The sequence below is a fragment of the Thermostichus sp. MS-CIW-15 genome (genome assembly GCF_054060575.1).
This window is the reverse complement of the sequence record NZ_JBSSDI010000004.1, coordinates 1-111878: the sequence shown is the minus strand read 5'-3', so window position 1 is coordinate 111878 and position 111878 is coordinate 1. Positions and strand designations below refer to the sequence as shown.

The 111878-nt window shown below is 59.4% G+C and carries 101 protein-coding genes, 3 tRNA genes, 4 pseudogenes and 1 CRISPR repeat array (1 of these 109 running past the window's edge); of the genes and pseudogenes, 59 read left to right on the top strand and 49 right to left on the bottom strand.

The window, feature by feature from the left end:
• The 6 genes from sixA to ACVW0R_RS02600 all read left to right on the top strand — a co-directional run.
• Positions 1 to 132 carry the 3' end of a phosphohistidine phosphatase SixA gene (gene sixA, locus ACVW0R_RS02625; RefSeq protein WP_083759151.1) on the top strand. The gene continues 432 nt to the left of window position 1, outside the view, so only the last 132 of its 564 coding nucleotides appear in the window; its start codon lies beyond the left edge, outside the window; it ends in the stop codon at positions 130 to 132.
• Positions 133 to 362: 230 nt separating this feature from the next.
• On the top strand, positions 363 to 1556 hold the full coding sequence (locus tag ACVW0R_RS02620; RefSeq protein WP_457501595.1) for an RNA-guided endonuclease InsQ/TnpB family protein: 1194 nt from the start codon (positions 363 to 365) through the stop codon (positions 1554 to 1556).
• Between the two features lie 31 nt (positions 1557 to 1587).
• Entirely contained in the window at positions 1588 to 1713 is a 126-nt protein-coding gene (locus ACVW0R_RS02615; protein WP_011429657.1) for a hypothetical protein, read from the top strand.
• A gap of 156 nt (positions 1714 to 1869) precedes the next feature.
• Positions 1870 to 4377 (top strand): DUF3656 domain-containing U32 family peptidase, encoded by a 2508-nt coding sequence (locus ACVW0R_RS02610; protein ID WP_457501594.1) that lies wholly within the window; start codon positions 1870 to 1872, stop codon positions 4375 to 4377.
• 9 nt (positions 4378 to 4386) lie between these two features.
• Entirely contained in the window at positions 4387 to 5097 is a 711-nt protein-coding gene (locus ACVW0R_RS02605) for a polysaccharide deacetylase family protein (protein WP_457501593.1), read from the top strand.
• A 37-nt stretch (positions 5098 to 5134) separates the two neighbouring features.
• Positions 5135 to 5893, top strand: coding sequence for a PspA/IM30 family protein (locus ACVW0R_RS02600; RefSeq protein ID WP_457501592.1), 759 nt, complete (start codon positions 5135 to 5137; stop codon positions 5891 to 5893).
• An 82-nt stretch (positions 5894 to 5975) separates the two neighbouring features.
• Here the strand turns inward: ACVW0R_RS02600 and secA are convergent, their stop codons facing one another.
• Positions 5976 to 8840, bottom strand: a complete 2865-nt coding sequence (secA, locus tag ACVW0R_RS02595) for a preprotein translocase subunit SecA (protein WP_457501591.1) — start codon at positions 8838 to 8840, stop codon at positions 5976 to 5978.
• A 192-nt stretch (positions 8841 to 9032) separates the two neighbouring features.
• Between secA and ACVW0R_RS02590 the strand changes: the two genes are divergently transcribed.
• The 4 genes from ACVW0R_RS02590 (at position 9033) to ACVW0R_RS02575 (ending at position 14246) form a co-directional block, all read left to right on the top strand.
• Complete coding sequence (locus tag ACVW0R_RS02590; protein ID WP_099884193.1) at positions 9033 to 9380, top strand: TatA/E family twin arginine-targeting protein translocase; 348 nt, start codon at positions 9033 to 9035, stop codon at positions 9378 to 9380.
• 318 nt (positions 9381 to 9698) lie between these two features.
• On the top strand, positions 9699 to 10547 hold the full coding sequence (purU, locus tag ACVW0R_RS02585; protein WP_099812366.1) for a formyltetrahydrofolate deformylase: 849 nt from the start codon (positions 9699 to 9701) through the stop codon (positions 10545 to 10547).
• A 90-nt stretch (positions 10548 to 10637) separates the two neighbouring features.
• Positions 10638 to 12077, top strand: coding sequence for a signal recognition particle-docking protein FtsY (gene ftsY / locus ACVW0R_RS02580; RefSeq protein WP_414402747.1), 1440 nt, complete (start codon positions 10638 to 10640; stop codon positions 12075 to 12077).
• A gap of 426 nt (positions 12078 to 12503) precedes the next feature.
• Positions 12504 to 14246 (top strand): ArnT family glycosyltransferase, encoded by a 1743-nt coding sequence (locus ACVW0R_RS02575; RefSeq protein ID WP_457501602.1) that lies wholly within the window; start codon positions 12504 to 12506, stop codon positions 14244 to 14246.
• A 324-nt stretch (positions 14247 to 14570) separates the two neighbouring features.
• Here the strand turns inward: ACVW0R_RS02575 and ACVW0R_RS02570 are convergent.
• From ACVW0R_RS02570 to ureG, 4 genes and pseudogenes are all read right to left on the bottom strand, one after another.
• A tRNA-Leu gene (locus ACVW0R_RS02570) sits at positions 14571 to 14650 on the bottom strand.
• Between the two features lie 49 nt (positions 14651 to 14699).
• Positions 14700 to 16214, bottom strand: a complete 1515-nt coding sequence (locus ACVW0R_RS02565; protein ID WP_457501590.1) for a hypothetical protein — start codon at positions 16212 to 16214, stop codon at positions 14700 to 14702.
• Positions 16215 to 16251: 37 nt separating this feature from the next.
• Complete coding sequence (locus ACVW0R_RS02560) at positions 16252 to 17055, bottom strand: urease accessory protein UreD (protein WP_099812369.1); 804 nt, start codon at positions 17053 to 17055, stop codon at positions 16252 to 16254.
• Positions 17052 to 17694 (bottom strand): annotated as a pseudogene (gene ureG, locus ACVW0R_RS02555) (urease accessory protein UreG). The gene ACVW0R_RS02560 and the pseudogene ureG overlap by 4 nt, the downstream one beginning before the upstream one ends.
• Before the next feature lie 71 nt (positions 17695 to 17765).
• Between ureG and ACVW0R_RS02550 the strand changes: the two are divergent.
• On the top strand, positions 17766 to 18017 hold the full coding sequence (locus ACVW0R_RS02550) for a hypothetical protein (RefSeq protein WP_011429644.1): 252 nt from the start codon (positions 17766 to 17768) through the stop codon (positions 18015 to 18017).
• A gap of 73 nt (positions 18018 to 18090) precedes the next feature.
• Positions 18091 to 18648: a carboxymuconolactone decarboxylase family protein gene (locus ACVW0R_RS02545; protein ID WP_457501589.1), complete on the top strand. Its 558-nt coding sequence runs from the start codon at positions 18091 to 18093 to the stop codon at positions 18646 to 18648.
• A gap of 91 nt (positions 18649 to 18739) precedes the next feature.
• Here the strand turns inward: ACVW0R_RS02545 and ACVW0R_RS02540 are convergent, their stop codons facing one another.
• Positions 18740 to 19057, bottom strand: coding sequence for a DUF3288 family protein (locus tag ACVW0R_RS02540; RefSeq protein WP_457501588.1), 318 nt, complete (start codon positions 19055 to 19057; stop codon positions 18740 to 18742).
• Between the two features lie 167 nt (positions 19058 to 19224).
• Here ACVW0R_RS02540 and ACVW0R_RS02535 point away from each other — a divergent pair, with 167 nt between their 5' ends.
• The 4 genes from ACVW0R_RS02535 to ndhI all read left to right on the top strand — a co-directional run bounded on the left by ACVW0R_RS02535 (position 19225) and on the right by ndhI (position 22501).
• Positions 19225 to 20409, top strand: coding sequence for an NAD(P)H-quinone oxidoreductase subunit H (locus ACVW0R_RS02535; protein WP_011429641.1), 1185 nt, complete (start codon positions 19225 to 19227; stop codon positions 20407 to 20409).
• Between the two features lie 30 nt (positions 20410 to 20439).
• Positions 20440 to 20643 (top strand): hypothetical protein, encoded by a 204-nt coding sequence (locus ACVW0R_RS02530; RefSeq protein WP_011429640.1) that lies wholly within the window; start codon positions 20440 to 20442, stop codon positions 20641 to 20643.
• 64 nt (positions 20644 to 20707) lie between these two features.
• The gene (gene nuoH / locus ACVW0R_RS02525; protein WP_099812370.1) at positions 20708 to 21829 is read left to right on the top strand and encodes an NADH-quinone oxidoreductase subunit NuoH; all 1122 of its coding nucleotides are present in this window, start codon (positions 20708 to 20710) and stop codon (positions 21827 to 21829) included.
• Between the two features lie 39 nt (positions 21830 to 21868).
• Positions 21869 to 22501 (top strand): NAD(P)H-quinone oxidoreductase subunit I, encoded by a 633-nt coding sequence (gene ndhI / locus ACVW0R_RS02520; protein ID WP_011429638.1) that lies wholly within the window; start codon positions 21869 to 21871, stop codon positions 22499 to 22501.
• A 273-nt stretch (positions 22502 to 22774) separates the two neighbouring features.
• Here the strand turns inward: ndhI and ACVW0R_RS02515 are convergent, their stop codons facing one another.
• The 3 genes from ACVW0R_RS02515 to ppsA all read right to left on the bottom strand — a co-directional run bounded on the left by ACVW0R_RS02515 (position 22775) and on the right by ppsA (position 28808).
• A complete protein-coding gene (locus tag ACVW0R_RS02515; RefSeq protein ID WP_457501587.1) occupies positions 22775 to 24295 on the bottom strand; it encodes a right-handed parallel beta-helix repeat-containing protein in 1521 nt (506 codons plus the stop codon).
• 724 nt (positions 24296 to 25019) lie between these two features.
• On the bottom strand, positions 25020 to 26279 hold the full coding sequence (locus tag ACVW0R_RS02510) for a dihydrolipoamide acetyltransferase family protein (RefSeq protein ID WP_099812373.1): 1260 nt from the start codon (positions 26277 to 26279) through the stop codon (positions 25020 to 25022).
• A gap of 69 nt (positions 26280 to 26348) precedes the next feature.
• Positions 26349 to 28808 carry a phosphoenolpyruvate synthase gene (gene ppsA / locus ACVW0R_RS02505; protein ID WP_457501586.1) on the bottom strand — a complete coding sequence of 820 codons (2460 nt, stop codon included), beginning with the start codon at positions 28806 to 28808 and terminating at the stop codon, positions 26349 to 26351.
• Between the two features lie 312 nt (positions 28809 to 29120).
• Between ppsA and ACVW0R_RS02500 the strand changes: the two genes are divergently transcribed.
• Entirely contained in the window at positions 29121 to 30074 is a 954-nt protein-coding gene (locus ACVW0R_RS02500) for an RluA family pseudouridine synthase (RefSeq protein WP_099884588.1), read from the top strand.
• Between the two features lie 282 nt (positions 30075 to 30356).
• On the opposite strand, the gene ACVW0R_RS02495 is transcribed toward ACVW0R_RS02500, so the two are convergent.
• The gene (locus ACVW0R_RS02495; protein ID WP_457501585.1) at positions 30357 to 31511 is read right to left on the bottom strand and encodes an RNA-guided endonuclease InsQ/TnpB family protein; all 1155 of its coding nucleotides are present in this window, start codon (positions 31509 to 31511) and stop codon (positions 30357 to 30359) included.
• A 129-nt stretch (positions 31512 to 31640) separates the two neighbouring features.
• On the opposite strand from ACVW0R_RS02495, the gene ACVW0R_RS02490 reads away from it, so the two are divergent.
• From ACVW0R_RS02490 to ACVW0R_RS02425, 14 genes and pseudogenes are all read left to right on the top strand, one after another.
• Positions 31641 to 32492, top strand: coding sequence for a helix-turn-helix transcriptional regulator (locus ACVW0R_RS02490; protein WP_228375428.1), 852 nt, complete (start codon positions 31641 to 31643; stop codon positions 32490 to 32492).
• A gap of 2 nt (positions 32493 to 32494) precedes the next feature.
• The gene (cas3, locus tag ACVW0R_RS02485; RefSeq protein ID WP_457501584.1) at positions 32495 to 35176 is read left to right on the top strand and encodes a CRISPR-associated helicase Cas3'; all 2682 of its coding nucleotides are present in this window, start codon (positions 32495 to 32497) and stop codon (positions 35174 to 35176) included.
• A 16-nt stretch (positions 35177 to 35192) separates the two neighbouring features.
• Positions 35193 to 36767, top strand: a complete 1575-nt coding sequence (casA, locus tag ACVW0R_RS02480; RefSeq protein WP_011429628.1) for a type I-E CRISPR-associated protein Cse1/CasA — start codon at positions 35193 to 35195, stop codon at positions 36765 to 36767.
• 11 nt (positions 36768 to 36778) lie between these two features.
• Positions 36779 to 37378 (top strand): type I-E CRISPR-associated protein Cse2/CasB, encoded by a 600-nt coding sequence (casB, locus tag ACVW0R_RS02475; RefSeq protein WP_457501583.1) that lies wholly within the window; start codon positions 36779 to 36781, stop codon positions 37376 to 37378.
• Between the two features lie 66 nt (positions 37379 to 37444).
• Positions 37445 to 38587 carry a type I-E CRISPR-associated protein Cas7/Cse4/CasC gene (cas7e, locus tag ACVW0R_RS02470; RefSeq protein ID WP_457501582.1) on the top strand — a complete coding sequence of 381 codons (1143 nt, stop codon included), beginning with the start codon at positions 37445 to 37447 and terminating at the stop codon, positions 38585 to 38587.
• Positions 38588 to 38590: 3 nt separating this feature from the next.
• Positions 38591 to 39214 (top strand): type I-E CRISPR-associated protein Cas5/CasD, encoded by a 624-nt coding sequence (gene cas5e, locus ACVW0R_RS02465; RefSeq protein WP_011429625.1) that lies wholly within the window; start codon positions 38591 to 38593, stop codon positions 39212 to 39214.
• Entirely contained in the window at positions 39196 to 39828 is a 633-nt protein-coding gene (gene cas6e, locus ACVW0R_RS02460) for a type I-E CRISPR-associated protein Cas6/Cse3/CasE (RefSeq protein ID WP_414401597.1), read from the top strand. Before cas5e ends, cas6e begins: the two co-directional genes overlap by 19 nt.
• Before the next feature lie 26 nt (positions 39829 to 39854).
• Positions 39855 to 40802, top strand: coding sequence for a type I-E CRISPR-associated endonuclease Cas1e (gene cas1e / locus ACVW0R_RS02455; protein WP_414346869.1), 948 nt, complete (start codon positions 39855 to 39857; stop codon positions 40800 to 40802).
• Positions 40802 to 41074, top strand: a complete 273-nt coding sequence (gene cas2e / locus ACVW0R_RS02450) for a type I-E CRISPR-associated endoribonuclease Cas2e (RefSeq protein ID WP_011429622.1) — start codon at positions 40802 to 40804, stop codon at positions 41072 to 41074. The genes cas1e and cas2e overlap by 1 nt, the downstream gene beginning before the upstream one ends.
• 19 nt (positions 41075 to 41093) lie before the next feature.
• A CRISPR array of direct repeats spans positions 41094 to 42189; the repeat unit is 29 nt; unit sequence GTTGTCCCCACACCCGTGGGGGTGAACCG.
• Between the two features lie 161 nt (positions 42190 to 42350).
• On the top strand, positions 42351 to 43529 hold the full coding sequence (locus ACVW0R_RS02445; RefSeq protein ID WP_414390834.1) for a transaldolase: 1179 nt from the start codon (positions 42351 to 42353) through the stop codon (positions 43527 to 43529).
• An 8-nt stretch (positions 43530 to 43537) separates the two neighbouring features.
• A pseudogene (locus ACVW0R_RS02440) lies at positions 43538 to 45046 on the top strand (cobaltochelatase subunit CobN); the annotation flags it as partial.
• A gap of 49 nt (positions 45047 to 45095) precedes the next feature.
• On the top strand, positions 45096 to 45416 hold the full coding sequence (locus ACVW0R_RS02435) for a DUF2605 domain-containing protein (RefSeq protein ID WP_099812374.1): 321 nt from the start codon (positions 45096 to 45098) through the stop codon (positions 45414 to 45416).
• Positions 45416 to 45679 (top strand): DUF2973 domain-containing protein, encoded by a 264-nt coding sequence (locus ACVW0R_RS02430; RefSeq protein WP_041438126.1) that lies wholly within the window; start codon positions 45416 to 45418, stop codon positions 45677 to 45679. Before ACVW0R_RS02435 ends, ACVW0R_RS02430 begins: the two co-directional genes overlap by 1 nt.
• Positions 45680 to 45971: 292 nt before the next feature.
• On the top strand, positions 45972 to 46403 hold the full coding sequence (locus tag ACVW0R_RS02425) for a GerW family sporulation protein (protein WP_011429615.1): 432 nt from the start codon (positions 45972 to 45974) through the stop codon (positions 46401 to 46403).
• On the opposite strand, the gene ACVW0R_RS02420 is transcribed toward ACVW0R_RS02425, so the two are convergent.
• Complete coding sequence (locus ACVW0R_RS02420; protein WP_414401599.1) at positions 46400 to 49690, bottom strand: AAA family ATPase; 3291 nt, start codon at positions 49688 to 49690, stop codon at positions 46400 to 46402. The two genes, ACVW0R_RS02425 and ACVW0R_RS02420, sit on opposite strands and share 4 nt — an antisense overlap.
• A gap of 376 nt (positions 49691 to 50066) precedes the next feature.
• Between ACVW0R_RS02420 and ACVW0R_RS02415 the strand changes: the two genes are divergently transcribed.
• A complete protein-coding gene (locus ACVW0R_RS02415; protein WP_011429613.1) occupies positions 50067 to 50603 on the top strand; it encodes a thioredoxin domain-containing protein in 537 nt (178 codons plus the stop codon).
• Positions 50604 to 50846: 243 nt separating this feature from the next.
• Here the strand turns inward: ACVW0R_RS02415 and aroQ are convergent, their stop codons facing one another.
• Positions 50847 to 51350, bottom strand: coding sequence for a type II 3-dehydroquinate dehydratase (gene aroQ / locus ACVW0R_RS02410; RefSeq protein ID WP_011429612.1), 504 nt, complete (start codon positions 51348 to 51350; stop codon positions 50847 to 50849).
• A 208-nt stretch (positions 51351 to 51558) separates the two neighbouring features.
• A complete protein-coding gene (locus tag ACVW0R_RS02405) occupies positions 51559 to 51708 on the bottom strand; it encodes a hypothetical protein (protein WP_011429610.1) in 150 nt (49 codons plus the stop codon).
• Positions 51709 to 51877: 169 nt separating this feature from the next.
• On the opposite strand from ACVW0R_RS02405, the gene ACVW0R_RS02400 reads away from it, so the two are divergent.
• Entirely contained in the window at positions 51878 to 53092 is a 1215-nt protein-coding gene (locus ACVW0R_RS02400; protein ID WP_011429608.1) for an Era-like GTP-binding protein, read from the top strand.
• Here the strand turns inward: ACVW0R_RS02400 and lipA are convergent.
• Together lipA and ACVW0R_RS02390 are read right to left on the bottom strand one after the other, a co-directional pair.
• Positions 53089 to 53961, bottom strand: a complete 873-nt coding sequence (gene lipA / locus ACVW0R_RS02395; protein WP_011429607.1) for a lipoyl synthase — start codon at positions 53959 to 53961, stop codon at positions 53089 to 53091. The two genes, ACVW0R_RS02400 and lipA, sit on opposite strands and share 4 nt — an antisense overlap.
• A 78-nt stretch (positions 53962 to 54039) precedes the next feature.
• Positions 54040 to 54537 carry a DUF4079 domain-containing protein gene (locus ACVW0R_RS02390; protein ID WP_011429606.1) on the bottom strand — a complete coding sequence of 166 codons (498 nt, stop codon included), beginning with the start codon at positions 54535 to 54537 and terminating at the stop codon, positions 54040 to 54042.
• Between the two features lie 566 nt (positions 54538 to 55103).
• On the opposite strand from ACVW0R_RS02390, the gene ACVW0R_RS02385 reads away from it, so the two are divergent.
• Entirely contained in the window at positions 55104 to 56315 is a 1212-nt protein-coding gene (locus ACVW0R_RS02385; RefSeq protein WP_011429604.1) for an argininosuccinate synthase, read from the top strand.
• Between the two features lie 140 nt (positions 56316 to 56455).
• Here ACVW0R_RS02385 and ahcY read toward each other — a convergent pair whose 3' ends face one another.
• Positions 56456 to 57736 carry an adenosylhomocysteinase gene (ahcY, locus tag ACVW0R_RS02380; protein WP_457501581.1) on the bottom strand — a complete coding sequence of 427 codons (1281 nt, stop codon included), beginning with the start codon at positions 57734 to 57736 and terminating at the stop codon, positions 56456 to 56458.
• Positions 57737 to 57846: 110 nt separating this feature from the next.
• On the opposite strand from ahcY, the gene ruvX reads away from it, so the two are divergent.
• Entirely contained in the window at positions 57847 to 58326 is a 480-nt protein-coding gene (ruvX, locus tag ACVW0R_RS02375) for a Holliday junction resolvase RuvX (protein WP_011429602.1), read from the top strand.
• Here the strand turns inward: ruvX and ACVW0R_RS02370 are convergent.
• Both ACVW0R_RS02370 and ACVW0R_RS02365 read right to left on the bottom strand, forming a co-directional pair.
• Positions 58293 to 58661 carry a YraN family protein gene (locus ACVW0R_RS02370; protein WP_049749715.1) on the bottom strand — a complete coding sequence of 123 codons (369 nt, stop codon included), beginning with the start codon at positions 58659 to 58661 and terminating at the stop codon, positions 58293 to 58295. The two genes, ruvX and ACVW0R_RS02370, sit on opposite strands and share 34 nt — an antisense overlap.
• A gap of 94 nt (positions 58662 to 58755) precedes the next feature.
• Positions 58756 to 58878 carry a hypothetical protein gene (locus ACVW0R_RS02365; protein ID WP_041438124.1) on the bottom strand — a complete coding sequence of 41 codons (123 nt, stop codon included), beginning with the start codon at positions 58876 to 58878 and terminating at the stop codon, positions 58756 to 58758.
• A 386-nt stretch (positions 58879 to 59264) separates the two neighbouring features.
• Here ACVW0R_RS02365 and ACVW0R_RS02360 point away from each other — a divergent pair, with 386 nt between their 5' ends.
• Positions 59265 to 59888, top strand: coding sequence for a TMEM165/GDT1 family protein (locus ACVW0R_RS02360; protein WP_011429572.1), 624 nt, complete (start codon positions 59265 to 59267; stop codon positions 59886 to 59888).
• Between the two features lie 230 nt (positions 59889 to 60118).
• Here ACVW0R_RS02360 and ACVW0R_RS02355 read toward each other — a convergent pair whose 3' ends face one another.
• The 4 genes and pseudogenes from ACVW0R_RS02355 to ACVW0R_RS02340 form a co-directional block, all read right to left on the bottom strand.
• On the bottom strand, positions 60119 to 60820 hold the full coding sequence (locus ACVW0R_RS02355) for an MgtC/SapB family protein (RefSeq protein WP_011429571.1): 702 nt from the start codon (positions 60818 to 60820) through the stop codon (positions 60119 to 60121).
• Between the two features lie 34 nt (positions 60821 to 60854).
• Positions 60855 to 61052: a DUF7219 family protein gene (locus tag ACVW0R_RS02350; RefSeq protein WP_099812376.1), complete on the bottom strand. Its 198-nt coding sequence runs from the start codon at positions 61050 to 61052 to the stop codon at positions 60855 to 60857.
• Positions 61053 to 61156: 104 nt separating this feature from the next.
• Positions 61157 to 62536 (bottom strand): magnesium transporter, encoded by a 1380-nt coding sequence (mgtE, locus tag ACVW0R_RS02345; protein WP_457501580.1) that lies wholly within the window; start codon positions 62534 to 62536, stop codon positions 61157 to 61159.
• 1054 nt (positions 62537 to 63590) lie between these two features.
• Positions 63591 to 63722 (bottom strand): annotated as a pseudogene (locus ACVW0R_RS02340) (IS200/IS605 family transposase); the annotation flags it as partial.
• Between the two features lie 545 nt (positions 63723 to 64267).
• On the opposite strand from ACVW0R_RS02340, the gene ACVW0R_RS02335 reads away from it, so the two are divergent.
• The 3 genes from ACVW0R_RS02335 to ACVW0R_RS02325 all read left to right on the top strand — a co-directional run bounded on the left by ACVW0R_RS02335 (position 64268) and on the right by ACVW0R_RS02325 (position 66173).
• On the top strand, positions 64268 to 64891 hold the full coding sequence (locus ACVW0R_RS02335; RefSeq protein WP_011429568.1) for an HD domain-containing protein: 624 nt from the start codon (positions 64268 to 64270) through the stop codon (positions 64889 to 64891).
• A gap of 70 nt (positions 64892 to 64961) precedes the next feature.
• Complete coding sequence (locus tag ACVW0R_RS02330; protein ID WP_011429567.1) at positions 64962 to 65399, top strand: peroxiredoxin; 438 nt, start codon at positions 64962 to 64964, stop codon at positions 65397 to 65399.
• A 39-nt stretch (positions 65400 to 65438) separates the two neighbouring features.
• Positions 65439 to 66173 (top strand): D-alanyl-D-alanine carboxypeptidase family protein, encoded by a 735-nt coding sequence (locus ACVW0R_RS02325; protein ID WP_457501579.1) that lies wholly within the window; start codon positions 65439 to 65441, stop codon positions 66171 to 66173.
• Positions 66174 to 66221: 48 nt separating this feature from the next.
• On the opposite strand, the gene ACVW0R_RS02320 is transcribed toward ACVW0R_RS02325, so the two are convergent.
• Positions 66222 to 66293, bottom strand: a tRNA-Gly gene (locus tag ACVW0R_RS02320).
• 139 nt (positions 66294 to 66432) lie between these two features.
• Here ACVW0R_RS02320 and zds point away from each other — a divergent pair.
• The 4 genes from zds (at position 66433) to ACVW0R_RS02300 (ending at position 70744) form a co-directional block, all read left to right on the top strand.
• On the top strand, positions 66433 to 67884 hold the full coding sequence (zds, locus tag ACVW0R_RS02315; protein WP_457501578.1) for a 9,9'-di-cis-zeta-carotene desaturase: 1452 nt from the start codon (positions 66433 to 66435) through the stop codon (positions 67882 to 67884).
• Positions 67885 to 68015: 131 nt separating this feature from the next.
• On the top strand, positions 68016 to 68963 hold the full coding sequence (locus ACVW0R_RS02310) for a sugar phosphate nucleotidyltransferase (RefSeq protein ID WP_011429563.1): 948 nt from the start codon (positions 68016 to 68018) through the stop codon (positions 68961 to 68963).
• A gap of 49 nt (positions 68964 to 69012) precedes the next feature.
• Positions 69013 to 69723 carry a class I SAM-dependent methyltransferase gene (locus ACVW0R_RS02305; protein ID WP_011429562.1) on the top strand — a complete coding sequence of 237 codons (711 nt, stop codon included), beginning with the start codon at positions 69013 to 69015 and terminating at the stop codon, positions 69721 to 69723.
• Between the two features lie 130 nt (positions 69724 to 69853).
• Positions 69854 to 70744, top strand: coding sequence for a CPBP family intramembrane glutamic endopeptidase (locus ACVW0R_RS02300; RefSeq protein ID WP_414389892.1), 891 nt, complete (start codon positions 69854 to 69856; stop codon positions 70742 to 70744).
• Here the strand turns inward: ACVW0R_RS02300 and ACVW0R_RS02295 are convergent.
• Positions 70714 to 71120, bottom strand: a pseudogene (locus tag ACVW0R_RS02295) (zinc ribbon domain-containing protein); the annotation flags it as partial. The gene ACVW0R_RS02300 and the pseudogene ACVW0R_RS02295 sit on opposite strands and share 31 nt — an antisense overlap.
• A 273-nt stretch (positions 71121 to 71393) precedes the next feature.
• On the opposite strand from ACVW0R_RS02295, the gene ACVW0R_RS02290 reads away from it, so the two are divergent.
• Positions 71394 to 73526, top strand: a complete 2133-nt coding sequence (locus tag ACVW0R_RS02290) for a caspase family protein (RefSeq protein WP_457501577.1) — start codon at positions 71394 to 71396, stop codon at positions 73524 to 73526.
• On the opposite strand, the gene ACVW0R_RS02285 is transcribed toward ACVW0R_RS02290, so the two are convergent.
• The 5 genes from ACVW0R_RS02285 to ACVW0R_RS02265 all read right to left on the bottom strand — a co-directional run bounded on the left by ACVW0R_RS02285 (position 73523) and on the right by ACVW0R_RS02265 (position 79744).
• The gene (locus ACVW0R_RS02285; protein ID WP_457501576.1) at positions 73523 to 74194 is read right to left on the bottom strand and encodes a DUF1614 domain-containing protein; all 672 of its coding nucleotides are present in this window, start codon (positions 74192 to 74194) and stop codon (positions 73523 to 73525) included. The two genes, ACVW0R_RS02290 and ACVW0R_RS02285, sit on opposite strands and share 4 nt — an antisense overlap.
• Before the next feature lie 134 nt (positions 74195 to 74328).
• Positions 74329 to 75660, bottom strand: coding sequence for a hypothetical protein (locus ACVW0R_RS02280; protein WP_457391298.1), 1332 nt, complete (start codon positions 75658 to 75660; stop codon positions 74329 to 74331).
• Positions 75661 to 75915: 255 nt separating this feature from the next.
• A complete protein-coding gene (locus ACVW0R_RS02275; protein ID WP_414358445.1) occupies positions 75916 to 76845 on the bottom strand; it encodes an ABC transporter permease in 930 nt (309 codons plus the stop codon).
• 50 nt (positions 76846 to 76895) lie between these two features.
• Positions 76896 to 77858 carry an ABC transporter permease gene (locus ACVW0R_RS02270; RefSeq protein ID WP_414358333.1) on the bottom strand — a complete coding sequence of 321 codons (963 nt, stop codon included), beginning with the start codon at positions 77856 to 77858 and terminating at the stop codon, positions 76896 to 76898.
• Between the two features lie 146 nt (positions 77859 to 78004).
• Complete coding sequence (locus tag ACVW0R_RS02265; RefSeq protein WP_457501575.1) at positions 78005 to 79744, bottom strand: peptide ABC transporter substrate-binding protein; 1740 nt, start codon at positions 79742 to 79744, stop codon at positions 78005 to 78007.
• A gap of 518 nt (positions 79745 to 80262) precedes the next feature.
• Between ACVW0R_RS02265 and ACVW0R_RS02260 the strand changes: the two genes are divergently transcribed.
• Positions 80263 to 81306: an ABC transporter ATP-binding protein gene (locus ACVW0R_RS02260; RefSeq protein WP_414358329.1), complete on the top strand. Its 1044-nt coding sequence runs from the start codon at positions 80263 to 80265 to the stop codon at positions 81304 to 81306.
• Positions 81299 to 82339 carry an ABC transporter ATP-binding protein gene (locus ACVW0R_RS02255; RefSeq protein ID WP_457391293.1) on the top strand — a complete coding sequence of 347 codons (1041 nt, stop codon included), beginning with the start codon at positions 81299 to 81301 and terminating at the stop codon, positions 82337 to 82339. The genes ACVW0R_RS02260 and ACVW0R_RS02255 overlap by 8 nt, the downstream gene beginning before the upstream one ends.
• A gap of 7 nt (positions 82340 to 82346) precedes the next feature.
• On the opposite strand, the gene ACVW0R_RS02250 is transcribed toward ACVW0R_RS02255, so the two are convergent.
• Entirely contained in the window at positions 82347 to 83741 is a 1395-nt protein-coding gene (locus ACVW0R_RS02250) for a malic enzyme-like NAD(P)-binding protein (RefSeq protein ID WP_011429558.1), read from the bottom strand.
• A 162-nt stretch (positions 83742 to 83903) separates the two neighbouring features.
• On the opposite strand from ACVW0R_RS02250, the gene ACVW0R_RS02245 reads away from it, so the two are divergent.
• Positions 83904 to 84503, top strand: coding sequence for a chromophore lyase CpcT/CpeT (locus ACVW0R_RS02245; protein ID WP_457501574.1), 600 nt, complete (start codon positions 83904 to 83906; stop codon positions 84501 to 84503).
• A 33-nt stretch (positions 84504 to 84536) separates the two neighbouring features.
• On the opposite strand, the gene ACVW0R_RS02240 is transcribed toward ACVW0R_RS02245, so the two are convergent.
• The 9 genes from ACVW0R_RS02240 to argC all read right to left on the bottom strand — a co-directional run bounded on the left by ACVW0R_RS02240 (position 84537) and on the right by argC (position 93804).
• On the bottom strand, positions 84537 to 84803 hold the full coding sequence (locus ACVW0R_RS02240; protein ID WP_041438869.1) for a hypothetical protein: 267 nt from the start codon (positions 84801 to 84803) through the stop codon (positions 84537 to 84539).
• A 275-nt stretch (positions 84804 to 85078) separates the two neighbouring features.
• On the bottom strand, positions 85079 to 85690 hold the full coding sequence (locus tag ACVW0R_RS02235; protein ID WP_011429555.1) for an ATP-dependent Clp protease proteolytic subunit: 612 nt from the start codon (positions 85688 to 85690) through the stop codon (positions 85079 to 85081).
• Between the two features lie 27 nt (positions 85691 to 85717).
• Entirely contained in the window at positions 85718 to 86299 is a 582-nt protein-coding gene (locus tag ACVW0R_RS02230; RefSeq protein WP_011429554.1) for a Uma2 family endonuclease, read from the bottom strand.
• A gap of 17 nt (positions 86300 to 86316) precedes the next feature.
• Complete coding sequence (locus ACVW0R_RS02225) at positions 86317 to 86949, bottom strand: ATP-dependent Clp protease proteolytic subunit (RefSeq protein ID WP_011429553.1); 633 nt, start codon at positions 86947 to 86949, stop codon at positions 86317 to 86319.
• A 148-nt stretch (positions 86950 to 87097) separates the two neighbouring features.
• The gene (locus ACVW0R_RS02220; protein ID WP_011429552.1) at positions 87098 to 89572 is read right to left on the bottom strand and encodes an ATP-dependent Clp protease ATP-binding subunit; all 2475 of its coding nucleotides are present in this window, start codon (positions 89570 to 89572) and stop codon (positions 87098 to 87100) included.
• Between the two features lie 119 nt (positions 89573 to 89691).
• Positions 89692 to 89765: transfer RNA gene (locus ACVW0R_RS02215), tRNA-Arg, on the bottom strand.
• A 150-nt stretch (positions 89766 to 89915) separates the two neighbouring features.
• On the bottom strand, positions 89916 to 90998 hold the full coding sequence (locus ACVW0R_RS02210; RefSeq protein WP_099812385.1) for a tocopherol cyclase family protein: 1083 nt from the start codon (positions 90996 to 90998) through the stop codon (positions 89916 to 89918).
• Between the two features lie 230 nt (positions 90999 to 91228).
• The gene (locus ACVW0R_RS02205; protein ID WP_457501573.1) at positions 91229 to 92764 is read right to left on the bottom strand and encodes a hypothetical protein; all 1536 of its coding nucleotides are present in this window, start codon (positions 92762 to 92764) and stop codon (positions 91229 to 91231) included.
• A complete protein-coding gene (gene argC / locus ACVW0R_RS02200; RefSeq protein WP_099887228.1) occupies positions 92698 to 93804 on the bottom strand; it encodes an N-acetyl-gamma-glutamyl-phosphate reductase in 1107 nt (368 codons plus the stop codon). Before argC ends, ACVW0R_RS02205 begins: the two co-directional genes overlap by 67 nt.
• Before the next feature lie 214 nt (positions 93805 to 94018).
• Between argC and ACVW0R_RS02195 the strand changes: the two genes are divergently transcribed.
• Positions 94019 to 94303, top strand: a complete 285-nt coding sequence (locus ACVW0R_RS02195) for a hypothetical protein (RefSeq protein ID WP_414405293.1) — start codon at positions 94019 to 94021, stop codon at positions 94301 to 94303.
• On the opposite strand, the gene ACVW0R_RS02190 is transcribed toward ACVW0R_RS02195, so the two are convergent.
• Positions 94300 to 95028 carry a 2-phosphosulfolactate phosphatase family protein gene (locus ACVW0R_RS02190; RefSeq protein WP_011429547.1) on the bottom strand — a complete coding sequence of 243 codons (729 nt, stop codon included), beginning with the start codon at positions 95026 to 95028 and terminating at the stop codon, positions 94300 to 94302. The genes ACVW0R_RS02195 and ACVW0R_RS02190 overlap by 4 nt on opposite strands.
• A 46-nt stretch (positions 95029 to 95074) precedes the next feature.
• Complete coding sequence (locus ACVW0R_RS02185; RefSeq protein WP_457501572.1) at positions 95075 to 95848, bottom strand: ABC transporter permease; 774 nt, start codon at positions 95846 to 95848, stop codon at positions 95075 to 95077.
• A 59-nt stretch (positions 95849 to 95907) separates the two neighbouring features.
• On the opposite strand from ACVW0R_RS02185, the gene purS reads away from it, so the two are divergent.
• Positions 95908 to 96165 carry a phosphoribosylformylglycinamidine synthase subunit PurS gene (purS, locus tag ACVW0R_RS02180; protein WP_099812391.1) on the top strand — a complete coding sequence of 86 codons (258 nt, stop codon included), beginning with the start codon at positions 95908 to 95910 and terminating at the stop codon, positions 96163 to 96165.
• Positions 96166 to 96217: 52 nt separating this feature from the next.
• Positions 96218 to 96895, top strand: coding sequence for a phosphoribosylformylglycinamidine synthase subunit PurQ (purQ, locus tag ACVW0R_RS02175; RefSeq protein WP_099884213.1), 678 nt, complete (start codon positions 96218 to 96220; stop codon positions 96893 to 96895).
• Here purQ and ACVW0R_RS02170 read toward each other — a convergent pair.
• The 3 genes from ACVW0R_RS02170 to psbB all read right to left on the bottom strand — a co-directional run bounded on the left by ACVW0R_RS02170 (position 96892) and on the right by psbB (position 99441).
• Entirely contained in the window at positions 96892 to 97299 is a 408-nt protein-coding gene (locus tag ACVW0R_RS02170) for a response regulator (RefSeq protein ID WP_099812393.1), read from the bottom strand. The two genes, purQ and ACVW0R_RS02170, sit on opposite strands and share 4 nt — an antisense overlap.
• 397 nt (positions 97300 to 97696) lie before the next feature.
• Complete coding sequence (locus tag ACVW0R_RS02165; RefSeq protein ID WP_011429542.1) at positions 97697 to 97795, bottom strand: photosystem II reaction center protein T; 99 nt, start codon at positions 97793 to 97795, stop codon at positions 97697 to 97699.
• Between the two features lie 113 nt (positions 97796 to 97908).
• Positions 97909 to 99441, bottom strand: coding sequence for a photosystem II chlorophyll-binding protein CP47 (psbB, locus tag ACVW0R_RS02160; RefSeq protein WP_457501571.1), 1533 nt, complete (start codon positions 99439 to 99441; stop codon positions 97909 to 97911).
• A 362-nt stretch (positions 99442 to 99803) separates the two neighbouring features.
• Between psbB and ACVW0R_RS02155 the strand changes: the two genes are divergently transcribed.
• The 6 genes from ACVW0R_RS02155 (at position 99804) to ACVW0R_RS02130 (ending at position 106024) form a co-directional block, all read left to right on the top strand.
• Positions 99804 to 100100: a 2Fe-2S iron-sulfur cluster-binding protein gene (locus ACVW0R_RS02155; protein ID WP_011429540.1), complete on the top strand. Its 297-nt coding sequence runs from the start codon at positions 99804 to 99806 to the stop codon at positions 100098 to 100100.
• Between the two features lie 80 nt (positions 100101 to 100180).
• Entirely contained in the window at positions 100181 to 100288 is a 108-nt protein-coding gene (gene psbM, locus ACVW0R_RS02150; RefSeq protein WP_011429539.1) for a photosystem II reaction center protein PsbM, read from the top strand.
• Between the two features lie 352 nt (positions 100289 to 100640).
• Positions 100641 to 102485: an NAD(P)H-quinone oxidoreductase subunit F gene (locus ACVW0R_RS02145; RefSeq protein ID WP_457501570.1), complete on the top strand. Its 1845-nt coding sequence runs from the start codon at positions 100641 to 100643 to the stop codon at positions 102483 to 102485.
• An 18-nt stretch (positions 102486 to 102503) separates the two neighbouring features.
• Positions 102504 to 104033 (top strand): NADH-quinone oxidoreductase subunit M, encoded by a 1530-nt coding sequence (locus ACVW0R_RS02140; RefSeq protein ID WP_457501569.1) that lies wholly within the window; start codon positions 102504 to 102506, stop codon positions 104031 to 104033.
• A gap of 45 nt (positions 104034 to 104078) precedes the next feature.
• The gene (locus ACVW0R_RS02135; RefSeq protein ID WP_099812397.1) at positions 104079 to 105389 is read left to right on the top strand and encodes a CO2 hydration protein; all 1311 of its coding nucleotides are present in this window, start codon (positions 104079 to 104081) and stop codon (positions 105387 to 105389) included.
• Between the two features lie 134 nt (positions 105390 to 105523).
• A complete protein-coding gene (locus ACVW0R_RS02130; RefSeq protein ID WP_099812398.1) occupies positions 105524 to 106024 on the top strand; it encodes a fasciclin domain-containing protein in 501 nt (166 codons plus the stop codon).
• Here the strand turns inward: ACVW0R_RS02130 and ACVW0R_RS02125 are convergent.
• From ACVW0R_RS02125 to ACVW0R_RS02110, 4 genes are all read right to left on the bottom strand, one after another.
• Positions 105990 to 107123, bottom strand: coding sequence for a histidine kinase (locus ACVW0R_RS02125; protein ID WP_011429533.1), 1134 nt, complete (start codon positions 107121 to 107123; stop codon positions 105990 to 105992). The genes ACVW0R_RS02130 and ACVW0R_RS02125 overlap by 35 nt on opposite strands.
• A gap of 146 nt (positions 107124 to 107269) precedes the next feature.
• Positions 107270 to 107452, bottom strand: a complete 183-nt coding sequence (locus ACVW0R_RS02120) for a DUF3285 domain-containing protein (RefSeq protein ID WP_011429532.1) — start codon at positions 107450 to 107452, stop codon at positions 107270 to 107272.
• 91 nt (positions 107453 to 107543) lie between these two features.
• Positions 107544 to 108122, bottom strand: a complete 579-nt coding sequence (aat, locus tag ACVW0R_RS02115) for a leucyl/phenylalanyl-tRNA--protein transferase (RefSeq protein ID WP_011429531.1) — start codon at positions 108120 to 108122, stop codon at positions 107544 to 107546.
• A gap of 16 nt (positions 108123 to 108138) precedes the next feature.
• Complete coding sequence (locus ACVW0R_RS02110) at positions 108139 to 108609, bottom strand: hypothetical protein (RefSeq protein ID WP_011429530.1); 471 nt, start codon at positions 108607 to 108609, stop codon at positions 108139 to 108141.
• Positions 108610 to 109068: 459 nt separating this feature from the next.
• Between ACVW0R_RS02110 and purN the strand changes: the two genes are divergently transcribed.
• The 3 genes from purN to trpD are packed head-to-tail and all read left to right on the top strand — an operon-like array spanning position 109069 to position 111619.
• Positions 109069 to 109731 (top strand): phosphoribosylglycinamide formyltransferase, encoded by a 663-nt coding sequence (purN, locus tag ACVW0R_RS02105; protein ID WP_011429529.1) that lies wholly within the window; start codon positions 109069 to 109071, stop codon positions 109729 to 109731.
• A 26-nt stretch (positions 109732 to 109757) separates the two neighbouring features.
• Positions 109758 to 110558 carry a PIN domain-containing protein gene (locus ACVW0R_RS02100; RefSeq protein WP_011429528.1) on the top strand — a complete coding sequence of 267 codons (801 nt, stop codon included), beginning with the start codon at positions 109758 to 109760 and terminating at the stop codon, positions 110556 to 110558.
• Between the two features lie 29 nt (positions 110559 to 110587).
• Positions 110588 to 111619 (top strand): anthranilate phosphoribosyltransferase, encoded by a 1032-nt coding sequence (gene trpD, locus ACVW0R_RS02095; protein WP_011429527.1) that lies wholly within the window; start codon positions 110588 to 110590, stop codon positions 111617 to 111619.
• 13 nt (positions 111620 to 111632) lie between these two features.
• Here trpD and ACVW0R_RS02090 read toward each other — a convergent pair.
• Positions 111633 to 111878, bottom strand: a 246-nt coding sequence (locus ACVW0R_RS02090; protein ID WP_457501568.1) for a zinc ribbon domain-containing protein, incomplete at its 5' end; no start/stop codon positions are given.

The window sequence follows — 111878 nt, the reverse complement described above, 5'->3', positions numbered from 1 at the left end:
CAGCCGGCCAATCCCCAGGCCATTACCCTCAAAAAGGCAGGCTTGGCCCAGGTGCGCTTTGCAGAAGGCCGTATCGACTATTGCCAGGGATCCCTGACGTTGTTGCTTTCTCCCAAAGTGATATTGCGCTGACTCTGCCCCCCTGATGTAGCTGTGCGAACGTGGCAGCTAGCGTTAACTTTTGTTAAGGTGGTACAAACACCCAGGCGTAGGGAGCATTTCACGATGGCTAAGATCTTCACCCCTGAATTCAACCAGTTTGAGACCATCAACGCCACTCAGCTAGAAATCGCAGGAGCCCCGCACTGTACCCGTAGGGTCAGTGTCGGGAGGAATGCGCTTTGATGAAGTACAATGAACTTATGAGCCAAGTCCTGACCATATCCTGCAAGCTCAAGGTGTCCCCGTCGCAAGCCGCCAAATTGGACGCGACGATGGAGGCTTTTGGCCAAGCCTTGAACTGGGTCAACCAAAACACACCCGAGAAAGTCGCCAACGCCGTTAAGCTCCAGTCTCTGTGCTACCGCGAAATCCGGGCCCGGTTCGGCTTGTCCAGTAACTTGGCTCAACAGGTGTGCAGACGGGTGGCAGGCGCTCGCAAAGTGGCGAGACAGCGCAACCGTCCGGTTAAAGAGTTCAAGCGTAGGTTCGTTACCTACGACGCACGTATCTTTTCATTCCGCGAGAAAGACTGGACGGTGTCGCTGACCACGGTTGAAGGGAGAGAACGCTTTGAGCTAGCCATTGGTAACTACCAGAGGGGAATGCTGGCTGGTTCTAACCCAAAAGCTGCCACCCTAGTCCAGCGGAAGGATGGCTCCTACTACATCCAGATTTGCGTAGAGAAAAAGCCACCCAAGCAACAAGATACCGACAAGGTGATCGGGGTGGACTTGGGGAGGACAGATATTGCCCATACGTCAGAGGGGGACAACTGGAATGGACAGCAGTTGAACAAAGTCCGAGACCACTACTCCCGGTTGAGGGCGGTACTCCAACGCAAAGCCAGTAAGGGCACCCGCAGTTCGCGGCGCAGATGCAGAGAACTGTTGCAACGGCTGTCTGGCAAGGAGAGGCGCTTTCAGGCGTGGGTCAATCATCGCATCTCTAAAGCTATTGTCTCTAGGGCAAAGGCTACCAACAGCGCTATCGCCCTGGAAGACCTGACAGGGATCCGGGAAAGAGTCAATCAACAACCCCGCAGCAAAACCGAAAGGCGCAGGGCCAACAGTTGGGCGTTCTACCAGCTACGCCAGTTTCTGGAATACAAGGCGAGAGTTGCAGGGGTTTCTCTGGTTCTTGTGCCGCCTGCCTACACGTCGCAGACCTGTCACAAATGTTTACACATCCATCCCGATCCTGCGCAATCCTACCGCAGTGGCAAGTCGTTCAAGTGTGGGCACTGTGGATGGGAAGGGGATGCGGATTTGAATGGTGCGAATGTGATTGCGCTTTTGGGGGCTGTCGTAAACCAGCCTAGAGGTTCGGGCCTGTTTTGTTCTCTGGTAGAGCAGAACAGGCTCAGGGCTACTGAAAGCCCGCTCCGTACCGCTTAGCGGTCGGAGCCGGGTAGTTTACGCGTGGTCTTTGTTTTTTACCATCAGCGCCTCCGACCGGCTCCTGGGGGAAGACCCGGCTGTTGGCCGCTACATTACGCTGGCCCTGTTCAGTGCCATTCTCACCGGGATCCTGAATGTGCTGCTAGCGCTGTAGTTGGCGGACGGTCTGAGGCTTTCTGAGACCTCGGTCTTTTGCGTTGTCAAGGGCCCGCCGGCAGTAGGGCTTGGCCTGAGGCAAGGGGGATCCTGCTCTCAGGTTTTTTGCTTTTGAATGGGAGAGGATCCCTTGTTTTTTCTCAGGGTTCTTCTCATGAGCGCTTCGATAAGTTCCCTCAAAACCGAACGTCTGGCGGCGGCCTTGCCCGCCGAGCTGCCGCTGCTGCTTGCGCCAGCGGGGGATTGGGAGTGTGCAAAGGCGGCGGTGGAAAACGGAGCCGATGCCATCTATTTCGGGCTGGAACGGTTCAACGCTCGCCTGCGCGCCCGCAACTTCACCGAAGCGGATTTGCCGGAGCTGATGGCCTGGCTGCACCGGCGCGGGGTGCGGGGCTACGTAACTTTAAATACCTTGGTCTTTCCCGAGGAGCTGGAGGAGGCGGAACGGTACATCCGCGCGATGACAGCAGCGGGAGTAGACGCGGTCATTGTGCAGGATGTCGGCATTGCCCGCCTGGTTCGGCATCTTTCTCCCGATTTCCCCATCCACGCCTCGACGCAGATGACTGTCACCAGCGGCGTGGGAGCTGAGTTTGCCGCCGAGCTGGGCTGCGAGGTGGTGGTGCTGGCGCGGGAGTGTTCCCTCAAGGAAATAGCCAAGATCCGCGCCCATCTGGAAGAGAGGGGATCCCCAATTGCTCTGGAGGTGTTTGTCCATGGGGCCCTCTGCGTGGCCTACTCCGGGCAATGTCTGACCAGCGAAGCCCTGGGAGGACGCTCGGCCAACCGTGGAGAATGCGCCCAGGCCTGTCGCCTGCCCTATGAGCTGGTGGTGGACGGGATCCGGCGCGACTTGGGCGAGAAGCGGTATTTGCTCAGCCCCCAGGATCTGGCCGGGCTGGAGGTGCTGCCGGAGCTGGTCAAGCTGGGGATCCACTGTTTGAAAATTGAAGGCCGCCTGAAATCGCCGGAATATGTAGCTAATGTAACGCGCATCTATCGGCGGGCCTTGGACGCTCTGGGGGCAGGGCAGGCGTGGCAGCCCTCAGCCCAGGAATGGTATGAGCTGGAGATGAGCTTTTCCCGCGGCTTGTCCACCGGCTGGCTGCGGGGCATCAACAACCAGGAGCTGGTACACGCCCGTTTTGGCAAAAAGCGGGGGGTTTACCTGGGGCAGGTGCTGAAGATCGAAGGGGATCAGGTGGGGGTGCGCCTAGAAGCCCCCCTCAAGCCGGGGGATGGGGTGGTCTTTGACCAGGGAGAGCCGGAGCTGCCCGAGCAAGGAGGGCGGGTTTACTGCGTGCAGGAGAGGCAGGGGTTGGCCTGGCTCGGCTTTGCCCGGGGGGCCGTTGACTGCAAACGCCTGCGGGTGGGGGATCGCCTCTGGAAGACCAGCGACCCGGAGCTAGAAAAGCGCCTGCGCCAGAGCTATGCCGGGGATCAGCCTCGCTTTCAACGCCCCATCCACCTGGAAGTGCACGGCCAGGCTGGACTGCCACTGACCCTGATCCTACGGGACGAAGAGGGCCACGTGGTGCAGGTGGATTCCCCACTGCCTTTGCAACCCGCTCGCCAGCAGCCCCTCACCGACGAGAAGCTGCGGCAGCAACTGGGCCGCCTAGGGGGCACGCCCTTCCGGCTGGGATCCCTGCACAACGCCCTGGAGGGAGAGGTGATGCTGCCGGTCAGCGTCCTCAACCAGATGCGGCGCCAGGCGGTGGAGCAGTTGCAAGCGCTGCGGGCCCGGCCCCGCCGCTGGCAGCTCAATCCTGAAGCCCGCTGGCAAGACCTGCTGCCGCCCCAGGAGCAAGCCGAGCTGGGATCGCCCCAGCTAGTGGTGTTGGTGCGGGAGCCAGCCCAGTTGTCGGCGGCAATTGCCTGTGGCATCCGGCAGATCTACCTGGAGTTTGAGGATCCCCGTCGCTACCGAGAAGTTATCCGCGCTACCAAAGCTGCTCACCCTGAGGTGGAGCTGTGGGCGGCCCCACCCCGCATCACCAAGCCGGGAGAGACCTGGATTTTAAAACAAGTGTTGGCGGCAGGAGCCGATGGCTACCTGGTGCGCAACTACGACCACCTGCGCTTTTTTGCCAACCAGCGCTGCATTGGCGATTTTTCCTTGAACGTGGCCAATCCCCTCGCCGCCCATTACTTGAAAACCCGCTACCGCCTGGAGCGCCTGACCGCCTCCTATGACCTCAACCACGAGCAACTGGGATCCCTGCTGGAGGCCGGCCCCGCCCACTGGTACGAGGTTACCATCCACCAGCACATGCCCATGTTCCACATGGAGCACTGCGTCTTCTGCGCCTTTCTCTCCAGCGGCACGGATTACACCAACTGTGGTCGCCCCTGCGAAAAGCACGAAGTAAGGCTGAGGGACAGGGCCAATGTGGAGCACATTTTGAAAGCCGATGCTGGCTGCTGCAACACCCTCTACAATGGCAAAGCCCAAACTGGGGCAGAATATGTGTCGCAGCTCCTGGCGCTGGGGTTGCGATATCTGCGCATTGAGTTCTTGCAGGAGTCTGCCGAGCAGGTTCAGCAAACCCTACGCTGCTATCAACAGCTCCTCCAGGGCCAGATGAGTGGCTCTCAACTGTGGCGGGAGCTAAAGCTGTACAGCCAGTTGGGGGTAACAAGGGGCTCTCTGGAAAGTTGAGGTCAATCTATGCCCTTTTGGCCGCCGCAGATCCTCCCCTCTGCCCTCTACCCCCTTCTGCAGCAGGGCCTCAAGACCCTTTTTCCTGAGGCTCTCTGGGACTTACCGCCAGATCCTCAGAAGCGACAGGTGGCCCTTACCTTTGACGATGGCCCTCACCCTGAATACACGCCGACCCTGTTGCAAGTTTTACAGGAGTTTCAGGTACCAGCCACCTTCTTTGTGTTGGGGGAACGGGTGCAGCGCTGGCCTCACCTGGTGCGGCAAATTCGCCAACAGGGCCACGAGATTGGCCTGCACGGCTGGCAGCACCGCTCCTTTACCCAGCTCAGCCGCAGCGAATTGCATAGCGGCTTGCGGCGCAGCCAAGCCGCCCTGGTGGCTGCCTGCGGCGGGATCCCAGAAGAATATCGGGCTGTGCGCCCGCCCAACGGCTTGTTTTGGCCGCAAACGCTGGTGGATCTGCGCCGCTGGGGATTCTTCCCGGTGATGTGGAGCGTGGTGCCCGAAGATTGGCTGGAACCGCCGGTGGCAGTAGTGGTGGAGCGAGTGCTGGCCCAGGTGCGGCCCGGCTCCCTCATCGTGCTCCTTGATGGTGTCCAGGGGGGAGCCCAAGTAGCCGAGGTAACGCGCCAGTTGATCCCGGCCTTGAGAGAAGAGGGGTTTGACTTTGCCGGCCTGCCGGATCCCGCAGACCTTCCCAGTTGCGGAAAAGATTGAATACAGTAGGAGTCAGCCATCGACAAGGAGGCAAGCCATGGGCGCGCGCAAGATCATCTACGGCATTTTTGGGCAGCGGGCCGGCAGCGTTATTGTCGGCACTTGGAACTGGCTGTGGGGGATCCCAGTGGACAAGGGCGGCACAGGGGCGGTGATGGTGGCAGAAGAATCGCTGCGGGCCATGCAAGAAACGGTGCAACGCCTCACCGAAGCCGTCGCCACCCAGGTGGCCGCCTACCAGCGCGCCGAACAGAAATACATGCAAAAGGTGCGCGAGTACCAGGCCCTGGAGAACAAAGCCCGCCTGGCCGCCCAACGGGGGGATCAAGAAGCCGCTCGCCTAGCTATGGCCGAAGCCCTGCGCATTGAGGCCGCTCTTGGCCCGCTCAAGGAACGAGTGGAAACTGCTGAGCGCTATGTCAAGGCTGCCAAGGAAAAGCTGGCCCGGGAAAAAGAGCGTCTGGCCCTCTACAAGCGCGAGCTAAGCAACCTCAAAGACATCTACGAGGTGAACAAAGCCCTTGAACAGATGACCCGCGTTAACAACGCCTATAGCATTGACTCGGCCAAGTCCCAATTTGAGGCGGCCAAGAACGCCATCCAGGCTCGCCAGCTCAAGGTCCACGCCCTCAGCGAGCTCTCCGAGGATCGCAGCGAGCAACTTGCCGCCCAGCTTGACGAAATGGCCCTCGACGACGAGGTCTCCCGCCGCCTGGCCATGCTCACCGGCCAAGGAGGCGGCTCGGCCAATCTGCCCTTGCCGGATCTGGATTTCGAGAAGCGGCTTCCCCAATAGTGGGGATCCCTTCTGGCTATTGCTCCGCCTTGTCGGGGCTTTTCCTTACGCTGAGGTGTCGTTCCCAGGAGATAGGGTAAACCTAGTCCTCGGCGAAATCGGCCTCCACCACCCCACCGGTCTCGGGGCTGGCAGCCACTGCCTGCGCCGGGACGGCTTGTGCCACCTGTGGCACTTGCACGAGCTGGGGCGTGAAAACGAACAGGTTGTAGACCGTGTTGCGGCGGATGTTGTCCATCATCTCCAGGAACAGCTCGTAGCCCTCGTTCTTGTATTCGATGAGGGGATCCCGCTGGCCATAACCCCGTAGGCCCACCGCTTCCCGCAAGGCCTCCATCTGCTGCAGGTGCTCCCGCCAGAGGGTGTCCACCTGCTGCAACAGGAAAAAGCGCTCCGCCTTCCGCATCAAGCCGGGCTCGAACGTATCCAAGAAAGCCTCTTTGGCCTCGTAGGCCAGCTCCGCCTGCTTGATCAGGTGGTCTAGGATTTCCTGATAGGAGAGATCCCGCAAGTCGTCGGCCTTGAGGTTCTCTTTGAGCAGGGGCACAAACTCCTGCATCTTGGCGGTCAGCTTGTCGATTTCCCACTCTTCCGGCGGCAGCTCCGGGTTGACGTGGGCCCGCACGATCTCTTCAACGGTCTTGCGCATGTAGTCGAGGATCTTGGGTTTGAGGTTCTCCCCTTCCAGGATGCGCCGCCGCTCCGAGTAGATGGCCCGCCGCTGGTTGTTCATTACCTCGTCGTACTCGAACACCTGTTTGCGCAGGTCAAAGTAATACACTTCCACCTTGCGCTGCGCGTTCTCCAGGCTGCTGGAAAGCAGCGGGTGCTCGATGGGCATGTCTTCGTCTACCCGGAACATGTCCATCAGCTTGGCCACCCGCTCGCCACCGAAGATCTTGAGCAGGTTGTCTTCTAGGCTGAGGAAAAAGCGCGAGGAGCCAGGGTCTCCTTGCCGTCCGGCGCGGCCCCGCAACTGGTTGTCGATGCGGCGGGACTCGTGGCGCTCCGTGCCGATGACATGCAAGCCCCCCAGCCGCACCACCTCCTCGTGTTCGGCCTCTGTGACCTTTTCGTACTCGGCCTTGATGCTGTTGTAGACCTCCCGCAGTTGCAAGATCAGAGGATCCTGCACCGGCGCCTTCTCCGAGGCCACCGCGATGAGATCTTCCACCACCAGCTCCGGCAGACGGTTCAACCCGTACTTGGCCACTGCGGCTGCCACCACCTCGTCCAAAGCCTGGCTGGTGCGGGCCGACAGCTCACAGGGGTAAAAGTTGGGAGAGACCACCGTCCAGGATTTTTTCGGCTTGGGCGAGGTTCCGCCAAACCCTTGCCCACCGCCCCGTCCCACCATGGGAACGGATCCCAGGGGGTTGTCGGCGTCCAGTTGGGCCAGCTTGGGCATCAGCCGTTCCCGCAGCTTGAGGCGGGCCATGTACTCCGCATTGCCGCCCAAAATAATATCCGTGCCCCGCCCGGCCATGTTGGTAGCAATGGTTACAGCACCTTTGCGTCCTGCCTGGGCGATGATTTCCGCCTCCCGTTCCACGTTCTCCGGTTTGGCGTTGAGGAGGTTGTGGGGGATCCCCATTTCCTTGAGCATGGCCGAGAGGCGTTCGGATTTCTCCACGCTGGTGGTTCCCACCAAAACAGGGCGCCCCTGGGCGTGCATGTGGGCAATCTCCTCGGCGACCGCTTTCCACTTGGCGTTTTCGGTCTTGTACACCAAATCGGGGGCATCTTTGCGGCGAATGGGCCGGTTGGTGGGGATCACCGTGACTTCTAGGTTGTAGGTTTTGCTGAACTCGGCTTCCTCGGTGCGGGCAGTGCCTGTCATGCCGGAGAGCTTGGGGTAGAGCAGGAAGAGGTTTTGGTAGGTGATGGTGGCCAGGGTTTGGCTCTCGTTTTGAATCGGCACCCCCTCCTTGGCCTCCACCGCCTGGTGCAGCCCGTCCGACCAGCGGCGACCGGGGAGCACCCGCCCGGTGAACTCGTCCACGATCACCACCTCTTGGTTGCGGACGATGTAGTGGACATCCCGGATGAAGAGCTCCTTGGCCTTCACTGCATTAAAGACAAAGTGCGCCCAGGGATCCTTGGGATCGAACAGGTCGGAGACCCCCAGCAGCCGCTCCGCCGCCTCAAACCCTTCGTCGGTGAGGATGACGTTGCGGGCTTTTTCGTCCACCTCGTAGTGCTCGTCCCGGATCAGCTCCCGCGCCACCTGAGCCGCCTTGAGGTATTTTTCGGAGGGGCGGGCCATCTGGCCGGAGATGATCAGGGGAGTGCGGGCCTCGTCGATGAGGATGGAGTCCACCTCGTCGATGATGCAGTAGTTAAAGGGCCGCTGCATCACCTCTTTGATGTCGGTGGCCATGTTGTCCCGCAGGTAGTCGAAGCCCAGCTCGCTGTTGGTGCAGTAGGTGATGTCGCAGTGGTAGCTGCGCCGCTTCTCGTCGGTGGACATGCCCTCTTGCACCAGGCCGACGGTCAGGCCCAGGAAGCGGTGCACCTGCCCCATCCACTCCGAGTCCCGCCGGGCCAAGTAGCCGTTGACAGTAACGATGTGAACCCCTTTCCCGGTCAGGCCATTGAGATAGGCAGGCAAGGTGGCGACCAGGGTTTTCCCTTCGCCAGTTTTCATCTCGGCAATCTGGCCCTCGTGCAGCACCATGCCGCCAATGAGCTGCACATCGTAGTGGCGCAAGTTGAGAACCCGCTTGGCCGCTTCCCGCACCACTGCAAAAGCCTCGGGCAGGAGATCGTCGAGGGACTCCCCTCTATCCAAGCGCTGGCGAAACTCGGTGGTCTTGGCCCTGAGCTCCGCATCCGAAAGGGAGGCGATCTCAATCTCCAGCGAGTTGATCAGCTTGACAACAGGCAGGTACTTGCGGATCTTGCGATCGTTGGGATCCCCAAGGAGCTTCTGGAGAATTTGGAGCATGGGCAAGCCTAGGCCAATCATTAAAGTAGCGATATAGCGCAATTTTACCATTCCAATTGGCTTGGCCGGCCAGCCCAGCCAAGACGGCAACAGCCCTTTGCCAAGAAAGCCCCAAGCCCTGGAGGGGGGAAAGTGCTTGCGGCCAAGGGCAAGAAGATGTCAGGCTAGGGAAGCGAAGGGATCCCAGGGCTTATGAACTTTCTAGGCGTTGGACTGCCGGAAATGCTGGTTATCTTTGCGGTGGCCCTCTTGGTGTTTGGGCCGCGCAAGCTGCCGGAGATTGGCCGTGCCCTAGCCAAAACCTTGCGCAGCTTGCAGGATGCCGCCAGAGAGTTTGAGGCCCAGTTAACCCAGGAAGCCGAGGAGCTGGAAAAGGCCGCCCGCACAGCCGCTCCCAAGGGCGCCAAAACAGCAGCTCCAGCCCCAACCCAAACCAACTCGACCGGCACAGCCGACCCGTCCACAAAGCCGGCTGCCGAAGCAGAGCCTGTGGCCGCCGCATCCCCGTCCGAGGGCTCGTCAACGGCGGATGCTGCCTAGTCTATGCCCCGCTGCAACCTGCTCTGTTTCGGCATGGAGATCACGCACCTGTTCGTTTTGCTCCGGCGGAGGTAGCAGCCGGGCTGCGGCAACACGGCCAAAACCCCTCCGACTCCGAGATCTCACCAGGAGCTGCCCCCTGCCGGCTCCTCGGCGACGATGGGGATTCGCATCGACCTCAGGCGTTGGGATGGTCGGCCGGTGGATCCCTGGTTGTTGCAGGAGATCAACCGACAGGACTGAAACCCCTTGGCCAGGGGTGCTTGCTCGGAGACCGATCCAGGCCCTAGGGTAAAGGGGCGAGCTCTTTGCGCCTCTATGCCCACGGCCACCCTGTTGGTCTCTTGCCCCGATCAAAAAGGGCTGGTAGCCAAGCTCTCTAACTTTATCTACAGTTACGGCGGCAACATTCTTCACGCCGACCACCACACAGATCTCGAGGCAGGGCTGTTCCTGAGCCGCATCGAGTGGGACCTAGAGGGCTTTCGCTTGGAACGCTCGGAGATTGTCCCCGCTTTCTCTGGGATTGCCCGCGGGATCCAGGCCAACTGGGAGCTGCATTTTTCCGACACGCGCCGGCGCATTGCGGTGTGGGTTAGCAAGCAGCCCCACTGTCTGCTGGATCTCATCTGGCGGCAGAGGGCTGGGGAGCTGCTGGCGGAGATTCCTTTGATCATCAGCAACCATCCCGATTTGGAGCCGCTGGCCCGCTCTTTTGGCATTGACTACTACCACATCCCTGTTTCTCCGGAGAACAAGGCCGAGGCAGAGGCCCGCCAGCTCGCCCTGTTGCAGGAATATCGCATTGACCTGGTGGTCTTGGCCAAGTACATGCAGGTCTTGAGCGGGTGGCTGCTCCGCCAGGCGCCCCCGGTGATCAACATTCACCACTCTACGCTGCCTGCTTTTGCCGGCGCCAACCCCTACCAGCGTGCCCACCAGCGGGGCGTCAAGATCATCGGCGCCACCGCCCACTACGCCACCGAGGAGCTGGACGAAGGGCCGATCATCGAGCAGGACGTGGTGCGGGTAAGTCACCGCGACACAGTAGCCGACCTCATTCGCAAGGGCCGCGACATGGAGCGCCTAGTCCTGGCCCGGGCCGTGCGCTATCACCTGGAAAATCGCGTGCTGGTCTACCACAACAAGACTGTGGTGTTCGCTTGAAGGAGCTGCGCCGTTCCCCAGGATTGCAGAGCCGCGCTCCCGAAAGAGAGCTGCTCTGCCAAACTGGAAAACAAAAGTAGAGGTGGGATTATGGCCTTCGATTGGTTTCGCCGTCGCTACACCGACTTCAAGGGCGAAGCAGAATCTTCTCCCCCAAATGCCGAGTCGACGCCTCCCCCAGCGGCAGAGTCGGCAGCGATGTCGCCGGAGGACTATTTGGCTTTTGCCAAGGCCGCCTATGCCAACCTGAAAGCGCGAGCTGCTGCCCAAGCCACTCAAGCAAAGGTTGTCTCCCCAGCCACCCCTGCAGCAGAATCGCCTGCAAGCGAGGGCTCTGCCCCAGCAGTTGCAGCAACTGAGGCAGTCTCTCCCCCATCGCCTCCTGAGCAGTCGGCTGCTGCGGCCTCCTTCTTTGATCTGGCCCCCCGTGCTGCCGAGCGCCTGCAAGCCCTAAAGGCAACCGCTGTGGAGGAACCGGAGCCAATGGCGGCAGCCGTGGCTGCCCCGCCCCCAGAGCCGGCGGCGGAAGAGGTGGTTTTCGACGAGGGCTTTCGCTGGTCAGCCGAGATCCTGGCAGCCCAAGGGCGCAAGCCCGAAGAGATCTCCGTAGAAGAGATCTCCTGGCTGCAAAAGCTGCGGCGAGGCTTGGGCAAAACCCGCCTCAACCTGATCAACCAGTTAAAGGCTCTAATAGGCCGGGGGCCTCTTGATCAAGAGGCGGTCGAAACAATTGAGACGATGCTGCTGCAGGCGGATGTGGGAGTTGAGGCCACTGAGCAGATCATCCAGGCCCTGCAAAAACGCATGCGCGAGGAGGTGGTGCCCCCCGAGGAGGCGGTGAAGTACCTCAAGCAGCAGATGCGCCAGATGCTGACAGTAGGGGATCCCACCTTTGCGCCGCAGCGGGGCAGGCTCAACATTTGGCTGATCGTCGGCGTGAATGGGGTGGGCAAGACCACCACCATCGGCAAAATTGCCCATGTGGCCCGCGAGTCCGGCTACCAGTGTCTAATTGCTGCCGCCGATACCTTCCGCGCTGCTGCCGTCGAGCAGCTCAAGATCTGGGCAGAACGGGCGGGGGTGGAGGTCATCGCCAACCCGTCTCCCAATGCCGACCCGGCAGCCGTGGTGTTTGATGCCATCAACGCCGCCAAGGCCAGAGGTACGGAGCTGCTGCTGGTGGATACGGCAGGCCGCCTGCAAAACAAGAAAAACCTGATGGAGGAGCTGGCCAAGATCCGCCGCATCATTGACAAGAAAGCTCCCGAAGCCAAGGTGGAAAGCCTCTTGGTCTTGGATGCCACCCAAGGGCAAAACGGCCTGCGCCAGGCCCAGGTGTTTGCCGAAGTGGCCAAGCTAACCGGCGTCATCCTCACCAAGCTGGACAGCACCGCCAAGGGGGGGATTGCCCTGGCCATTACCCAGCAGATGCACTTGCCCATCCGCTTTATCGGCGCCGGCGAAGGGCTGGAGGACCTGCGGCCTTTTTCCAGCTACGAGTTTGTGGAAGCTCTGCTAAGTGAGTATTGAGGCAGCCCCTTGCTGGGCAGAGCCACCGTGAACGAGATACCCACAGCTCCCAATTGGGTTGGGCGTCGCCCTCGCCGCCTGAAACCGGTGGGGGCGGGAAGGATGCAGAGGCTCTGCAAGAACTGGTGGCCACCTCGGTGTTGTCGAGGCTGTTGAGAGCATCTGCCAAGAGCTGCGATCCACCAGGGCTGAGTTTTGGGAGTTCACCGACGGGGGAGAACTTCTACTATGGTCGAACTGCACCTGCAACCCCATGCTGGTTTCAGGGCTTGACCTGTCTGGCAGATAAGCTGGAGAGCGCCTCTGGATCCCTGGAGCTTCCCCTTCGCGTCAGTGGTGCGTAGCGCTAAAAAAAGGCCAGATCCCTTGTCGCAGAGTTTAGTCTGGTCAGAGCGGCTACTTGGTGTCGTTCCAGAGGGCTTGTTCATGCGTCCTTTCGGCAACCCCAACCGTTTGGGCAGTTCTCCTGGCGGGGGATCCCTGCCCGGATCCAGCTCTTTTGTGCAGTTTCGCCGCGACCCGCACCTGCTGTCCTTTTGGGGCCTGAGCCTGGTGATCATGGGCCTGGCAGTGCCGCTGTTTGTGCTCTCGGGGGCGGATCCCAGTTTGGCCGGCTGCGACGAGAGCTTTTATGCCCAGATGGCCCGCGAGCTGCTGCGGGGGAGCAACTGGCTGGGGCCGACTTTTTTGGGGGAGCCTTTTTTCGAGAAACCCCCTCTGCTCACCTGGAGCGTGGCCCTCAGCTTTGCCCTCTACGGCATCAACGAATGGGCGGCGCGGCTGCCCGGGATCCTGGCGGCTCTGCTTTCTATTCCTCTGGTGGGCTGGATTGGGCGAGCCTTTTTGCCAACCCGGGCGGCCCTCTTGGGCATGGCGGTTTTGCCCCTCTGCTACCTCTGGGTGCAGCAGGGGCGGCTGGTGGGGCAGGATGTGCCCTTGACCTGTCTGGAGCTCTTGGGGATCCTGGCCCTGGTCAACGGCAGCCGCGGCCACCGACGCTGGTTCTGGCTGACGGGGGCGGCCTTTGGGCTGGGCCTGTTGATGAAAAGCGCCATGATCCTAGTGCCGGCGGCAGCGGTGATCCCCTACTTGTGGCAGCAGCGGCGGCACTGGCTGGGAGCCGCTTCCTTTTGGCTGGGGCTTTTGCTGGGCCTGGGGATCTTCGGCCTCTGGCTGGTGCCGGCCATGGGGGTGTACGGCACAAAGGTGCTGACCACCTTGGTGGGGAAGGTGTGGGATCTGGGGCGAGAACCTTTCCATGCCGATGCCAGCGGCTGGTACTACTTTTGGCACATCCCGATCCATGGCTTCCCTTGGACAGTTTTGGCCTTGGTGGGAGGCTGGCTGCTGCTGCGGCAAAAGCCGGGATCCACCCTGCTGGTTTGGTCTTTCCCCCTGCTGTTGTTTTTGCTCTTGCAGCTCTACCCCACCAAAACCCCCTACTACACGGTACAGCTCTATCCCTGGCTGGCTCTCCTGGCGGGGGTAGTCCTCGATCAAGCTCTGCCGTTTCCGCTCCGCACCGGCTCGGTGGCAACAGCGGAACGAGGTTCTCGGCGAAATAAACCCCCCCTAGCCCAGGTGCTCTCCTGGGGGCTGGCGGCGGTGGGGACGCTGCTTTTGGGTTTGGGGGTGGCCGTCAGGCGGGACGTCGAGGGACTGGAGCTGCTCCAACCCCATGCCTGGTCGTTGGTGGCAATCGGCCTGTTGTATCTGCTCTTGCCGGTGCTCTGGAGCTGGCGGCGGGTGCTGCACTATGCCGGCGAACTCTGGGTAGGCACGCTCCTAGCTGCCAGCATCCTTGCCCTGGTCAGCATTGTCCTGCGGCCTGACTTCGGCAATTTCAATCCTGCCTTTGCCCAGCTGGACTGGAAACAGATGCTGGGCTCTGACAAGGGCGATTTCCCCGTAGTGGACATTGGCCGCAGTGGTCTGCCAGATGTCTGTCAGGCCCAGGCCATCGCCTTTTACACCCCCAACCCAGGGCGATGGGTGGATGACGCCGCCCTGCAAGCAGGAGAACATGGGGATTACCTGTGGGTCTCTCCCGTCCAAGCTCAGCAGCTATCGCTCCAGGATTTGGGGCTGCAGCCTTTGGCCGAGGTAGAGGGTTGGCAACTGGTGCGCCGCTTGGGATCAGCCGGCGGGGAGCTTTCTCCCTCTCCCTAGCAAAAGACCCCAAAGGCCACCGCCAGCTTGCCATCCCCCAAAGGAGCCCAGGTTCCCCAGGCAATCGGCAAGGTACCCTTCACGGCTTTGCAGGCTTCTGGGCTGCCATCTAACCGGAACCCCTCAGCTAGAAGCCGCAGCAGCCCCGCACTGTACCCCCCTCAATCCCCCTGCCCCCCGTATACGGGGGGTTGGGAGAGAAGGGGGGGCGGTCGGAGCCGGGTAGTTTACGTAGCTCGGAAAAGCCAGTTGCCGGAGTGGGATCCTGTCGATGGAGGCAGCTCCTTCTCAAGAGCAAACGCCAAGGCTAGAGTCGCTTTGCCATGGGCAAGGTCGGATTCGAACCGACACGGTTTCCCGCCGCATTTTGAGTGCGGTGCGTCTACCAGTTCCGCCACTCGCCCAGGCTTGAACCATTATCCTACTGAACCGGCGAAACCTCGTCAACCACCCCTACGCGCCGCGGGCTTGCTCGAGTTGCTGGGCTTTTTGCCGCAGCTTGCGGGTTTGCTCCATCACCTCCTCCAGATCTTCCTGGGAGAGGCGCTCTACGTAGTTGATCTTGATCTCTTCCAGCAAGTCTTGCAGCAGGGAGCGGATCTCATCCAGAGCATGTTGCTGGGTAAGTTCACCTGCCAAGACTTCGCCAAATCGCCGCAACAGTTGGGCCACCAGCTTGGAGCCGACGGGATCCTCGAAGCTGTTGGTCAAGGCTTTGTAGGTGGTGGTGGTCAGCTCGCCGGCCAGGCGCTCCGTCAGTTGGCTGGGCAGGGATCCGAGGCCGGGCAGCCGTTCCAGGGTTTGCAGGGCGGGGAGTTGTTTGAGCAGGCCATCCAGGTTGTAGCGGAGCCATTGCTCCACCTCCGGCTGAACCTGGGGCAAGACGCGGTAGAGGACGGTGCGAAAAACCAGGTTGGCAATGGCTTCCAGCTCGTTGATCTCGTTGAGGTCGATGTAGCTGCGGGAGGGATTGGCTGCCGGCAGCAGGGGCAGGGATCCCCGCTGGATGGATGCCTGGATTTGGTTGATCACCCGCACGACGATGACCTCGGTCAGGTCTTCGGCGAAGTTGGTGACAAAGCCCTGGCTTACCTGGGCCCGGACCCGCTCCAGATCCAGCAACTGCGCCTGTCCCAGCCGGATGGTGACGGGGATCACCCGCAGCCAGCGCCAAAAGGGCAACAGCAGCAGCACATCGTACCAGCGCCAGAGCATGGCATCCAGCCAATTGACGCCGGTGTAGCGGCGGCTGATGGCCACCGTGCGCAGGACAAATTCCAGCCCAAACAGCAACACAAAGGGAAAATCCAGCAGCGGAAAAAAGTCCACGGGGCTGCCGCTCTCGCCGATGGGGCGGGAGTAGTTGGTCTCGAAGAGGGGGCGCAGCCGGGCCTGGAAAAATTCGATCCCGTCTTTGGGATCGACGCTGGCCAAGTATTCGGCAGTCCAGAAGCGGGCGAAGGCGGCCCTGGCCGAGTCGGCTCCGGGGATGTGCTCCCGCATCAAGTTGAGGATGCGCACAAACTGGCCGGTTTTGTTGGCGGCCTGAAAGGGGTTGGTCTCGATCATCTCGTCGCTCAGTTGCCGCAAGCGGGCCAGGAGCGGCGCCGCCGCTTCCGACTCCACCCCAAAGCGCAGGGTGACCTGGCGCAGCTCATCCACCAGGGCCAAGTAGCGCTGGGTTTCCGGGTTGGGCTCAATGCCTTTCACCGGGTCATACAGGTCGGTTACCGGGGAGCGGCTGGTCTGTTGGGAGAGGATGGGCAGGGGAATGGGAGGGCCAAAGGCGCCGAAGATCTGCACCCGCCCCTGGAGCCAAAAGTCCCGCCAGGGCACGTAGCTGAGGTCGAAGAGCACCCAGCACAGGTTGCCCAGGGCCAGCAGAGCCATTCCTCTTTCGTAGAGGAGCAGCCAGCGACTTCGTCCCTTGCGAACAGAACGTTTGATAATGCGTCGGGCCGCGTTCATGATCTCGGGCAACGGGTCGGGTGAAGCCAGCCCTAGCCTACCACCCCTGGCTTGAGCTTCTCTGGGCCGCGGCAAGCTGTTGCACAACCTGGCCGAACTGCTGCCAGATGGCCTCTGCCTGTGGCCCCACCTGGCGCAGGATCCAGCCCTGACAGACGGGATCCGGAGACTTGACCAGCCAGTGTGGGGATTCTGTCCCGCTGACGTGAACGGTCGGCCAAGTGGGTTCCGGCCAGTCCCCCAGCAAATACAGGGATCCCCAGCAGAGATGGGATCCCAGCACCGACGCGGTGGAGACATGCTGGTGGGGAAAGCGGAGATCGATGTGTTCTTGCAGCCAGAGCTTTTTCTGGCGGCTAGCAGATGGGCTCCCGGCAGCGACCCAAACCCGCAAGCTGCTGGAAAGGCGCCGAAACTGCCAGCATTCCCCCATGGCCAGCCGCCCGGCCGTCCAGATCTCGGCATAGGCCAGGCGGGCACTGGGATCCAGCTCGATCTGCACCTGTTGGCGGAAGTCTGCTCCTGCGCCGGGAATGGTCGGGTGAGGGATCCAGATCAGTTGGCTGGTGGGGGCCAGCTTGACCTTGGCCTGTTGCCGGATCAGGCCGGGGTGGAGGCGGGTTGCCCCCTGGGTGCGAATTGCCAGCCCTGCGCCTGCCCCCAGCTCGATCGCGATGCGGTGGCGATCCCCGCCCAGCAGGCCGCCGTTGGGGTTGCGCAGGTAATAGAGGGGCGGCTCACCGGGGGATCCCAGCCATTGCAGGGGGGCCTGAGAATACTCCCAAATGCGGGCATGTTCGCCTTGGCGGCTGATCTTCAAGAGGGCCTTGCCGAAGGTCACAGGCGGCTTACAGAGGGGGAGTTAGCCTGGATGGGGCAAAAGAGCACCTCCCGCTTCAGCCAGCTCAGGATCTGATCCAGTCCCTCGCCCGTGCGCAGGTTGGTAAAGACAAAGGGCCTGTCTCCCCGAATGCGGCGGGCATCCCGTTCCATCACCCCCAAGTCCGCCCCCACATAGGGCGCCAGGTCGATCCTGTTGATCACCAGCAGGTCGGAGCGGGTGATCCCCGGCCCCCCTTGCGCGGGATCTTGTCCCCTTCGGCCACATCAATAACATAGATGCAGGCATCCACCAGCTCTGGGCTGAAGGTGGCCGCCAAGTTATCCCCTCCCGATTCCACCAAGATGGGATTCAGGGGACAGAAGCGGCGCTCCAGCTCCTGAATGGCATCGAGGTTGAGGGAGGCGTCTTCCTGAATGGCCGTGTGGGGACAGCCGCCGGTCTCCACGCCGATGATCCGCTCCGCCGCCAGCGCCTTGGCCCGCACCAAAAACTCGGCATCTTCGCGGGTATATTAGTCTCCACGGCCAAAGACAAGGGATCCCGCAGTGCCAGACAGAGCTTTTCCACCAGGGCGGTCTTCCCGGATCCCATCGGGCCGCCAATGCCAACCCGCACCGGCTGAGCAGTCTGCGCCATTTTGCCCGACCTCTGATACCTGATACTCTTTTTGGGCATTCTAGAACTAGACGCTTGCAAGGGATCCGGGTATGGTTCGACTTTTGGTGGCAACTGCCGTAGTGCTGGTGGGCTTTCTGGTGGTGAACCGGCTCTACCGCAACCCGCTCAGTTCAGAGCCAAGTCCAGAGCAGGCCAGCCCAGAAGCCGCCCAGCAAGGGATCCCCCAGGGAGGGCCGCTGCAGATCTACCAATCGCGGGAACAGCTCCAGCAAACCCTCAACCAAGGGGCTACAGCTACCCAACAGCAGGTAGAAGCCCTCGAGCAGTCCTTGGGCAATTAGTTGTGGCGGGCAGGAGGAGATATCCCCCAAACGCGCTAAAGTCGAGAATGCTGCAATTTTTTATAGATCATCCATGCGGATCCCTCCTGTTCCTCCGGAAAAAGCCGACAAGCAACTGCAGAAGGTTTACGAAAGCCTAGAAAAAACCTATGGCACCGCCCTCAACCCGCTACAGGTAATGGCCCACAAGCCGCAGCTGATGCGGGCGGTGATGAACCTGTACGGAGCGCTGCACACCGACAACCCCAACCTGCCCGAGGAGCTAAAAGAGCTGGTCAGCATCCGCATTGCCCAGATCAACGGCTGCCGCCACTACTGCCTGCCCTACCACACCCTGCAGGCGCAAAAGTACGGCGCCTCCCCGGCCAAAATTGCCGCGGTGGCCCAGGCCCGCACCAGCGCCCTCTACACCGAAGCCGAGAAGCTGGCCATCGAGTACGCCGAGCGCATGACCGTGCCCAGCATGGTGGTGACCGACAGCTTCTTTGCCCGCCTCAAAACCATTTGGTCAGACGAAGATCTGGTGGAGCTCTCGGCCTGGATTGGCTTTATGAACTTCTGGACCAAGGTCATCGCCGCTTTGGATGTGCCTCTGGATCCCATCTTTGCCGAGCAGCTCCAGGCTTCCTAGTTTCCCAGGTGCTGATGAAGGATGGAGGAACTCCCCTCTTTTGCCAAAAAAGGGGACAGAAGGATAGACACCCTTCCATAAAGGCTGCTGCCTAGGCCCAGTCATCCCGTGTACTGAAGCTGCGGCCGTAGACCTGGCCGCCGGCGTGGATCTGGCGGGTGCGGGCAAACAGCTCCTCTTCGCTCAGGCCCCACTGTTCCAAGATCTGATCCAAATCCCGCTGCAGATCCCAGGCGCCGGGAAAGCCGTGGTAGCGGATGCGCAGACGGGCCACTTCGGCCAGCACCCAATCCGAGGGGGGGCTCTCCTGCACTTGGGCCATCAGCTCGTTGAGAAGAGCCCGATCGGTGTCGTATTGCGGATGCTGCTGCTCCCGTCGAGAGGAGCTGTTTGTAGGGGAACCAGCCATTGCTCTCCCTCCTTTTTTTCACGTTAGCTGAGTCATCAAGAGCTCCTCAATAGCAAGAATTGGGATCCCTGATGGCCCGAGAGCTCGAGGAACCGCGGGAAAGCCGCTATACTGCAAATGTTGCAGACCATAAACATTCTTCAGTTGCGGAGGCGGCGGCCATGCCCATGCCCATGATCGAGACCCGTACTGACCGGATGCTGCTCAACTTTGGGCCGCACCATCCTTCTATGCACGGGGTCTTGCGCCTGCTGGTCACCCTCGATGGCGAAAACATCGTCGACTGCGAGCCGGTGATTGGCTATCTGCACCGCGGCATGGAAAAAATTGCCGAAAACCGCACCGTGGTGCAGTACCTGCCCTACGTCTCCCGCTGGGACTACGGTGCCGGCATGTTCAACGAGGCCATCACCGTCAACGCCGTCGAGAAACTGGCTGGGATCCCGGTGCCCCGGCGGGCCAGCTACCTGCGGGTGATCATGTTGGAGCTGACCCGCATCACCAACCACCTGCTCTGGTTTGGCCCCTTCTTGGCCGACCTGGGCGCCCAAACCCCCTTCCTCTACGCCATGCGGGAGCGGGAGTGGATCTTGGATTTGTTTGAAGCCGTCACCGGCATGCGCCTCATCAACAACAACTACTTCCGCGTCGGGGGCGTGGCGGTGGATCTGCCCTACGGCTGGACGGAAAAATGCCTCGATTTTTGCGAGTACTTCCTGCCCAAGGTAGATGAGTACGAGCGGCTGGTTACCGACAACCCCATCTTCCGCCGGCGGCTGGAAGGGATAGGGGTCATCTCCAAGCAAGATGCCATCAACTGGGGCCTGTCTGGGCCCATGCTGCGGGCCTGCGGCGTCAACTGGGATCTGCGCAAGGTGGATCACTACGAGTGCTACGACGACTTCGACTGGGAGGTGGCGGTTTACCCAGAGGGGGATTGCCTGGCCCGCTATCGAGTGCGCATGAAGGAGATGCGCGAGTCCTGCAAAATTGTGCAGCAGGCGGTGAAGGCCCTGCCCGGTGGCCCCTTTGAAAATCTGGAAGCCAAGCGCATGCTGGAGGGGCCAAAGTCGGAGTGGAACAAGGGCGACTACCAGTTCATCAGCAAAAAGCCCTCGGCCAACTTCAAGATCCCCAAAGGAGAGGCCTACGTACGGGTGGAGAGCGCCAAAGGGGAGCTGGGCATTTACATCGTCGGCGACGACAACGTCTGTCCGTGGCGCTGGAAGATCCGTCCACCCGGCTTTGTCAACCTGCAGGTGTTGCCTCAGCTCATTCGCGGCATGAAGGTGGCCGACATGATCGCCATCTTGGGCAGCATCGACATCATTATGGGGGAGGTGGATCGCTAAGATACTCGTAGGAAAGGGAGGACAAGGGCGATGGCCTGGGCGATCTTGCTTCTGCCGCTCCTGATTGTCGTAACTATTGCCGCGATTATCGGTCCCAAGCAATGGGCCAAGTACCAAGAAGAAAGGCGCCGCCGCGCCGAAGAGTTATCCGACGCCCGCCTGCAGGCCATCATTCAGCAGGAGCTGCGCCGCCGCCACCGTCCCCCTCAGTCGGATCCCAACGGCAAAGCCTAGTTATTAGATCCACAGACTCCAGTGCCTTTTTTGACTCACCGTCTCTAGGGAGCCACTCAACCCCATGACAGCCGCCGGCATTGACCTACAGCTTGGTTTTGAAACAGCCCTGCAAAACTTGGGCCTGAGCCCAGGCGCTGCCCACGCTTTGTGGGTACCTTTGCCCATGTTGCTCATGGTCATCGCCGCCACCTTGGGAGTGATGGTCATGACCTGGCTAGAGCGCAAGATCTCGGCGGCGGCCCAACAGCGGATTGGCCCCAACATGGCTGGGCCCCACGGGGTACTGATCCCGATTGCCGATGGCATCAAGCTCTTAACGAAGGAAGATGTGCTGCCCAGCTTGGCCGACCCAGTTTTGTTCACGCTGGGGCCGATCCTGGTTTTCCTGCCGGTCTTTTTGTGTTATCTGGTGGTTCCCTTCGGCCAGAACCTATTGATCTCCAACATCGCCATCGGGGTGTTTTTCTTGATCGCCACCTCCAGCGTGCAGCCCATCGGCCTGTTGATGTCGGGCTACGGCTCCAACAACAAGTATTCTCTGCTGGGGGGGCTGCGGGCGGCGGCCCAGTCAATTAGCTACGAACTGCCCTTGGCCTTGTCAGTGCTGGCGGTGGTGCTGATGAGCAACGGCCTGGACACCGTGGGGATCGTGGAGCAGCAGAGTGGGCTGGGGATCCTCAGTTGGAACGTGTGGCGGCAGCCGATTGGCTTTGTCATTTTCCTGATCTCGGCGCTGGCGGAAACCGAACGGATCCCCTTTGATTTGCCGGAAGCCGAAGAGGAGCTGGTGGCCGGCTACCAGACGGAGTACTCCGGCATGAAATTTGCCCTGTTTTACCTGGGATCCTACGCCAACTTGCTGCTGGCCTCTCTCATTGCGGCGGTGTTGTACTTGGGCGGCTGGTCGTTTGTGGTGCCGGTGGAAACAATTGCCGCCTGGCTCGGGATCCCGTTGGACAACCCCTTTTTGCAGATCGGCGCGGCGGTGTTGGGCATTCTCATGACGATGGTCAAGGCTTTTATCTTTGTGTTTTTGGCCATCCTCTTGCGCTGGACCCTGCCGCGGGTGCGCATTGACCAGCTGTTGGATTTGGGGTGGAAATTTCTGCTGCCCGTCTCGTTTGTGAATTTGCTGTTGACGGCGGCTTTGAAACTTGCCTTCCCGAGCGTTTTCGGGGGTTGAATGAAAAGTAAAGAAAGCGAGAGAGGGAGAGGACAGGCCATGACTTTTCTCAAGCGCGTTGGCGAATACGTAAGCGATGCCTTCAAAGCAGCCAAGTACATCGGTCAGGGGATGGGAGTGGTCTTCGACCATATGAACCGCCGGCCTGTAACTGTCCAGTATCCCTTTGAGAAGCTGATCCCCTCTGAGCGCTTTCGGGGACGTATCCATTTTGAGTTTGATAAATGCATCGCCTGTGAAATCTGTGTTCGGGTTTGCCCCATCGACCTGCCCGTGGTGGACTGGGTCTACAACACCGAGCTGAAGAAAAAAGAGCTCTACAGCTACAGCATCGATTTTGGAGTATGCATTTTCTGCGCCAACTGCGTAGAGTTTTGCCCCACCAATTGCCTCTCGGTTACCGAAGATTATGAGCTAGCCACCTACGACCGCCACGAGCTGAACTACCATCAGGTGGCGCTAGGTCGCCTGCCTTCCAAAGTAACAGAGGATCCAATGGTGACACCTCTACGGGAGTTTGCCTACCTGCCCAAAGGGGTTATTGACCCGCACGACCTGCCTACCGGATCCCAGCGAGCTGGGAAGCGACCCGAAGAGATTTTGGCAGAGATGAGAGCGGCTAAAGCAGCAGAAGCAAAAGAGGACAAAACTGCTGCAGAGCAGTCTAACTAATAGGCATAGGCAGCTCTCTTGAGTAGTTGACAAGACGCCTTCTTCACTCCAAGAGGCTTGGGCCCAGGCTAATTCCCTCTCTTTGTTGCCGTTCTTGTTTGTGCTGCGGGCGCAGATTGCAAACGGCAACACTTCATCCTTGACGGCGACCGAGGTCTTCACCCCCTCTCTAGGAGACAGAAATCGTCAGCAAAAGCCGGTAAGAAAGGCGACCGGCTGCCACCTAGCGCCTTCTAAGTGGAAATCGAGTGCCCTTCTGGAGCCAACCCCAAGCTAGTTCACCGAAATGGCAGGGCCGAGGTTGAAGTAGGTGGTGCTGCCAGGGTTAGTGGTGTTGTCGAAGATTGTAAGGGTAGTACCGCCGACCCTGATCGGCCCAGGTGAAGGAATGGCGGGAGTCACCCGGATCTGGCCGCCAAAGGGGATGGTAAAGGAAGTGGGGAAGATAGCCACATCTCCAGACACCGAGGTGGAGGTGGCAATAGCGGGGGAACCTCCTGCTCCTGTCACCGTTACTGTAGCACCAGCAGGCAGGCCTGGGATAGTGATCGTCACACCGGCAGGAGTAGGCGTTAGCGTCGGCGTGGGCGTTGGCGTTGGCCTGGGTATTGGCGCTGGGATAGGCGTTGGAGTCAGCCTAGGTGTCGGTTCCGGCGTAGGCGTGGGTATCAGTCCTGGGGTAGGTGTGGGTGTCAGTTCTGGAGTGGGCGTGGGCGCCGGAGTTGGGGTGAGCCTTGGAGTTGGCCTGGGTGTTGGCGCTGGGATGGGCGTTGGAGTCAGCCTAGGTGTCGGTTCCGGCGTAGGCGTGGGTATCAGTCCTGGGGTAGGTGTGGGTGTCAGTTCTGGAGTGGGCGTGGGCACAGGGCCAACGCTGATCCTTTCAGGAAAGTTCCCCTGGAAGCGGTTGTTGGCCAAGTAGGCAGCAACTACTGTCTCCGGAGTGCCAGCTACCACTTGAATCCCTACCCCCATGCCTTCACCGCGGGTTATGAACGTATTGTCGGAAATAGTACGAGCTTGGCTTCCTTGCAAAATGCGGATACCAACACTGCCAGCTATTCTGCCAACACCGATCCTATTAAATTGGATGGCCGGTGCCGACCCCGCTCCATCCAGCTGGATCCCAGTTGTGCCGTCGGTAGCTGCTTGCCGAGCCTGCACTGGCGCAGCAGTTGCAGCAGTGGCTGGATCCCCCTCAATCTGGTTGTTACGGAAAACCCCGCCAGAGTTGTCGCTATAGCGAACAGCCAAAGCCCGCACAGCCTGCAGGAGGATTGTGCTGTTTTCAATGGTAGGGTTACTACCTGGCACAGTGCCTATACCCACACCACCAGCTTTGCTGACGGTGGATGAGATGCTCGCGACCCGGCCATTGCCAGAGATCTGCACACAAGGATCCGAAAATTGCCGGCAAAAGATCTGAGCCAGCTGGCCCAGAACCCCCTCCAGAACCGCAGCATTGCCATTGACCAAGATGTTGGAGCGGGGATCGTTGAGAGTTACCTTGCTCGGCTGAAAGTTGCCGTTGTTCACCTGAACGCGCCCACCTTCTAGCACCACATCCACCCCCTGTAGGCTGGTTTGGCTAGCTACAATCAGGTCGAAGGGTCCGGTCAGGATCTCGTAGGCTGCGGAGCTGGTGATGCGAACCCGTCCGCCGTTGGTGCCGTCGCCCCCATCTAGGGCCAGGTTGCCCTGCAGCCTCTCTCTACCTGCCCCCAAAATCTGGATCAGCACCTCTAGTCCTGCTGTGGCATTTTGCAGCCGCTGCGCTTCTGCAACGGCATCAGCCACCTTGGTAAAGGGGCCCCTGGCCGGATCCACTTGCAGGACGACAGATCCACTACCTGGCGACGGCAGAGGGGGAAAGTTGCCTGTGCCTCCTCCACAGCCGAAAGCGATCCCTGCCAACAGAGTCAGCAAAAGGGAACGAACTGGCCAGATAGATTGGGATACTTGGCCGTTTGTAGGACGAAGTCCTTCCATCGGTGGAAGATCCTTGGCAAGTTCCTATTGGTCAAGCCTATCAGAACTGAAGACACCCAGAGCCCCGATAGACCCCTGGGATCAATCTTCTCAAGCAGAGCCTCCTAAAGGGGATCTTGGCAGAGGGTCTGCAATCAGTAGGGAAATTTGAAGTTCTAGCGTTGTCGGCCAACCACGACCACTTGCAAGCAGCCCAGAGCAGATGCTGAGCCGGTATATCCTAGGAACGGATCCAGATAAGTTACAGGTCAGCCATGTCCTCTTTCATTCGCCCGGTCGCGCCCAACAGCTGGCTGCCCGCTTAAGAGATCCTGGGGCTGCCCCACTGCAACTCATCGATGTGCGAGAACCGGTAGAGCCAGAGCTAGCCAACCTCAGTGCCCTTGGCTTTAGTACCGAGAGTAGCGCGAGCGGATTCTGGCAGAGCTTGACCGAGATTGCTCAGCTCTCGTCCTCTGCACCCACAACATTAGCGTCGGCATCCACGCCTGGGCTCTTGAGGTGGATCCCAGCCTGCCCACTTATTGAGCTTCTACAGCGTCAGGGATCCCACCTTTTGTTCTAACAACTGGGCCAGATCTTGCAAGAAGGCCGCCGCGTGGGCGCCGTAAATAACGCGGTGGTCACAGGTGAGGTTGACCTGCATCTGGGAGCGGATGGCAATGGCTTTTTCTGGTGTGGCCACCACGGTGGGGCGAGCAGCGCCGACGGCCAAAATAGCTCCTTGGTTGGGAGGCAGGATGGCGTCGAAGCGATCCACCCCAAACATGCCCAGGTTGGAGAGGGTAAAGGTGCCGCTGTTGTACTCCTCCGGCTGCAGTTGCTTGCGCCGCGCCCGCTCCACCAGATCCTTCCAGCGGCGGGAGATCTCGTAGAGATCGGTCCGGTTGGCCTGCTTGAGCACAGGGGTGATCAGGCCGCCGTCTTCCATGGCCACCGCCACGGCAATGTTGATCTCGGCTTTGTAGTGGATCCCGTTTTCCGTGTAGCTGGCGTTGAGGAGGGGATGCTTTTCTAGGGTCAGGGCCACCGCTTTCACCAAAAGGGCCGTCAGGGTTACCCCTTTGGGCTTCACCTGTTGGTAAAGCTGATCCAGGCTGTCGGTGGTGATGGTGTAGCCGACGTGGAACACCGGCACGCCCAAGCTGGCGTTCATGTTGCGCACCACCGCCGCCTGCAACGTGCTCAAGGGAACCACTTCTCCCAACGGGGCAGCCGCAGAGACAGGGGGGGGAGCTGCCGCTTGCGTAGAGGCGGCCTGAGCTGCAGCCCGCTCCACATCTTCGGCCACGATGCGCCCACCAGGGCCGGAGCCGCGCACCGTGCGCAGGTCGATCCCCAGGCTTTCTGCCAATTTTTTCGCCCGTGGGGAAGCCAGGATCCGCTGGGATCCGGCCCCGTTGGAGCCAGTTGGAAGGGTGGGGGTGGGGATCGCCGCAGGGACAGGGGTTGGCTGTTGAACTGTGGGGGTGGGGACTGCAGTAGGTGCAGTTGCCGGTAGAGCACCCTTAGAGAGGGCCTTGGCTCGCTCTTGGGCCTCGGCCACCTCCGCTTCGGTTTCGGCAATGAGGGCGATGGGGGCGCCCACCGGCGCCGATTCCCCTGCTGGGATGAGGATGCTGGCCAGAATGCCGCTGTGGAAGGACTCCACGTCCATGTCCGCCTTGTCCGACTCCACCACCAGGATGTTTTCCCCTTTCTCCACCCGGTCGCCGGGGTTTTTCAGCCAGGCGACGATCTTGCCCGTTTCCATGGTGGAGCTGAGGGCCGGCATGGAGAGTTCGTGGATCATGGCGGGGATGGCAACACAGCAGAGAAGATTGTAACCCAGCAGACGGGATCCCGGCGCCGCCCCCTGGGCCTATCGGCCAGCTTCTGCCTCGGCCACCACCAACAGGGTTTTCAGCAGGGAATCCGGGTTGAGGCTGATGGAGTCGATCCCCTGCTGCACCAGGAAGCGGGCAAAGTCGGGGTAGTCGCTGGGGGCTTGTCCACAGATGCCGATCTTGCGCCCGTGGCTTTTCACCGTCTGGATTACCTGGGCGATCAGCCGCTTAACGGCCTCGTGGCGCTCGTCAAAAAGATGGGCCACCAGGGCCGAGTCGCGGTCCAACCCCAGGGTAAGCTGGGTGAGGTCGTTGGAGCCGATGGAGAAGCCGTCGAAGATCTGGCAGAACTCGTCGGCCAGGATGACGTTGCTGGGCAGCTCGCACATGACGTACACCTGCAGGCCGTTTTCCCCCCGCACCAGGCCGTGGCGGGCCATCTCCTCCAGCACCCTGTGTCCCTCTTCGGGGGTGCGGCAGAAGGGGATCATCAAGATGACGTTGGCCAGGCCCATCTCGTCCCGCACCCGTTTCATGGCCCGGCACTCCAGCGCAAAGCCGTCGCGGTAGCGGGGATCCGTGTAGCGGGAGGCCCCCCGCCAGCCAATCATCGGGTTTTCCTCGTGGGGCTCGTAGCGGGCTCCGCCCAGCAGGTGGGCGTATTCGTTGCTCTTGAAGTCCGACAGCCGCACGATCACCGGCTTGGGGTAGAAGGCGGCGGCGATGGTGGCCACTCCCTGGGCCAGCTTGTCCACAAAGTACTCCGGCTTGTCAGAATACTGGGCGGTGAGCTCTGCCAGGCGCGGCTCCTCCTTGACCGCCTCCTCGTAGTGAACCAACGCTAGAGGGTGCACCTGGATGTGGTTGGCGATGATGAACTCCAGCCGCGCCAGACCCACGCCATCGCAAGGGATCTCGCTGAGGCCAAAGGCTTTTTCCGGGTTGCCCACGTTCATCATCAGTTGGGTGCGGGGGCGGGGCAGCTCCTCGAGGGGGATCTCTGTAACTTCATAGGACAGCAAGCCAGGATAGACGCGCCCTTCCTCCCCTTCGGCGCAGGAGATGGTGATGGGATTGCCGGAGCGGAGTACTTGCGTGGCGCTGCCGCAGCCAACAATGGCCGGGATCCCCAGCTCGCGGGCGATGATGGCCGCATGGCAGGTGCGCCCCCCTTGGTTGGTGACAATGGCGCTGGCCTTTTTCATGATCGGCTCCCAGTCGGGATCTGTTTTCTCCGTCACCAGCACCTCGCCGGCTTGGAACTGATCCGAGCGGCGCACATCCAAAATGACGCGGGCCGTGCCCTGGCCAATGGCCTCTCCCACTGCTCGTCCCCGCACCAGGGGTTCTGGGCGGGCCTGCGGCTGGGTAAAGCGATAGGTCTTGAGGCGGTTGGCGGCCTTTTGGGATTGCACCGTCTCAGGGCGGGCCTGGACGATGAACAGCTCGCCGCTGATCCCGTCTTTGGCCCACTCGATGTCCATGGGGGTGAAGCGGCCCCGCAGCGCCGAGTAGTGCTCTTCGATGAGGCAGGCCCAGCGAGCCAGCTCTAGGATCTCGTCGTCCTTGAGGGCATATTGCCGGCGCAGGCTCTCGGGGACGGGTACGTTTTTGGTGGAACGGGATCCCTCCTCGTCGTAGACCAGCTTCAGGGCCTTGCTGCCCAGCTTGCGGGAGAGGATGGGCCGCCGCCCCTGCTGGAGGGTGGGCTTGAAGACCACGTACTCGTCGGGGTTGACGATCCCTTGCACCACGTTTTCCCCCAGCCCGTAGGCGGCGGTGATCAGCACCGCGTCTTTAAAGCCCGTTTCTGGGTCGATGGAGAACATCACCCCCGAACAGGCCAAGTCCGAGCGCACCATCTTCTGTACCCCCACCGAGAGGGCCACCTGGAAGTGGTCAAAGCCCTTGATCTGGCGGTAGGAGATGGCCCGGTCGGTAAACAGGCTGGCAAAGCAGCGGTGGCAGGCCTGCAGCACCGCCTTGATCCCGTGCACGTTGAGGTAGGTCTCCTGCTGGCCGGCAAAGCTGGCATCCGGCAGGTCTTCGGCGGTGGCGCTGGAGCGCACCGCCACATCGGTGTCAGGGCCGTAGCGCTCGCACAGCTTCTGGTAGGCTTCGGCAATGGCCTGCTCCAGCTCCAGTGGGAAAGGTGTCTGCAGGATCAAGGTGCGGGCAGCTTTGCCCCGCTCGCGCAGGTCCCGCACATCCTCGATGTCTAGGTCCTTGAAGATCTCCCGCAGCTTCTCCTCGAGGCCGCCAGCGGCAATGAACTGGCGGTAGGCATGGGCGGTGGTGGCAAACCCCAGGGGCACGCGGATCCCTTTGGGGGCTAGCTGCTGCAGCATTTCTCCCAAGGAGGCGTTTTTCCCGCCCACCTGGGCCACGTCCCGCAGCCCCACTTCGGTGAGGGGCACAACCAAGGGCGGCTCTGAGCCAAGCTGGCGTTGAGAGGGCTGTTGAAGTTGGGATCCCAGCGTTGCTCCATCCAACATGCCTTGCCTCCTTGTACCCAGCGGACCAACTGTGCAATAAGTGCTGCAACACTTGCGTGTAGCAAGAAACTTTCCCCAGCCAGAATCTGGCCCGGCTTTAAGGAGCTATACCCCCACTGTACTGAGGGTTTTTCTCTGGTTAAAATCCCGGCACAGCCCCCTAGAGAAACCTGAGAAGGAGATGACACAAAGCCAATCCTGCCAAGATCCTGCTGAGAAAGCTGACACAAATCTTCGACCTTTTTTACCTAATGCAAAAGTAACCGCTCTGCCACCATGTTTTCAAAGCAGCAGTTTGCGGAAACAGGGCAAATGGAAGGCCTCAGGGATCCGGTGGCAGCAATTCGCCAGGTAAGAGTGACGGAAAAACAGCAGGGCTTGCGGCTGGATCGGGGGTTGGCAGAACAACTGCCGGAGCTGTCGCGCTCGCGCCTGCAGCAGCTTATCCGCCAGGGCCAAGTTTGGCTGAACGGCCAGCCCTGCCTGGATAAGGATCGCCCCCTGCAGGCCGGGGATCAAATCGAGGTGCGGATCCCGCCGGCCACCCCCACCCCCTTGCAGCCGGAGCGGATCCCCTTAGATATCCTCTATGAAGATGAGGATCTGCTTGTCATCAACAAGCCGCGCGGCCTGGTGGTGCACCCGGCTCCTGGACATGCCAGCGGCACCCTAGTGCATGCACTGCTGGCCCACTGTCCTCGCCTTTCTGGGATCAACGGCGAGCAGCGTCCGGGGATCGTCCATCGCCTCGACAAGGACACCACCGGCGCCCTGGTGATCGCCAAACACGATCAGGCCCACCAGCACCTGCAGGCTCAGATTCAAGCCAAGACCGCTCGGCGCATCTACCTAGGGGTGGTGTTTGGCCGGCCAGCCCAAAGCCAAGGTACCATCTCTGCCCCCATTGGCCGCCACCCGGTGGATCGCCAGAAGATGGCGGTTGTGCCCCCCGGCCAAGGGCGAGCGGCGGTAACCCACTGGCAGGTGCTGGAGCGCCTGGGCAACTACACCCTGATGCAGTTTGAGCTGGAGACCGGGCGCACCCATCAAATTCGGGTGCACGCCGCCCACCTGCGCCTGCCCATTGTCGGGGATCCCCTCTACACCCAGAGCAAAACCAGCCCCGTCAAACTCAGCGGCCAAGCTCTGCATGCCTGGAAGCTCTCCTTTGTCCACCCGCGCACCGGCCAGCCGCTGCAGGTTACCGCCCCTCTGCCGGAAGAGTTCGAGCGGCTGCTACGGCAGTTGCGCAGCCAGGCCGGCTAGGCAGCCTCAGAGGTCGCTCTCCGCTCTGTCTAGCCTGTCCAATTGGGGTTCATGCTGATCCCCGTCCCCAAGAAGTTTCAGCCTTCAGCAAATCTTTAGAGAAGTCGGAAGTATTTTTGCCAGGTGAGTTGTTTAGAATGCGCTCATCCTGGCCAAGGTAAGCAATGCTACGTCAGATAGAGCGGATCCTGAAGCTAGATATGCTGCTGCGCTCCGGACAGCGAAAGACAGCCGCTTCGCTGGCTGAGGCTTTGGAGGTAAGTAAACTACCCGACACCCGCGCTATGCGCAGGGTGCGGGCCTTATCCCAATCCCTAGCTGACCCAGAGGACAGCTAAGTTTCGGAATTTCAGGCGAGTTTACAGTCGCCCCAAGGAGAGAGATTACTTGAGCAGCGTTATAGTCAGCATCCCCTTCCCACCCGCAGTGTCCACACTTGAACAACTTGCCGCTGCGGTAGGACTTACCCTGCTCAGGGTGGATGTGCAGGCATTTATGGCAGGTCTGCGACGTGTAGGCAGGCGGCACCAGCACCACAGGCACTCCAGCAATGGCAGCCTTGTAGGTCACAAACATCCTGAGTTGGTAGAACGCCCAGTTATTGGTTCTGCGGCGCTCAGCTTTACTCCGAGGTTTCTGATTCAAGCGCTCTCGGATGTCTGTCAAGTCCTCAAAAGCCAGTGCCGCACCAATAGCCTGGGCATCCCTGACCAAGGTTTTGCTGATGTTATGGTTCAGCCATGTCTGGTAGCGCCGTTCTCTCCCAGAGAGCCTTCTCAACAGCCTCCTAGAGCTGCGAGTGCGTTTGGATTGAACCTTGGCGCGTACACGGCTGAACCGGTCACGGACGGCCTGGATGTGTTCTCCACTCCAAGAGCGTCCGTTGCTAGCGGTGGCGATATCCCGCCTGCCCAAGTCAACTCCGATTACCTTTGGAGTTTTACCGGTCGGGGGAGTGTCCAACTCAACCGCAATGTTGATGTAGTAGTCCCCTTGCTTGGTCTTGGACAGAGTAGCGCTGGTGGGCGTTTGCCCCCGCAGCAAAGCGATTTGATAACCGCCAATCTTGAGCTTGAGCCAAACCCCTCCGCTCATCAGGGTCACGCCCACGGCTTGGTCGGACTCTCGGTACTTAAAAGTACGCACATCCAAAGTCAGGCTGGTGGGGCGAAACTTGTGGACTTGTTTCACCGCTTTGGCGTTGCTAATCACACGGCGGAGCGCCTGACAGACGTGGTTGGCTTTCAACCCCGTTGCCGCTCTCACTGGCCTATAAACCAAGTGGTGCAGCTTGGCGGTGTTCCAGCAGTTCTTTTGTTTGGCGGTGTCGAGAATCTGGTTGCAAGCATTCGCAAAGCCCTGCAAAGTGCGGTCAATTTCTTGACGCAACTCTTGTGGGACTATCAGCTTGCAACGTACAGAGATAATCTGGCTCATGGGCTTATTGTAGCTCATCCAGGCTTTGACTAGCAGGCGGGCTTTCCTCCCGGCACCAAGCCTGCGGCTATGGTGCGGGCCTCCAGCCCGAAAATAGGTGAACGAACAGTTCGAGCGGATATTAGTTTCTTGAAGGATCGCTTTCAAGCCCCCATCAAAGTCAGCCGTGAAAAAGGGTATCACTACACTGATCGGGAATGGCGCTTGCCGACGATACCCCTCACTAAGGGGGAGCTGTTTGCCCTGACTTTGGGAGCGAGAATGCTGGAAGCCTACGCCGGATCGGCCTATGCCCCGCAGTTGCGCTCGGCAATTGGGCGGTTGGCGCAACGGCTTCCAGAGCAGGAGTGGCTGGATCTCCAGCAGCTAGCCGATGAGCGGCTCATCTTTCGGGCAGGGGCAGAAACCCATCTGGATTGGGAGATTTGGCAGCGGTTGGAGGATGCCTGTCGGGAGAAAAGACGAGTGTGGATGCGCTATCGCACCGCCAGCCGAGGCGATCAAGTGTCGGAACGGGAGTTGGATCCCTATCTCTTGCACATCTACCGCGGCACCAATCCCTACGTGATTGGCTGGTGCCACAAAAGACAAGAAGTGCGCTGGTTCCGGGTAGATCGGATCCTGGCTCTCAAAACCCTGCCGGAAACTTTTGAGATCGACCCGACTTTCGATCCCAAAGCCCATCTGGCGATGATTTTTCAGCATGAGGCGGGCGGGATCCCTCGCCAGGTAAGAATTTGGTTTGACGCCCAAACGGCACCCTTCATTCGGGAGCGGCGCTGGCATCCGACCCAGGTCATTGAAGAAAACCCAGACGGATCCCTGATTCTGCGCATAACCGTGCGGGGGATGAATGATGTAAAGCGCTGGGTGCTGGGCTACGGCAGAGGAGCCAGAGTGCTGGAGCCTCCGGATTTGGTGGACATGATGCGGCAAGAGATCTGCGAGATGAGCCGGCAGTACGTTGACGAGGAGCCCTAGCGATGAGCAAGTCCCGATTTTGGGCCAAGACCGGACAGGGACAGTTGCGAGAAGATGGCCGACCTCTGTACCATCCCGTCCTCTGCCACCTAGCCGATACGGCAGCTGTGGCCATGGAGATCGTGCAAACCTACCTTAGCCCCCTTGCTCGTCAGCAGCTCTCAGTAGGATTGGGGCTGGAAGGGGATCCCTTAGCTCGCTTTTGCGGGTTCATGGCAGGGTGTCACGACCTAGGCAAAGTCAGTCCTGCCTTTCAATTTCAAGTGAGCGAGGTGGGAAAAGCGCTGGTGGGATCCCGTCTCTACGACCTGTGGCGCAGCTATCCCAACACTGGCCAAGCAGCCCCTCATGGAACGGTTACCGCCGCAACCTTGCCCGGCTTTCTGGAAGAGCTGGGGCTGCCCAAGAAACTGGCCCAAAAATTGTCAGCTATTGTCGGCGGTCATCATGGCTTTTTCCCGGGACTTCAGGATATTCAAAGTCTCTCCCCCGACGATGTCGGTCGAGGGGAGTGGATCCCATTTCGTCGAGAGATCTTCCAGCAACTACAAGATTTTGTTGGGCTGAAGAGGGAGGGGATCCCTGCCCGCTGCAGCAATTCCGCCGCCATGATCTTGGCCGGCCTGGCAACCGTTGCCGACTGGATTGCCTCGAATACGGAGAGTTTTCCCTACGCCAACGACGAGCCCTTCGAGACCTACGCTCAAGGAATAGCCGAAAAGGCCCAACAAGCCCTGAAAGCCCAGGGTTGGATTGCGCCCCCCACAGACAGCCCTCTTACTTTTCAGGCTCTCTTTGACTTCATCAGCGAGCCGCGACCGCTGCAATTGGCAGCCATTAACCTGAAGGACAGGCTGGCTCCACCCTGCTTGGTCATTGTCGAGGCCGCCATGGGAGAGGGCAAAACCGAAGCTGCGCTCTACCTGGCCGACCACCTGCAGCATCAAGCCGGAGCCGGTGGCTTTTACATCGGCCTGCCTACCCAGGCAACCAGCAACGCCATGTTCGAGCGCGTCAAGTCATTTTTGCAAAAGCGCTATCCCGATGCCATCGTAAACCTAACCCTCAGCCATGGGGCAGCAGCTCTCAAAGAAGATTACCTGGACACCGTCTGTCGCCTGGATCAGGTTTATGACCAGGAGGGCAAAGGCGTTTTTGCCAGCGAGTGGCACACTGCCCGCAAGCGGACGCTGCTCAGCCCTTACGGGGTGGGCACCCTTGATCAGGCTCTGATGGGAGCAGTACGGGCCCGCCACCAGTTTGTCCGCCTGTTTGGTCTGGCAGGCCGCATCATCATCCTGGACGAGATCCACGCCTACGACCTCTACACCAGCACTCTCCTGGAGCGATTTTTGGAGTGGGCAGCCGTTTTGGGATCCCCCGTGATCGCCCTCTCGGCCACCTTGCCCGCCGGTACCCGCCAACGATTGCTGGCTGCCTATGCCAGAGGCTGTGGACAGACCCCGCCCGACTCACCTAATGCCCCTTACCCTCGCATCACAGCCCTAGCTTCTGGAGCGGCCCTAGCTCAGTCTTTTGCTCCTTCCGAGCATGTGCGCCGTCAATTGGGGATCCGCTGGGTCAGGGATGACCAGTGGCCCGCAGAACTCTCGCAAGTGCTTTCCAAAGGGGGCGGGTGCGTTGCTGTTATCTGCTCAACGGTAGATCGCGCCCAGTGGGTGTTTCAGCATCTCCAGAAGTATTTTCCGCCGGAAGAATTGGGCCTGTTTCACGGGCGCTTTTTATTCAAAGATCGAGAGCAGATTGAGAAGCAATGCCTGGAGAGATTCGGCAAAAATGGACATCTCCGTCCCTCTCGTTTTGTTTTGGTGGCAACCCAGGTCATTGAGCAAAGCTTGGATGTGGATTTTGACTTAATGATCAGCGATCCCGCTCCCATTGATCTTCTCCTACAGCGCTCTGGGCGGCTCCACCGCCATCCGCGGGACAAGCGACCACCTGAGCTATCTGCTCCCTACTTGTGGATAGTGGAACCAGAGCTAGCCGAGGAGGGCAAGGCTAATTTTCGGGAGAGCAGCTCTATCTACGATCGGCACATTCTCCTACGCAGTTGGCTGGCTCTAAGAGAGCGTTGCAACGTGCAACTGCCTGAAGAAATCGACGACCTAATCGAATCGGTATATGACTTGGAGATGCCTATCCCCGAAGCATTGGAAACCGTTCATGCTCAAGATTGGCGAGAGTCTTTGGAAAAGTACAAAGTTGAAGAAGAGGATGCTAAAAGATCTCGAGCTAATGAAGTAAAGATCCCACCGCCAAATGCTGATGTGAGGCCCGAACAGTTTACCTACCTAAAAAAAGAGGATGACGAAAGCACTATCGCTGCCGTTACCAGACTTGGGCAGCCTTCGGTGGCGACAATTTTCTTGCAACAAGGGAAGACCGGTTTAGTCTTTCCCGGCTCTCACGATCCAGTGGATCTAGAAACTGAGCCCAGCCTGCCGATGATTCGTAGGCTACTGGCCCACAGTGTTCGCATTGCTTCCCGCCAGGAGCTTGTAAAGGAGGTGCTGAGGCGGGAAAACCCCAAAACTTGGACATCTGCTTTGCTGCGTAACTGTCGCTACGTTGTCTTGAACGCCGAAGGCTGGGCTCAAGTTGGCAAATGGCGACTGCGGTTGGATCCTAACCTAGGGATCACCATCGAGAAGATGAACAGCTAACGTTAGGGAGGAGCTCATGGAAACTCAGTCCTTTAATCTCACCAAAGAAAAGTGGATCCCTGTACTCGATCCCGATTTTCGAATCCAAGAGTTGTCTTTAGTTGAGTTATTTAGAGAGTGGGAAAGCCTGAAAGAGATGCGAGGAGATAATCCGCCTACTACTTTAGCTCTCTACCGTTTTCTACTGGCAATAATGCACCGAGCCTATCTTGGACCAAAAGATACGGATCACTGGAAGGAAATCTTTCAAGACAATGGAAAGCGAGTTATTAAGTACTTGCAGGATAGGCAAGATTGTTTTGACCTATTCCATCCCACTCACCCCTTCATGCAGGATCCAGCTCTACCTATAGAAAAAGCTGTGCCTGTCCACTCCATCCATACCATGAGCACCTCTGAAGTATTCTTTCATGAACACGAATGGAGCGGCTACAGCATCTCCTTACCGGAAGCTGCTCGACTATTGGTGCGTCTACAGGGAGTTGACATCACTAGCCTAAGGGCATTTTATGTTGGGCAAGACAGCGGCAATCACTCTGCTGTAAACACTCCGACTATGAATGTTGCCAATGTCCTTTTGAAAGGGAGAACCTTAAAAGAGACGCTGATGCTGAACTTGATGCGGTATAGCCCAGAGGATGAGATGCCCAGTGTAGTAGCTGGAGAAGATGTACCCACCTGGGAAACCAAAGTTGGCTACACTGGCCAACCGAAAAAAGAGATCCCTGCGGGATACATCCACTATTTAACCTTTCCCTGGCGGCGGCTGCGGCTGTTTTCAGAAGCTGGGCGAGTGCAGCAATTGGCTATTACTATGGGCAACTCCCTACCCAACGGTGTAGAGGCCCGGCAGTGGGAATGTAGCGTTGCCTATAAAGAAGATAAACCAGTGCGTCTATCTTTACACAGACAGTTGTGGCGGGATGCGGACAGCTTTCTCCTGACGGCTAGCAAGCAAACCCGTCCTCGGATTGTGGACTGGCTAGCTGAGCTCAAGTCAGAAGAATTGGTCAATAATTTGGTTGTGTTTGAAGTGTTGGGTATGAGCGCCGACCAGGCTAAACCTTTAGGATGGAGCTCGGCTCGATTTTCAGTTCCAATGCAGTTTGTTACAGATTCGGAGTTGGCGCAGAGTTTAAAAAGCGCTATTGGAATTGCCGAGAACCATCAACAAATCTTTCGATCTTCTAAAGGTAGCCCCTACTTTTCTCTAGCAGAGGTTCTTAAAAACGGAGAGACTGAGAAGCTATCCAAAGCTTTAGATGGAGAGTCTCGCTACTGGGCAATTCTAGACCACGCTTTCTCAATGCTACTTCATGATTTACCCCAAGATAACCAACCTGGAGCTGATGGAATTATCTACTATGGACTTACCACTCTACCTGCCTGGACTAAGACTGTGCAAGATGCCGCTCGGCGAGCCTTCACCGAGTCCATTGAGTCTATTCGCAACTATCAGGCCAGAGCGGCTGCCTTGCGCACGCTGGAGAGAAAACTAGCAGAGCTTCGTGCGGATCCAAGGGAAAAGAAAGCTCAAAAACAAAAAGCAGCTAAGAAAAAGCAGAAGAAGGAGCAAGCTGTTGTCCAATAGGAGGCCAAGTTATGTCTACAACTCAAATCTCTTCCCATAATCGACTGGAACGGGCAAAAAAGTTCTTACAAGAAATCAAGGATCGCCTCAAAAACGACACCGGCGCCAAAGTTGCCTTCAAGCGAGCACTTTCCGGCGAGCACCACCACTTACGAAAAATTTACCCCTTTGTACTGCCCTATTTACAAGGGATCCCCGAACAAGAACAGGATATTTGGATCTTTGTGGCGTGTCTCTCCGTTTACCATGACCAAGATATGGAACCAGAGGTCAGTAACTTTGCGAAAAGCTGTCGGGAATTGCAAGACAGCACCGAATCTAAAGGCCCAGAACGAAGGTTTAGAGCTCTTCTAGAGACCGATCTTGACTACATCGAATATCCAATCATAGCTTTGGTAAAGCAAATGAAAAGTAAGAAGGATAGAAAGATTTCTGTTTACTACCCTCAGTTGATTGCTGACCTTTGCTTATGGAACCATCCCGATCAAGTTGTCCAGGATAGATGGGCTAAAACTTTTTGGCAGGTATCTTCCTCTAGATCTGCAAAGGCAGAAGAAACTGATGATGTAAGTTCTGAGGTTTCCGATGATCTCAGAGAGGATGTAGGCTGAGAGCACTTACCCCTGTTTGAGCTAACAAACTTGTTCCGACACTATACCCTTAGAGGAGAAACAGCCATGCGACTGGAAATTCATTTGATTCAAAGTTTCCCTCCTGCCAACCTAAACCGCGATGAAAATGGCATGCCTAAATCTACGATATTCGGCGGTCGTCCACGAGCGCGAATCTCTAGCCAGTGCCAGAAGCGGGCAGTGCGAAAATACTATCACCAATATGCTGAGCTAGACCCGGCTCACTTTGCCGCTCGCTCTCGCAACTGGCTCCCTGAGTTGAAATCTAAGCTTGTGAAGGCAGGGATCCCTGATGAGCAAGCTGGAATGGCCGCTCGGCTTGCCTTAGAGCAAGGGCTTAAGCTCAAGTTTAATGATAAAAATGAAGCCACCACCATTGTATTTTTGGGGAAGACGGAACTTGATGCAATTGCCGAAATCTTAATCAAAAACTGGTCTGCCATTGAATCCGGATTGCGAGAGGAAAAGCCCAAACTTCCCCAAAAAATAGCCAAGGCGATCGAAAAAGCTTTGGTTGATACAGGAAAACCCGGTGATGTAGCTTTGTTTGGTCGGATGATGGCCTCGCTACCCACAGTCAATGTCAATGCTGCTGTTCAGGTGGCCCATGCAATTAGTATCAATGCCCTACAACAAGAGTTCGACTTCTTTACAGCCGTAGACGACCTGGGCAGTAGTGAGGACACCGGAGCCGATCACATGGGCGAGACGGGGTACAACAGCTCTACATACTACCGCTTTGCTGTTCTCGACAAGAAACAGTTGGTTGAAAACCTAGGCGGAACTGAACATCTAGGATCCATCATCAAGGCTTTTGCTACGGCTTTCATTCATGCTGTGCCCAGTGGACATCAAAACGGATTTGCCGCTCACACTCGGCCAGCATTGGTGATGGCAGTAGTTCGGGAAGGGCAGCCTATTTCCTTAGTGGATGCCTTTGAAAATCCGGTTGCTCCCAGTGGAGGATTTAGCCTACTGGAAAATGCCGTTAAAGCTTTAGATGAGTATTGGGGATCACTGGTCAAGATGTATGGAGAAGCTGACGTGCAGTATAAAGGCGTTGTTGTCCTTGATAGGCTGGCTGCGAGACTCAATGTACTCAAGTCTAGCAAGAAAGATTCTGTAGAAGAGCTCTTAAAAAGTGCTCTCAAAGCCTTTGGCGTGGCCAGCAACGGCCAAGGAGCTTAGATCATGACTACGCTTCTCATGCGATTGCGGGCTCCGATGATGAGCTGGGGCGACCACAGCCAGTTTGATTATCGCGATAGCCGTCGTGAGCCTACAAAGTCGGCGGTGATCGGGATCCTCTGTGCGGCACTGGGTCGCCCTCGCTGGGAACCTGTTGATGATCTGGCTGCCCTGAAAATGGGGGTGCGAGTGAACAAGGAAGGGATCCTTTGTAAGGATTTCCACACAGTACAAATAAAAGAGACGATCAGCAATCGCTACTACGTAGCAGATGGGGATTACCTGGTGGGATTGGAAGGGGATCCTAATTTGCTGAGAACTTTGGATCAAGCTCTGCAAAAACCTTACTGGCAAGTGTTTCTGGGACGGAAAAGCTTTATTCCCAGCCGCCCTTTGCGAGTGGGGCTTGTGGAGCAGCCTTTGCTGGAAGCTTTGCGTCAGCACCCTTATGAGTGTTCTAGACGCGGGAAGCGTCCCTCCCAACTCCGCTTTGTTTTGGAGGTCTCTGAGAGTCTGGATGTGCGCCAAGATGTGCCTTTGAGCTGGCAGCCGCGGCGCTTCGGTTGCCGGGCTGTGGAGACGGAATACCATGAACTCCCGGAGGCGATATGTATCTTTCCCGGCTAATTCTAAACGAGCGACAGCTTCTGGTGCAGCGAGAGCTCAGTAATGCTCACGCTTTGCACCAGCGAATTATGCATGGTTTTCCCGATCAACCTACCAAAACCCCTCGCTCCGATTGGCATATTCTTTACCGTCAAGAACCTGATGGCTGCACCATCCTGGTGCAATCGGTCATTCAGCCGGATTGGTCTCGCTTGCCACAGGGTTATGTCCAAAGGGATCCAGAAGTCAAAATCTTCGACCTGAGGCCAGAAGTTCTAAGTAAGGGAAGATGCTTTCAGTTCCGACTCCGAGCAAATCCCAGCAAGCGAGATAAGAAGACCCGCAAGATTGTTGGCTTTTTTCGCTCTGAGGATCAACTGGAATGGCTCCGCCGCCAGGGCTGTCAGCATGGGTTTGAGGTGTTGGCTGCAGAAGGGATCCCATCGCCGCAAATATTTGGGATCAAAAAGGGGCTCTCCGGGCCAGTTCGTATCCACACCGTTTTGTTCCAGGGCATATTGCGGGTAACTGATTCTGAAGCTTTTGTTAAAGCAGTACAACAAGGAATTGGGCGAGGACGCTCCTACGGATGTGGACTTCTATCGCTCAGCAAGATCAGTTACTTTCCACGCTAGTTTTGCCTTTTAAGGGGGAGTGTCTTATGATCGCAAAGACAACTACGAAAAGTTTACGATCTATCCCGAAGGTTCGAGATAGCATAAGCTTTGTCTATGTAGAACGGTGCCGAATTGAGCAAGATGCGAAAGCTGTTGCCGTTTTGCAAGAAGATGGCAGATATATAATCCCTTGTGCCAGCTTGACCACTTTAATGCTAGGCCCTGGGACAGCAATTACTCACGCTGCCATCAAGAACTTGGCCGATGGGCTCTGCTCGGTCCAGTGGGTTGGCGAAGATGGGCTACGCTTCTATGCCAGTGGATCCCATCCTTCCAGCAGCGTGGAAAGGCTTTATCACCAGGCCAAACTATGGGCAGATCCCGTCCAGCACATGGAAGTGGTTCGGCGTATGTATTCATTTCGGTTTCCCGAACCTCTCAAAGAAGGGCTAACCCTTGAGCAGATTCGCGGACTGGAGGGGGTGCGAGTGCGAACTGTTTACAGCCGCCTTAGTAAAGAAACAGGGGTAAATTGGAAGGGACGCTCCTACAAGCTCAAGGAATGGGAGTGTGCTGATCCCGTTAATCGTGCTCTTTCTGTTGCCAATACTTGCCTCTACGCTGTTTGCCAGGCAGCGCTCAATGCCGTAGGCTATTCAACTGCGTTGGGGTTTATTCACATCGGCAAGCCCTTATCTTTTGTTTATGACGTTGCCGATCTCTACAAGACAGAGATCACCATCCCTGTTGCCTTCAAGGCTGCCGCTGAGTTGATGCCAAACTTTGAGTCGAGAACTAGGCAACTGTGTCGAGAAAAGTTTGTAGAGCATCGGTTGATGCAGAGAATCATAGACGATGTTGATGCCATCCTCGGCTTCAGAGCCACACAGGAGGAGTCAAGCCCTGTAGGATCTCTTTGGGATAACGAGAAGGGAGCTGTTGAGGGGGGAGTGAGCTACGGAGAAGAGTTGGATGAGGAAATGTCGGTCTGATGGTGGTCTTTATCTTAGAGAATGTCCCCGCAAGTTTGAGAGGAGACCTAAGTCGCTGGCTGTTTGAGATCAAGGCGGGGGTCTTTGTCGGTCGCGTCTCAGCCCTGGTTCGAGAAGAACTGTGGGCACGGGTGACCAGCAAAATCGGCGACGGCTCTGCACTGATGGTCTATTCCACCAACTCAGAGCAGGGATTCTCGGCCAGGAGCATCGGGGATCCCTCGCGGCAGCTAGTAGACATAGAAGGGGTGCTGCTGGTCAAAACCTACTAAAATCGGCAAAAATCGAAGGGTTGTCCCCACACCCGTGGGGGTGAACCGACCTGCACGAACTGTCGCTCCGTCAGTCGACCACGTTGTCCCCACACCCGTGGGGGTGAACCGGGCAAGCGGCGCTAAGCGCCGTGCTACGCACCCGTTGTCCCCACACCCGTGGGGGTGAACCGTTCATACTAGAGGGATAGCCAGCGCGTATTGTTGGTTGTCCCCACACCCGTGGGGGTGAACCGCGCTAGGGATTGCGACCGACGGTCACTGGGGGCCGTTGTCCCCACACCCGTGGGGGTGAACCGGATCTGGGTTGGCCGCACAAGTGCAGATGCTCTGTTGTCCCCACACCCGTGGGGGTGAACCAGTTTCGCCCCCCGGCACTGGCGTAGTCGACTCAGGGTTGTCCCCACACCCGTGGGGGTGAACCGTACATTACGGCGACGGGGGCGCTGTTTTTCACCTGTTGTCCCCACACCCGTGGGGGTGAACCAGGCTTTTCCCCAATTGGCACACGGCAAGAGTACGTTGTCCCCACACCCGTGGGGGTGAACCAGATCCATCGCGCTGTGGGCCAGACTGCCTCTAGCGTTGTCCCCACACCCGTGGGGGTGAACCGACAAACGAGTCCCTCAGGGCTGATGCTCCCGAGGTTGTCCCCACACCCGTGGGGGTGAACCGCGTCTCAAATTAGTAATGGCCAGATTCTGTAGAGGTTGTCCCCACACCCGTGGGGGTGAACCGGCTACCTCTACAACTGGCTCCTAGCCGCCAGGAAGTTGTCCCCACACCCGTGGGGGTGAACCGTGGTTACCGCCGGTCAGGTGGCAACCGCGTCAGCGTTGTCCCCACACCCGTGGGGGTGAACCGTAGCTGGGTCGCATCAGCATCAGTACATGGAAGGTTGTCCCCACACCCGTGGGGGTGAACCGTTCTACGAGCAGTTCATACCAATCGACGACAGGCGTTGTCCCCACACCCGTGGGGGTGAACCGCGGACCGGCGACTTGCTCGGCTTGGATCGAGCCACGTTGTCCCCACACCCGTGGGGGTGAACCGGAAACAGAGCGGCGCCTGGCTCCAGTACCAGTAGTTGTCCCCACACCCGTGGGGGTGAACCAATCTATGAGCCCCCTGGTAGTTCTCCTGCTGTACGTTGTCCCCACATCTGTGGGAGTAGCCGGCTAGACAATTAAGACAATCTCACATCTACCGGGATCCCTTGCCTAGGTGGGCGACACTGGGGCTAGGTCGCAGAAGCGCGATATCTAAGGAGGGGAGTATGAGCAGGAGCTTGCTGGAGCAGTTGCGAGAGATGACGGTGGTGGTGGCCGACACGGGGGATATCAACGCCATCGAGACCTTTAAGCCGCAGGATGCCACCACCAATCCCTCTTTGATTACAGCAGCCGCCCAAATGCCCCAGTACCAGGGCATTGTCGATGAGACCTTGCTCAAGGCCCGCCAAGACCTGGGATCCAAAGCCGACACCAAAGCCGTGGTGGCCCACGCCATCGACCAACTGGCGGTGGCCTTTGGCGTGCGCATTTTGTCCATCATCCCCGGTCGGGTTTCGACGGAGGTGGACGCCCGGCTCTCCTACGACACAGCAGCCACCGTGGCCAAGGCCCGCCATCTCATCGAGCTCTACAAGGCGGCAGGGGCGGATCCCAAGCGGGTGCTCATTAAGATTGCGGCTACTTGGGAAGGGATCCGCGCCGCCGAGATCCTGGAAAAAGAAGGGATCCACTGCAACCTGACTTTGATGTTTGGCCTGCACCAGGCCATTGCCTGCGCCGAAGCGGGGGTAACCCTCATCTCGCCCTTTGTGGGCCGCATCCTGGATTGGTACAAAAAACACACAGGCCGGGAGAGCTACCCGCCCGCCGAAGATCCAGGCGTGCAGTCGGTAACCCAGATCTACAACTATCTGCGCAAATACGATTACCCAACGGAAGTGATGGGGGCCAGCTTCCGCAACATTGGCGAGATCATCGAGCTGGCCGGCTGCGATCTCCTAACCATCTCGCCGGCTTTGTTGGCGGAGCTGCAAAACACCGAGGGCCAGCTGGAGCGCAAGCTGGATCCGGAAAAAGCTAAGAAAATGGATATTCCCCGCCTGGTGATGGATCGGGCCACCTTCGACCAGATGCACCGGGAAAACCGCATGGCCTCGGAAAAACTAGAAGAAGGGATCCAGGGCTTCTCCAAGGCGCTGGAGGTGCTGGAAAAACTGCTCACCGAGCGGCTGCAGAAGCTGGAGGGCGCCAAGGAAACGATTACCCACGCCGCCCAGGATGTCTTCCGCATCTACGACCTGGATGGGGATGGCTTCATCACCCGCGAGGAGTGGATGGGAGCAGATCGCGTCTTCGATGCCCTCGACACTAACCAAGATGGCAAAATTACTCCCGAAGAAATGCTGGTCGGACTGGGGGCAGCCGTTTATCTGAGAAATTAGCCAGGCAAGCAAGCCCTATGGGCGAGAGCTTTCGCCGCTTTGGAGACGCAGTAGCCGCCCTGGAGGCCCAGGCCCGCCGCTGGATTGCCCAGTATCTGCAGGGGATCCCTTACGATCCGCCGCCGGGGCCGGCGGCCAGACAAGTGCTGCACTGGATCGAGACCGACTTGCTCCCTCGGCTGCAGCAAACCCCCCAGGAGCTGAGGCATCTCCTGCACGGGCTCAACGGCGGCTATGTGCCCAGCGGCCCTTCCGGTGCCCCCACCCGGGGCCGGGTGGAGGTGTTGCCCACCGGGCGCAACTTCTACTCGGTGGATATCCGCGCCATCCCTACCCCCACCGCCTGGCAGGTTGGCTCGCTGGCTGCCGAGCGGCTGGTGGAGCGCTACGTGCAAGAGCAGGGGGAATATCCCCGCCACCTGGGCCTATCCGTTTGGGGCACCTCTACCCTGCGCACCGGCGGCGACGACTGGGCCGAGGCGCTGGCGCTCTTGGGAGTCAGGCCCCGCTGGGAGGGGGGACGGGTGGTGGATATTGAGATTTTGCCCGTGGCGGTTTTGGGCCGGCCCCGCGTGGATGTAACCCTGCGCATTTCTGGGTTCTTTCGCGATGCTTTTCCCAACCTGATTGCCCTCTTCGACCGCGCCGTGCAGGCCGTGGCCGCCCTGGAGGAGCCGGAAAGCGACAACCCCCTGCGGGCCCAGGTGCTGGCCGATACCCAGTACTGGCAGGAGCAAGGGATCCCGCCTTCAGAAGCGGCAAAGCAAGCGCGGCTGCGCATCTTTGGCTCCAAGCCGGGGGCCTACGGAGCCGGCCTGCAGGGGCTGATCGAGGCGCAAAACTGGGAAACGGAAGCGGATCTGGCCCGCGCCTACCTCAACTGGAGCAGCTACGCCTACCGGGCCGAGGGCGAAGGAGAGCCGGCCCCCGCAGCCCTGCGGCGGCAACTGGCCCGCCTGCAAATTGTCCTGCACAACCAAGACAACCGCGAGCACGATCTCCTTGACTCGGACGACTACTACCAGTTTCAGGGAGGCATGGTGGCAGCGGTGCGGGCGCTCCAGGGCCGCAACCCCCAGATCTACTTCGGGGATCACGCCCGTCCCCACAACCCCAAGATCCGCACCCTGGCCGAAGAAATCGACCGCGTCTACCGCGCCCGCGTCGTCAACCCCAAGTGGATTGCCGGCGTGATGCGCCACGGCTACAAAGGCGCCTTCGAGATGGCCGCCACCCTGGACTACCTCTTCGCCTACGACGTCACCACCCACGCCGTGCCGGACTTTATGTACGCTGGCCTGGCCCGCGCCTACTTGCTGGATCCCCGGGTGCAGCAGTTTTTGCGCAACCACAACCCTTGGGCGCTGCGGGACATGAGCGAGCGGCTGCTGGAAGCCCACCAGCGGGGCTACTGGCAAGAGCAGGCGCCGGAGCTGGTGCCCCACCTAGAAGCCCTGATGCTGGAGACGGAAGCCCGCCTGGAGGCTACCCAGGGATCCCTGGCGGGGGAAGGTTAAGTTCGGCTAAGATGCTCTCAGCAAACCAGACGCGGAGGGATCCCGATCCATGAGCAAAGCCAAGCTGTTGCGAGAGATTCTGGGGCCCCTGCTGGAAGATTACCGCTACTGGTTTGAGCGCTCTCGTCGCTTTTTGCAAGAAGAAACTTTAGAATTCATCAGCCCAGAGGCGCAGCAGGCCCTCCTGGAGTGGGTTTTGGCTGCCCAAGCGGAGCTCCAGGCAGCGGAAGCCCTCTATCAGTTGTCGGATAATGAAGTTGGCGTTGACCCGGCCCTGATGGCAAAATGGCATCGCCTGCTGATGGAGTGCGCCGAGCTGGGCCGTCGCTTTCGCCAAATTCACCCCTCCTCCGACTCATCTGACCCGTGATGCTGCAGATCCTCTACCTCATCGCTTTTGTGGCCATTGCCTTTGTAGCCCTGCGCAACCTGGTGGCCAACGTGGTTACTCTGAGCAAAGAAGAGCGCAAGGCCTCGCCACGTCGAGGCCGCCGGCAGGTGCCCCACCCAGAGCTGTTGGATGAAGAAGGCAACCTGACGGAAGAGCCCTTGCTGGTCATTCGCTCGGCCAGCTTGGAAGAGGCCCGCAGCCGCCTGGAGGATCTCTACTCTGGCTCTCCCGACGAGGACTAAAAAAGGGAGTTCAAGAGCGGCGCAGGAGCTCCCCCTTTCTCGGTGTCGGCCCGAGTCAGGTGTGGGGGTGAGCAGCCTTTCCTGGATGAAGTTGCAGTAAAACATTTGGCGCCGAGAACTATCCCCAACTCCCCTCTCCCTCAGGGAGAGAGGCCAGGGGTGAGGGCAGCGGCGCGGGGCGCTTGGGTAGGCAGCAAGGTATCTTAATCTTGTCTGAGACAACTGCAGTCAATCTGGTTCTTCACCCAGTGGCCTCTGGAGCTGGCCTGCAGCGTTTGCGCAAACGTCACCAATGGGATCCGATTCCAGTTCCGATTTCGAGGTGGCAGCCGTCCTGGAGGCGGTGCTGAGCAAGCTGAAGGTTTTGGCGGAGACGGGACAGACCTTTGGCCAGCCGATTACCATTGGCGACACAACGATTGTCCCCTACGTGTCGCTCTACTTTGGCGTTGGGGGAGGAGGGGGCCATTTTGGCAAAACGGCCAGCGGCTTTCGCAGCAACGGACGGGATCCGGCCAGCCTGTTTGGCGGAGCGGGGGGCGGGGTGCGCATCGAGCCGGTGGGCTTTTTGGTGATCCGGGGGGAGCGGGTGGAGCTGCTAACCACGGCCCAAAAGCCCAGCCAGTGGAGCCAGCTTGGCGAGACTATAGTTCCCCTGCTGCAGCAGTGGTTGCAAAGCCGGGCCGACAACTCCTCATCCTCAAATGACCAGCCAAATGACTAGCCGCGAATGAAGAGGCGGGATCCCTGGGGGGAGGGCTGCACGTCGATGCGGTGGGGAAAGGCCTCTTGCAGGCTGGGGATGTGGGTGATCACCAGGATGCAGGCAAAGTCGGAGGCAATGGCGTTGATGGCCGCCAGCAACTGGGCCCGCCCGGTGGCGTCCTGGGATCCAAACCCCTCGTCGATGATCAACGTTTGCAGGTCGGATCCCGAGCGCTGGGTAAGCAGGCGGGAAAGAGCCAGGCGGATGGCGAAGTTGATGCGGAAAGCCTCTCCCCCAGAGTAGGTCTCGTAGGGACGGGTGCCGCGGGGATCGGCGATGAGGATGTCGAGGGTCTCGATCAGCTTCTCCGAGCGCCGCCCCGAGCGCTGGGTTACAAAGCGCAGATGGAGGCGGTGTTGGGTGAGGCGGCCCAGGATCTGGTTGGCCTGGGCCTCTAGCTCTGGCAGGACATTTTCGATGATCAGGGCGGGAATGCCGTTGCGGCCGTAGGCGTTGGCCAGCTCCTGGTACACCTGCTGCTGGCGGCGGGCCTGCTGCAGTTGTCGCTCCAGTTCCGTCCGCTCCGCCTGCTGTTCAAGAGCCTGCTGCAGCCGCTGTCGGGCCGCCCCGATTTGAGAAAGCACCAGATCCAGCTCTTGCCGGTTCTCCTGCAGAGCTTGGCGGATCCCTTCTAGATGAGCCGGGGAAACATCGGGGTGCTCGGCCAGTTGTCGCTGCAGCGCTTCCAGCTCTTGGGCAGCCTGGGCAAAGTGTTGCCGGCTTTCCTGCAGGCGTTGGGACAGGGCCTGGCTGCGGGCTGTGGCTTCCGGCAGCTCCTGGCGGGCCATCTGGAGGGCTTGCAGGCGGGCCGGCCACAGTTGCGCCTGGGCCAGTTCTGCTTTTACCTGCTGGTGCAGGGATCCGTCGTAGCCGACCTGGTGCAGCGCCTGCTCGATCTGGGCCAGGCGTTCTGCCAGCGGCGAGTCAGGGGATCCCGCCTGTTGCAGGGCCTCCAGTTGCGCTTGCAGGGAGGCGATTTGCTCGCCTAGGCGGGCGCGGCGCTCCTGGGCTTTGCGCAGCTCGTGGGAGCGGCCCAGGGCCCAGCGCCAGCGCTCCACCTCTCCCCGTTGCAAGGCATGTTCCCGCTCGTCATAGCCCAGCTGCTGCAGGGCCTGTTGGATCTGGGCAAGCTGCTGCCGCGCCTCTTGGGCATAAGCTTCTTGGCTGAGGATCTGCTCCAGTTCTGCGGCTTCTGCCCGCCGCGCCTCCAGTTGCCGCTGCCGCTCCTGCTCAGCCTCCCACTGCTGTTGCAGGCGCCCCTGAAGGTGCAGGCGCTCGTCCCAGGTGGCCAACTCTTGGCCAAGACGCTGGGCTTCTTCCTGCAGCAGCCCGATCTCCCGGTCGGCCACCGCCAATTGCTCGCGGATTACAAACAGCTCGCCAGCAATTTCCTCTTGCCGCTGGCGGTGTTTCTTCAGCACCACTGCCCTCAAGGACGGGCTGAGCGGACGGGCACAGAGAGGGCAAACCCAAATTGGGGCGGTCGGCACTTTGGTGGGCGGTGCTGGCATGGACTCGGCAGGCTGCTCTGAGAAGAGGGGGTCTGCGGTTACTTCGGATCCCGGTTCTGCAGCTCCCTCGGCAATGGCCTTCGCCCCCGTCAAAGCATGGGTGGGACGGCACCGGCCAGAGTCTGGATCCGAAGGGCCCAAGTGATCCGGGCGATCCAGATCTTCTAGCTCTGCAGGATCCAAGCGCTCGGCGTGGAGGGACTCCGCTCCGCTATCGCCAACAGGAAACTCTTCCCAAGGAGCCTCTAGCAGGCGGCAGCGTTCCTCCTCCTGTTGCCACTGGTGCTGGAGAACCCGCTGCCGCTCCTGCAGCTTCTGCACAAAGAGGCGGCGCTCCTGGATTTTTTCCAACACCTGCTGCTGGTAGAGGCGCTGCCGCTCCAGCTCGGCCAGGGCTGCAGCGCTGGCGGCAATTTTCTGGGCCAGGTGCTGCTGCTGTTGGGCCAGGGTTTCCTGGCTTTGCAGGTGCTCCTGGAGGAACTGGAGGCGGGCTTGCAGACGTTCTCCCTCGCGGCGGATCTCCTCCTCCCAGTGCCGTTGTTGCTCCAGGAGGGCAGCGGCTTGGGCCTGGGCCTCGTTTAAGCTTTGCAGGCGCTCCTGGGCTTGCCGGTAGTGGTGGAGGGCGTTTTCGATGCGCTCTCGTTCGGCCAGCACCTGGGCATCGGCCTGGGCTTGGGCCTGGCAGGCGGCCAATTCCTGTTGCAGCCGCTGCATTCTGCGCAGTTGCTGCTGTTGTTGCTCGGCCTGTTGGGCCTGCAGCTTTTGGCGTTCTTGGAGCAGGTATTGCTGTTGCTCGAAGAGGTGGTGAAGATGGCGATCCTGGGCCATCAGGGTTTGATAGCGTTCGTAGCCCGCCAGGATCTCCTCGCTTTGGGCAATCAGCTCTTGCAACTGGAGCAGGTGCTGTCGTTGAGCTCGCCACTGCTGTTCGGTGTGGTGCAGGTTGACGCTGAGCTTGTTCAGGTGCTGGGCAAGCTGCTGGTGGCGCTCCTCCAGGGTGTGGCGATGTTCATAGGCGCGTTCTAGGGCCTGTAATTCCTGCTGCTGTTGGGCCAGGAGCTGTTGCAGATGGATTTGCCGCTGTTGAAGCTGCTCCAGTTCGGCTTGCATCTGCTCGATAGAGACCTGGTGTTGATCCAGCTTGTGCAGGCGCTCTTGGAGCAGGTCGGCTTTGAGCTTGGCGCTGCGGGCCTGTTCGCGGCAACGCTCCGCCAGCAGATCGTACTGCCCCAGCTTGAGCATGTCCGCCAAGATCTGCTTGCGCTCGCCGGGACGCTTCAGGGTAAAGGCATCGGCCTGCCCCTGCCGCAGGTAGGCCGAGTGAACAAAGGTATCGTAGTCGAGGCCGAGCTGATTTTGGATGGCCTGTTGGGTGGCACGCAGGCCGCGGCGGGTGAGGCTGCGCCAACGGGCTTGGCCGTCGCTTTCTCCAGTTTGAATTTGCCACTCCAGGGATCCTTCCCCCGCGAGGTGGCGACTGCGCAGGACGCGGTAGGTTTGCCCCCGCGAGCGGTAGACCACCTCCACCCAGGTTTCGCTGGCCCCCTTGCGGATGAGATCGCTGTCGTTGCTGGCCCGGCTCTGTCCCCAGAGGCCCCAGGTAAGGGCGTCGAGCAAAGCCGATTTGCCCGCCCCGTTGGGGCCGCAAATGCAAGCGGTGTGGATCCCGCGCAGATCCAAAACCGCCTGAGAGTAGCAGAGAAAATTGTGTAAGGTCAGGCGAACTGGGATCACAAGGGCGGCTCTGGTCGCTGCAAAGCAATGGCGATGAGCCATTTGCTCCAGTTTATGAAGTTATTGGCTAGATCCCAAGTTTTGCCACAGCCAGAAAACGGTTGTCCCACCGCCCTGAGCCCACCAGGGAAACTGGCACTGCTGCTGAGGCGGAGCAACCCGAAGGAGCAAGTGCGGTTGCGGAACCAGTAACTAAGAGTTCCTAGGCTTACTGCTGGGCCGGAGCAAGCTATAGCTAGGGGGAGTACGTCCATCTGCCCTCCTCGCCAGCCGGGATCCCGGGAGACAGCCATCCAGAACCTAGTTGGCCCACTGCGGAGCGAGGGGGATGTTAGAACGGGGAAGGCGGAACACCAGATGGCGGAGTGATGGAGCTATGAAGGAAGACTGGGCAAAACGGTTGCGCAACAGTTTAGTTGCCGTGGTGGCCGTGCTCCTGGCGGCAGGCTTGTTTTTAGCCAATCAAGCTCGTCAGGCTGGCACCAGCTTGGCTGACTTGGCTGCAGAGGCAGTGTCCTGGGAGGAAGCGCAGGCCAACGGCAAGCCTTCTCTGGTGGAGTTTTACGCCGATTGGTGCACCACCTGCCGAGCGATGGCACCTCTCCTGGCCAGCCTGAAGAAAGAATTTGCCGATCAGGTGAACTTCGTCATGCTGAACGTGGACAACCCCAAGTGGCTGCCGGAGTTGAGCCGCTACCGGGTGAACGGGATCCCTCACTTTCTCTTTTTGGATGGTCAAGGGGAAGTGCTGGGATTTGCCATCGGAGAGCAGCCTGCCGCCATTTTGCGGGGCAATGTGTTGGCTCTGGCAACTGGGCAGCCCCTGCAGTTGACCAATGCCGGACAGGTGTCTGAGTTGGATCGGGGCAGGCCTGTCCTCCCGCATCAGGCGGATCCGCGCAGCCATGGATAGAGACCTAGGAGCTCCCAGTTGTCGGGCTTGAGGCTCCCAACTGTCCCTCTAAGCCGCCCACTGGTCTTGCCAGTTAACCGCTCCCTGAGTTGCGCCCGCCCCCCTCTCCCACGCCGCTGAGGACGGATGTTCTCCACCGGGAAAACCAGCGCCTACCTCTTCCAGGTGGGGGAGTCCCCGCGGTTGAGGATCGCCAAGCAGCGACTGTCTCGGCAGGGTCGAGGTAAGGCCAAACTTCTTCGGTTAGGCTTGGGCAGCCTGCAGCCGCAGGTGCTGAACTAGAGCCTGTAGGCCCAATAGGTAGCTGTGGGCTCCAAATCCACTGATTTGGCCGATGGCTACAGCAGCAATGTAGGAGTGTTGCCGGAAAGGTTCGCGGCGATAGATATTGCTCAGGTGAACTTCCACCGTGGGCAGCCCTACGGCAGCAATGGCATCCCGCAGAGCGATGCTGGTGTGGGTGTAGGCGCCAGGGTTGATGAGGATGCCGGAGTGCTGCTGGCGAGCCCGGTGAATGGCATCGACCAACACCCCCTCATGGTTAGACTGCAGGATCTCCAGCTTTGCCCCAAGAACTTCTGCCTGCTGGTGGAGCGCCCGATCGATCTGTTCTAAGGACACCGAGCCGTAGATGCCTACTTCTCGCACCCCCAGCAAGTTGAGGTTGGGGCCGTGCAGAACCAGAAGGCTTAGGAGCTCGCCAGCGGAAGCAATGGCAGTCGGATTAACGACGACGATGGGATCCATTTTCTACGGGAATGGGAGCAGGTTGGGGCTGAGGACTTCCCAGAAGAGTATCAATCACACGTTCCACCCATTCGCGGATCTTTTCGAGAACTTTTTCTACCCAATCCATCCGACCTGCCTCGTAGGAGTTACAGAGCCATCAACGGAGCTTGACCAATGGATCTCCATGATAGCGCTTTTTCCCGACAAGCGTGGAAATGCCATCGGACTAGTAAAGGGCGCTCAGGAGCACGATATCCACGACCAGGAGGGCACCTGCAAAGGCCAGCAGGCTGCGCACAATTTGACGCTCTTGTTTGGAGCGATGGGATCCGCCAAGGCGGAGCCAGCGGAGAGAGTTGGGGAGGCGGTACAGCATAGCAACAGTCGATGGGATCCTAACTTAGGAGCGCCAATGCCCCAAGGTGATCATGCCCCATTCTGTGAGCTTCGGATCCCGGCGGACTTCCCCACGCTGGGGGGGAATACCAGCGTGGCTATGGGGACCAATTCCTTTTAGAGTGGGGGTTAGGCCATTTTTGTTGTCGATGACCACTCCTCTAACTCAAGCCGAAACCGTTTTTCAGCGTTGCTGGGATCACTGGCAAGCTCTGGCCAGCCGTCAGGATCTGCAGCCGGAGTTCAAAGCTTTATCCACTCTGCGCAAGCGTCTTGTCACTCGGGTGTTTTCCATTGCGGTGTTTGGTCTGGTCAACCGCGGCAAGTCGGCTGTCTTGAACGCCCTGACCGGCGAGGCCCGCTTGGAGGTAGGGCCCCTCAACGGGGTGACGCAACAGCCGCAATCGCTGCTGTGGCAGCCGGGGCCGGGGATCCCTTGGCAGGTACGGTTCATCGATACGCCCGGCTTGAACGAGATCAACGGAGAAGCCCGCGAACAGTTGGCCTGGGAGGTGGCCCGCGCCGCCGACTTGATCCTGTTTGTCATCGCCGCAGACCTGACCCAGTTGGAGTACCAGGCTCTGTTGGAGCTGCGCACCCTGCACAAGCCCATCCTGCTGGTGTTGAACAAGTGCGATCTCTATTCGGAAGCCGAGTTGCAGGCCATTCGCGCCCAGATCAGCCGCCACTTGGGCTGGGTGTTGCCGCAGGAGATCTTGACGGTGGCCGCCCGTCCCAAGCCCACTAAGGTGCGCACCCACTGGCCAGATGGCCGCATCACCTTGGAATGGGAGCGGCCCGCACCCCAGATCGAGGCCCTGCGAGGGCGCATTGTGGAAATTTTGCAGGCAGAGGCGGGATCCCTCTTGGCCCTCAATGTGCTGAAGCGGCTGGAGCACCTCCAGGCCCAGCTCTGGCAAAAGCAGTGGCAGCACCACGCCCGCTTTGTCGAGCAATGGGGCACGGCCTGCGCCCTCGGCAAGGGGATCGCGGTGGGCTTGGCGCCACTGGGGCTAGATCTGCTGTTGGCGCCGCTACTGGATGGGCTGTGGCTGTTGGGCCTGGGAATGCGGCTGCGCCTGCCCTGGGGATCCTTACGGGAGGCGCTGGGATCCGCCCAGGAGGGGCTGTGGCGACTGCTGCTGCTCAATGGGGCGCTGCTGCTTTTGGCCGAGGGGGTGAGCTCTTGGCTGTGGGGAGGCTGGAGCAACAGCCTCTTGCCGGGTCTGGTGGCGGGGGCGAGTTTGTACCGCTTGGGATCCCTGGCGCCACGGGTGTTGCTCCGGTTTGCCCCAGAGGGGTTCGGCCTAGGGGCCCTCTTGCGGGATCTCATCAGCAGCCAAGAGCTGGCTGAAAAGGCCTAGGGTTCCTCTTCCCGGCCATCCTGAGCCATTTCGGCGGCGTGGTAGGAGCTGCGCACCAGGGGCCCAGAGCGCACCTGGCGAAACCCCATCTGGAGGGCAATCTGGCCCAGCTCGACAAACTCCTCCGGCGTCCAGTAGCGCTGCACCGGGCGATGGGCCAGGGAAGGCTGCAGATACTGCCCCAGGGTGAGCCGGTCACAGCCTACCGCCAGCAGATCTCGAAAGGTTTCCAGCACTTCTGCGCGGGTCTCGCCGTGCCCCAGCATCAGGCCGGACTTGGTGGGCAGGCCGGGATCCAGCTCCTTCACCGTTCGCAAAACCCGCAACGACAGGTCGTAGCCAGAGCTGCGCCGCACCGCCTGCGACAGCCGGCGCACCGTTTCGATGTTGTGGTTGTAGCAGGTCGGTCGGGCCGCCACCACACGGGCAATGCAGTCGCGCTCCCCGCGAAAATCGGGGGTGAGCACCTCGATCTGGATCCCAGGGCAGCGCCGCCGAATCGCTTCCATCACCTCCACGAAGCGGCCGGATCCCTGGTCGGGCAGGTCGTCGCGAGCTACCGAGGTGAGCACCACATAGCGGAGCCCCAGCAGCTCAACGGCCTCAGCCACCTTTTCCGGCTCCTGCGGATCCAACGGCGCGGGCCGCCCGCTAGCCACCTGACAAAAGGAACAGGCGCGGGTACAGATCCCGCCCATCAGCAGGAAGGTGGCAGTCTTTTGGCTGTAGCATTCGGCCCGATTGGGACAGCGCCCCTCTTCGCAGATGGTGTGCAGGCCCCGCTGCTTGATCACCTGCTGCACTGCCGAGATATCGCTGGCCTTGCCGATAGAGCGCTTGACCCAACTGGGAAGAGAGCTAACAGGCATGGGAGGACGAGAAAGAAGAGATAGCGTCCATTGTGGCATGGACGCCTTCCAGATCGATCGCCCTTGGCCGGAAAAGGGCTAGGCCACCTGAGGAGAGGTTAGCATCTGGTTGACGATGCGCTGCACAATTTGAAAGCCAGTCGCCGCCTGCCAGCCCAGGATCCCCAAAATCACCAAATTCAGCAGGAGGTGGACATTGCGAGCCCAGGCCTTTTGGCCATCCTTCATCAGGGGCGCCAAAGCCGCAGAGCTAGCCACCAAGGCCACAATGCCCAATCCCGCCAGCAAGTGGGGGCCAACAAACAGCTTGCCGTTGTTGAGGTAGGTCACCCCCATGCCGCCCAGGGCCCCGAACACCATCAACAGCAAGAACAGGGATCCCGCAAGAAAGTGCCGCTGGCCAAACTTACCCTTGACGAGTTCTTTGCGCTCTTGTGCAGAAGCAGTGCGCAGCCGTCGCACCTGCAGGCCCAGGTAAAGAGCGTAGAGAGCTAGGGCAAAGGCGAAAATCATCAGCACAGGGTGAAAGAAGGGCAAAGCCAGCTTCAGCCATTGGGGAAGTTGAATGCTGTTCATAGGGATTGCGCAACGAAGAGGAGGCTGCCCCTAAATTAACACAAATTTAAAAAACTTCTGTCGCGGCACGGGCGCGTGTGGACTCCGGGAGTGGGAGCCCTATCTGCATCAGATGCTGGTAGAAATGGATTTGCCATTGGCAGCGGGCCAGATGATGGGCTTTGCGACTTGGGTAACGCTGCGGATCCCAATTCCAGTAGCAGTCTTCCAACCAGTCTTGCAAGAAGCCATCCCCAATTTCAGGGTAAGCAGTTGGAGCCTTGATCAGGAGGGGCTTTGTGGCGCTTTTCGGTAACCGTGGATCCCTTTTAGCTTTTTTCCGGTAGCTCGATTGCTGTTGCCTTTTCGGCCTTGCTGCCTGCCCTCTGGGCTTGGGTCGAGGGTGGAAACCGTCCTTGCGCACAAGGCGTTCTTCCTCCCTCCGTAAGCCTGGCCGAGGAGGGATCCCTTGGCGCGCCCCGATACCGTGATGTCTCCCCTTCGTCCGCTGCCACCCCCCGCCTCAAGATCCAAGCCACAGGGCATAATGGGCTAGCAACTTCTTTTGAACAGGGATCCGCAGCAGCATGGGACGGGCAAAGAAAGTGGTATTGGCCTATTCGGGGGGCGTCGATACTTCCGTCTGCATCCCCTATCTCAAGCACGAGTGGGGGGTGGAATCGGTGGTCACCCTGGCGGTGGACTTGGGTCAGGGGGCGGAGCTGGAGGCCATTCAAGCCAAGGCCCTGAGGGCCGGGGCCGAGCAATCCCTGGTGCGGGAGGCCGTCCAGACCCTGATTGCCGACTACGCCTTCCCCGCTATCCAGGCCAATGCCCTCTACGAGCAGCGCTACCCTCTCTCCACTGCCCTGGCCCGGCCCCTGATCGCCCAGCTGTTGGTGGAGGTGGCCGAAGAGGTGGGCGCCGACGCCGTGGCCCACGGCTGCACCGGCAAGGGCAATGACCAAGTCCGCTTCGACCTGGCCATCGCCGCCTTGAACCCCAAGCTCAAGGTGCTGGCCCCGGCGCGCGAGTGGGGCATGACCCGCGAGGAGACCATCGCCTACGGCGAGCGCTACGGCATCCCTATGCCAGTACAAAAATCCAGCCCCTACAGCATCGACCTCAACATCCTGGGCCGCAGCGTCGAAGCCGGGATCCTGGAGGACGCCGACCAAGAGCCGCCGGAGGAAGTCTACGCCCTCACCCGCTCTATTGCTCAAACCCCCGACGAGCCCGCCTACGTGGAGATCGCCTTTGAAGAGGGGATCCCGGTGGAGCTGGACGGGCAGCGCCTCGGCCCCAGAGCCCTCTTCGAGCGGCTCAACGCCTTGGCCGGCAGCCACGGTGTCGGTCGCATCGACATGATCGAGGATCGGCTGGTGGGGATCAAGTCGCGCGAGATCTACGAGTGCCCGGCCCTAACGGTGTTGATCCAGGCCCACCGCGAGCTGGAGAGCCTCACCCTCACTCGCGAGGTCCTCCACTACAAGTACGGCATCGAGACCACCTACAGCCAGTTGGTCTACAACGGCCTCTGGTACTCGCCGCTGCGGGAGGCCCTGGACGCCTTCATCCGCACCACCCAAAAAAGCGTTACCGGCGTGGTGCGGATGCGCCTGCACAAGGGCCAGGCGGTCTGCGTGGGCCGCCGCTCCCCTTACTCCCTCTACAACGCGGAGCTGGCCACCTACGGGGAAGGGGATCAATTCGACCACCGGGCTGCCGAAGGCTTCATCTACATCTGGGGCCTGCCTACCCGCACTTGGGCGCAGGTGCACCGCGGCAGTGGTGCTTGAACTCTACCGCCAGGCAATTTGTCCATCCGGGGTGCTGGTCAACCGGCTAGCCTGCTGGGGGGGAGGTGTCAAGCCGCTTGCCTGCTGGCACGACGGCGCAGGTGGGCCAGGTTTGCCACCGCGGAGGTGAGGGGCTCTCTCTAGGTTCCTGCCGTCCAGGTGTTGCCGTACTCGATCTGCTCCGGGGTAGGGCTGTCGATGGAGATCCCCATGGCTTTGAGCTTGAGGCGGGCGATGGCCTCGTCGATCTCTGCCGGAATGGGGTGCAGCCCTGGCGCCAGGCGGCCACGGTTTTTCACCAGGTACTCGCAGGCCAGGGCCTGGTTGGCAAAGCTCATGTCCATGACGCTGGCGGGATGGCCTTCGGCGGCAGCCAGGTTGATCAGCCGGCCCTCTCCCAGGACGAACACCGATTTGCCCGACTGGAGACGGTATTCTTCCACAAAGGGGCGCACCGTCTGCCGGGAAACCGTCCGCTCTTGCAGCGCCACCAGGTCGATCTCGATGTCGAAGTGGCCGGCGTTACAGACCATCGCCCCATCTTTCATACGGTCGAAGTGCTCGCCGCGGATGACGTGCTTGTTGCCGGTGACGGTGATGAACAGATCCCCCAGGGAAGCGGCCTCGGCCATGGGCATAACCCGAAAGCCGTCCATCACCGCCTCCAGGGCCCGCACCGGGTTGACCTCGGTCACGATTACCTGGGATCCCATGCCGCGGGCCCGCATCGCCACCCCCTTGGCGCACCAGCCGTAGCCGGCCACCACCACCGTTTTTCCGGCCAGAAGAATGTTGGTACAGCGCAGGATGCCGTCCAGGGTGGATTGGCCGGTGCCGTAGCGGTTGTCGAACAGGTGCTTGGTCTCGGCATCGTTGACGGTCATCACCGGGAAGCTGAGCACCCCCGCCTTAGACATGGCCCGCAGGCGCACCAGGCCGGTGGTGGTCTCTTCCGTGGTGCCGATGATCTCCGGGAGCTGCTCCTGGCGATGCTGCACCAGCTCCGCCGTCACATCGCCGCCGTCGTCGATGATCAAGTTGGGACGGTGATCCAAGGCAATTTGCACATGGCGGCGGTAGGTTTCCACATCTTCCCCCTTGATGGCAAAGACCGAGATGCCGTAGTCGGCCACCAGGCTGGCGGCCACATCGTCTTGGGTGGAGAGGGGGTTGCTGGCGATGAGGACGCTCTCCGCTCCCCCTGCCTGCAGCGCCAAGGCCAGATTGGCCGTCTCGGTGGTGACATGGCAGCAGGCCACCAGGCGCAGGCCGGCCAGGGGCTTTTCTTGGGCAAAGCGCTCCCGGATCTGGGCCAGCACCGGCATCTCCCGCGCCGCCCACTGGATCCGTTGCCTGCCCAGAGAGGCGAGGCCCAGGTCTTTAACTTCGTGCTTGGGGAGAGACAGGGTGGCGCTGGTCATCGAGAAGGCTCCAAAGAGAGTTGTCGAAAAAGGATAGAGGTTCAGCCGAGCTACACGGCCAGAGAGAGGGAGTTTCAGGCCGTTACAATGTCGGCAAGAGGGACAAACAGATGTCAACAGACCTGAACTATTCTGCCACAAGGGATCCCTTTTCGGCGCTGGGGCTGGACGTGGGCAACCGCCGCATCGGCGTGGCCGGCTCCGACGGGCTGGGGCTGCTGGCCACGGGGCTGGGGGTGATCCGGCGCCGTTCCCTGCCGGAAGATATCGCCCAAGTGCAGGCGTGGATCCGCCGCCGCCAAGCCACCGTGGTGGTGGTCGGGATCCCGCTTTTGGCGGATGGATCGGTGGGATCCCAGGCCCGCAAGGTGCAGCGGTTTGTGCGGGCGCTGCAGGCGGCCGTGGATTTGCCGGTGGTTACGGTCAACGAGTACCTGAGCACCGTACAGGCGGAGTGGGATCTGCGCCAGGCCGGGATCCCGGCTAAGGCCCAGAAAGCGCTTATCGACCAGCAGTCGGCGGCAGTGATTCTCCAAACTTGGCTGGACGAGCGGCGCTATTCCCAGAGCTCAAAAGCGCCCTGCAGATAGTCTGCCAAGGCGTAGCTCACCCCTTCCTTGCCCGGTCGCTGTTCCACCAGCGCGACATCAAAGCGACAAGCTAGTTCAGCAAGATCAGGGTGCTGGCTCAAGAAAGCTTGGGCGGCCCGGATTAGGCGCTGCTGCTTTTGGATCCCAACCGCCAAAAGCCCCTTTTGATCCCAGCCCTGGCCACTGCGGGTTTTCACTTCCACAAAAATCAACTCCCCTGCCCTAGAGGCCACCAGATCCAGCTCTCCCCAACGACAGCGCCACTGTTGCGCCAGGATCTGCCAGCCTTGCTCCTCCAGGTACTGCCGCACACAAGCTTCGCCAGCCTCGCCCATGTTTTGGAGAGAAGTTCGCTTGGGCAAGGGATCCCCAGCCTACCTAGATACAAACTCCTCGAAGGAACTATTCAGAATCGCTCCCCCCTTGGCCCTAGTGGGCAGAGCCGTTGCCGTGATATTTATCGGTGTCGTAAAAGCCGTTGCGGGTGCCGAAGTAAAAACTTGCCAAAGAGAGGGCAAAAGCAACCCCCACCAAGACTAGCTTTGCATCCACGTGGCCTTCTCCTGATTTCCTCCTGAACCGTAACCATGATAGCCTGTCTCTCCTGCATAGCCCTCTTGTGGGAAGCAGCATCAACATCGGCAAGGCAGGGATCCCAAAGGCCTACGGGCGCGAACGGAGAGCTTTCCTGGATGAGCTGAGCATGCTACCATTCAGGCTAGAAAGGGAGTAGTCAGGCGGCTTACCGCCCTCTGCATCGACATACTGGCTAAAAGCAGCCCGGTGCCAGAGACAAGGCAAGCCCATCGTCTTGCCTTGGTGACGAGACTTTCACTGAGTTCACGCGGAGGTGAGCTTGGTGAGTCCGTCTGACTTTCCCAGCCTTCGCCTCCAGGTGTGAACCGATTCTGCACACAAGAGAGGTTGGAGGCTAAACGATGTGGGCCGGTTTTGCGTCCAGTTTGTTGTTGGTCACAGTAGCTGAGTTTGGGGATAAGACCTTTTTTACCCCCCTGATTCTGGCTATGCGGCACCCACGCCGCTGGGTCTTCTTGGGAACGTGGCTGGCTTTGGCCGCGATGACCTTGCTGGCTGTGGTGGCCGGGAAAGTGCTTTTTGAGCTGCTGCCACCCCTGGGCGTGCGAGTGCTATCGGCTGGAGTTTTCGCGGCTTTTGGGCTAAGAATGCTCTGGCAAGCTTACCAAATGACTCCCCAGCAGGAGAAGGAAGAAGAGGAAGAAGCCCTCAGGCTGGTGGAGCAAGCCGAAGCAAAAGGCGCTGGCCGCGGCGGGGCTTGGGCTGTTGTGTGGGAGGCCTTTAGCCTGACCGCCTTGGCCGAGTTCGGGGACAAAACCCAGATTGCCACCGTTTCTTTGGCAGCCACCCACCCGGGATTGAGTGTCTGGGCAGGGGCCACCCTCGGCCATGGGCTGATGGTGGGGTTGGCGGTGGTGGGCGGTCGCTTCTTAGCAGCCCACATCTCTGAACGGGCCGTGCATTGGGTGGGGGGCGGCTTGTTTCTGCTGTTTGCGTTGGTAACCAGTTGGGAATTGTTAGGATAAACAACTGTAGTTATTTCAAAGAGCAATGAAACAGCTCGTTGCGTCAGTGGAGCCGAGCACTGGAGGAGCGTCTTAATCGGGTTTGAAACAACCATACCCGTAGGAGCTGCTCCCGCTTGGACTGCAAAATCTCCTCTCGCTTCATGGCGCGAAGGTCCGCTCTTTGTTGAGCTGGGCACATTCTGCCTTTTGGCTGCAGAACTCCCATGAAGTCGGAAAAAAAGTTCGGATTATCCAAATTCCTGTTCGATAATTCGCCATCTGGCAGTAATCACTCCTGGCTCCAGGCTGAGGCGGCTGACGACAAGTTCTAGAGCCTGGTCGTCGCGGGTTTGGGTGACCAGCTCCGCTTCAACTTTGACCAGGTCGGGTTTGTCTTCTAGGTCTTCGCTGTAGAGGGCTCGCAATTTGAGATGGGTGGGCGCTATGCCCTGCAGCAGCAGGGCGCGCAGGTGGGCTTCCGCATGGCTTTTGCAGATAAATGAACACTCATAGACCAGTTCCAGCTCCGTGCCTTTGAGGGGCTGTTGGTTGATGCGGTAGCCCAGGGGGCGCAGCAGAATGTTGGCGATCAACACGGCTCCTGCCCCAATGGTGGCTTGGGGAATGTACCCTGATCCGGCAAAAGCCCCTACGGCTGCTGCACACCAGATGGTGGCAGCGGTGTTCAAGCCGCGCACGCTGGCCCCCTCTTTGAGGATCACGCCCCCGGCCAAAAAGCCGATCCCCGACACCACCTGGGCGGCAATGCGAGTTGGACTGCTTTCATCAGGGGTGAGCACTGAGAGCATGACAAACAAGGCTGCGCCAGTGGCCACCAAGGTGTTGGTGCGCAGGCCGGCCATGCGCTGCCGCCACTGGCGCTCCAGCCCGATAAGGGATCCCAAGATAAAGGCAACCGTTAGGCGGAAGGTGAAGTCAATCCAGGTCATAGGGCATGCTCCAGTTGCCGTGGAGGAGTGAGGGCTAGCCGGCCACATCTGGGATCCCCAGGGCTTTGGCCTCCTGTTCCAGAGCCTGCCAGAGGGTTTCCAGTTGAGCAAAGGCCACTTCTGGGGCCAGCTTACCACCCGTTTCTAAAGCGCAGGTTATGCTGACTCGATGGGCGTAGCGCTGCAGCAGCAACCGGAACTGAGCTGTGGTGGAAGGAGCTTTCAAAGTCATGGCACACCTCCTGAACGAATAATCGGATTCAATCTGAATCCAGCTCCCCCAGGCCGGGGGTAGCCTGGGAGCCAAAGTTGGACTGCAAGGCGAAGAGAGCAGCCTCAGAACTCGACTTCAACGCCGACCAGCCAAGCTACCAAGGTGAAATACACCCAGAGGCCGGTGAAATCTTTGATGGTAGTGATGAAAGGGTCTGCTCCGGGAGCGTGGTCAAAGCCCAGCTTTAACATCACCCAGGGCAAAATGGCGCCCAAGATAGCCCCCAAAGTGAGGACAATGGCCAGAGCCAAGCCCACCGCTAGACCCAATTGTGGGATCCCATTCGGTGCCCCCTGCCAGAAGTAGGCAATCACCCCAGCCGCAACTCCTAGGATCCCGCCAATAATGGCGCCGATGCTGGCTTCCCGCAGCAAATAGGGGAGAAACTGCCGCACGTTGATGTGGCCCCAAGCCAAGCCACGGGCAAAGATGGTCGTAGATTGGGTGCCGACATTACCGCCCATATCCATGACCAAGGGGATGAAAATAGCCGCTGCCGTCACCGCCTCCAACACTTCCTCAAAGGTTTGGATCACTCCCCCCACCACCATGCCGCCAATCAAGGTGATGATTAAAAACGTGATGCGCAGGCGGACGGCATACCAACGGGAGCCTTTAACCAGGCGCTCGCTCCAAACCTTGTCTCGGCTGAGCAAGTTGCCCACCCCTGCTTGGGCCAGAGCGGCGTCGGTGGCTTCTTCTTCCACCAAGTTGATGACATCTTCAAAGGTGATATCTCCCACCAAGCGCCCTTCCGTATCCACCACCGGAATGGCCGGCAAGCCGGAATCTTTGAGCAAACGGGCTGCCTGGAGATCCCGGTCGGTAACCCGAGCAAAAATATCCGATCCCTCAATCAGCTCCCGAATGGGCAAATCCGGATCTGCTTTCACGAGGCGCACGGTGCGAACCAGACCTTTGTAGAACCGCTGGTCATCGACCACAAAGATCACATCCAGCTCGTCATCCCCCAGTTGGGAGTCGCGCACACTGGCCAAAGCTGCCCCGACGGTGAGGGTATCGCGCACCGCCAAGTAGCGCAGGTTCATCAGCCGACCGGCACTGCGCTCCGGGTAGTTCAGCAGGATATTCACGGCTTCGCGGGCTTCTGGGCTGAGGTTGGCGATCAGCCGCTTGGTAACTTTGGCCGGCAGCTCCTCAAACAGGCGCACCCGCTCGTCTGGGGGTAATGCTTCCACCAGCCGGATCACCTCTGGGTTTTCCATGCTGCGGATGAGATCGGCCTGTTCTTCAGGCCGCAAATACTCAAATACCGCCATGGCCTTGTCTTTTTCCAGCAACCGAAAAGCCAGTACCCGCTGCCGCGGAGAAATCTCCATCAACTGCTGCACCAGCTCGGCAATAGGGGCGCGGTTGGCCGCTCGCTTGGCGGCTTCCAAAGAGGCAGGAGAGAGAAGATCGCGAAGAATGTTTTGCTGCATAACAAACCTCCGAAGGTTGGAGTCAGCCGGATAAAAGACCCGGAGGGCAACGACCAACCCCTGCTCCGAGGCTCATGGGAGCCCTGAAGCTGAACGCCTCTCAACGTCTTAGGCCCGACTCGACGCCCACAAGCCCAAGTCGATAAAAGGGAATCCAAAGGGCTCCCCCTGGCCCACGAACAACAAATACAAAACCCAAGGCTAGGGGAAGTCCCCTTTGAAGCACTCCTGCTTTTCCCTTTTCCGATGCTCAGGTCGAGCTCTGCTCAGCCCATCTGTTCGTCGCCGACCGAGAGAGCCACCCAAGCCAGAAGCTATTTGAGAAAGCTCTCCTGTCCCTTCGCGTTGGCGAAACGGGATCCTCTCAAGCGACGACTGAGGCTGTCAGCGGGAAAATGGAAGGCACCAGGAAGGCGCAGATCTCCAAGGACTTGAGCTCCTAAGAGCGATCTCAGCTGGCCGGTGCTACAACTGCCAGAAGCGTCCATGTTGTTGAACGTTTTCCTCCGAAAGAGTTGAACCGGAACAACCCGGACAGCCCGAAGAGGATCTCTTCAGCCCTTTTTAGGCTAGTTGCAGGAAGGGGATCCCGTCAACCTTTTTCTGGCATATTCGGTGAACGATCAGCGGAGCAGATGGGGAGTTAAGATCGGGGTAAGCGAACAAGAGAGCACAACCTCTTCCGGGTTCTGCTCGCAGCCTGACTGAGTAGAGTCCCCATCCTGGCAGCTTGTGACCTTGGGAAAACGCTGCCCTATGCTGCCTGTGTTTTTAAGAGGCTCACCCCAATGAGCTGCGCGGAGTGGATCAGCTCTTTCCAGCCTCTACAGGTGCCGCTGCCCATGAGCCTATGGCCACCCTTCCCCTGGTTTCTGTGATCTTGGGTACGCGGCCCGCAGCCATCGAGCTGGCTCCGGTGATCCAGGCCCTGCGGGCCAGTCCCCACCTGCACACAAAAGGATAGCTTGGTAGCCCCGCACTTGAGTGCAGGGCGGAAAAGCCCGCTAGCCACTTTAGTCGCTTACCCATGATGGGGGTCGTTGATATAGTTTCATAGCTCAAACAACCTCTTCCTGACTTCTCCTACCAAGACCTTTTTCCTTCTCTTTGGCCAAAAAATGAGATAAACAACCGCTAGCCCCACAGCATGGTTGTAGTGATTGTACCGTTGACTTTCCTCTCGCATTATCGCTTACTCATGTCAGACTGTAGTTATCATACTGCTCATCAACAATGATGGAGTACGGCTGTCAGCAGGTTCGAGTCAAGAACAGGGAGCTAGTCCCCCTATTAGAGTTGTGTCAACAGTCTAATAAGCAACTGTGCTCTGTACGATGCGAGACAAGTCTATTTCAAAACGAAGCGATGGGCAAGCTATGGTGAGCTTTGTGATGAGATGGCCAGAACCCAAAACAAGCACTTTATCGCAATGTATGTTTCCGCCGCACAACAGACGTGTAAGTCTGTAGCTGAGGCACTCAGTAGCTCTAAGAAAAAGCTGAGGCTCTCCTGGCAAGAAGGAATGAGTTTAAGACCAAACCTGCCGCGCTACCGTAAGAAGGGGATGTTCTCAGTAGCATACCCGAAAAAGTGGCTTAAGTTCCAAGAAGCAAAAGTCAGAGTGCCGCTCGGCAACCAGGTCAAAGCTTGGTTTGGAATAGACGCTTTCTGGATACGATTTCCTACCAATACCAATCCCCTCAACTGCCAACCTCGACCGGAGAGATACCTATGTCTACCCAGTTGACGCCGCGGTTTGCCGAGGCCATGCGCTACGCCTACCGCTGGCATGCCGCTCAAACCCGCAAGGGAACAAGGATCCCCTACCTCAGCCACCTGCTGGCGGTGGCGTCCATCGCCCTGGAGCATGGCGCCGACGAAGATGAGGCCATTGCTGCCCTCCTCCACGACAGCCTGGAGGATGGCCCCCGCTACAGCGGCGAGCCGCGGGCTCAGATTGAACGGGAGCTGCGGGAGCACTTCGGAGAACGGGTGCTGCAGATCGTCCTGGGATGCACGGACACCGACAGCGATAGCTCCCTGGGCGAGCCCAAAGAAGACTGGAAAGAGCGCAAAGTGGCCTATCTCAAGCACTTGGAAACCGCAGATGCCTCGGTTTTGCTGGTGGCCGCCTCCGACAAGCTGCACAACGTCCGCTGCATCCTACGCGACTTTCGCCAACTGGGGGATCAGCTCTGGGAGCGCTTCTCCGGCGGCAAAGAGGGATCCCTGTGGTACTACCGGTCGCTGGCGGAGATCCTGGGGCGACGGCTGCCTTCTAGGCTGGCAGTGGAGTTCCAAGAGCTGGTGGTCGAGTTGCAACGGGCAGCCGGGTCGGGGCCGGCAACAGCTTGACAGAGACGACCAGGGCTGAAGAAAATGCTGAGGGCAGCTTTCTCTCTTGCACTCTTCAGGTCACCTGTCTATGGTTCTCGCTGTTGGCACCGTTGCTCCAGGGTTCAACACGACCGACACCCACGGCAACCAAGTTTCTCTGGCTGATTTTACCGGGAAAACCGTTGTCCTCTACTTTTACCCTAAAGACGACACCCCTGGCTGCACCAAAGAGGCCTGCGGCTTCCGCGACGCCTACGCTGATTATCAAAGCAAAAACGTGGTGGTGTTGGGGGTGAGCATGGACGACCAGGCCTCTCACCAAAAGTTTGCCGAGAAGTACAACTTGCCTTTCCCTCTGCTGGTGGATACCAGTGGGGTGATCGCCCGCGCCTACGATGTGGATGGAGGCGGCTACGCCAAGCGGGTGACCTACGTCATCGACGCCGAGGGCAAAATTGCCAAGGTCTATCAGAACATCAACACCGAAACCCACGCCCGCGATATTTTGGCCGACTTGGGTTTGTAAAATCTCTTCGGTTCCTCTCTGAGATCCCAGCCCTTGCGCATGAACGACGACATTCCGGTTGCGCGTCGCCAGCCATCTGGTGCGGAAAAAGCGCAAGGTTCCTCAGCTTCGTGGGGCCTGTGGCTGGGCGTAGGGCTGGCCATAGTTGGCTTGCTGCTCTGGATGGCGTGGTGGCTGGAGAGATTGGCGGGATCCCCAGCAGATTCCCCAGTCCTCGAAAAAGCCGGTCAGCCCCCTCTGGCGCAGCCAACTGAGCAGAATGAGCGGGTCTGGCTGCTGGGGCACTATGCCTATTCCGAGGCCCCCGCAGATAGCCTACGGGTGGTGGGCAGCTACCACGGTCGAGAGGTGCGCCTGCGCCAGGCGGCTGCCGAGAGCTACCTGCGCATGAGTGAAGCAGCCCAAGCCGACGGGATCCGCCTTGTCCCTATCTCTGGGTTTCGCTCGATAGCGGAGCAGGAGTTTTTGTTTTTTCAACTGGCCCAATCGCGAGCCTTGCGACCGGAAGAACGGGCTGCGCTCAGCGCTCCCCCCGGCTACAGCGAGCACCACACCGGCTACGCCATTGATATTGGCGATGCCCAGTTTCCTCAGTGGGACACTCAAGAAGCCTTTGAGACCACCCCTGCCTTCCGGTGGCTGGAGAGAAATGCCGCCCGTTTTGGCTTTGAGCTGTCTTTCCCCAGAAACAATCCGCAGGGGGTGAACTACGAACCTTGGCACTGGCGCTTTGTGGGCGACCGCCACAGCCTGGAGACCTTCTACAAGCGCTAACACCTCCCCTCTCCCCTTGGGAGAGGGGACGGGGGTGAGGGATCGAAAAGCGGATGACGCGATTCGAACGCGCGACCGTCTCGTTGGCAACGAGAAGCTCTACCACTGAGCTACATCCGCATCGGACATCTATCATGGCAAGTTTTGCGGTCGTTTGTCAAGCCAGGGATCCCTGGCGCATTTTGTTCCAGAATGAGAGAAGTTTATCTTTCTTTGCAGTTGCCTCAGCCTTTGGCTGAGCTCATTTGAGGGGATCACGATGCGGGTAGCCATTATCGGGGCCGGGTTGGCCGGCTTGGTCACAGGGGTGGATTTGGTGGAAGCGGGGCACCAGGTGCAGATCTACGAGGCGCGGCCCTTTGTGGGCGGCAAGGTGGGCTCCTGGCAGGATGCCGAGGGCAACCACATCGAGATGGGGCTGCACGTTTTTTTCTGCAACTACAGCAACCTGTTTGCCCTGATGAAGAAGGTGGGGGCCTACGAGAACCTGCTGCCCAAGCAACACACCCACACCTTTGTCAACCGCGGGGGGCAGGTGGCCAGCCTCGATTTTCGCTTCCCGCTAGGGGCGCCCTTCAACGGCCTCAAGGCTTTTTTTGCCACCGAGCAGCTCTCTTGGGCCGATAAGCTGCGCAACGCCCTGGCGCTGGGCACCAGCCCTCTGATTCGCGGCCTGCTGGACTACGAGGGGGCGATGCGGCAGATTCGCGCTTTGGATCGGATGAGCTTTGCCGAGTGGTTCCGCCGCCACGGGGGATCCGAGGCCAGCCTGAAGCGGATGTGGAACCCGATTGCCTATGCCCTGGGCTTCATCGATACGGAGCAGATTTCCGCCCGCTGCATGCTGACCATTTTTCAGATGTTTGCCAGCAAAACCGATGCCTCCAAGCTCAACCTCCTCAAGGGATCCCCGGACAACTACCTCACCCAGCCCATCGTCCGCTACCTGCAAGCCCGCGGCGGCCAGGTTTACACCCGCAGAGGGGTCAGCCGCATTGAAGTCAGCGACTCTCCTCCCTACGCAGTAACTGGTCTGGTCTTGGCCAATGGCGAGCGGGTGGAAGCGGATGTGTACGTGTGTGCAACAGCCGTGGAAGGGGCGAAACGGCTGATCCCCCAGGTGTGGCGGCAGTGGCCCCAGTTCGACAACCTCTACAAGCTGGAATCCGTACCCGTGGCAACGGTGCAATTGCGCTTCGACGGCTGGGTGACGGAGCTGAAGGGCCGGGCCAAACGCGCCGCTGACCACCCGCAGCCAGTTGGCATCGACAACCTCCTCTACACCCCCGATGCCGATTTCTCCTGCTTTGCCGATCTGGCTCTCACCAGCCCCGCCGACTACTACAAACCCGGCCAGGGATCCCTGCTGCAGTGTGTGCTCACGCCGGGGGATCCCTTCATCTCCATGTCCAACGAACAAATTGCCCGGCACGTGCTGCGCCAAGTGCACGAGCTGTTTCCTTCGTCGCGGCAACTGAACATGACCTGGTACAGCGTCGTCAAGCTGGCCCACTCCCTCTACCGAGAAGCGCCAGGCATGGATCCCTATCGCCCGCACCAGAAGACCCCCGTGCCCAACTTCTTCTTTGCCGGCAGCTACACCGCCCAAGACTATATCGACAGCATGGAAGGGGCTACCCTCTCCGGCCAGTTGGCTGCCCAGGCCATCCTGGCCGCCTGCCGGGATCCCCAGCCGTCGCCGCCAGCCTAGCGGGCCTTCGCTGCCCAGCAGAACAGCGGCAAAGGGGGGCTCTCCCTGCCTCTGGCCTCAGCCAGTTGGCTGTGGCAGGCTGGATCCTTTTCCCCTACCATCTAGGCTGGGAAAATGGGTTGGGGATAGCTATGCAGGCGGTGATTTTGGCAGGGGGGCAAGGAACTCGCTTACGGCCGCTGACCTTGTGGCAACCGAAGCCTCTGCTGCCGTTGCTAGAGGTGCCTTTTTTACACTGGCTGATCGGGCGCTGCCGCCGGGCCGGCCTGACGGACATTTTGCTCAGCGTGGGGTATCTGGGCAGACAGATCGAGGCGGCTCTGGGAGATGGCACTGCTTGGGGGGTAAAGCTCCGCTACGTCGTCGAGGAGACGCCGCTAGATACAGCGGGAGCTTTGGTGCTGGCCCAACCCTACTTCAGCGGGGATCCCTTAGTGGTCTTCAATGCCGATATCCTCACCGATCTGGATTTATTAGATTTGATACACTGCCACCTGCAGAGCGGGGCCGTCGCCACCCTCACCCTCGCCCAGGTGGAGGACGTCACCGCCTACGGCCTGGTGGAGGTAGGGGAAGGGGGCCGGATCCAATCCTTTCGGGAAAAGCCCACTGCTGCCGAAGCCCTCACCCTCACCACCAACACCATCAACGCTGGTACCTATGTCCTCGATCCGGCTATTTTCAAAGACTACCCCAGCGGGGATCCCCTCAGCTTCGAGCGGCGTATCTTCCCCGACTTGCTGCGGCAGGGGCGACGGCTGCAAGCCTACCTGCACACTGGCTACTGGCGGGATCTGGGCACGCCGGCCAGCTACTACCACGGCCAACTGGACATTCTCCTGAGCCGGATGAGGGATTTCCCTCTCGAGGATGTGGAAGAACGGGCGCCAGGGGTATGGGTTCACAAGACCGCCGAGATCCACCCTGACGTTCAATTGCACGCGCCCTGCTACATCGGCGCTTACACGCGCTTGGGCTCCCAAGCTCAAGTCCCCGCCGGCACCATCCTCGGCAGCTACAGTTGGGTCAATGGATCCCTGCAGCCGGGGGCCTATGGGCCGGGCCTCCTGGTAGTCTAGGTTAAAGGCCAGTTAAGCGCCCAAGCCTCCACAACAGAGCCGGCCAAAGATGGAGCTACCGCAAAGCGGGGAACGCTGGGATCCCTATCTTGCCGCCGTAGCCGCCCGCTTCAACCGGGAGCTGGAGGTGCAGTTGGGTCGGGCCAGTTGGCAGCTTCCCCCCGACCTGGAACAGTTGCCCTTTTGGCAAGCCCAAAAGCGGGATCACCTCCAGGAACGCCTGGGGATCCCCTTTTGGCAATTGCGCGCCCCCAAAAAGCGGGAAGCCTGCTTGGATCTGGGCTGTGGAGTGAGTTTCCTGACCTATCCCTGGAACGATTGGCAGGCCTACTTTTACGGCCATGAGCTGAGCGGGGGGATCGTGCGCTTTGTGCGCTCGCGGGCACCGCAGCTTAACTCCAAGCTGTTCAAGTCGATGCAGCAGGGATCCGCCCATCACCTGGAAAACTACGGGCCAGAGCAGTTCGATCTGGCCATTGCTACAGGATTTTTGTACTACTATCCGATAGACTACTTTGACGCGGTTTGGGCAGAACTGAGGCGGGTGTTGCGTCCGGCTGCGCCAGTGATTATCGAAGTGGTCAATCCTGAGTCGGTGTGGGCCGAACAGTGGGGGTTGATTGAGCTCTTCAAAGGCAGCGAGCCGATTCTCACGCCCCTACAGGAGTGGGAGCGGCGCATCGCCGACTTGGGGGGCAAAATCCAGAAACAGGCCAGTGGCGAGCTATTTACCACCTATTGGATTCAGCGCAAGCAGTGACCTCCTCTCCCTTTGAAGAGGGGGGCTTTCCCCTTCCACGAGGTAGCTTGCCCGGAGGATTGGCTTTCCAAAGTCGGTGCTCTCTCCCCCACCCTTATAAGATGGGAAAACTCCTACCTCTTACTTTTTTATGTCCAGATCCCCCGCCTTGCCGCCTGCCGAGCCGGGTTCAGCCGGATTTTCAGCGCTGAAGGCCCGCTATCTGCTGCTGGCTTTCCTGTCGATCAACGGGGGGGTGGGTCTGGGGGTTGTCGCTTTGGCCAGGCTGTTGCCTCTGCCCTCGGACGATCCGGTGCTGGCCTACGTTGTCTATTGCGTCACGTTTGTGCTCACTTGTATCTGGAGCTGGCAGCGCGGGCGACGAGCCCATTTGCAGATGAGGCGGCTGTGGGGCAACTGGCGAGCTGCGATTCCCTGGGGATCCCTGCTGCGGGTAGTGCCGGCTTTGGTTGTGCTCTCCATGGGCACCACTTTGCTGATGCTCTACTGGGTGTCGCTGTCTTTCCCGGAGCTGGCGGAGTCGATGCTGGACTCCCTGGGGGAAGAGGAGGGGGAGACAGCCTGGCCGCAGGTGTACCAGGGGTTGCGCTGGCTCTCGATTGCAGTGGTGGCCCCCATAACGGAGGAATGGCTGTTTCGCGGCATTTTGCTCCACCGCTGGAGCCTCAAGTGGGGGCTTGACAGAGGCCTGCTGGCTTCTTCCGTGGTCTTTGGCCTACTGCACCCTAACCCACTTGGGCTGACGGTGTTTGGCCTGGTGATGGGGCTGCTCTACCTGAAAGCACGCTCCTTGAGCTTACCCATCCTGGCCCATGCCTTGAACAATATCCTGGCTCTAGCGCTGGGATCCCTGGGAGGAGGGGTAGTGGAACAGGTGGATCCCATCGGGAGCTTTCACCTCTACTACAGCCTGTGCTGTCTAGTTTTGGCTGGGTTCATCGTGATCCCTTTCCTCCGCTGCCATTGGCCGGAACGGGGGGCTCACTTGCCCTATTTTGTAAATTGCCCGCACTCATGCTGACACATAGAGTGCAGGCTTTGGGTAGCCCTGCAGTTGGCAAGCCAACCAAGGGCCCCCCACACCCCCCGTGTACGGGGGGCAGGCCGGCTTACAGCAGCCCCCAAAACCGCAATCACATTGGCACCGTTAAAATCTGCCTCCCCTTCCCAGCCCCAGGCCGGGTTCACACAACGAAAACGCTTCCCTTCCTGCTGGCCAAGCCATAAACATCGGTGGCCGGTTTGCAAACTGTCGGCAGGCGGCACCACCACAACCTTGACCCCGGCCCCACTGCCTTGGAGTGCAGAAACTGCCTCAGTTGAGAAAACGCCCAACTGTTCGACCGCCAACGCTCTGTTTTGCTGCGCGGCTGTTGATTGACACGCTCCCGTATCCCCCGTGTACAGGAGGAAAAGGGCGGGCCTCCTGCCGTTTCTAGCTGAACTCCTAAGCGGCCTTGGCGTCGGTATCCCCAGACGGAAAGGACTTGAGGCGGGATCCCGCCAAGAATGTAAACGAAACGCCAAAAACTCTCACCCGATCCCTCGAAAAAGCTGGAGGGGTGGGGATATCCTGAAATAGGCAGCAACAGATCCGGTGCAGAGTTGAGCTGCGGCTCGTTCGCCAACAGGGTGGCTGTTACGCCAGCGAGGCAGCCCACAGGGTTGACATGGAAAGGCGGTCTTTTCTACAAAAGTTACTCCTGGTTGCTGCCGGCCTTGGTCTCTCTCCCGGCTGGTTGGTGGGTCAGGCTGAGCGCTACGGGCAAGCTTTGGCGGCCAGCTCCCGCAAGTTGGCTCTCTTGATAGGCATTAACCGCTACCCCGGCGAGGGATCCCCGTTACAGGGGTGTGTCACGGATGTGGAGCTGCAGCGGGAGCTGCTGCGGTATCGCTTTGGCTTTGACCCGGCAGACATTCTCATCCTCACCGATGGAGCTGCCACTTCAAGCGCGATCCAGTCAGCCTTTGCCGAGCACTTGGGAAGTGCAAGTCAGACGGCTGAAACGGTAGTGGTGCAGTTTAGCGGCTACGGCCAATGGCGGGCGGGATCTTCGCCCGAGCGCTGGCAGCCGGCGCTGCTGTTGGCTGGCCCTGAAGAAGCGGCGGCTATGGGTCTGGAGCGCTTTTTCCAGCTTGTGCAAAGCTTGGGCACAGCCCAGCTCACGACCGTACTCGATTGTGGCTTTAGCTATGTTGCACCCGCAGTACGGGGCAACTTGCAACTGCGCTCCCGCCCGCCGAAAGTCCCCAAGGAAGTAGCCTCTACCTCCCCAGAGGCGGTGGCTCCCGGTCGCCTGCCTTCTGGTGAAGTGCAGCAGATTTGGCCCTCTCCGCCCAAGGGGTTGTTAATTGCCGCCACCACCCCCCAAGATTTGGCGGCAGAAGCCGCTTGGCCGGGATTTCATGCAGGGATACTCACCTACCTGTTGACGCAGTACCTGTGGGAGACCACACCTGCCACCCGCCTGCTGATAGCCTTCAACCAAGTGGCCGGTCAGCGGGAGCTGGGCCTGTTTGCTTGTCAGCGCCCCATCCTGGAGGGCAAAGAAACGGCTCGGCGCATCCCGCCCTACTTCCTCACCCCCCCTCAGGTGGGAGTCAGCGGCGCCATCCAGGAAGTGAAGGGGAATCGGGCCCAGGTGTGGCTGGGTGGGATCCCACCGGCGGCACTCTGCGGCTTGCAGCCAGGTACTCTTTTGGTTCCCATTGCTGCCGAGCCTTCCACCGCCTCGCCGGTGCCGCTGCTGATTCGTTCTCGCAGCGGCCTGTTGGCACAGGTGCAGCCGGCCAACGGGGAAGGTCAATTTCCCCCCGTGGGCACGCTGGTGCGGGAGCAGTTGCGCAGCCTCTCCAGCAGCCTCAAGCTTTTGGTGGGTCTGGAAGACAACTTAGGCCGCGTTGAAAAAGTAGATCTGACCAACGCCATCGCCGGCTACAGCTGGATGGAGACGGCCAACCCGCGCGAGCGCCAGGTGGATTGCCTGCTGGGCCGCATCACCCCCGAAATGGCCGCCGCCTTTCAATTGGACGCTCTGCCCAAACCCCTGGAAGTCAACAGCTACAGCCTCTTTTGGCCGGGGCGAGAATTGCTGCTCAATTCCTGCGGGCCGGCTGGGGAAGCTGCCGCTACGGCAGTGCAGCGGCTGGTGCCCCGTCTGGCCCATCTGCTGGCGGCCAAGCGCCTGCGGGCTACCCTCAACGCGGCAATCTCGCCGCTGGCGGTGGTGGGGGAATTGTCCACCAAGGGCAAACCCTTGCGGGGGTCACGGCTTGCCCAAGGGGCCGCTGCTCCTGGCGAGCCAGGCATGCCACGCTTTATGCGCGGGGATCCCCTCTATCTCACTCTGCGCAACGAGGGCGAGCAGGATCTGTTCGGGTACCTGTTGATGGTCGATTCCAGCGGGCAACTGCACCTGCTGGCCCCCATGCCCCAGGAGGACTTTGCCCTGCCGCTGCGCCTGGAGGCCAAGAGCAGCCTGACTTTGCCACCTCTGCCTGAGATGGCTGGCAATTCGCGCTCTGCCGTCAATCCCGATCTGCTCACCTGCCATGCCCAGGGGCTGACCGAGCTGCTGTTTGTGGCCAGCACTCGCCCCTTGTCGGCCAGCTTGGAAGCCCTCAAAACCATGGCCCGCAAGCTGGGGGTAGCCCGTTCGCCGCTGTTGCTCAATGGGCCGCTGGAATGGACGCAAATTCTCCTCGAGGAGTTGACCCAGCGTGCCCCCGAAGGGGATCCCGACTTGCGCTGGCTGGATCCCGGCCAGGCTGTTACCCTTTCCCTCACCTATTTGCTGGTTTAGCTCAGCAACAGGGCAAACAGGCCACAGAGAGCAATGCCATCGAAAACCCCGGCCCCGCCAATGCTGAGAATGCCCGAGCAATTGCGCCGCAGCACCTCCGGCAAGTGCAGCAGATCCGCTCCGATCACCGTGCCCAAAACCCCGCCAGCAAAGGCCACCGCCGGCGCCTGATCTCCAGCCCAGAACATGGCGGCCAAGGCTGCCGTAGCCGGGGCAATCAAGGGGTTCATTTGAATGCCGATCCCCGGCACCACGTGGGAAGCATAGTAGCTGACCAAGGTTACCAGCGCCGTCACCGCCAGGATCAGCACGCTGTCGGCCCGCCCAAATTGATATAGGGCCAAGAGCACCGGGATCAACCCCCCGCCCACGTTCAGAGCAACCACGGTCTCCTGAGAGATCTTGGCCAACGGGATCCCCCAGAATTGCCGCATCCACAGGCTGGCTAAGTCCTCCACCAGCGTCACCTCGCATTTCACTCGATAGAGGGGAATGTTGACCGAGCTGCCCACAAGCACTGCCAAGAGCAGCAACAACGCCCCATCTCGGGAAAAGCCCAATTTCCCCACTGCCAGCGCCACCACATCCACCGCCAACCCCAACCAAACTAGCGGCAGCAGCAGCAACAGCACTACAAACAACAACAGCGAGACCGGTAAGTAGAACATGGCAGGGATCCCTGGCGCTCGGGTGTCAGCTCCAGCCTATCAAGACTGAGTGTGATTTTTTCGGGCAAGGTCTGTAACCAGTGGGATCTCTATCCTTTGAATGAGAAATAAGTCTGCAATCGGCTTTACTCAGTCTATAGGCCGAAGATTTTGTTGCGAATATCATGAGCGATTTCAAGACCGGCACGCCAATCTCCAGCAGTCTTAGACAGGGTAATCAAATAACGTCGATCCCCATAAAAGCAAATCTTGATGTGAGGGGATTCTGAAACAAGCTCAAAACCAAAATTCTGAAGCTCTTTTTCGGCACGATTACTCCATTTTCGGTAGTCACAAAACCAGTGGTCTACAAATTCTCTAATGCTTTGGCGGCAACTGTCGCCCTCACATGCATCGTTACTCTGGATTAAGTCTTTAAGGATATGCTGAACTCGACTTTCTTGGTGCACTTGGTTAATTGCCCTGCGTAGAATTTCCAGGATAAAGCTCTTAGCCTCTTGTGGGTAAAAGTCTCTCTCATTTTCTAGCCTTAATACTATATCACACTCTGATAAGATCTGCTCTCTGTAACGTTTATCCCCTTTGCATTGGTACTGCACAGACAGAGTCTTTTGAAAACCTTCTACACTTAAATTAAGAAAATCTCTCTCCTCTTCAAGACTCTTGATCTTTTGGTTCCGGTCTTCTAGTTCTATCTCTAATTCTTGTAGTTTTTCATCTTTCTGTTGAAGCTGGCGTCGCAGATCTGAAAGCTGCCTTTCGTAACTTTGCCGCCACTGTTCTTTCTCCTCAATTTGCTGAAAGAGATCCCTGGCTCTTTGCTCTTGGAGTTGGAGCTTCTCTATCAGGCAGTTTTGCTCAGCTACCCGAGCTTCCAGGCTTGTGACTTGCTCGTTCTTCCGCTGGAGCTGAGCTTGTAGTTCAGAGAGCTGGCTTTCGTAATTGCGTAGTTGCTGCTTCCTTTCTTCTATTTGCTGAGAGAGATCCCTGATTCTCTGCTCCTGGAGCTGAAGCTTTTCAATCGAATGAGCCTGCTGAGCCAGTTGCGCTTTCAGAGCCTGGATTTGCTCATTGCTCTGCTGAAGCCGAGCTTGTAGCTGTGCAAGTTCGTCTTGCTTACTACGCAGCAGATGCTCTTTTTCCTGAACTTGCTGAGACAAATTTGTAGCGGACTGCCGCCATTTTTGCAGATCCACTAACAGTCTTTGGATCTCTTCCTCTTTTTGTGCAGCTTGATTCCCCGGTTCCAGGTTCTCTGCCTGAGCGCTTCGTAGCTGCTCTGGTGCCTGTCTCTGGGTTTCCTCATCCTTCTGTAGAAGCTGATCCTCCGTTTCCTGAAATTGCTCAAAGGAAGGACGAGGCAGCTCTAAGACAACCTGACCTCTTTGAGCCTGGGATCCTGCCAGTGATTTGTTACGCTCTACTTTCTGAGCCGCTACACTGCCAGCTCCTGCTACAAGAGCCACCGTGAGAGCTCTCCTAAAAGCTGGCTGAGGCAGAGAGGCAATGGCGGCAGCCGCGAGAGCAGTAACGATGTGGACGTTAAAGGGCTTAGCCATGACAACAGAGAGCGTTGGGCGAGAAGGAGTTGGAACTAAGGATAACCGCTGATGCCAGAACCGTGAAAGAAATACAAAAATTCTATATAGTATAATATTTTGAGGAGGAGTCCTTTGGAGCTTTGTTAAGTTTCAAAAAATCAGAAGGAAAAACAACGAACTTCACCGTTGCCGCATTTGCGGATCCAAGGCATCTCGCAATCCATCCCCGACAAAATTGATGCTCAGCACGGTCAAAAAAATCATCAGTCCGGGGAAGAAGGCCATGTGGGGCGCTTGCTCCAGGTAATTGCGGGCATCGAAGAGCAATCTGCCCCAAGTGGGCACATCCGGCGGGAACCCCAGCCCCAAGAAGCTCAGCGTTGACTCGGTGATGATCGCCGTCCCTACTGATAGCGTCGCCGCCACAATCACAGGGCTGAGCACATTGGGGAAAATATGCACCCAGATCAGCCGACGGGCCGGAGCCCCAATGGCGCGAGCCGCCAAGACAAAATCCATTTCCCGCACGCTCAAGAAGCTGGCCCGTACCAGCCGCGCCACCGACATCCAATTCAAGCTGCCGATCACCAGCACCACCAGGATAAAAATCCCCGTTTCTGGCCCTGCCAAGCGTCGCAAGCTCTCTCGAAACAGAAAGATCACCAACAACAACAGCGGCAATTGCGGCAAGGAGAGAAACAAATCCGTAAACCGCATCAGGGCCACATCGATCCAACCCCCATAAAACCCCGATATCGCCCCGATCAAGGTGCCCATCGTAATGGCCACCAGCATTGAGGTAATGCCCACTGAAAGCGATACTCGCCCGCCGCGCAACACCCGCGCCAAGACATCTTGTCCCAGGTCGTTGGTGCCAAAGGGATGGGCCCAACTGGGGGGCAGTTGAGAACGAGAAAAGTCGATCTGGCTGGGGGAAGCTGTGTAGATCAGCGGGCCCACCACACATCCCAAGATGATGAGCAGCAAGGTGGCCGTCCCAAACAGGGCCAGCCTATCCCGACGAAAGCGCCGCCAGGCATCCCCCCACAGGGTACGCGGGGGGCGTTCCTGAACGTTGGCTTGAGGGGGAGCAGGGATCGAAGCAGACATCGGACACCTCTAGAAGTTTGAGGGTGAAAGATTGTTGAAGAGCCGGATCCCTAGCGGGTATACTGCACCCGCGGATCCAAAATGCTGTAGAGAATATCCGCCACCAAATTGAAAATCACGATCAAGATGGCGTAGATAAAGGTGATGGCCATCACCACCGGCGTATCGCCCCGGAAGATGGAATCCACCAACAAAGCGCCGATCCCAGGTACGCGAAAAATCTGCTCTGTAACCAGCGCTCCGGTAAACACGGATGGAATATCCAGGGCCACCAGGGTTACCACCGGGATCAAGGCATTGCGCAAAATGTGCCGATTCACCACCACCCATTCTTGCAAGCCTTTGGCCCTGGCCGTCCGCACGTAATCCCGGTTCATTTGCTCCAGCATTGAGGCTCGCACAAAGCGCATCAGCACCGCTGCCTGGAACAACACCAAGACTGTCACAGGCATGATCGATTGGCGCACCTGGGCCACAAAACTTGCCCAATCGGTTACCCGCAGCGTGCTGTTGTAGATGAAGGGGAACCAGCGCAGTTGCACACTGAAAATGATGATGAACAAAATACCCGTAAAAAAGGTGGGCAAGGAAAAGCCAACAAAAGCCAGCGTCGTCACCACTTGGTCGAAGAGGGTGTAGCGCTTCAGGGCAGAGATCACGCCCAAAGGCACCGCCAGCAATGCGCCGATAATATATGCAGTGCCAACTATCCAAAGAGTGGTGGGCAACCGTTGCAAAATTAAGTTCAACACGGGGCTGCGGCTGGTAAAAGAAAAGCCCATATCCCCCTGCATAAAAGCCCACAGCCACTTCACATAGCGGATGTAAATCGGCTGATCTAGCCCCAAAGAACGGCGAATGTTCTCCCGTACTTCCGCAGTGATGGCAGGATTGGTGGCAAATTCTGCCATGGGATCCCCAGGTGCCAAAGCCAAGATGGCAAACACCACGATGCTGATGGCCAGCAAGGTGGGAATGGAGATCAACAGGCGATTAATCAAGTAGCGCGTCATAAAAACAAAGAGACAAAAATGAAAGCAATGCCATCATGGTAGGGATGTTGGCAGCAAAATGTTAGGGGAAAGCCTTTCTTGCCCAGAGAGGAAAAAAAGAGGCAAGGGATCCCTCCCTCACCCCCGCCCCTCCCCGACAGGATCCCCTAGGACTTGCGAGTCCAATCTTTGATGTTCCAAGGTTCCAGATCCCAGGGGGTGAGATCGATCCCTTCCAGGCTGTTGGCCGCTGCCGACGGGCTGGAGCGGTCGATCAAAGGAATCACCGCCACATCTTCTACTGTCAGGAAGTTGTTCATTTTCTTGATCTGCTCCTCCCGTTCTTTGGCATCGGTCATCGCCACCAGCTCGGCAAACATGGCGTCGTAGGTGGGGTTGCAATAGCGGGAGTCGTTGGACTTGGCCCAGTTGTTTTCTTTCTGGGCAATCTCCTCGCAAAGGTAACGGCGCAGGTAACTCGTCGGATCCGGGTTATCGTTGCCAGTGGTGTACATCTGTAGGTCAGCGTAGAAGTGGCCCAGGTTGTCGGGGTTGTTGGGTTCGCTGTCGAAGAAGATGCTGGCATCGATGCTCTTCAGCTCCAGGTCGATGCCGATCTTGCTGAAGTCTTGCTTGATGATCTCCTGAGTTTTCTGGCGCACCGGGTTAACAGAGGTTTGGAAAACCATGCGCATCTCTACACCACCTTTGTCCCGAATGCCGTTGTTGTTGCTATCTACCCAACCGGCTTCATCCAGCAGCGCTGCAGCTTTCTCCAGGTTGAATTCCCAGGGAGCGTTGGCCCGCAGGTTTTCGGGAGATAACACGTAGTCATTGGTGGGGGTACCGGCCACGCCGTAGATCTGATCGGCGATGGTTTGCCGATCCACAGCCAGGCTCAGGGCTTTGCGCACGTTCAAGTCCGTCAGGAACGGATGGGGCACATCCTTGTGGGAGCGTTGCCCGTCTTTCTCTACGTTGGGGTCGGAGAAATTGATAACGATCCGCTCCATGCTCGGGCCAGGCTTGGGAATGACCCGACCAATGCCTGTAGCCTCTAGCTGAGCGAGCACTGCAGCTTCTACCTGGGTGTTCCAGGCATAGTCGGCATCGCCGGTTTGCAGTACCGCCCGTGCCGCAGAGGTGGCATCTCCACCTCCCTTCAATTCCACGCGCTTGAAGAAGGGCTTGCCCTCTTCCCGAAAGTTCTTGTTGGCCACATAGACGATCACATCCCCTGGCCTCACCTCTTCGGTAATGTAGGGGCCAGTGCCAATGGGGGCCAGGTTGGCAGGGGCCTCGCGGGAGTTAGGGCCGTTGTAGTCTTTGAAGATATGTTTGGGAATGATCATGCCGTTGCTGCCGACAAAGGGCACAAACCAAGCCACCGTCGGCTTTTTGAAGGTGATTTTCACCGTGGTCGGATCCACAGCTTCCACCGAGGCAACATCGGCATAGTATTCGGAGGTAATCGCCCCCACTTCTGGGTTGGAAACGTACTCGTAGGTGAAGACCACATCTTCAGCGGTGAAGGGTTCTCCATCCGCCCAAGTGACCCCGCTCTTCAACTTCCAGGTGACAGAGGTCAGATCTTTGGCAACGCCGCCGTTTTCAATGCTGGGGATTTCTGCTGCCAAAAAAGGCACCATTTCACCACGGGCATCAAAGCTGGCCAGAGGCTCATAGACCAAGCGGCTGGCTTCAAAGTCTTTGGTTCCTGTGGAGAGGTGAGGGTTAAGCAGAGTTGGCGCTTGCCAGTACAGCAACCGCAGGGTGTCGTCGGCTTGGGCCTGGACGGGTATCCAATGCTGGTGAACCAGCAACCCTCCCACCACAAACAGGGGAATCAACCACAGCCGCAGCTTGACCAACCGCAGTCTCAGACGTTGGAAAGGATGAAAAGACATTTACACTTACCTCTTGTAAACAGACTCAGCTAGGGGACTGGCGCTATGGCCTCCAAGTCATCCCAGAGATTTTCAGCCTTTGACTGGCAAGAACCGGGTAAGGTTCCCCCCCGGCGGTCCGATTGAGGTCAACTTTGTTGGATGAGGGTTTGCCTCAATCAAGACCTCTTTTAGTCGGCAAGGTAGCAGATGGACGGGATTTTTCTGTAATTCGTTACACAGTATTGCCAGATCCCGCTTGCAGAGCCCTAGAGGGTTGGATTGCTGGGAATGGGGTTCCCCCGTTTGGTACAAATGGATACGCAAATGTCTGTAGAGATGAGCAAGAATGGTGGCAGGGTTTCGTCAACCCTTAGGTGCTGCTCGTCTTTAGGGTTGGACTTGAACTCGGTCGGGATTGAGCTTGAATTGGTTTGTGTCTAAATGGTTCTAAGGGATGCTGGATTTTTCTGGAAAAATTCGCCATATAAGGGGAAATCCTTTTCCTTTGCTGTAGCGGTGACAAGGATCCCAGGAGCATGGCGCGATTGTTAGAAGTATGGCGGCTGGAAACGCGGTTCTATACCCAGGATGGAGTGGTGAAGGCCGTCAACGGTTCCAGCTTTCACGTGGACGAGGGGGAAACTCTGGGCATTGTGGGGGAATCGGGATCCGGCAAAAGTGTCACCATGCTCTCGGTGATGCGGCTGATCCCAACACCGCCGGGCAAAATTGTGGGGGGCGAGGTGCTGTTTGCCGGCCAAGACCTGCTCAAGCTGAAAGAATCGGAAATGCGGCGCATCCGGGGCAACCAGATCGCCATGATCTTTCAAGACCCCATGACCTCCTTGAACCCTGTCTTGCGAGTGGGCCAACAAATTGCCGAGGCTCTGCAGTTGCACCTGGGCATGACTCCTGCCCAAGCACGGCAGCGGACTATTGAACTGTTACAAATGGTTGGGATCCCGGCAGCAGCCGAGCGGGTGGATCACTATCCCCACCAATTCTCCGGGGGGATGCGGCAGCGGGTGATGATTGCCATGGGCCTGTCCTGCCGCCCAAAGCTGTTGATTGCCGATGAGCCCACCACCGCCTTGGATGTGACGATCCAAGCCCAGATTGTGGAGTTGATCAAAGCCTTGCGCGAGGAGATCGGCATGGCGATTATCTGGATTACCCATGATTTGGCCTTTTTGGCGGGCCTGGCCGACCGGATCTTGGTTATGTACGCCGGCCAGATTGTGGAAGAAGCTCCGTTGCACCAGCTTTACAAAAATCCCCGTCATCCCTACACCATCGGCCTGCTGCAGAGCATCCCCCGCCTGGATGAGCGCCGCCGCGAAAAGCTGCAGCCCATTGAGGGCATGCCCCCGGATTTGGTCAACTATCCCAAGGGTTGTCCGTTTGCGGCCCGTTGTCGCTTCGTCATCGACCGCTGCTGGAGCGAAAATCCAGAGCTGGAGTCCGTTGGATCCCAGCATGCGGTGGCTTGCTGGGTAAAGCCGGAAGGAAAAGCCCATCTGCGGTCAGTGGCCGGTGTCGGCGGGGACGGTGAATCGCTGGAGAGGACGGCCCATGGTTGACCCCCCTTCTTTCCCGGCCAGCGCCTCTGTCGATGCTTGCCCACCTGAGACCGGCCAAGCCACCTTGGTGCGCGTCGAAAACCTAAAAGTGCATTTTCCCATTCGGCGGGGGCTAATCCTGCAACGACAGGTGGGATCCGTCAAGGCGGTGGATGGGGTGAGTTTTGCGGTGCGGCGGGGAGAAACCCTGGGGCTGGTGGGAGAATCGGGCTGTGGCAAGAGCACCCTTGGGCGAGCCATTTTGCAGTTATGTCGGCCCACCGCCGGGAACGTGTATTTTGGGGGTGTCGATCTGACCCAGCTCAGCCCGGAAGAGCTGCGCCGCATGCGGCAACGCATGCAGATGGTGTTTCAGGATCCCTATGCCGCTCTGAATCCCCGCCAGACGGTGGGGGCAATTGTGGGGGAGCCCCTGACAGTCTTTAGGGTGGCCGGGGGCAAAGCGCAGCAGGAGCGGGTCAGGGAGCTGCTGGAGGTGGTCGGCCTCAATGCCAACTTTGTCAACCGCTATCCCCACGAGTTTTCGGGCGGGCAACGGCAGCGGATTGTCATTGCCCGTGCCTTGGCTTTGAAGCCGGATTTTATTGTCTGTGATGAGCCGATCTCGGCTTTGGACGTGTCGATTCAGGCCCAGGTGATTAACTTGCTGCAGTCTTTGCAAGAGCAGTTCGGCCTCACCTATCTGTTCATCGCCCATGACCTGAGCGTGGTGCGCCACATTTCCGACCGGGTGGCGGTGATGTACTTGGGCAAGGTGGTGGAGCTGGCGGATCGCGACGAGATTTACCAAAATCCTCTCCATCCCTATACCCAGGCACTGCTCTCGGCAGTTCCCATTCCCGACCCGGAAGTGGAAGCCAGGCGCAAGCGGATCATCCTCAAGGGCGATGTGCCTAGCCCGGTCAACCCGCCCAAAGGATGCAACTTCCACACCCGCTGCCCTTGGGTAACAGAGGCGTGCCGTCAAGATCCACCCCCGGCATTTCGCGAGGTGAGCGCGGGGCATTTTGTGGCTTGTCACCTGGTGCCCTAGGTAGCCCTCAAGGGATCCCGGCCACTCCTGTTTGGCGGGCAGCTTGGATCACGGCGGCAGCCACCTGAGGAACTACCCGCCCATCGAAGACCGAGGGAATGATCCACTGGGGATCCAAATCTTCCGGTGGGATCAAATTGGCAATGGCCTGGGCGGCAGCCAGGCACATCTCAGTGTTGATCTGCTTGGCGCGGCAATCGAGAGCGCCGCGGAACACCCCTGGGAAGGCCAGCACATTGTTGATCTGGTTGGGGTAGTCGCTGCGCCCGGTGGCCATCACGGCGACTCGATCTGCCACCAGCTCGGGCTGGATCTCTGGCACCGGGTTGGCCAAGGCAAAGACAATGGGATCCGGCGCCATTTTCTCCACCATCTCTGGTGTCAAAGCATTGGCCACGCTCACCCCGATGAACACATCTGCTCCCACCAAAGCCTCTGCCAGGGATCCGCTCTCCTCAACGGCAACGGCAGCTTTCTCGGGGGTGAGGTCGGCGCGGGAGCGGCTGAGGATCCCTTGGCGGTCGCAGACCAGGATATGTCTGGCCCCGGCCCGTCGCAGCAGTTGAGTTACCGCAATACCGGCTGCTCCTGCCCCGTTGAGGACAATGCGCACCTCCTCTAGGCTTTTTTTAACCACCTTCAAGGCATTCAACAACGCTGCCAGCACCACAATGGCGGTGCCATGCTGATCGTCGTGGAACACCGGCAGGTTGAGACGGGCCTTGAGCTGCAACTCGATGGCAAAGCAGCGGGGGGCGCTGATGTCCTCCAGGTTGAAGCCGCCAAACCCCGGCGCCAGGCGCACCACCGTCTCCACAATTTCCCCCACCTCCTGGGTGGCCAGGCAGAGCGGGAAAGCATCGATATCAGCAAAGCGTTTGAACAGGGCTGCTTTTCCCTCCATCACTGGCAGAGCCGCCTCCGGGCCGATATTCCCCAGGCCCAGCACGGCGCTGCCATCGGTTACGATGCCAACGCAATTGCCCTTGATGGTGTATTCATACACAGCGCTGGGATCGGCGGCAATTTCCAGCGCCACCCGACCCACGCCCGGGGTATAGGCCATGGCCAGATCGGCGGCGCTCTCCAGGCGGCTTTTGGCCACCACCTGTAGCTTTCCCCCCCGGTGCAGCTCAAAGGTGCGATCCACCACCCGCTCCACTTTTACGTTGGGCAAAGAGGCAACAGCGGCGCGAATTTGCTCGGCATGCTCGCTGCTAACGGCATCCACGCAGATTTCCCGCACCGTTTCGGCTGCCGATTGGTGGATGAGGTCGATCTGGCTGAGGCTGCCTCCCACCTCGGCAATAGCTTGGGTAACACGGGCCAGCGCTCCTGGCTGGTTGGGCAGGCGCAGACGTAGAGCAATGCTGTAGCTGGAGCTGGGGGTGAGTTTTGTCATAGCTTTCTATAGTAGAAGAAAAATTGCCTTCAGCAGAGCAAGCTCCTCAACACTGAGCCCTCCGGTTCGGCACCCAACCTTCTCCCTCCGGAAGCAGGGTTGGGGGTGAGAATAACCCTAGGATCGAGAAATCCCGAAGACAGGCGATCCTCCTTCTTGCATATGACAGCTTCTGCTGCGGCAACTTCCGATTCCGACCTCAATACTTTTGCCGATTGGCTGGAAGGTTACTACAGCAACCGCGCCCAAGCCATGGCAGAACCGGTGTGGTTTGTACCGGTGAGCCTTTGGTACGTGCGCCTTCCCCACCTGTTTTCAGAAGGAATCGGCTTTTTTACCGAGCAATTTAACGAGCACACGCCGGGCCGGTTTTACCGCAGCCGGGTGCTGCAGGTATTGGCGGATCCCTTGCGGATCGAGAACTATAAGTTGCGGGATCAAGCGGCTTGGGCAGGTGCCTCTCAGGATCTGCAGCGCTTGGCGCAGCTTTCTCTGTCTGACTTGCAGCATTTGCCCGGTTGTCGCATCCTCGTAGAAAAGCGCGCAGACTGCTACCACGGCCAGATGCTGCCGGGCGCTGGCTGCCGCCTCAACCCCGGCGACAGCACCTACATCCACATCGAGTTTGACCTCACAGCCCAGGAATTCATCACCTGGGATCGCGGCTTCGACGCCACCACCGGCCAACAAACTTGGGGATCCCGCGCCGGCCCTTACCGCTACCAGAAAAGGATCTCTGTGGTATTTCCCCCTCGCCCCTAAGGGTTCGGAAAACTGTTGGGCTAGCTAGGAGGGCTATGGGAACAAAAAAGGAAACAGGTCGCGGAAACCCCTGCGCAGCTTGAGCAAAAAGATCAGCCGCTCCACCTCTGGAGAAACAGATCCGGTTTCGGGCCGGGCTGCCAGGGCTGCCTGGAGTTGCAGAGCTTCGCCAGCGGTGAGGGGCTGATTATCGACCGGAGAGCGAGCCTGCAAATCTGGCTGCGCCCGCAGCACCTCCTCAGGGATTTCAGAAGCCGGGGGCAAAGCCAAGGCCTGATTCGGCGGATACAGCAGGAACACCAGCAGACTGGCCCATCCACTGCTCCTTTTGACCCAATGCTTTCGGTTCACCGGATGCAAATCTCTCGGTCCACTCCGCCTTATCCTAGCTACCCCAGGGATCCTCAGCCCCTCTCCCGGCACCCTAGAACCAGTACCGTATAAGCCGGGGAACATCACACCTGCCGGAATCCAGGCCCGTCAAACGGTCAAACCACAGCGAGCCAGTCCTCAGCTCCCTAATCTTACTCGGGATCTTGCCCAGGCCGTCTTTTTGCAGCGAGCCAAAATCCCCCTTAGCCGGCCATTGCTTCCGAGCGCTCTTGGATCACTCGGTCTACAATGCCGTAGGCTTGGGCTTCCGTAGCCGAGAGGTAGAAATCCCGCTCCACATCCCGCTCGATTTTCTCCAGCGGCTGGCCAGTCATTTGCGCCAAGAGCTCATTCATACGCCGCTTGACCCGCAAAGTTTCGCGGGCGCGAATTTCGATATCGCTGGCCTGACCTTGGATCATCCCCAGGGAAGGCTGGTGCAGCATGATGCGGGAGTGGGGCAGGGCAAAGCGTTTTCCCTTGGTGCCGGCAGCCAGCAAGAAGGCCCCCATCGAGGCTGCTTGGCCCACGCAAACGGTAACAATGTCGGGCTTGACGTGGTTCATGGTGTCGTAAATGGCCATGCCCGCCGTTACAGAGCCACCAGGAGAGTTGATGTACATCACAATATCCTTTTGCGGATCCTGGGAGTTGAGGTAGAGCATCACCCCCACGATGGTATTGGCCAGGTTGTCGTCGATGGGCTCGCCGATAAACAAGATCCGCTCTTGGTACAGGCGGTCGTCGAGGCTGATCCACTGGCTGTAGGGCTCACCGGGCAGACGGTAGGGAACGCGAGGCACTCCAATCGGCATAAGTTTCTCCTGGCAAAGTACAGAACACTACACAGAACGATGCGCTTGCAAGAGGTCTTGCGCGCTCAAATCTAGCTGGGGCAAAACCGAGGAAACAATGCGTTCAGGGCCGGTTTTAACCTCGTCTTCGTATTCCCCGCCAACCCAGCGCGACACCGACTGCTTGGCGGGATCCACAATCCAGTATTCCAGGATCCCACGGGCAGCATAGTCTTTGCGCTTGTCTTGATAATCACGTTTTTCATTGTCTATTCCAGGAGAAACCACTTCCACCACCAGCAGCGGCGGGGGCATGGGCAGCCGAAGGGTTCCGCGACCGTTCCCCAGCAAGCTCACATGGTCAGGATGTAAAACCATCACATCTGGGTTGCGAAACCGAGCCTTGGCTGCGGGCACTTCGACCTCAACTTGGCCCAAGCTCAGGCGTTGGACGGGCAAAAACTTGAGCAATTCCGCAATCAGAAACAGCTCAATGAGGGTGTTAATGCGCTCCTCAGTTGGCACTTCCCGAATATACCCGTCTTCAAGTTCAAGCCGTCCTTCATAAGGCCAGCTTTTGAGGCGTAGGTACTCCTCCGCCGTTAAAGGCTGTACAGGGACCTGAACCATCGACGGATCCCTCTGCTTCAGCTTTTGGCTGTTGCCAACTTCGGCAGGGCTTTGGAGCTGGTCAACACCTGATCGATAAGACCGTAGGCTTTGGCCTCTTCCGGAGTCATGAAAAACAGCCGCTCCGTATCCTTCTTGATGCGCTCTATGGGCTGGCCCGTGCTGCGAGATAATTCCTCCAGCATCATGTTGCGCAAGGTCAAGATCTCGCGGGTGCGAATTTCAATATCGCTGGCCTGTCCACGGGTGCCCCCATACGGCTGATGCAGCACGATCGTGGCATTGGGCAAACTGGCCCGGAACCCCTTGGCGCCCGCCGCCAACAGCATGGCCGCCATGCCAATGGCATTGCCAATGCAGATGGTATGCACCGGCGGCTTGATGTAGTTCATCGTATCCAGAATGGCAAAAGCTGCCGTGTCGTAGCTGTAGGTGCCCGTCGAGTTGATGTACATCTTGATCGGCTTTTCCCGATCCTCGTACTGCAAATACAGCAATTGTTCCACAATCAGCTTGGTGACGTTGGCATTCGCCTCCTCGGCCAGGGGCAGACCCAGATAGACAATGCGCTCTTGCAGCAGCAGCGAAGCCAAATCGGGAGGCGGAGTCCGAACCGGAGCGCCGCCATAGTAGTAGGTCGATTGCACCATGCCAAAGTTCTCCTACGGCCAATCCCTTGACTCTAGAGACAACTTCCTAGAACGACAGCACAGATGAAGGACAAGAGCAAGGGATCCGAGAACAGCAGCGGATCCCTTGTCTTCCTAAGAACCAGAACCTGAAGGGGAGGCGGCAGCTTTACTCCGCTCCCTGGGGCAAGAGCACCCGCTCCGGCTCCGTGACCAGCACCTTGGGCTTACGCTCCTCGTCCACATCGATGAGGACTTCTGATCCCTCTTTGACGTGGCCAGTCAAGATCTCTTCTGCCAGGATGTCTTCCAACAGGCGCTGAATAGCACGGCGCAGCGGACGTGCCCCATAGCTGGGGTTGTAGCCCTCCTCCACCAGCAGATCCTTGAAGCGATCGCTGACCGTGAGGTAAATCTTCTTCTCCTTCATGCGGTCGAACACTTCCTTGAGCAGGATGTCGGCGATCTGCTTCACTTCCTCCTTGGTCAGTTGCCGGAAGACGATGATCTCGTCCACCCGGTTGAGGAACTCGGGGCGGAAGTACTGCTTCAGCTCCTCGTGCACCAAGTTGCGGATGCGGTTGTAGTTCGCATCTTCGTCGTTGGTGTTGAACTCGAAGCCGAGGCTGCCACCACCCTTCTCGATGACCTTCGAGCCAATGTTCGAGGTCATCACGATCAGGGTGTTTTTGAAGTCCACCGTGCGGCCCTTGGCGTCGGTCAGGCGGCCGTCCTCCAGGATCTGCAGCAGCAGGTTGAACACGTCCGGGTGGGCCTTCTCGATCTCATCGAAGAGCACCACCGTGTAGGGACGGCGCCGCACCGCTTCCGTAAGCTGCCCCCCCTCGTTGTAGCCGACATATCCGGGCGGGGATCCGATCAGCTTGCTGACCGTGTGCCGCTCCATGTACTCCGACATGTCGAGGCGGATCATAGCCGACTCGGAGCCGAAGAAGTAGGCCGCCAGGGCTTTGGTCAGCTCGGTTTTGCCTACCCCTGTTGGGCCGGAGAAGATGAAGCTGGCGATGGGACGGTTGGGGTTTTTCAGCCCCACGCGAGCCCGACGAATGGCCCGCGAGATGGCCCGCACCGCCTCATCTTGGCCGATGATGCGCTGGTGCAGGGTTTCCTCCATGTGCAGCAGCTTCTCCGACTCGCTCTCGGTCAGCTTGGCCACTGGCACGCCCGTCCAGGCGCTCACCACTTGGGCGATGTCCTCTTCGGTGACCTCTGGCATCTCTTGGCGGCTGCTTTCCTCGGCTTTTTTGGCCGCCGCAATGGCGCGGATCTGCTGCTTGATCTCCATCTCCCGATCCCGCAGCTCGCCGGCCCTGTCGAAGTCTTGGGCCCGCACCGCGGCATCCTTCTCCTTAAGCACCCGCCGCAGCTCCTGATCCAGCTCCCGCGCCGCCGGCGGCAGTTGCGAGTTGATCAGGCGCACCCGCGAAGCCGCCTCGTCGATGAGGTCGATGGCCTTGTCCGGCAGGAAGCGGTCAGAGATGTATTGGTCAGCCAGCTTGGCCGCTGCCTCCAAGGCCGCGTCGGAGATCTTCAGCTTGTGGTGCTGCTCGTAGCGCTCCCGCAGGCCAAACAGGATCTCGATCGTCTCTGAAACGCTCGGCTCGCCCACCATGATGGGCTGGAAGCGACGCTCCAGGGCGGCATCCCGCTCGATGTGCTTGCGGTACTCATCCAGCGTGGTGGCGCCGATGCACTGCAGCTCGCCGCGGGCCAAAGCCGGCTTGAGGATGTTGGCGGCATCGATGGCCCCTTCGGCAGCCCCGGCTCCAATGAGGGTGTGCACCTCGTCGATGACCAGGATGATGTTGCCGGCGTTGCGGATCTCATCCATGATCTTCTTGAGGCGCTCCTCAAACTCGCCGCGGTACTTGGTGCCAGCCACCAACAGGCCGATATCCAGGCTGACCACCCGCTTGTCGGCCAAGATGTCGGGCACGTCCCCCTGCACGATGCGCTGGGCCAGACCTTCGGCGATGGCGGTCTTGCCCACGCCCGGCTCGCCGATAAGAACGGGGTTGTTCTTGGTGCGGCGGCCCAAGATCTGGATCACGCGCTCGATCTCCCGCGTCCGACCCACCACGGGATCCAGCTTGCCCTCTTGGGCCAATTGGGTGAGGTTGGAGCCGAATTCGTCCAGGGTTGGCGTCTTGGTGCGGCTGGAAGACCCACCCCCTGCCGTCACTTCGGCGGTCTCGCCCAACATGCGGATCACCTGGGTGCGCACCTTGGACAGATCCACCCCCAGGTTTTCCAGGACGCGAGCAGCTACCCCTTCCCCTTCGCGGATCAGGCCCAGGAGCAGGTGCTCAGTGCCGATGTAGTTGTGGCCGAGCTGGCGAGCTTCTTCTAAGGAGAGCTCCAGCACTCGCTTGGCGCGGGGAGTGAAAGGGATCTCGACGGCCACAAAGCCGGATCCCCGGCCAATAATTTTCTCGACTTCAATGCGGGCGTCCTTCAAGTTCACTCCCATGGACTTGAGAACTTTGGCGGCGACCCCAGTGCCCTCGCCGATTAACCCCAACAAGATTTGCTCGGTGCCAACGAAATTGTGACCCAACCGTCTGGCCTCCTCCTGGGCCAGCATGATCACCTTGATGGCTTTTTCCGTAAAGCGTTCAAACATGATCCTCGGGCTCCCTACGCCTGCATCAAGGCAGACTTGATAGGCCTAATCCTAACACAGGATTCAGGCCAACTAAGGGACGGTAAATACCCCAGACGAAAAATCATCTGGGATCGTGACGCGCCTGGAGAGATTTGAACTCCCGACACCGTGGTCCGTAGCCACGTGCTCTAGTCCACTGAGCTACAGGCGCAAGCTATCTACCTGCAAGAAAAGCGGAACAGCCACGGTTGAAGACCCGTCTCTCCTATCCAGAGATGGAAGCTTATCAATGTGGCTTAGGTATTCTAGCACAAGAGCGTTTTTTGGGAAGTCCAACGGGGGTGTAGATATCCGCCAACGTTCAACAATGCCCTGGCCAGGATCGCGGAACTTCTCCCCCCACCTCGAGGCCGGCTTGGGAGCTGCTGGCCGCAAGCACCTGCGTCCAGACCTGGCCGTTGCGCTGCCACAGCCGCACCTGCAGATGGCCGGCCAGGGTGTCGCGGCAGTTGCGCCGCATCCCTTCCGGGCCAGGGGTGAAGACGGTTTGCCCAGGCCGCTGGGTGTGACCTTCCAGTTGGATGCACCAACGGGCGTCTTCGCCGCGCACCTGCCAGGATCCCCAGGGATCCACCTGCCAGGTTAGCCGAGCTTGGCCGGGCCGCCACTCCAAAAAAGGCTGGGATCCCCCGCCGTGCAGGCTGATCAGGGCGACTTCTTCGGGGCGGGTGAGCACCTGCCGCTCGGCTCCGGCGCAGGTGAGGCTGAGGCCGGAATGGTTGGGAAAGGCGTTGCACTGGATCCAAAACCAGCGGCGAGGGAAGCTTTGTCCCCAGTTTTTTTCGGCGTAGGCGGGGGCCTGCTCGAATTCGAAGCGCCTGCCCCGCCACTCCACCCAGCCGCTGGCCAGGCCGTGGCTCATCAGGATCTGCCAGCCCGGCTCGAAGATGGGCAGATAAGACCAGGCTCCCATGGTGGCCCGCGGCGGGATCCCGTAGGCAGAGCAGAGTTGAATGCGATAGAGCCAGCGGATGGCCTCGCCTCTGACAGGATCCGGCAAAATCCCCTGGTTGAGGTGGGCGGTGTATTGGTAGCCGCTGGCGGTGTGTTGGAAGAAGGTGAGGGGCTCCTGCAGCCCTCGCCAGCTCTCGCCTGGCCCGCCAGCGTGCCCCAAGGCCAGGTGCCGCCAACTGGCCCAGAAGCGCTGTGGATTGGGGAAGGTGCGCCAATGCAGCTCCTCGTCTGGCCCCAACACCTGCGCCATGCCTCCCCGCCTGGGGTCGATGGCGTACATGAAGGCAAAGCTGAGGGGCGGATCCCCAGGTAAAGTGACCCGGCTGTACCAGCCCTCGAAAAACGGCTCGGCACAGCCATCCCAGTGATAGCCGCCATGGGGCAGGGATCCCCAGTCCGTTGAGCCGTTTTGCTTAAAGCACTCTGCCACCGGAGAGCAACTCCCTCGAGAATCGCCAGAAGATAGAAAAAAGTCTATAGCTACCAAAAGAGCAATTGTATTTTTTCTATGTCTGTCTGCTTTTAGGATATCAACCAAGCTGAGATTTTAAGTCCAACTTTTTGGGACTTTTCGGCCTTAAGTTTGTGCCCTATGCGATGCTGAATACGCCCGCAGATGGGGGCACTTCGGCTGAGGGGGTAGGGTACGCCTGCGCTAGGTTAGTCGTCCGACGGTTCTATCTTGGGATCCAAGCTCTTGGCGGTAAGGCGCAAGGCTTCCGCCTGATCCATCACTCGAGGCGCTTGCACTGCCGTCTCAACCCCTTGCCGATAGCTCTCCCACAAGGGCATTTCCGGGTAGGTTTGCTGCAATTTTTTGATCTCATCTAGCAGAGCGCCCAGCCAGCCAGACGTACCCCAGGTGAGCAAAAACTGCAAGGGATTCCAGAGGTTGAGTTGCCGCCCCAATTCGTTGAGGCTTTCGTTGCGAATGGGCGGGTCGAAGATGTCGGCCACCGTCATCAACTGGCGCGCCAAGAGCGGCCTGAGGGTTGTCTCAGCAGCCTCCACAACGGCGGGAAGAGCGGCTTGGATGCGCTCGGGACTGGGAATGTGCCGGGCCTGGGGCAAAGCTTGCAGCAGCAACTCCAGGCGTCGCCCCGCCTCTGCCGACTCCAAAGCCGATTCTAGGGTTGTGCCCACGCTGAGAAACACTTCTCCCGTCAACAGCCGCACGGCGTCGATAACCAAGTGGTACAGGGGCGGGATCGCCAGCTTGATCCACTCGCTCTGGAAAAACTCCCGCAGCCGCCGCGCCAGATAGTCCCCCACTTGGGTGGTTTGGATCCCCACTTGGGTGAGGGAGAGGTACCAGTCGGGGGGGGATCCCTTGGGATCAAGCCACTGGCGCAGAGTTTGCCATTCCTCTTCTGTGAGGGCAGTTCGCCCCTGTTTTAAGACGCTGCGCCGCAGCTTGCCCTCGGCATTCAAGAGCTTGCGCAGCTCCGGTGTGCCCAGCAAAGAGAGGGCGCCTGCGGATCCCACGCTGCCGATCTCGACAGCAATAAGGGCGGCCAAGAGGGCGGCTGAGGCTTCCACTTGGATCTCGCCGCTTTTGTCCATCACCAAAGGTAGGCGGCTGTTGCCATAGGCCCGCAGGCTCATCGCCTCCAAGGTAGAGCGCTGCTCAGAGGTCAAGGCCCCCGCCCAGGCAGGGATGCCGTTGGTGGCTGCTTCGGGGTGTGGTGGCTCCTGCAGGCTGTGATACAGCAGGCTGGCCACCCAGGCTCGGTCGGCGGCCCGTTCCAGAGAGCCGATGACCACCTCCCATTGGCAGGGGTTGAGCAGAGGCAAAAGCGCTTGCAGCTCTCGCCGGAGGGGCTCTGGAGAGGTTGTGGCTCTGGCTTTGTCTAGAGTTGCCTGCAGCCGATCTCGCGCCTCGCGGCACAGGCCGCCCCACTCCAGTTGCAAACGAGCTAGGGTTTGCTGCAGGGTTTCTTCAGAGCGCCGGGGCAGCTCCTGCCAGCCCGCTTCCAGTTGCCGCCACAGCCCCTCCCAGTTCAGGTCCCCCGCCCTACCGGATGAAGGTGGAGAGTTCGCCGGCGCGGCGGGCCTGTTGGGATCAAGATTGGGGGAGAAGAGGTTAGGCATGGGCAAACTGGGCTGCAGGGGAATTACCGGCATTATAGCTAGGGGTAAAAGGCAAGCTGCGGTAAGCCCAAGGTTTCCGGCCACCCCATCATTAGGTTGAGGCATTGCACCGCCTGCCCGGCCTGTCCCTTCATGAGGTTGTCGATTACCGACAGGACAATGACTCGGTTGGTGCGGGTATCCACTTCCACCCCGATCATGCAGGTGTTGGTGCCGGCAACCCACTTGGTTTGCGGGTAAACGCCGCGGGGCAGCACCTTGACCCAGGGGGATTGGCGATAGAAGGCGTTGTAAATGGTGATGAGATCTTCGCCCACAAGGCCGGGATCCCGCAGGTTGGCGTACAAGGTGACGTGGATACCCCGCACCATCGGCACGAGGTGGGGCGTAAATTGTACAGTGATGGGAGTGTGGGTGAGGTCACTGCAGGCCTGCTCGATCTCGGGTGTGTGCCGGTGTTGGGCCACGCCATAGGCCCCCAGAGAGCCATCTACCTCGGCAAATAGGGATCCCAGCTTGGGGGTGCGGCCCGCCCCCGAGACGCCCGATTTGGCATCGAAAATAAGGCTGTCCAGCTCCACCAACCCCTGCCGCAGCAGAGGGGCAACCGCCAACAGGGAGGCCGTGGGGTAGCAGCCGGGGCAGGCTACCAGTTGCGCTTGGGCGATGGCCTCCCGGTAGAGTTCTGGCAGCCCGTAAACCGCCTGCTCGTTGGCCTGGCGATAGGCAGGGCTAGGCCAGTTGGGATCCGTCTGCCCCAGGCGATACCAGGATTGGTAGGTGGCCAGGTTGCGAAAGCGATAGTCTGCCGAGAGATCTAGAACTTTGCACCCTTTGGCTAGCAAAGGCGGCGCCAGGTCTGCCGCCAGGCCGTTGGGCAGAGACAAAAAGACAACGTCGCTGCTAGCAGCAATGGCCTCCACATCCACAGGCTGGATGGTCAAATCCACCGCCTGGGCCAAGTGAGGATAGAGATCCCCGTAGCGTTTGCCGGCGCTGTCTTGACCGGCCAGGTAGGTGATCTGCGCGCCGGGGTGTTCGCTGAGCAGCCGCGCTAACTGCACCCCTCCATACCCGGAGGCCCCGACAATGGCGACACGGACGGGATCGGTGGGAGGAAGAGAACGAGGCGCCGTAGTGGCCATGGGGGCTGCCTGTGCAGAATTGCAAAACTGACGGTTTGCCTTACTATTTATCGCATTTGCCGCTGCCTTGGTTGAACTCACCTGCTCTGTTGGGCTCAGTGTTGCCTGAGCCGGGAGTTATACTGGGCTCACGCGAGCCGCCCAAGCCTCGGCAGCCGCCTTGGCTGTTGAGGTCTTGTCCAGGGATGTTCCCTACCTCGTCGGGAAGGGTTGTATGTACTACGAACAATTGATCAACATGATCCTGCGAGCCCGCGGCCAAAGCAGCCGCCACGGCCTGGATCAGGAAACTTTAACCCTCTACTCCGAAGGCCCCTACACCCTCTACAAGCTCACCTCCCATTTCGACCGCCGCTCCATTTTTGTTTTGGCCCAAAACCAGCAGGAGGTGTTTGTCTCCGGAGATGCGTTTCACAGCAAGTTGATCCCGGGAGAATGGCAGGAGTGGCTGCACCAGAAGGCTTTGGCTGTTGCCGCCGAGACACCCCAGGCCAGCTAGCCGGCGAGGGCCAAAACTCCGGGCTGAACCTGCTGGGGCACCACTGAGAGCCGATCCAACTTGGCACAATAGGCCAGGTCGCTGTCGTTTTCGGGGCTAATTGCCAGCAGCCGCTGCCCATGGCTGGAGCGCCGCAACAGGCCCAGGAGATTGTCTTGCCAAGTTTGGTAGAGGGCCAGGGCGGCTACTGCCTCGTCGTTGCCCAACTGCTCCCACGAGCAGCCCAGGCGATGCAGAACTGCCCCGGCACAGGCGGTGTCTTCCAAAGCAAACGCCCCTTCCCAGCCGGATCCCACCAGCCACACCTCGGCAAAAGCTCCTCGCCTGAGAAACTCCACTACCGCTCCCAAGTTCACCAGGGCCGCCGTGATCACCACCGGGATCCTTTCTAAGCGCTGCAGGGTGCGGGTGCCGTTGGTGGTACTCATGAAGATGCGCTGGTCCCGCACGCGCTCTGGGGTGTACTCGCGGGGGGAGTTGCCTAGGTCAAATCCCGTCACCGTTTTGCCGCCTCGCTCCCCGGCCAAGAGCCGTTTGGAGGCCGGCCAGCTCCGGCTGGCCGCTTGCAAGGACTGCAAGTCGGCAAACACCTCAACGGCCTCTGCCCCTGCCGCCAGAGCTGCGGCGATGGTGGTGGTGGCCCGCAGCACGTCGATGGCCACTGCGCAGGCTGGGATCCCTGCCGGAGGGACTTGCTCAGGGGTGTGGAAGTGGAAAAGTTGCATGAGAGAGGGAGCAAAAAAGGTTCAACTAGAGCCCCACGAGAGCTTATTAGAACTCACGCCGGGCAAACACCAGCACCGTCAAAATGAGCAGCAAAACGGTGTAGATCAGACCGTAAAGCGCGTCGCCAAGGAGCTGGGTGGGCGGAGGAATTTGGCCGTAAACGGCAGCATCTCTTAGATTAAAGCGCTCCAGATCCGGCAAGACCAAGTAAATGACCTCGAACACCTTGCCAAAACCTGCGTCTTCCACCAGCTTGCTTAACTGCAGCAGGGCGCGGCTGGCGTGGCCCATAATGAACAGGGCAATGGTGTAGAGGGTGGCCAAAATTGGAGAGGTAAAAACCCCAAACAGCAGCGCTGCCGCCACAATCAGCACCAGTTCCAAAAAGGTGAAAACTACTGCCCAGAGAATGGCCCAGGGGGAAATGGGGGCCTGCACCAACAGCAGGCTGAGCAAAAAGACGGTCGTCATTATGACCAGCAGCACCGACAGCAAAGCCGACAGGCCCAGATGCTTGCCGACAATAAACTCCGCCCGGCTCATGGGCTTGGCAATCAGCACATAGACCGTGCGCCTCTCGATCTCTTTATTCACCAGCCCGGTGCCGACGAAAATAGCCACCACCAGCGCCAGGAAGTGGATAGCGGCCAGACCCAGATCGGCAATGATCTTGTTGTGGGCCTGGTTGGCTACCTGGGGGATCAAAACGATGGCTCCCAACATGGCCACCGCAAACACCATCACCAGATAGAGAACGCGATCCCGAATCGTTTCCCGGAAAACATTCTGGGCAATGGCCACGACGCGCGCCGCATCCATAAGCTGACCTCAAGCAAGCGACATCCAGCTATACACTTGTAGAAGTCCAGCTTTATTCTATGCAGTTCCAGGCCCAGATTCAGATCCACCTGCGCCCCTCGGTACTTGATCCTGCTGGGGCTGCTCTCCAGGCTAGCTTGCATCAGTTAGGGCATACCCAGGTGCAGGGAGTGCGCATTGGCAAACACATCCAACTGCGGCTAGAGGCCCCTGACGCCGAAACTGCCCGAGAGCAGGTGAACGAGCTGTGCGAGCAACTGCTGGCCAATCCGGTCATCGAGACCTATCAAATCCAAGTGGATCCTGTAGAGAGTTGATTGCTCACGCCTAGCCCTCACCACCTTTTTGTTTTCACAGCAAGGGATCCCCATGGCCAAGGTAAGGTTTGGCATTGTCGTTTTCCCCGGTTCCAATTGTGACCGCGACGTGGCCTGGGTAACCCGCGGCCTCTTGGGCTGCCCGACGCGACTCATCTGGCACCGGGAAACCGATTTATCGGGGCTGGATGTGGTGGTGCTGCCAGGGGGCTTCAGCTACGGGGATTATCTACGAGCTGGGGCGCTGGCCCGTTTTGCGCCAGTGATGGGATCCCTGGCCGAGCATGGGGCGCGGGGGGGCTATGTCCTGGGCATTTGCAACGGCTTCCAGATCTTGACAGAAGCCGGTCTGCTGCCGGGGGCGCTGGTGCGCAACGCCAACCTGCACTTTATCTGCGACCGGGTAGGGATCCGCGTGGAGCGGCAAGACCTGCCCTGGACCAGCGCTTACCCTTGCGGAGCCACCCTGACCCTGCCCATCGCCCATGGGGAAGGCCGCTACGTCTGCGATGCCGATACCCTCAAGCAGTTGCAGGACAGGGGGCAGATCGTCTTTCGCTATGCTCCGGTCGCGCCCAATGGCTCGGTGGACAACATCGCCGGCATTTGTGACCCTAGCGGTCGCATCCTCGGCCTGATGCCTCACCCGGAGCGGGCGGCGGATCCCGACTTGCTGGGGCAGGATGGGATCCCCTTTTGGCAGTCCATTGTCCAAAGCCTGTCCAGTTAGCCCTGCTGGGCCTGAGCCAACACCCTGCGCACCTGGTTCACCATCTCCTCGTGATCCACCACCGGCTTGGCGATGTAGCCATCGGCCCCACTTTGAGCCAAAAAGGCCTCGCGGTCGCCCCGCATGGCATGGGCCGTCACCAAAATGATGGGAATGGAGCTGCTTTTGGGATCCCCCTTCAGCAGTTGGGCAATGCGGATCCCGTCCACGGCCTCGCCACGAAAGGTGCTTTGAGAAAGGGAGACATCCAGCAAAATCACGTCCACCTCGTGCGCCTGCGCCAGCCGTAGGATCTCCTCCACATCCTGGCTGTGAAAGACCTCAAACCCGCCTCGCCGCCGCAACACTTTGTCGAAAACGCGGGCGTTAATTGGATCGTCTTCCACCAGCAGCACTGTTGCCATCGCTAACCTGAAGTTGACTTGGTTGCGAACTCGAGCCGCAGCAATCCCCGTAGTTCTGGAAACCAGCCCGAAGCAATTCTAGCCATCCCATTCGAGCAGTGGGACAAGAGCTCCCCCTCCAAAATACTGATAACAAATCTCAATAAAGCTCAATAAAGTAGCGCCAGTAGCTACCCCCTCTGCCAGCAGGAGAGGACAGCTACCGTTTTGAAAACAGCTTTGCTGGGTTGCCTGGGGGATACTCTACCAGCCTGGAACCGAGCGCCCTCTGAAAACAAAACAAAAACAAGGCCGGGGATTTTTCCGGCCTTGTACGGGGTACAACTGCCGTCTCTTTTGGCCGCCTCAACCCACTCAACACTCTCAGCAAGCCGACAACAGCAGCCCCTGGCGCAGGTTACTTCTTCTGAATCCTAGGAGTTTCGCGAAAGGCGACGGCAAAAAACAGAAGGCCCAGCGTCAAAAACAGAATAAAGGTGTAGGTGATGGCTTCCATACCAACCTCCAAATCAGAATCCTAAGGGGGCTTGATTCCAGATTAGCTCAAAGCCGCCAGCACCCCCTCTCCCCAGAGAAACAGAGTGCCGGCGGTCATCCCGCGAGAAAGCCTTACGCTTCTTGCACCTTGCGCGTGGTGGGATCCCCCACTTTCTGGAAGACGCCGAATTCCACCATTTCCTCGCTCATGTTCGGGTCAATACCGGCGAACACATCCCGGAAGAGAGTACGGGCGCCGTGCCAGATGTGCCCGAAGAAGAACAGCAGCGCAAAGACCGCGTGGGCGAAGGTAAACCAACCGCGGGGGCTGGTGTGGAAAGTGCCGTCGGCCTTAGGCGTTTCACGGTCGAACTCGAAGAGCTGGCCCAACTGAGCCATACGGGCATACTTTTTAACCGTTGGCGGGTCAGTGAACACCTGACCGTCCAGCTTGCCGCCGTAGAACTCCACCGTCACGCCCACCTGCTCAAAGCTGTAGCGTGACTCGGCGCGCCGGAAGGGAATGTCCGCCCGCACCACGCCATCGGCGTCCCGCAGGATGACGGGAAACGTCTCAAAGAAGGTGGGCATGCGCTGCACCGTCAGCTCCCGCCCCTCGCGATCCCGGAACACTGGGTGGCCCAGCCACGCGATGGCAATGCCATCCCCTTTGTTCATGGGGCCAGCCCGGAACAGGCCACCCTTGGCTGGGTTGTTGCCCACGTAATCGTAGAAGAGCAAGGACTTAGGCAGAGAGTTGTAAGCCTCGCTGAGGGTCATCCCAGCTTCCACGGCAGCATTGACGCGCCGGTTAATTTCCTGGTTGAAATAGCCGGAGTCCCATTGGTAGCGGGTGGGGCCAAACAGCTCCACAGGAGTGGTGGCACTGCCATACCACATCGTCCCGGCCACCACAAAGCCGGCAAAAAACACGGCCGCAATCGAGCTGGAGAGCACGCTCTCAATGTTCCCCATGCGCAGAGCCTTGTAGAGGCGTTGGGGTGGGCGTACTGTAATGTGAAACAGGCCGGCAATGATGCCCACGATGCCCGCGGCAATGTGGTGGGCCACCACCCCGCCAGCGTTGTAGGGGTTAAACCCTGCCGGCCCCCACTCCGGCGCCACCGGCTGCACATGCCCTGTCGTCGCGTAGGGGTCGCTGACCCACATCCCTGGGCCAAACACCCCCGTCAGGTGAAAAGCCCCAAAGCCGAAACAAAGGATCCCGGCCAAGAGCAGGTGGATCCCAAAAATCTTCGGCAAGTCCAAAGCCGGCTCGCCGGTACGGGGATCCCGGAACAGCTCCAGATCCCAGTACACCCAGTGCCAGCAGGCGGCCAAAAAGAGCAAGCCAGACAAAACAATGTGAGCAGTGGCTACCCCTTCAAACGTCCAGAAGCCGGGATTGGCCACGCTCTCGCCGTAGATATTCCAGCCGCCCCAGGAGTTGACCACCCCCAGACGCACCATGAATGGCATGACGAACATGCCCTGACGCCACATCGGATTCAGGACAGGATCCGATGGATCGAAAATAGCCGTTTCATACAGCGCCATCGATCCGGCCCAACCTGCCACCAGCGCAGTGTGCATCAGGTGTACCGCGATCAGGCGACCTGGGTCATTTAATACAACGGTGTGGACCCGGTACCACGGTAGTCCCATAAAGCTCGATCCTCCACGTTCTCCAACACTTGCGCGATATCCAGTCAAAAAACTGAAGCCGACATCTTCACCTGGGATCCTTACCTAAGCAGTCTCTTCAGTGTCGAGGGGTGCCGCACCCACCTAACCCAAGAGCGCACCCAGTGAGGACATCGCTCTCAGGATTTTCATCACAGGCATCAAACAGTATAACGAAACGCAACTGACCTGAGCGGCTTCAGGCGGGATGCCCTCTTATCTGCCATCATCTTCCCAGATCTCTCGCCAAAGATTAAAAATATGATTTAAAGTGTAACAATACTTAGCAAACCCTGGAGCTTTCCTGGCTCAATCTGAAAGGTGTCGTGGTTTCGGGCGAGATTATGGCAACGATTCGCTTTGTCAACGAGAATAGAGAGATCGTCGTCGCGGAAGGCGCTAACCTGCGCTTGAAGGCGCTGGAGAACCAGATCGACCTCTACAAGATGATGGCCAAGCTGCTCAACTGCGGCGGCAACGGCCAGTGTGGCACCTGTGTGGTGGAGATCGTCGAGGGAGCCGAGAACCTCTCTCCCCGCACCGAGGCGGAAAACCGCAAGCTCAAGCGCAAGCCCGATACCTATCGTCTCGCCTGCCAGACGAAGGTATTGGGGGATGTTGCGGTGAAGACGAAACCCTAGAGCCGGCTTGGCCGCTTTTGGGCAAGGCGTACCTGAGAATGGTATGCTAGCTGCCAGTTGGGTTTGCGGCGTGTGCAGCTATGGAGACGAACTACCTGGGCCTTTTGGCCACCATTTTGGTTATTCTGGTACCCTCGATCTTCCTGGTGATCTTGTACGTGCAGACTTCCAGTAAGTCGGAGAGCTGACCTAGGCCCATGAAGGCAAGTCTTACCTCCTGCTGAGGAACCAAGGCTCACAGTCGACGATGACATCCAAAGCTCGACGGGGATCCCCGCTGGAAAAGGGGATCCCTCTACTTTTTGCGCCAAGCTGTCCCTTGGCCGAGGCCCTCTCCACCTGGAGCCCTCCGGCAACGGTTCCTGCCTGTCTGTGTTGCCTGCGAGAAGGTTTCCGCTTCCCTAGCTAGAAATCTATAGCCTTCATCGGAAAACTTGATTTTTGTCTATCCTAGTTTGCCACTAGGATGCCTCTTAAGATTTTTTACAGGATCTCAGTAGGCGATGGGGTCAGGCGGGATTCCTGGCCGTAAGGAGGATTATGAGTTTGGACGGGCTGGTCAGAACCGCGTGGTTAATTCCCCTCTATGCGCTAGTGGCGTGGCTGGGGGCGTTGATTTGGTCCCCTGGGATCACCCGGCGCACCGGCCCCCGACCGGCGGGCTATCTAAATGCGCTGCTGACCTTGGTGGCGTTCTTGCACAGTGTGGGGGCGCTGGTGGCGATTTGGGATCAGCCGGCGCAGGTGATTCGGCTGCCCTGGCTGCAGGTAGGGGATCTGGTGTTGGAGCTGCCGCTGCAGGTTTCATCGCTAACGCTGGGGGCCTGCGCCGTGGTGACGGGGCTAAACCTGGCGGCCCAGATCTACGGCTTTGGCTACATGGAAATGGACTGGGGCTGGGCGCGGTTCTTCTCGCTGCTGGGCCTGTTTGAGGGGGGGATGTGCGCTCTGGCTCTGTGCGACTCTTTGTTTTTCAGCTACGTCATCCTGGAGATTTTGACTCTGGGCACCTACCTGTTGGTGGGCTTTTGGTTTAACCAATCGCTGGTGGTAACTGGGGCCCGGGATGCTTTTCTAACCAAGCGCATCGGCGACCTGTTGCTCTTGATGGGGGTCATCGCCATCTATCCTTTGACGGGATCCTGGGAGTTTGAGGACTTGACGGCTTGGGCAAAGTCGGTGCAGGCAGGAGCTATCTCTGTGGATCCGAACTTGATCGCCTTGGTGGGGCTGGGGTTGCTGGCCGGCCCTGTGGGCAAGTGTGCCCAGTTCCCTCTGCATCTGTGGCTGGATGAGGCGATGGAAGGGCCGATCCCCTCTACGATCTTGCGCAATGCGGTGGTGGTGGGCACAGGAGCTTGGGTGTTGATTCGGCTGCAGCCGCTCTATGAGCTTTCCCCGACGGTGTTGCGGCTGATGCTGGTGATCGGGGGGCTGACGGCAGTGGGGGGATCCCTGGTGGCCCTGGCCCAAATTGATGCCAAGCGGGCCTTGTCCTACCTGGTGAGCGCCTACATGGGCTTGATCTTTGTAGCGGTGGGCACAGGACACACGCAACAGGCCTACCAACTGCTGCTCACCTATGCGCCGGCGATGGCCTTGCTGGTGATGGCGCTGGGCATGGTGATCTGGAACAGCATTACCCAGGATCTGCGCTATCTGGGGGGCTTGTGGTCGCGGCGGCCCATTTCCGGCCTGTGCTTTTTGACGGGGATGGCCGGCATGGTGGCCCTGCCGCCTTTCGGCTCCTTCTGGGTGCTGACGGATCTGTGGCAGCAGTTGGCGCAATCGGGGCAGGGGCTGTGGGCGGCAGTGGTGCTGGTCACCAACGCGGTAACGGCGCTGGGGCTGACGCGGGTATTCGGCCTGGTTTGGGGAGGCAAGCCGCAGCAGATGAGCGAGCGCTCCCCAGAGGTGCACTGGCCGATGATGTTGCCCAGCACGGCCATGATGGGGGTGACGCTGCATGTGCCGATGATTCTGGCGGCCTTGGATCTCTTGCCGGCTCTGCAGGGGATCCCGATTGCGGTGATGGCCGGATCCAGCTTGGCGGGCATCGCGTTGGGAGCCTGGCTGTACCTGCCGCGGGGGCGGCGGCCAGTGGACTGGGCTTTCTTGGCCGACTGGCAGGATCTGCTGGCCAACGACTTCTACACCCCCACGCTCTACCGCGCCAGCGTGGTGTTTGTGGTGCGCATCATTTCTGAGGTTACGGCCCTCTTTGACCGCTACGTGGTGGACGGCGTGGTGAATTTGACCAGTTTGGCGGTGCTGGCAGGCGGCCAAGTCCTGAAGTACACCACCTCCGGCCAGCTGCAGGCCTATGTGCTGACAATTGTGGTGGGGGTAGCCCTGCTGGGTTGGTGGTTCTCTAGGCTTGGGTAGGTCGAGGGGGTAAAGACCATGCTGAGTGCCTTGATTGGGTTGCCGATTTTGGGATCCCTGCTGCTGTTCCTGGGCTTGGGAGGGCGCAAGCTGGCGGTGGTCTTGGCCGGGATCCCGTTGGCCATCTCGCTATTTCTGTTTACCCGCTTCGACGTGCAGGCGACCGGCTTTCAGTGGGAGCAGCGGTGGGATTGGATCCCGCAAATCGGGCTGAGCTACTCCCTGGGCTTGGACGGGCTGGCTTTGTTGATGGTGGCCCTGAACGGGCTGCTCACTCTCATCGCCATTTTGACGGCTGAGCCGGAGACCAAGCGGCCCAATCTCTTTTACGGCTGCATTCTGCTGATGAGTGGGTCGGTCAACGGGGCTTTTGCCGCCCAGAACCTGCTGTTGTTTTTCCTCTTTTACGAGCTGGTGCTGATCCCGATCTACTTGCTCATTTCCATCTGGGGCAGCCCCAAGCGGGATTATGCCGCCATCAAGTTTTTGATCTACACCGCTGTTTCCGCCGTCTTCCTGTTGGGGGCGTTTCTGGCCGTCTACTGGCTGGGGGATCCCCATACTTTTGAGCTGGCCGAGATTCGCATCAGCTCCCTGGGCCCCGCTGCCCAAACCCTGGCCCTGTTGGCTTTGATTGTGGCCTTTGGCATCAAGATGCCGCTGGTGCCCTTCCACACCTGGCTGCCCGACGCCTACGGCGAGTCTTCCCCGCCGGTGGCGGTGCTGCTGGGAGGGGTGCTCTCCAAGTTGGGCACCTATGGTCTGTTTCGCTTTGGGCTGCAGTTGTTTCCCCAGGCTTGGGCCGATCTGAGTGGGCTGCTGGCCTGGTGGGGGGCTATTGCTGTGCTGTCGGGGGCTTTGGCGGCCATCGCCCAAAAAGACATCAAGCGCATGGTGGCCTACAGCTCCATCGGCCATATGGGCTACATCCTGCTGGGTATGGCGGCGGCCACGCCGATTAGCCTGACGGGGGCGATGGTGCAGATGGTCTCCCACGGCCTGATTCTGGCGCTGCTGTTTGATCTGGTGGGCCTGGTGGAGCGCAAGGTGGGAACGCGGGATCTGAACGTGCTCAACGGCCTGCTCAATCCTCTGCGCGGCCTGCCCACCGTGAGCGCCCTGTTGATCTTGGGCGGCATGGCCAGCGCCGGGATCCCGGGCTTGGTGGGCTTTGTGGCCGAGTTTTTGATCTTCCAGGGCAGCTACCAAGATTTTCCGTTGCCCACGTTGCTCAGCATCTGCGGCACCGGCTTGACGGCGGTGTATTTTGTGATTTTGCTCAACCGCACCTGCTTCGGCAAATTGGACAACCGCACCGCCTACTACCCCCGGGTGCAAGGTTGGGAGCGGATCCCGGGCTTTCTTTTAACTGCCTTGATCGTCTGGTTTGGGATCCAGCCCATGAACCTGGTGAAATGGCCCCAAACCTTGGCCTTTACTCTATCCACCCAGGTGGCTCAAGCCCAGACGCTTGTCATCGCGGAAGCCGAACATTCTTCTCCCTCCAGTTTGCTGCAGGGATCCCTGATGGACAACGCAAGCTCATGACTTTCTCCCCTAGCCGAAGGCAGTGAAGAGTTGGAGACTTTTTCCATGACGACGACCCTGGTTACGCCCAAGCTCCCCCCTTCCACCCATCCCTTTGCCGAGGTGGTGCATCGCCTCGAGGCAGGGGGATCGATGCTGCCGGATACGCCGGAAAACCTGATGCAAATTATCGGCCTCTACAAAGCCTATGCGGTGCCGATGGACTTTTACTGGCGCGATCTGCTCTACATTGCCGAGCAGGTGTTTGTGGATCCCTTGCCCTTTTTTAAGTTCATCATTCCCGAAGAATATTTGAAGCTGGCCAACCACTACGCGGGGGATAATGCCGATTTGCGCATTTGGCGCGGCCCCGCTACGGCCCACCCGGAACTGCTGGAGTTCATGGAAAAAGGGGAGCTCAAGCGCAAGCTGCCGCGGATTTTGCATCACCTTTGGCATGACCGCATCAACATGGAATTTGCCGAAGAATGTATGCGGGCCATGCTCTGGCACCGGGATATGGGAGGCCTGCTGGATCCCTATATGGATTCGGAAGAATACAAGCAAAATGCCGACCGCGCCATCCGCGCCTACTGCCAGGGCAACCCCCTTTTGACCGGCCTGTACAAGCTCTTTCCAGACATGTTTCTGGAACTCTGCCGCCAGGCCACCATGTATTCGGTGCTGGGCCTGTTTTGGGAGGTGATGGCCCCCGTCTTTTTTGAGATGAGCGATCTCTACGACGAGGGCAAAATCACCAGCGTGCCGGAGGCGATGAACTTTTTGGTTAACGGGATCTTCGCCGTTGCCGGGCGGCCCATTTATCACCGGGTGCGCATTCGAGGAGAGTGGTACGACATTGTGCCCAAATCCAAAGGATTCACTTGGCTATACGAGGCGGCTTTCCCCTATGTGGAAGCGGTGTTTTATCGCACCTCTCCCTTCCGCGGCACCAAGTCCTACAACGCCCAAGCCAACGAAGTTCCCACCAACCAATTGGATTTCCACTACGGGGTTCTCTACGCCGATAAGTTTCCGGTGGGCAGTGCCGGGATCCCGCCGACCCTTTTGCACCAGGATATGTACCACTTTTTGCCCCAGTATTTGGTGGAGTATTACCGCAAGCATTGCCGTGGTGAAGACGACATGCTGATCCAGCTTGGGATCAGCTTCCAGCGCTCCATGTACAACGTTACTTCAGCCGTGATCCAGGCGGGGAGAGCCGCTTTCTTGTATCCTCTGGACGATCCCAACCCGCGGCATTTGATGATGAACCGCCGTTATTTTGAGGGACAGCTCAATCGCTTCACCCGACCGGAATACGGCATCCGCGAGGCAGCCCGCCTCTCCTATATTCAGGATCAAAACTACCGCTAGTTGAGGACAATTACGCCGATTTCAGGTGGTCGGTTTTGGCTTTCCCTTTTCCCGATCCTGCTTGGACCCAACTGCTCTTCTGAACCTGCCGTCCAGACCTTTATTCCCACTTCAGCAAAACAAGGATCTTGGCCATGCCTGATATTGTCGATATTGCAGTTTCTGCTGAGGGTTTTTCCACCTTGGTTACAGCCGTGAAGGCGGCAAACTTGGTGGATACTTTGAAAGGCCCTGGCCCTTTCACTGTTTTTGCGCCCACCGATGCGGCTTTTGCCAAGTTGCCCCCCGGCACCATCACCACCCTAGTGCAAAACATCCCCCAATTGACTCGCATTTTGTGTTACCACGTGGTGCCCGGTCGCCTGAAAAAGGCGGATTTGGCCAAGTACCAGCGTGTAGGCTCGGTAGAGGGATCCCCCATCGATTTGTTTATCGAGGGGGACGTGTTTGAGGTGAACAATGCCACCGTTATCCAGGCGGATATCGAGGCGGACAACGGCATCATTCACGTCATCGACACCGTGATCCTGATGCGCCCCCACTGGTTCTGGCCGATCATGCTCTCGGGAGAAACAGGGAAAAGCGAGGGCCAAAGCTTGGCTAGCGACCGCAGAGTCGATACACCGGCAAGGTGAAATGAAAACTGCTGCCCTTGCCCAGGATCGATTCCACCCAAATCTGGCCATAGTGGGCGCGCACGATGCGACGGCAAAGGGAAAGGCCAATGCCATAGCCTTCCTGCTGTTGGTCGCGGGATAGGCGCACCGCATCGGAGAAGATGTTCTCTTGCTCGGCTTCCGGGATCCCAGGGCCGGTGTCGCTGACGGTCACCTGTACCTTTTGGCTGGTGCGGTGGAGGATGTTGAGGCGGATGGATCCCCCGGCGGGAGTGTACTTGATGGCATTGTCCAACAGGTTGAAAATAACCTGGCGGATCTTGTCGGGATCCACGTGAACTGTGGGCAGATCCACCGGAATATCGGCTTGAAACTGCAATTGCTTGGCTTGGATGCGAGGCAGTAGCTCCTCGATCACTGGCTGGCATAGGCTGGCCAACTGAGTTTCCACGGCTCGAATCCGCAGCTCCGAGGCACTGCCACGGGCCGACTCGAGAATATCGGTGATCATGCTGTCCATCTTGCGCAATTGCTGGCGGGCATGCTCGAACAACTGCCGCTCCACCGCCTTGTCCAGGGATCCTTCTCGCCCTTGCTGTAGGGTTTCGACCGCCAGGGCTGTAGCCGTCAGGGGGCTGCGCAAATCGTGCACCAGCATGGCCAGAACGCGGTCTTTGAAGTCCAACTGCTCCCGCAGTTGGGCGCGCTCCTGGCGCAGCGAAAACACCTCTTCCGACATTTGCAACAACGCCTCGGTGGTCGGGGGAGGAGCAGGATCTTGACCCGCCTCTTCCTGGTAGGAAACCAAAGCCGCCTGACCCTGCCAGCGGGGCCACCACACTTCCAACTGCGTCGCCAGATCTTCGCCCGCCAAGACCTGAGCCGGCAGGGGTTCTGCTTTCACCAAGGCTGGCGTCACCACCAACTTGTAGTGCTCTGCTAGGTAGGGGTGCTCCTCCAGCGGTACCACCTTCAGATGGGCAGGATGCTGGCCCGGCAGCCCCTGGATGTGCCGACGCAATTGCTCCGCCAGTTCCTCGATATTGGCTCGACCCTGAGCAAACAACAGCAGGCGAATGCCAGAACGGGTGGAGGTGCGATCTAGCGAAGTTTGCATAGGCAAAAGTCCCAAGGGCCAAAGATGAGGTCTGCAGCAGCAGAGGTTGCCGCCAACGAAACCCGGCTCCCTCGCTGCCCGTCCTTTACCTTCCTAACACTTAACTTTGGGAAAAGTTTAGGAGGGAACATCAAAGGCAGTGAAACTCAGTGAAACAGATACGCCAGCCCTACCAACACTGCCAGCAACCCCGCTGTTGTCAGAGTGAAGTGCAGGAGGGAGGTTTTGCCTTTACGCACCATGTTGCGCATGGCCAGGCGGGTATAGCTCACCTGAGGCGAGGATCCCTTCTCAACAGGGGTGGAGCTGACAGGAGAGGGCTGCGACATCGGGATGGCCGGAACAAAAGCTGAACACTACCTTTAACCTAGCCCAATCCACCCCTCTTGATAAATACCCCCTGCCCCCCAGGGCGCTGGCTCAGTCAAACCGGCAAGGGATCCGCAGGCACTGCTGCAACAGCTCCTGGTAATCCCGTCCGTCCATGAGAAAAGCCCCAAAGCGAGCCAGGTGCGGGTTCATCAACTGGGCGTCAAAAAGGCGAAAGCCCCGCTCCCGCAGGTGTTCCACCAGCTTGACCAGCGCCACCTTCGAAGCGTTGGGAATGCGGTAAAACATCGATTCGCCGATAAAGGCCGCCCCCAAAGCAATGCCCAGGATCCCGCCTGCTAGGGTGTCTCCCTGCCAGGTTTCAAAGCTGTGGGCAAACCCCGCTTGGTGCAGGGCAAGGTAGATCTGCTTTAATTCCGAGCTAATCCAAGTTTGGGGGCGAGCGGCACAGCCCTCCACCACTTGCTCAAAAGCGCCGTTGATCCGCACCTGAAAGCAACTGCCGCGCACCAAAGGCCGCAGCGAACGGGGACAGTGAAACCGCTCGTCCAAAGGGATCAGCGCGTGCTGCTCGGTGCCATACCAGGCCAGGGATCCGGTTTCTTCGTCCGCCATGAGGAAGTAGCCCTGGGCATATCCGGTCAGAATAGCGCCTATATCTACCTGCATGCTGTCTCTGCGCCTCTCAAGATTGCCATTCCGGCGAGAGGCTGGCAAAGTCTCCCGCATCGACCTTGGGGTGACAATCCACACAGCCGCTCACCCGCACTGGGTTGGGAAAGTCTACTTGCGGGTGCAAAGCGCGGAAGTAGCGAGACTCGGCCAGGCGATAGGGCACCGGTTCCCCTTGGCGCAGGGGACGGGAATTAGGCCGCAAATAGCCCCAAGCCAGTTGTAAAGCCACGCCGGTCAGGGGCTGGATCTGCTGGCCGTAGTGGTTGGGATCCTGTAGCAGCCGTCGCCAGGTTTCGGTGGGCAACACCTGAGCGGGCAGCGCCACATGGCAAGTGCCGCAACTGCGCACGTATTGGGCCTGCTCCAACTGGGCCTGGGTGAGGCTTTGCTGCGCTTGCGTCAGGGATCCCATCAATCCGACCAGAAGGACGATCAGGCCAAAAAGCCAAAATCGCCGCTGTCGCTTTCTCAAGGGAGCCATGCTCTCACACCAAGGTCAATGCTTTCCCAATTTAGACCAGCCCGCGAAAGATCCAGGCCCAGTTCCTGGAATTGGCTTGGCCTATCTTTGCAGAAACTCCAGAAAATCCCGCCACCAATTGCAGATCCCTTGCCACATCCGCAGCATTTCTTGGCGTATCTCTCCCGTTTCCTCCTGCAGCTAAGCCGGGCGGAGCTCGATAGCACCGCTGCGCCTGTCAAAGCGAGCCAGAGCTCCTCGGGGAGCCAGCATCAGTTTCTGCGATCAGCACCTCGTGCTTTTGCACAATTCAGTTCAGCGCTTTCAGCTCCTTGCCCAGGGTTTGAGCGGTGCTGGACAGGCTGGATAGCATCAGTGGCAGCCTAGTTTTTGGACTCTCTCTCCGACAAGAGCAGGTCGCAGCCAAATCCGGCTGGGTCTAAAATAGCGGGGCTGCGGACTCTCCCTCGAGTTTTTCGTATGGACTTGCCTAACCTCCTCTGGCCAGACCCCGGCGAGATCCCGGCTCCTCCCCAGCCGGGGATCCTGGGCATCTTGGCTTCCGGCAACGGCAGCAACTTCGAGGCCATCGCCCAAGCCATCGATGCTGGCGAGCTACGGGCGCAAATTGCCGTCGTGATCACCAACAATCCAGACGCCTACGTGCGGCAGCGGGCGCGGCGAAGAGGGATCCCTTGTATTCTGCTCAACCATCGGCACTATGCCAGCCGGGAGGCGCTGGACGCGGCCATCTTGCAAGTGCTCCAGGAGTATCAGGTGGAGTGGGTGATCATGGCCGGCTGGATGCGTTTGGTGACCCAAGTGTTGCTGTCTGCCTATCCGGAGCGGGTTTTAAACCTCCACCCCAGCCTCTTGCCCAGCTTCAAGGGCCTGCGGGCGGTGGAGCAGGCGCTGGAGTACGGCGTGAAAATCACCGGCTGCACCGTCCACCGGGTCACGTTGGAAATGGATAGCGGCCCCATTGTGGCGCAAGCAGCCGTACCGGTTTTGCCGGAAGATACGGTGGAATCCCTTTACCGGCGCATCCAGGCCCAGGAACACCGCCTCTACCCGCTGGCCATCCGCCTCTGTTTGGCCGAGGGATCCCGCCTCCCCAAGTTCTCGGAGAAGCTGCACAATTGAGGGTGAGCCCGCCGCTGGCGCCCCCTATGGCCGAAATCTCGCCGTTGCTCGTTTTCGACAGCTCTGCGATCCTGGCCGGTCGCCCGGCTCTGTGGCAGGAATGGGCCCGTTTTGGGGTGTGTGTGCTGCCCCAGGCGGTGATGGCGGAGCTAGAACGCCTAACCCGACAGGCCATCGACCCCCAAGAAGAATCGACAGCGCGCGCCTTCTTGCGCCACTGGCCCCGTTTGGGATTTGCCGTCTCAGAAGCCCGCGCCCTGGTGGGTGAAGTCAACGCCGGCGAGCAGTCGCTGCGAGTCCGCCTAGAGCAGGCCATTGCCGAGTGTGCCTATGCCCTGGCCCAACAGCAGCCGGGATCCCTGGTGGTGGTGGTGAGCAACGACCGACCCTTGGTCGAGCGAGTGCAGGGGCTGGGCCTTGCCAACCTCTGTGCCATCTCTCTGGCCGAGCTCAACCGGTGGATGCGCCAGCGCCAGCGCCCCCAGGCTGTGGCTATGGCTTGGAAGCGGCTGCCAGGGCCTCCCATTCCCGCTGCTCCGTTGCCCCCCTCCCCAACTTCTGCAAAACCACCCTCCCCCGCTCAAAAGGGCTCCCGACCTGTTCAACGGAGATCTCAGGTTGGATTCGCCTGGAAAAGCGTGCAAAACTCCCTGGCGCTGCTGCTGGCTTTGGCTTTCTTCTCGGCAGCAGGGTTGCTGGCCTGGCGTTTGTTGGATCCCACGGGGAGCGAAGGGATCTGGCGGCGGCTGCCCCTGTCTCGGACCCTTGGCTGCGCGATCTCTAGCCGCTTTGGCCGAAAGAGCCCCCGCAGACCTATGCTAGGATGAGGGCTTGCTGAAAACCCGGATCCCGCCCCATGACGGAAACGGCTGACCTTTGGCCCCAGCTTTTGGGACAGTTGCTGGAGCGGCAATCTCTGAGCGAAGCCCAAGCCGAACAGTTGATGAACGGCTGGCTGCACAACCAAGTGCCGGATGTGGTGTCGGGAGCGATTTTGGCGGCCCTGCAAGCCAAGGGGGTCAGCGCCAGTGAACTGGCCGGCATGGCGCGGGTGCTGCAGCGAGCTTCCCTGGGATCCCCCCTGGATCTGCCCCTGTTGGTGGATACTTGCGGCACCGGGGGAGATGGGGCCGGCACGTTTAACATTTCCACTGCTGTGGCCTTTGTGGTCAGTGCAGCCGGGATCCCGGTGGTTAAACATGGCAACCGCTCTGCTTCTGGCAAGGTTGGCTCGGCGGACGTGCTGGAGGCGTTGGGGGTGAACCTGAGCGCTGAGCCAGAGCAAGTGCGGGCGGCGGTGGCGGAAGTGGGCATCACCTTTCTCTTTGCCCCCCACTGGCACCCGGCCATGCGGGCGGTGATCCCCTACCGCCGCGCCCTTAAAGTTCGCACTGTCTTTAATCTCTTGGGGCCCCTGGTCAATCCCCTCTATCCCAACCGCCAGGTGATCGGGGTTTATGCCCCGGAGCTGGTGCCGGTGATGGCCGAGGCCTTGCGTCTGTTGGGGCGGGAAAGGGCCGTGGTGTTGCACAGCCGCGAAGGTCTGGACGAGGCCGGGTTGGATCAGCCCACCGATCTGGGCATCCTTTCCGGTGGGCTGGTACGAACAGAAGTTTTGAACCCGCGAGATTACGATCTTACGCCCGCACCTGTCCAGGCCCTCCAGGGGGGGAACTTGGCGGAAAATGCCGCCATCCTCGCCCAAGTTCTCCAAGGATCCGGAGCGCCTGCCCAGCGGGATGTGGTGGCCCTCAATGCCGCTTTGGCCCTGCAGGTGGCCGGAGCCGTTCCCGATTGGGGATCCGGAATTGCCCAAGCGCGGGAGATCCTTGCCAGCGGCGCTGCCTGGGATCGCCTGCAAAAGCTGGTCAATTTTCTGGCTTCGTGACGTACTCCCGCACTCATGCTGACGCATAGAGTGCGGGCTTCCCAGTGACTCCTGCCCGATAGCAGGACATTTCCTGAGCTTGAAGAACGGGACGCCCCACCGCTCTGGATTTGATGACTCTCGCCGAGTTGTGATCCCTGCCAATCCTCAACCCACAGTGCGGACAATCGTGCCACCGCTCATGCAGCTTTTTGGGCACCTCACGACCACACCCCGAGCACCCTTGACTGCTGCCGCGGGGATCCCCTGCAATCGTCAA

Excerpts from the sequence above, each read along its gene's own strand:
- ACVW0R_RS02620 (WP_457501595.1), top strand. The coding sequence starts at position 363 with ATGAGCCAAGTCCTGACCATATCCTGCAAGCTCAAGGTGTCCCCGTCG.
- ACVW0R_RS02610 (WP_457501594.1), top strand. The coding sequence starts at position 1,870 with ATGAGCGCTTCGATAAGTTCCCTCAAAACCGAACGTCTGGCGGCGGCC.
- ACVW0R_RS02605 (WP_457501593.1), top strand. The coding sequence starts at position 4,387 with ATGCCCTTTTGGCCGCCGCAGATCCTCCCCTCTGCCCTCTACCCCCTT.
- ACVW0R_RS02600 (WP_457501592.1), top strand. The coding sequence starts at position 5,135 with ATGGGCGCGCGCAAGATCATCTACGGCATTTTTGGGCAGCGGGCCGGC.
- secA (WP_457501591.1), bottom strand. The coding sequence starts at position 8,840 with ATGCTCCAAATTCTCCAGAAGCTCCTTGGGGATCCCAACGATCGCAAG.
- ACVW0R_RS02590 (WP_099884193.1), top strand. The coding sequence starts at position 9,033 with ATGAACTTTCTAGGCGTTGGACTGCCGGAAATGCTGGTTATCTTTGCG.
- purU (WP_099812366.1), top strand. The coding sequence starts at position 9,699 with ATGCCCACGGCCACCCTGTTGGTCTCTTGCCCCGATCAAAAAGGGCTG.
- ftsY (WP_414402747.1), top strand. The coding sequence starts at position 10,638 with ATGGCCTTCGATTGGTTTCGCCGTCGCTACACCGACTTCAAGGGCGAA.
- ACVW0R_RS02575 (WP_457501602.1), top strand. The coding sequence starts at position 12,504 with ATGCGTCCTTTCGGCAACCCCAACCGTTTGGGCAGTTCTCCTGGCGGG.
- ACVW0R_RS02565 (WP_457501590.1), bottom strand. The coding sequence starts at position 16,214 with ATGAACGCGGCCCGACGCATTATCAAACGTTCTGTTCGCAAGGGACGA.
- ACVW0R_RS02550 (WP_011429644.1), top strand. The coding sequence starts at position 17,766 with ATGGTTCGACTTTTGGTGGCAACTGCCGTAGTGCTGGTGGGCTTTCTG.
- ACVW0R_RS02545 (WP_457501589.1), top strand. The coding sequence starts at position 18,091 with ATGCGGATCCCTCCTGTTCCTCCGGAAAAAGCCGACAAGCAACTGCAG.
- ACVW0R_RS02540 (WP_457501588.1), bottom strand. The coding sequence starts at position 19,057 with ATGGCTGGTTCCCCTACAAACAGCTCCTCTCGACGGGAGCAGCAGCAT.
- ACVW0R_RS02535 (WP_011429641.1), top strand. The coding sequence starts at position 19,225 with ATGCCCATGATCGAGACCCGTACTGACCGGATGCTGCTCAACTTTGGG.
- ACVW0R_RS02530 (WP_011429640.1), top strand. The coding sequence starts at position 20,440 with ATGGCCTGGGCGATCTTGCTTCTGCCGCTCCTGATTGTCGTAACTATT.
- nuoH (WP_099812370.1), top strand. The coding sequence starts at position 20,708 with ATGACAGCCGCCGGCATTGACCTACAGCTTGGTTTTGAAACAGCCCTG.
- ndhI (WP_011429638.1), top strand. The coding sequence starts at position 21,869 with ATGACTTTTCTCAAGCGCGTTGGCGAATACGTAAGCGATGCCTTCAAA.
- ACVW0R_RS02510 (WP_099812373.1), bottom strand. The coding sequence starts at position 26,279 with ATGATCCACGAACTCTCCATGCCGGCCCTCAGCTCCACCATGGAAACG.
- ppsA (WP_457501586.1), bottom strand. The coding sequence starts at position 28,808 with ATGTTGGATGGAGCAACGCTGGGATCCCAACTTCAACAGCCCTCTCAA.
- ACVW0R_RS02500 (WP_099884588.1), top strand. The coding sequence starts at position 29,121 with ATGGAAGGCCTCAGGGATCCGGTGGCAGCAATTCGCCAGGTAAGAGTG.
- ACVW0R_RS02495 (WP_457501585.1), bottom strand. The coding sequence starts at position 31,511 with ATGAGCCAGATTATCTCTGTACGTTGCAAGCTGATAGTCCCACAAGAG.
- cas3 (WP_457501584.1), top strand. The coding sequence starts at position 32,495 with ATGAGCAAGTCCCGATTTTGGGCCAAGACCGGACAGGGACAGTTGCGA.
- casA (WP_011429628.1), top strand. The coding sequence starts at position 35,193 with ATGGAAACTCAGTCCTTTAATCTCACCAAAGAAAAGTGGATCCCTGTA.
- casB (WP_457501583.1), top strand. The coding sequence starts at position 36,779 with ATGTCTACAACTCAAATCTCTTCCCATAATCGACTGGAACGGGCAAAA.
- cas7e (WP_457501582.1), top strand. The coding sequence starts at position 37,445 with ATGCGACTGGAAATTCATTTGATTCAAAGTTTCCCTCCTGCCAACCTA.
- cas5e (WP_011429625.1), top strand. The coding sequence starts at position 38,591 with ATGACTACGCTTCTCATGCGATTGCGGGCTCCGATGATGAGCTGGGGC.
- cas6e (WP_414401597.1), top strand. The coding sequence starts at position 39,196 with ATGTATCTTTCCCGGCTAATTCTAAACGAGCGACAGCTTCTGGTGCAG.
- cas1e (WP_414346869.1), top strand. The coding sequence starts at position 39,855 with ATGATCGCAAAGACAACTACGAAAAGTTTACGATCTATCCCGAAGGTT.
- cas2e (WP_011429622.1), top strand. The coding sequence starts at position 40,802 with ATGGTGGTCTTTATCTTAGAGAATGTCCCCGCAAGTTTGAGAGGAGAC.
- ACVW0R_RS02445 (WP_414390834.1), top strand. The coding sequence starts at position 42,351 with ATGAGCAGGAGCTTGCTGGAGCAGTTGCGAGAGATGACGGTGGTGGTG.
- ACVW0R_RS02435 (WP_099812374.1), top strand. The coding sequence starts at position 45,096 with ATGAGCAAAGCCAAGCTGTTGCGAGAGATTCTGGGGCCCCTGCTGGAA.
- ACVW0R_RS02430 (WP_041438126.1), top strand. The coding sequence starts at position 45,416 with ATGCTGCAGATCCTCTACCTCATCGCTTTTGTGGCCATTGCCTTTGTA.
- ACVW0R_RS02425 (WP_011429615.1), top strand. The coding sequence starts at position 45,972 with ATGGGATCCGATTCCAGTTCCGATTTCGAGGTGGCAGCCGTCCTGGAG.
- ACVW0R_RS02415 (WP_011429613.1), top strand. The coding sequence starts at position 50,067 with ATGAAGGAAGACTGGGCAAAACGGTTGCGCAACAGTTTAGTTGCCGTG.
- aroQ (WP_011429612.1), bottom strand. The coding sequence starts at position 51,350 with ATGGATCCCATCGTCGTCGTTAATCCGACTGCCATTGCTTCCGCTGGC.
- ACVW0R_RS02405 (WP_011429610.1), bottom strand. The coding sequence starts at position 51,708 with ATGCTGTACCGCCTCCCCAACTCTCTCCGCTGGCTCCGCCTTGGCGGA.
- ACVW0R_RS02400 (WP_011429608.1), top strand. The coding sequence starts at position 51,878 with ATGACCACTCCTCTAACTCAAGCCGAAACCGTTTTTCAGCGTTGCTGG.
- lipA (WP_011429607.1), bottom strand. The coding sequence starts at position 53,961 with ATGCCTGTTAGCTCTCTTCCCAGTTGGGTCAAGCGCTCTATCGGCAAG.
- ACVW0R_RS02390 (WP_011429606.1), bottom strand. The coding sequence starts at position 54,537 with ATGAACAGCATTCAACTTCCCCAATGGCTGAAGCTGGCTTTGCCCTTC.
- ACVW0R_RS02385 (WP_011429604.1), top strand. The coding sequence starts at position 55,104 with ATGGGACGGGCAAAGAAAGTGGTATTGGCCTATTCGGGGGGCGTCGAT.
- ahcY (WP_457501581.1), bottom strand. The coding sequence starts at position 57,736 with ATGACCAGCGCCACCCTGTCTCTCCCCAAGCACGAAGTTAAAGACCTG.
- ruvX (WP_011429602.1), top strand. The coding sequence starts at position 57,847 with ATGTCAACAGACCTGAACTATTCTGCCACAAGGGATCCCTTTTCGGCG.
- ACVW0R_RS02370 (WP_049749715.1), bottom strand. The coding sequence starts at position 58,661 with ATGGGCGAGGCTGGCGAAGCTTGTGTGCGGCAGTACCTGGAGGAGCAA.
- ACVW0R_RS02360 (WP_011429572.1), top strand. The coding sequence starts at position 59,265 with ATGTGGGCCGGTTTTGCGTCCAGTTTGTTGTTGGTCACAGTAGCTGAG.
- ACVW0R_RS02355 (WP_011429571.1), bottom strand. The coding sequence starts at position 60,820 with ATGACCTGGATTGACTTCACCTTCCGCCTAACGGTTGCCTTTATCTTG.
- ACVW0R_RS02350 (WP_099812376.1), bottom strand. The coding sequence starts at position 61,052 with ATGACTTTGAAAGCTCCTTCCACCACAGCTCAGTTCCGGTTGCTGCTG.
- mgtE (WP_457501580.1), bottom strand. The coding sequence starts at position 62,536 with ATGCAGCAAAACATTCTTCGCGATCTTCTCTCTCCTGCCTCTTTGGAA.
- ACVW0R_RS02335 (WP_011429568.1), top strand. The coding sequence starts at position 64,268 with ATGTCTACCCAGTTGACGCCGCGGTTTGCCGAGGCCATGCGCTACGCC.
- ACVW0R_RS02330 (WP_011429567.1), top strand. The coding sequence starts at position 64,962 with ATGGTTCTCGCTGTTGGCACCGTTGCTCCAGGGTTCAACACGACCGAC.
- ACVW0R_RS02325 (WP_457501579.1), top strand. The coding sequence starts at position 65,439 with ATGAACGACGACATTCCGGTTGCGCGTCGCCAGCCATCTGGTGCGGAA.
- zds (WP_457501578.1), top strand. The coding sequence starts at position 66,433 with ATGCGGGTAGCCATTATCGGGGCCGGGTTGGCCGGCTTGGTCACAGGG.
- ACVW0R_RS02310 (WP_011429563.1), top strand. The coding sequence starts at position 68,016 with ATGCAGGCGGTGATTTTGGCAGGGGGGCAAGGAACTCGCTTACGGCCG.
- ACVW0R_RS02305 (WP_011429562.1), top strand. The coding sequence starts at position 69,013 with ATGGAGCTACCGCAAAGCGGGGAACGCTGGGATCCCTATCTTGCCGCC.
- ACVW0R_RS02300 (WP_414389892.1), top strand. The coding sequence starts at position 69,854 with ATGTCCAGATCCCCCGCCTTGCCGCCTGCCGAGCCGGGTTCAGCCGGA.
- ACVW0R_RS02290 (WP_457501577.1), top strand. The coding sequence starts at position 71,394 with ATGGAAAGGCGGTCTTTTCTACAAAAGTTACTCCTGGTTGCTGCCGGC.
- ACVW0R_RS02285 (WP_457501576.1), bottom strand. The coding sequence starts at position 74,194 with ATGTTCTACTTACCGGTCTCGCTGTTGTTGTTTGTAGTGCTGTTGCTG.
- ACVW0R_RS02275 (WP_414358445.1), bottom strand. The coding sequence starts at position 76,845 with ATGTCTGCTTCGATCCCTGCTCCCCCTCAAGCCAACGTTCAGGAACGC.
- ACVW0R_RS02270 (WP_414358333.1), bottom strand. The coding sequence starts at position 77,858 with ATGACGCGCTACTTGATTAATCGCCTGTTGATCTCCATTCCCACCTTG.
- ACVW0R_RS02265 (WP_457501575.1), bottom strand. The coding sequence starts at position 79,744 with ATGTCTTTTCATCCTTTCCAACGTCTGAGACTGCGGTTGGTCAAGCTG.
- ACVW0R_RS02260 (WP_414358329.1), top strand. The coding sequence starts at position 80,263 with ATGGCGCGATTGTTAGAAGTATGGCGGCTGGAAACGCGGTTCTATACC.
- ACVW0R_RS02255 (WP_457391293.1), top strand. The coding sequence starts at position 81,299 with ATGGTTGACCCCCCTTCTTTCCCGGCCAGCGCCTCTGTCGATGCTTGC.
- ACVW0R_RS02250 (WP_011429558.1), bottom strand. The coding sequence starts at position 83,741 with ATGACAAAACTCACCCCCAGCTCCAGCTACAGCATTGCTCTACGTCTG.
- ACVW0R_RS02245 (WP_457501574.1), top strand. The coding sequence starts at position 83,904 with ATGACAGCTTCTGCTGCGGCAACTTCCGATTCCGACCTCAATACTTTT.
- ACVW0R_RS02235 (WP_011429555.1), bottom strand. The coding sequence starts at position 85,690 with ATGCCGATTGGAGTGCCTCGCGTTCCCTACCGTCTGCCCGGTGAGCCC.
- ACVW0R_RS02230 (WP_011429554.1), bottom strand. The coding sequence starts at position 86,299 with ATGGTTCAGGTCCCTGTACAGCCTTTAACGGCGGAGGAGTACCTACGC.
- ACVW0R_RS02225 (WP_011429553.1), bottom strand. The coding sequence starts at position 86,949 with ATGGTGCAATCGACCTACTACTATGGCGGCGCTCCGGTTCGGACTCCG.
- ACVW0R_RS02220 (WP_011429552.1), bottom strand. The coding sequence starts at position 89,572 with ATGTTTGAACGCTTTACGGAAAAAGCCATCAAGGTGATCATGCTGGCC.
- ACVW0R_RS02205 (WP_457501573.1), bottom strand. The coding sequence starts at position 92,764 with ATGCCTCAACCTAATGATGGGGTGGCCGGAAACCTTGGGCTTACCGCA.
- argC (WP_099887228.1), bottom strand. The coding sequence starts at position 93,804 with ATGGCCACTACGGCGCCTCGTTCTCTTCCTCCCACCGATCCCGTCCGT.
- ACVW0R_RS02195 (WP_414405293.1), top strand. The coding sequence starts at position 94,019 with ATGTACTACGAACAATTGATCAACATGATCCTGCGAGCCCGCGGCCAA.
- ACVW0R_RS02190 (WP_011429547.1), bottom strand. The coding sequence starts at position 95,028 with ATGCAACTTTTCCACTTCCACACCCCTGAGCAAGTCCCTCCGGCAGGG.
- ACVW0R_RS02185 (WP_457501572.1), bottom strand. The coding sequence starts at position 95,848 with ATGGATGCGGCGCGCGTCGTGGCCATTGCCCAGAATGTTTTCCGGGAA.
- purS (WP_099812391.1), top strand. The coding sequence starts at position 95,908 with ATGCAGTTCCAGGCCCAGATTCAGATCCACCTGCGCCCCTCGGTACTT.
- purQ (WP_099884213.1), top strand. The coding sequence starts at position 96,218 with ATGGCCAAGGTAAGGTTTGGCATTGTCGTTTTCCCCGGTTCCAATTGT.
- ACVW0R_RS02170 (WP_099812393.1), bottom strand. The coding sequence starts at position 97,299 with ATGGCAACAGTGCTGCTGGTGGAAGACGATCCAATTAACGCCCGCGTT.
- ACVW0R_RS02165 (WP_011429542.1), bottom strand. The coding sequence starts at position 97,795 with ATGGAAGCCATCACCTACACCTTTATTCTGTTTTTGACGCTGGGCCTT.
- psbB (WP_457501571.1), bottom strand. The coding sequence starts at position 99,441 with ATGGGACTACCGTGGTACCGGGTCCACACCGTTGTATTAAATGACCCA.
- ACVW0R_RS02155 (WP_011429540.1), top strand. The coding sequence starts at position 99,804 with ATGGCAACGATTCGCTTTGTCAACGAGAATAGAGAGATCGTCGTCGCG.
- psbM (WP_011429539.1), top strand. The coding sequence starts at position 100,181 with ATGGAGACGAACTACCTGGGCCTTTTGGCCACCATTTTGGTTATTCTG.
- ACVW0R_RS02145 (WP_457501570.1), top strand. The coding sequence starts at position 100,641 with ATGAGTTTGGACGGGCTGGTCAGAACCGCGTGGTTAATTCCCCTCTAT.
- ACVW0R_RS02140 (WP_457501569.1), top strand. The coding sequence starts at position 102,504 with ATGCTGAGTGCCTTGATTGGGTTGCCGATTTTGGGATCCCTGCTGCTG.
- ACVW0R_RS02135 (WP_099812397.1), top strand. The coding sequence starts at position 104,079 with ATGACGACGACCCTGGTTACGCCCAAGCTCCCCCCTTCCACCCATCCC.
- ACVW0R_RS02130 (WP_099812398.1), top strand. The coding sequence starts at position 105,524 with ATGCCTGATATTGTCGATATTGCAGTTTCTGCTGAGGGTTTTTCCACC.
- ACVW0R_RS02125 (WP_011429533.1), bottom strand. The coding sequence starts at position 107,123 with ATGCAAACTTCGCTAGATCGCACCTCCACCCGTTCTGGCATTCGCCTG.
- ACVW0R_RS02120 (WP_011429532.1), bottom strand. The coding sequence starts at position 107,452 with ATGTCGCAGCCCTCTCCTGTCAGCTCCACCCCTGTTGAGAAGGGATCC.
- aat (WP_011429531.1), bottom strand. The coding sequence starts at position 108,122 with ATGCAGGTAGATATAGGCGCTATTCTGACCGGATATGCCCAGGGCTAC.
- ACVW0R_RS02110 (WP_011429530.1), bottom strand. The coding sequence starts at position 108,609 with ATGGCTCCCTTGAGAAAGCGACAGCGGCGATTTTGGCTTTTTGGCCTG.
- purN (WP_011429529.1), top strand. The coding sequence starts at position 109,069 with ATGGACTTGCCTAACCTCCTCTGGCCAGACCCCGGCGAGATCCCGGCT.
- ACVW0R_RS02100 (WP_011429528.1), top strand. The coding sequence starts at position 109,758 with ATGGCCGAAATCTCGCCGTTGCTCGTTTTCGACAGCTCTGCGATCCTG.
- trpD (WP_011429527.1), top strand. The coding sequence starts at position 110,588 with ATGACGGAAACGGCTGACCTTTGGCCCCAGCTTTTGGGACAGTTGCTG.